Source organism: Pseudoalteromonas sp. 2CM36K, from assembly GCF_023161865.1.
GTDB classification, from domain to species: domain Bacteria; phylum Pseudomonadota; class Gammaproteobacteria; order Enterobacterales; family Alteromonadaceae; genus Pseudoalteromonas; species Pseudoalteromonas tetraodonis.
Genome location: NZ_JALNTK010000007.1, coordinates 57,808 through 150,071 on the forward strand (window position 1 = coordinate 57,808; position 92,264 = coordinate 150,071).

Genomic DNA, 92,264 nt, shown 5'->3' on the forward strand with positions numbered 1-92,264 from the left:
ATCTGTTCTCACCCTTTTTGGGCAATTACAGCCTTATTATCAAAATAATGTAGGTGAATTTGTATTTAATGAAGTTTTTGAGGGATGAATGTATTGCGTAGGTTTTTTATAAAAAACTTTCACATGTGAAAGTTTTTCGCCCCATTTATCAATAGCAATAAGTGGGGCATGGTTCTTACGTTAGGATTATATTTAAACTCTTTTTTGTAAATTCCCCATAGCAATACCCACCAGCACACAGCAGGCCATCATAACAATAGGGATTATTATTGGGTTAAGTGCTATGGGTGCAAAAAATGCAATGCCCAACCCAAGCAAAAGATAACCTATAAATCTGACTCCGTACCGATGGATAACAGGTGAGGCATAATCAAAGTTAGTTCTTTTTATTCTCCAGGTCATCATTCCATCATACATAGCTGGTAGAAATAAAATTGCCATATAGGGGGCCCAAGCAAGGAGTAATGCCATCCTAGTGTAAAACTGATAAACAATATTGCCTAACGCCTCTATCCTACCCTCAGCCCACTGAAACCACCATAGACCCATCTTTTCCATCCCCCTTGAATTTAACCTTTGCTCCTCAGTAGGGATTAATGTGTAATAAACACCCTCATAGAAGCCAGAGTCGATCATAGTAGATTGATACCATGATTCTGCTTTGTCTTCTATCCAATAGCGAGTGTGACTGCCAAGATTGGCCTCCACAAGTTTGCTTTCTTGTTTGATGGCTCTGTCAGTCCAATCTCCTGGCACCAACAACAAAATAACTAATAGCTCAATTACCAGTAGCCAAACCACCAGCCATAATGGCTTCTTCATAATCAACCCTCCTTAACACTGTTTTTATTTGTTCACTGGTAATTAAGTCGTAAAGTACAGACCTAAGGCTGTTTTCACTTTCATGTAGTTTTGGGTATATTGTTAATCCGCCTTCATGCTTGCTGTACCATTCACAAAAACTTTTGCCACTTCCAACTGTCCATGATGAACCTGAGTTATCAATAATCTCCACTTCCATTATTCTTGATGTTTCTGAAATCAACGCCTCGATAAATACAGCAAACCGAAGTGGGTCTGGTATTTTATTACCTGCTTTAAAGTGAACCGCCTCACTATATCTAACAAGTGCTTCTTCGATAATTTCATAAATCACTGGCTCTTCATCAGCACATATGTGATCAGTAATATACTCGCTAATTCTTTCTAAAACGAAACGTGATACAGGCCAATCAAACTGAAGTAACGTAAGTGCCTCTGCATTTTTTCTGCATCTTGTTTTTAGGCCATCTACCACTCTTGCGTAGGGATGTTGCTTTGCCATTTTTATATAACCTCAATAATTTGTATTTTTTCAGCAAGTTTCTTGCAAGTTAAACAAGTATTGGGAGCCGACCCTTGATTAAGCGCCCCCCTGAAATAGTTGCAAAAAACTCAAGGTTTGGAAGCATTCCTAATAGCTGAGCCGGCAATAGGTCATACTCTTCTTCCATCAACCTTTCGCCTTGACTTCCGCCATGCATAATAGGATCTTCACTATCTGTATTTTGACCTTGATTCCTCATAACATATTTAACCCGGGTCTTTGGTAGGTTATCAGTGATATATTCTTGGGTTTCTTTGTCCAGAACGCGCAAAGCAAACTTGTTATTTAAATTACCCAATACCTGTATTGCTTTATCTTTACTTCCCATTCGAGCTGAGAAGTCTGAAAACGTTTGTGTTGCCACAAATAGCCGAAGCTTAGCGCCTCGCCCTTTATTTAAGAGTTGGATAAAGGGGTCATTTATCACCTCTGCGGCTTCATCTACGAATATATTTACAGGTCGATTGTTTACCCCGAAATTATAGCGATCACCGGCCACCGCCGTTAAATCTGATAGTATTATGGAGCCAATAGCACTACCGACCATGCTATCTGTAAGCGAGTCCAACCCTATATAAGCCACTTGCCCATTGTTAATTATTTTGGCGTTATCTGTAATTTGGCGAGCATCACTTAGATCAGTAGAGTCTGGAGATAACATTTTCCCTAACTCACCTGATGTAAGCATGTTCATAATCGGCAGTAGGTTTGCCACCATTTTAGAAAAGTGAGTCGAGTCATGTTGGAACATACTTAGCAAGCCTTCCAGCTCTGAACTTGGCTTTACAGGCTGTATTACATCGTAGTAAAACCTAAGCATGGCAAATGCCTTTTTCTCAATGTGACCATTCTTGGCTTTGCTTTTATATGGCTCTGCCTCGGCCTCCCAGTTGGGCATTACATTTTCCGAGTAAGCTTCAATAGACTGAATTACTAATCCAGCTGCGCCCCCCTCAAGAAATCGTCTTAACAGTACAAGGTTGGGTCGCTGATAAGTCATAACGAGCCCTTGTGCAATGTTATTCAAGGCTTGCCATGCAAAGCTTTTAAATGGGTCTGCCCCCGCCTCCGATGGGATTAACGCTGCTAGTCGGCTAGCTATTTCTGTTACGCGAGTAAAGTTTCTAAGAGGATCTATTCTTACTGAGTCTTCAGGGAATGCAGGGTGAAATGATATAAACCTTTCTGGCTCGCCCATTGCTTCACAGACCTTTCGAGCGTTGTCACGCATCTCTTTATCGCCTTTAGGGTCAATGATAATCACTGCTTCATTTCGCAAAATAGCTTGAGATATCATAATGTCAAACATTCTCGTTTTACCTGAGCCTGTAGTTCCTACAATTAACGAGTGTCCTTCTGTATGCCCTATATCTTGAACCAGCTTCTTTTCCTTGGGCTCAAGGCCATGTATCCAGGTGGCACCTATTGGCTTTGTCTTTTTTTTCTCTCTTTTTATTATTCTAGTTAATTTTTTGGTTGTTGACTCAAATCCTACTACGCTTGACCAGTCACGCTTTAATATCTCGAATACTCGCTGTGTATGCCTATTTTCCCAATCAAAACCATTTCCTAACCACATCTCATTTGGGTGGCCCTGAATTGTTTTTTGAAGGTTTTCTAGCGTAATAAATTCAAGTTCACGACCACTCAAGTGCTTTTGTAAACTTGCCAATTTAATAGCTTTAGGTATATGTGACATTGCCATAATTCCACATATGCCACTCATCCAATAAAAAGGATCTGATGGCATTGTGCTGTAATAATTCACACCCATAGCGACCGCGCTTGCAGATATCCAGCCTAGCGCTGCTTGCCTTTCGTAGTTTGGCCTCCAGGGCATTTCATACTCAAGTGAGTTGTACTTCATGATTAGTTACCTTCCTTTAAAAATAGATGCAATTTACCTTGCTTATACATCAATGGTGGTGATGCTTGACCTCGCTTTAAGTGCGCTCTCAAGCTATGTTTGCTTATATCATTATATTCACCAGCTATAACATCTAATGATTTACCACTAGTAACCAAGCAGTCACCTTCCTTGGTCACTGCGCTAACAATCCACTTACCTTCACGCTTTAAAATCATTTCTTTAAGTAATTTAATAGCTGAACTAACCGTTATAACCTTTGGTTTAATATCATCAAAATCAGCAGTCATTTTTCCTTGCCCTCTCAACAGTAAGGCGTCTTCATCAATCTCAGGGATGAAGATCTCTTTAACTGGCTTTGTCTCGATACTATTTACATTTGTATCAGTTAAACTTTCTTGCTTTAAGCTCTGGTTAAATGGCATGCTATTTTGCTTTGCTTGCCCACTGTTACCTTTTGTGCTGTCAGTACGGTCTTCTTTTGAGGGTTTTCTTTTTTGTTTTTTGCTTTTTCTGCCTTCCATAATCACTTGTTTCACTTCGACCTCTCCAGTTGCTAACTCATCAAGAGCAGCAATTAAGAGTGATGAGGTGCTTGCTTTAAGTGCTAGACCTTTAACGCCTTTAAAGTTTTGTATTTTCTTCATTGGCATTACCGGATCTCCCTGAATCAAATCTGCACTCCATAAACATGCTAGAACCTCAGAAGCACTGCCACACCCTAGAGATTCTGCACCTTCTGGGTAGATAATAGAAACCTGACCCTCGAAGATATACAAAACCTCTCCTAGCAATTTCTCACCTATTAACACTGGTAATATTGCCTTTTCGAGTATGTTTTTCGCATCTAAAGGTAAACTATTTAAGTAGCTAACTAATTCATCCTTCGCTGCACAATCTGCCTCCACTGATCTATTATTTTCTTGTGGCTTTGTATCTGGATTTTCACTTGTTAGTGGTGCCGGCTGCTTTTTACCTTTACTTCCAGGTATATTTTTTTCCGCTTTGCTAGGGAATAAGCAGCTAACGTTTATTGATTCATTTTTGGTAGATGTCACACTCACTACTGTGTCAACGGGGTCGCTCGCTGTTTGTTCTGTTTGTACAAACTGGTTTTGTTCTGTCTTAACTACCTCTGCTTCACCAAGAGCCCCTTCTATGGTTTCGGGATCTATATCATTCTTTAACAAGCCATCTAACGGTGATTCGTCATCAACTTCAGGGGAATTTGCTACGATCTCATGAACCATTTCAAAATCGACAAAACCATAATCATTTTCGCTTGCATCTGTATCGCTTGCATCTGTATCGCTCGCACCTTCATCGCTCGCACCTTCATCGCTCGCACCTTCATCGCTTGCATCTGTATCGCTCGCACCTTCATCGCTCGCACCTTCATCGCTTGATGCATTGCTCTCTATATCTACAAATTTAATTTCCACCTCAGCCTCTTCGCCAATAACAACCCCTTTAACCGGGGTTGGTGGCTCATTGGTGAAAACTAGCTCATGCGACTCAAGCCTTAACCCTAGCAACTTTATAGTACCTGCTGGTTGGCCTTGCTGTATGATTTCTGGGCACACGTCCCAGTAACGATAATGGGCCGACTCACCATTTTTCCCTTGTACTTTGTTTGGAATTGCAAAGCCTCGCTCAATAAGGATATCTGCTAACGTATCGGGATCTCTTGGTATCCCTGGTATGTTATCTTTTTCTACTAATTCATATAAATCACCCAGCTGTCTCCAGGTAATAAAAACACCTTGATGTAAATTCCATACCTTTGCGCCAGGTTCATTAATCTTCCAGCGACCTGTTTTAACAAGCCTTCTAATTGCATCGAAAACATACCTTTCAACCGGTACACCGTAAGAAAACTCATCAACACTTAGTCTGCTTTGCTTAAGATCGCGAGCAACGCTTTCTTGATCAGCTTTAAGCATTAACCTTGTAACTGGTTGGTTTGTACTCGTTCCTGCAATCGCTTCTAGCATTGCCTCCAATATTTCAGGCCCTGACTCGGATAGAAACTGTAAAACATTCGGTGGAATTATCCGCTCAATAGTTAATACTGAAAACTGCTCGTGCCTCTTATGCCGACTGTCACGCCATCGCAAAAAATACCGGTCAATTTTATTGTCTACTGCCCATCCATAAAGCGTATTGCTATATGGATTCCAAGTAACAGAGCCACCCTTATCTGTTACAGACACATCTGATAAAGGCTTACCTACATCATGAAGTAACCCAGCGAAACAGCTGGCTAATCGCCATCTAGGCTCATTATTGCGCCTATCTCTTGGTGACCCTTCCATTGAAAAAATGACAGATTCCGATGCTTGAGCAGCCCAAAAGGCAACCTCAAGGCCATGCCTAAAGAGTCCACCAGCACCACGATGATGATGGGCTTCTGACGCAGGCAATAAATGAACAAATTCGGCGTATTTTTTTATTACGGGCAATATTAAGCTTTTGCACTCTTCTTTATTAAAACCTAGAGCATTGCGTATACGCTGTATAAGCTCATCTTGAGTTAGCAGAACTTTGTCAATAGGTGCAACCGGTAGACCTTTCGCGAAAGGCGGATATCTAGGTATCTCTTCATCATACTCATCAACCACCACCAGCTTGGTTTTTAAAGGTGGAGTTGAAGGGCCAAATATTCGCTTTAGCTTTGTTAGCATTCAGATAAAACCAAACAAGTAATTTTAGATGCTTAATAGTCCCAGACTTTCACTAAAACTATGAAACGCGCTTCTGTCCAAATTGGGCAGTTAGAGCTTGCTGTATTAGGCCCAATATACCGTAAACTTAACTAAGACGATTTAATGAATAGGAATTAAATAATGAAGCAAGCCTCTTTTCTCATTGTTGGTGTTGTTTTCATGGCCGGCTGCACTAACTCTCCTGAACCAGAACCTGCGAAAGATGTAACAGTAGTAGAAACTAAACAAGCGCGTGTAACCCGAGGGTTAACTCTTTCTTGGGATAACATAGGTCGAGGCGGAGCGGCAATTCGACAACCTGGTTATATTCATGTTCTAGGTGATGGTAACTTGCATACGTTAGAAGCGAAGGCCAACTTACCTGTAGCAGATATGGAAACGCCTTACACGGTTAATAACGCTATAGCTGCAGTAACTGAAATTGATAAGAATACAAAGGCTAACAGCGCCTTAGCAATTGCTGATAAAAAACACCAAAATATTAAACAGGGATATTCATTCTATGAGTTATCTCGTTGGGAACGTTTCTGTAATGCTGGGATAGGTATGGATGAAGCTGATTGGAACTTCGTGACAGAGAACGGCGGAGCCAAAGGTATACCCGATATACTTACAGATTCTTGCTCGCTACCCGACCATAACTACCAGTCATATTTGGATGCATGGGTAAGCTTTTGCACCGATAAAAATGTAACTTCGACACAACGGAACATTGTTAGAAGTAGTGTTCGACCTAAATCTGTGGTGAATCCATGCAAAGCAATAAAACAATAAAACTTAATGGCAATTACGACTCAACAGATCGCAAAGCTGAGTTATATGAAGAAACGCGCGTAATGCTAGAAGAGGCTGGCTCAAGATGTACACCTCTTGACTCTGTTATTGTTATTTCGGGTGTTCTAAACGATATAGCAAAAGAACATGTTGAGTTGCAAAACCTATCTTTAAAATGGCGGGGCCTTCTTGAGTCATCTTCATCGGTTCGTCATTTCAGCTTACAACGCAAACGTAAGGAGGGGTAATGAAGCTATATATTTGTGAAAAACCATCTCAAGCAAAAGATTTAGCTGCCGTTTTGGGTATAACTAAACGCGGAGATGGCTACCTTCATGATGGTAAGGAAAACTATATAACCTGGGCTTTCGGGCATTTATTGCAAATGTACATGCCTCAAGATTATAGTGATAAGTTTAAGTCTTGGTCATTAGATACCTTACCAATTTCACCTGAGAGCTGGAAGCTTAAAGTAAAACAAACCGCATCAAAGCAAGTTAAAGTTATCGATTTGCTTATTAAAAAGGCGCAAATTATTTATATAGCTACTGACTATGATAGAGAAGGTGAAGCAATTGCACGTTCACTCATGGATAGAGCTCAGTACTCAGGTTTAGTAAAACGCGTATGCTTAACGGCACTAGATGATAATAGTATTCGCAAAGCGTTGAAAAATATCAAAGATGGTAAAGAAACCCTATCACTATACTATGCTGCAATTGCTCGCCAGAGAGCTGATTGGTTGATTGGCATGAACGCTAGTCGATTGTATACAGTCTTAACTCGGAAGGCAGGTTTTGACCAAACGTTGCATATAGGCCGAGTGATCACCCCTACTATTTTTCTTGTTTGCCAAAGAGATCAGGATATTACTAACTTCAAAGCATCTCCATTCTGGACGCTAGATATCTCAGTCTCTGTGCAGAATGGACACTTTAGCGCTAGATGGTGTGCACCTGATGAATTTATTGATGAGCAAGGTCGTTGCATAAACAAAGCTTATGCAGAGCAAGTGGCAGCTCAAATAAAAGGGGCTCAAGCTGTCATATCTAAAGCTGAAACTAAAGCAGGGAAAGAATCGGCACCACTACCTTTTGATTTGACTTCGTTACAGCAATATGGAAGCAAGAGATGGGGATATACTGCACAAGAAGTGCTTGATGTAGCTCAGAATTTGTATGAAAAATTTCGCGCTACATCTTATCCTAGAACGGATTGCAGATACCTTCCTGAGTCACAAAAACAAGAAGCTAATGAAGTTCTTCAAAATTTAATTTTATCTGACCAAGCAGTGTCGGGGCTGGTGGCCGGTGCGGATACAAGCCGTAAGTCACGCGTTTTTAATGATAAAAAAATAACAGCTCACCACGCTATTATCCCAACGCCGTTCAAAGTAGATATCTCCGCCATGTCTGAGCCTGAGTTCAATATTTATGATGCAGTACGGCGTTTTTATATTGCTCAGTTTTATAGTCCAGCTGAATTTAGCCGTACTGTAATTGATGTAATGTGTGGTAATCACTTATTTATAGCTGCTGGTAAAACACCTCTTAAACAGGGTTGGAAAGTACTTTTTAACTCCGAAAGTGAAAGCTCCCCACAGGACGAGGGTACAGAGGCTGGTGAAGGGCTCGCAGAGCAAGATAAACTTCCGCGTGTAAATCAAGGCGAGCCTGCTGTGATAAGTAACTCATCCATTGGTAGTAAAGTAACACGCCCCTCACCCCACTTTACAGAATCTTCATTATTAGCTGCTATGGAAAATATTTCTCGGTTTGTTACTGAAGAAAAATTCAAAAAGATTTTAGCTGAAACTGCAGGGCTTGGTACACCAGCAACTCGTGCGGGCATTATTCAAGGGGCCGTGGATAAAGGATATTTTAAGCGGCAGAAAAAAATGCTTATTTCTACCGAAAAAGCAAATGCCTTAATAGCTATTATGCCACCAGCCATAAAATCTCCTGGCATGACAGCGGCATGGGAGCAAGAGTTAGAAAAAATAGCTTCCGGCCACGGTAATATGACTGTTTTTATGAATCAAATAACCAACTGGATTTGCAAGCTAGTAGAAGAGCTAAAGGTGAACTCTTCTGCTTTAGTGAAAAGTGGTGGAACTATTTCTAAGGCATTTGAAGGGACTAAACCCGCAACTCATGAATGCTTTAATTGTGGAGGTGAATTAACCCGGTTAAAAGGATCAAATGGTTTCTTTTGGGGTTGCAAAAACACCTCGTGTAAGAAAACGTTTAACGATAATCGCGGTAAGCCTGTCGATCCTATAAAAGCAACAACCCCCCAAAAGAATGCTCCCAAATGTCCCGAGTGCGATTCACCTATGCTTAAGCGAAAAGGTAAACCAAAACAGGGAGAAAAGGCTTCTCAGTTCTGGGGATGCTCAAACTTCCCCACCTGCAGAGGTGTTCAGTCTATTAAACCCAGGAGAAAATAACTCATGAAAATAAATAATATTATGCAACTAAGAAAGTTATTTGCTTTATCTTCAGTTGCCTCAGCCATGATTTTAACAGGTTGTGGCGGTGGCGAAGACGATAATAAAACGTCAACACCCGATACACCGGCAGTAATTTCAATCGAAAACACTTCTATAAATGAAGGAAATAAAGGGAGTAGTAAAAGTCTGTCAATTCCGATAAGCCTTTCTAAAAAATCAGCAGAAGATATTGAGCTTGGATATTCTTTTGAAGATATTTCAGCTATTAATGGTGAAGATTATTCAGCGAAGAGCGGTAAAATAATCATCCCATCGGGTAGTCGGCGTGCGCAAATTGATGTTTTAATTCATGGAGATGATAAGCATGAACCAGATGAGTATTTCAAAGTTCATTTAGATTCGGTCACTAATGCAGAAATAAATGATAAAAATAGTTCAGCCACAATAACAATACTCAATGATGACTCAGTTCCAACATTAACCTTTGATACAGTTATACAATCAGCTACTGAAAACGTGGGGGTTGTTACAGTTCCGGTTTCATTATCAGCTGAAAGTGGCTTTGATGTTACTGCTACGGTGTCATTATCTGGCACTGCACTTCTGGGCGATGATTATACGCTCAATGAAACTGAAGTATATTTTTCAGCAGGAGAGACATTTAGAGAAATTGAGCTATCTATTATCGAAGATCCAATACCTGAGGGTGGAGAAACAATCTTTGTAACGTTAGAACAAATTGAAAATGCAGATCTAATTAGTGGCGAGGGTTCTTCTCATACAGTTGTTATTTTGGGTGATATTGGATTAAACGATACCGGACTAACCAAATTCAGTGATGGAGTTGTTTCTAATTTATCATTTGAGCCAGCAAGCCACCCGGGACAAGATGCTTCGTATGGCCGCGATCTAAATCAAGCTGGTAACAATGATCACGGTCATGCAGGCTTTTCTTTTACTAAAATTGACTTCAATGGTAACCCACTACCAGCTACCAGTGAGAATTGGAGCTGTGTCCAGGATAATGTTACCGGATTAGTCTGGGAGAATAAGCAGCCAGATTTCACAATTAAAAAAGAAAATGGTGAAGACGATGTTTTGGAAATACCAACCGGCGATAGTTGGCGCGCCGGCAATTTTACCTATGGATGGCATAACTCAAATATAAAAGATAACGGAGGGAGCTCTGGATCTCAAAGAACGACACAAAATTCCTTACCTAAAGACCGGCCAGTTACTGTAACTAATGGATACTGTGGATTCACAAAAGATCCTGGTCGCAAAGATAAAATTTATTGTGACACCCAAGCTTATATTACTGAGATGAACCGAGTTGGTGCGTGTGGTTTTAATGACTGGCGAGCCCCAGAAGCGAGTGAATTACGATCTATTGCGAATTATGAGCAACCTGAAGTGACAACAGTACCAGAAAGTAACTTCTTTTCTAATTTAAAAACAAATACTAACTACCTAAGTGCAACCCCTGGTGCTGATAATGAAGCATCGGCGTGGTGTTATGATTTTGGTGATGGTCATGTAAAGCTTTGCCAAAAAGGTGTATACCAATCATTTATCGCAGTGAGGAATAAAAAATGAAATCTATTAATTTAACTGCATTCGCTATATCAACCCTACTGTTAACCTCTGGAGTTGCTGCACAAGTATGTAAGGAAAGCACAATCTACCCCCGGGTAAGTAGCCAGCAGTATATTGATCACTTGGATGGAACTATAACGGATGCTCAATCCGGTTTAGTATGGTCGAAGTGCAGCTTAGGCCAAACCTACTCTACTCGCGGCTGCTCTGGGGTTGCCGCTAATTTAGATTGGGCTGACTCACTAACAACGATTCAAGACTTAAACACCAGTGGAGGCTTAGCAGGTTATGATGATTGGCGATTACCCAACATAAAAGAGTTAGCTTCGCTCGTAAATGCGCAGTGCCATAGCCCTGCTATAAACTTAAGTGTATTTCCCGATACACCATCAGCGACCTACTGGAGCTCAACATCACGAGCGGATACTTCAGGTGTGGTTAATGGCGGTTACAGTATTGACTTTGCTACAGGCTCTGACTTAAGTCCTGAAGTTACAAATTTACGACACGTTAGATTGGTTAGGGGAAATTACTAATGGCATTGATTAAATTCACTGTAGTAGCAGAAAGGTTGTTTGTGGATGATGAGTTATCAATGGATGGGCTCCAACTTCTTGCCGCTCTAGTAAGCAACTCAAAAATGGGCGCGATAAGTAAACGCCATGCCGTTCTATTAGGTACTGAAAACAATTTACATAAAGAACAAATTGAAAATGCTTTAGAGGAGCTGCTTTATCTTGATTACATCAGTTACTGTAGCAATACAGCGCGTGAGAGCGTTAAACGCTCTTGGGAAGTAAAACCTTAATACCTTAGTTAGTTAGGCTCCCATAATGCTGCAAAGCTTATGGGAGCTCTTTTTTAATTAGCTTTATTTAACGCAAATATCAAACCGGCTATTATTACAATCATAACACCTAGTGCAATTTCCATTTTCACTCCTGATGATGCGCTCGTTTTGAATATACTATAAGGGCCCTATTTGTGGGTATCTAATTTTAGGCAGCGCTCTAATGATTGTATAAATTCATCATACAACCCTATATTTTCCACACTAGTATCGTTGCACTCTTTGCGTTTTGAGTATTCAGAAATTAGCTTTTTCACTTTGCGCTCGTGAAAATATAAATACTCTATTGCCTCTTTCATTTCCATATCAGAATTGTTCAGCGGTAACCCCATTTGAAGCCGCTGATTAATATAAACAGCTAGCAACTCAATACCGCCAATAAAATCACTTATTAAAGGAGCATCATGCCCTGTCTGAATAGCTGTAGCATATGCGAAGTTTGCTTCTTTCATTTTCATAATGAGTAACCTACTAGTAATTAAGTTAGTATAAACCTGATCCAAGACAAGTTAGTAAAAACTTGATCCTTCATCTTGTTTAACTACATCCTAACACGCCTTTAATGTGCTGCAAGTTCTCTTTTACATATTGTTTTCTAATTGGCCCCCAGCAACTTATTGTGTAACTTCTATTTATTGTCCCCCCATAAGCGGTGCATTTTATATCCATCTCAGCTAACGCAGCTATTGCGTCTTGGAGTGTTCGCCTGGGCATTTCTGTTACCTCTAAGAGCGAAGGAACTGTATTAATTCCCGAGTCAATTAAGTAACAAATGTACAATCTTCGATAGAGGCTTGTTTTAGTTTTGCTATATGTACTGTTCATATTCCCGCTTTTCCCTATTTTATAAATCGTCTAAGCCACTTACTTTGCTAGGAATCAAATAACTTTCACATGTGAAATTTTTAAATACTTTTACAGACCCTTTATATGATTCCTTGATATTAAAATATGATACTATAATATATAAAGAAGGGCTGCACGAAGGTAGAAGAACGTTGCAGCCCTATACACATACCAAAAACATACGAGGAGGATGGTATGCGCGCTAAGCAGTTTACCAGAAAAAAAGTTCTACTTATTGAGTTTATGAACTGGCCGATAGAAAAGCGCCAGCAATTCATTGAAAAAGAAATGCCGAATAGCTCTCAATTTATAATGGATATGTTATTACGAAGCATTTAGTGAAGCGGGACATTAAAAACCCTAATTTATGTATTTGATTAGGGTTTTATGCTCCCCTCCCCCGAATGAGGCTGGGAAAAGTGGGAAAGTGGGAACAATTTAGGGAAATGAGTTAATTTATAAGCTTATGCTTTCGCATCTTTTCGGCGTGAGCGGTTAGCTGTTTGTCACTTGAGTTTACTAGCATTTCATACCACGTTTTTACTAGTACAAGAGGTGGCTCATTCAATTTGGTTGCTCCTATCTATTATTTGAATAATTCAACTTAAAAATTAATCTTTCCATGGCTTAAAGCTTGCTGGAAAGACGCTTAGCATAGAAAAAGTCTTTACAATCTATGCATTTAATTTTTGATGAATCTTCATGCATTGGATTGATAATATAGTTGTATTCTTCTTGGCAAAGGCTAGAAGGAACTTGCAGAACTGCAGCATCCATACTTGAAAGCCATTTAGTACCAAACTGCTGTGTGTGGGGGATGTATGGATGCTCATCCCATCCAATTGGTAACTCACTAGCCACCAGCCGCTTTATTTTAATTTCATCGCTTATATGTATTGTTGTGACAGATAATTGCTTACTTAAAATATCAGTAGAGTCATTCACAAGCCTTTCTAGCATCGCAAGTGATCTTGAGCTAGCCAAGTACACGATTGGGGCACCTGTAAAATGCCACCGCCCTTCCGCATGAAGCCCACCTATCCCAGATAAAGCGTTATGAATGTTATTGTGTTTCTTTGGAGCTATTCTATAACCGTTCATTAAGCATTAAACCCATACTCTAAACCCAGGATGATTCGCTTTATCAGCTCACGACCACGAATTGTATGCATTACCTCTCTAGGTTCTTTGTTTTCAAATTGAGTGTGTGGAGTGCTTAACCATTCATTCCATCTTTTTACACTACCGAAGTAATCCGTACCAATGGTAGATAGTCTAGCCAACTCAAGTGCATTTTCACTTATTTTAATACTCAATGGTTTTTTTGATTCTATATGGCGCTCTAACGTTCTTGTGGTAGTGCCAATTGCTCTCGCTATCATTCCTGACTCCCATTCTAATTTTTTACCAAGAATATTAATTGCGTTAGCTTTTAGGCCCTTGGTAGCAATACTAATTTCATCAATAGCAGTAGATCTACTAGTTACTTTCCCGCCACTTACTACGCTTATATAATCATTTTCAACTATGTTCATAACGCACACCTAACAAATATGACAACTGTCGTATAATATAGCGTCAAGCGCTGGAATTTGCAATTTAGCCTTCGTTCAAACTATGTATTGCTCAGGCAAAGTTTAATTTAAACGCTCTATAGCTATTAACCTTTATTTCTTTGGATAGTTATATTGCTGATTATTGATACATCACCATAATCTTCTTCATCAAAATCATCTTGCCAAGTTGTCCTGTGCTGCTCTGTAATATCGATACGCTCTACGTTAACAACGGATAGAGGCAACCCTAGTAACACTATGGCCTCCTTTGTGTTTCTCTCTAATGAGGGTTCAATTGTCGATATTGTAACTTTGTCGTAAGAGCACTCACATGACGAAACGCCAGCTATGATTCGCTTCATTAATATTGTTGCATCGGGGCATCGATGGGCTTTAAGATCAACGTTCACTTCAACTCTCCTATTCTTTTTGAACCTAAGCTGTTAACGATTTGCATGGGAATATGCGCAAATCATGGCAAATTAAGCTGGCAATACGCTTATCTGTACCTCTAATTATTTTAATAACCCCCTCATCACTCATTGTTACTTTAGACTTTTGCCAGTATTTATCTTGTTTGCTAGTTATTGGCATTTTAATCCTAGTTAAATCACTGAAATCATTTTTAGTACCGGCAATAAGCTCATCAAAAATAGACTGCCCAACATAGCCCAACGCATTTGCAAAGATAGCTTTAGTGAACATAGTGTTATCGTGACATTCTTTGTAATTATCTGTATCTAAAATATTGATTGGTAGGGTTGTAAAAACAGCATTTAAAAACTGTTTACATAGTTCAAATAATTGCGCTCGCTTTCCATCATCTGCAAGCTCTTTTTGAATATTCACTGTTGAAGTATTTAGTAGCTTTAAAATCATTCCTGTGAATTGATCGTAAGTCCAAACATTCCCGCGTCTGAGAACACCATGTAATGCTATACAGGATTTTATTTCCCCAAACCCGAAATCCAACTTTAACAACTCATTTATAAACACTGTAAAACACGAATCAGTATTAAAGTGCTTGCTTATTGATTTTGAAGGCTTTTTAAGCTCTACATGATAGTCAGCAAATACCTGGCGAATTATTTTCTTAGCCTTATCACACGTTAATGCGGCAGTATCTGTAACAATAAATTTTACTGATATTGTGTAGTCTAAATCTGAATCATTTTTTCCCGACTCTTGAAGCCATTTTATTAACGCTGTTCGGCCCTGCCCATCCCCAATGACTCTGCAAGTGTCACTCTTAATAATTGATTCGGTTATAGTGCGCCCGCCCACATCATGAGTAGCTATTATATCGAGCGCGTTGATAAATATAGTCATACCAGGAAAGACGGGGCCGTTGGAATTTTCCCAATATTTTTTTAGTTTATTAACTCTTGGGCTATCTACATCTCGTTGCACTTTAAGGTCTTCATTTAACTTGTCTGAATTTGGCTCTAACTGGAAGTACTCTGCCAACTCTCGGAAGCTAAGTAGACCCTCATACGTTCTAACCCCTCTCTTTTCTATGCCTTCATTCGTTTTAAAAAGCACAACAGATAGATCTTTATTATTCGGTGCCACCATATTCAATTCATCGCTTTTAAGTAATTTCAGGCTGTTCATTGCTAGCTCCTAGTTCATTTGATAGCTAAATAATGCTTCATAACTAAAACTAAGTCAATGTATATTGCAATATAAATTGCAATATACATTGCAATATAAATTTTAAGAGTGTAAGTTAAACTCAGTTCTTTTATTTAAGGTCACCAACTATGAACGCAGTAACTAAAATCAATCCACTTGATATCATTGACGTACAAGATTTTGCATCTTTTGAGACAGGGCACCTTCAAGATGTTATTGATTTATTCAACGTTGCTGTCACTGAATTTAGGCTTGTAATTGAAGCTAAGAAGGTAATTGCTCATCTACCCGTTAGTCAGGGCAAAGACTCGACTGTAACCTTGCTAATAGCGCTTGAAGCTTATAGGCAGTCGATTGAAGCAGGGAAAATAGAGAGGGATAGACCGCTTATAGTTTCCACTGTGAATACAAAGGCGGAAAGTATTCCAATGAATCTATACGTTAGTTACGCCAAAAAAAGAGTCGAAGCGTATGCGGCCAAAAACAACATAAATCTTCATTACGATATTGTTAGCCCTCCACTTAATGATGAATACTTTATTAAATATGCTGGTGGTAATAAATTAATTGTAAACCCTAAGCGCCATGGCGATTGTTCAATCATATTAAAAGTTACTCCATCGGAAAGGTATGTAAAGCAACTTATCGAAAGCTTTAAGCAATCAACAACAATGGCAGACTATGCGGGCTATTCTATCTTGTCATGTGTGGGCAGCCGCTCTGGGGAAGGTGGTCGCAGAAGTGCAAATATGTCTAAACAGAATATAAAACACAAAAGTATAGGCGATATTTTAAAAGAGATTGAGGAAGTAAGCGTAACAAGTAGAGATACAACATTTTTGAAGTATGCACCTATTCGCCACTGGTCTACTGACTCTGTGTTTGATGCACTAAGATTGGCCGGTGATAAACCTCTAACAAAAGCCCCTAAAAATCAAAAAAATGTTATTCCGGCTTTTCTTCCCGATTTTGGGCTGTTAATTGAAATTTATGGGCAAGGCTCAATGGAGACTTGTAGTGTTATTGTTGGAGATAAAGGCGGTAGTGGTTGTAATGGCAAAGCGAGGTACGGATGCTCGATTTGCACCATGATTTCTGCAAAGGATAAATCATCTACGGCTTTATCAAAATATAAAAGGTGGGACTCTCTTGGCGTGACGAATGCATTAAGAGTACGCGATTTTATGTATCGCTTAAGTGAATCGTATGAAGCGCGAGCTTTGCATGCACGCTCTGTAGATAGCGTGGCTTATTCTCGTGTTGGACTTCAACCCAATATTTTAAAACCAAAGTATCTTGAGAAGCTTGTTCGGTATGCATCACAACTAACTTTAGACTCTATAAAAATATCAAATGAGTTTCGTGAATTGGTTAAAGCAGACCGGGTTATTGATCATCCTGGCTATCGTGAAATAGCGGAAGATAGCAGTTTACCTCCCAAAACTAAGAAAGCCTTCTTAGAAATGTATGTGGAGGGTGTGCAAGATCCGAAAAACTTAAATTATCTATTTAGCGAAGCTCATGCCTTATTGCTAAGTTTTCGCTGGGGAATAGATGGCATAGGTGCAGCACCATATCGACCCTTAGCAATATGGAACAGCTTAGAGCAAGGTGTTGGACGTATCCCCTACCCTAAACTGAATAGTGAACTCATAAATAGCTATGGAAGCCTTGAGCTTGGTAATACATCTGAATTGCCAGAGGCGTTAATGGTGAGAACTATGAAAAATGAAGACCCTGTGAAGCAAGCTAAATCACCGGCCAGTTTACTTGCACTTTGGAATCGTCCCTTAAATGGCGTTGATATTTTTGAAGAGGATATGAATTGCTCATTAACAAGGGTTTCCAATAACACATCTGATATAACAATCATATACGAGCAAAAATACATTATTACTAATGACTACTCTGTTTTACCAGAACAACCATTAATCAAATCTATAAAGTTAGCCGGGAAACTGGTTGAAGATACCATTAAGGACACGCTAGTTTACAGCGGGGTAATGGAGCAGATTGAGCAGGTTTTTGATGATAAAGTAGAGTACATCACTAAAAAGCATTTAGGAAACCCAGCAAGTGAACACCAGGCTTTTAGGGATGATATTAAAAAGGCATTCAGTGGTGAATTGACTGCCAGAAGAAGTATAAATTATTTATCTGAAAAAGCTTTATTCGGTGGGTTTAGTCAAAGTAGAAGAAAAACCACTCCAAGAACTCAGTTTACTCGCAGGGTTACCTCTATTAAACGAGGTAAAGTTATAAAGGGAAATACCCGACTAGCTTTTTACCCTCCCCACTTTGATAGCGCATTGTACTCATCGCACATAGAGAAAAAGTTGATGTTAATTCCCAACTTCGACACTCATACTGAAGTTAGCGTTGGAACTCATTTGGATTCAAGTGAGCTGAACTTGTCATTAGAGGATATAGAGAACATAGAAGTAGACTCACATAAATATATTTTGTGGTGTGATCTTGGTGGTCGCGAAAAAGCACTGAAGTTCCATGATGAATATTTGGCTCGGAAAATTAAAAAACGCCACTTACTTAAGTTATCCAAGTATGATGTTCGCGATTATGGTGGCGAATCAGTTCCAAATCAAATGTTAGCAGATGGAGTTATAACCATTGCAAAAAAATACTGGAAGCAATTACACGCAATCTTAAAGCGAACTCAAATATTTAATAGTCTTGGCCTGTACTCTTTCCAGTCAGTCCCGTACAGCGTTCTAGCGAATGATCCCCGCTTCATTAAAATGAATGAACACCGGAAAGATAAAGCAAAGCTACTCATGGTAGTTAGAAACAGAAGAAACGAACAAAGAAAATCTGTAAGGAAATTTCTAAGTAAAAGCCAGGGCCAGTGCTGCGATAGCTTGCTGGTTCTGCTAAAGCAAAACTTAGATGTGCTCTCCAAGGAAAGCAAGCGGGCAATTTACATCATAACAAATCAAAACTTTTCACATTTATTCAAGGTTCGATTTCACAGCCATGAAGTATCTAATCAAGAGCAGGTAGATACTTGCAAACTATGGCTTAAGCTTACATATGGTAAAAACATGACTGTGGATAGTATTATGGAAACATGCTTACCTACAAAACAAGCTCGGTTGGTAAGAAATAACCCTAAAGCTAAGATTAAAGCCGCGCAGCTAATTTCAGAGTTTTTGAGCGACATAGCTAACACGGCAAAAAGCACCCAGTCTTTTTGGTGTGATTATGTTGAAGAAGTTAAAGCCATTCTCTCTAATGATAATGACCAATTAAATAATTTTAAACGACTCACTAAAGAACGCCTAAAAATGTACGAAAGTGACGATGTATTGAGATACTGGAATCCGGGGGAAACTCACCTGGTAGACCAGTTAAACAAGGCAATCAATAAATATAATGCAATAAGTTCTTATGTTTATGATCTACAAATAAGTTTAATGGAGCTAAATACCTCGGCTATGAGCAGTACTATTGGTAATATGTCTCTAAGTGACAAACTTGCTTTTTTAACGTCAGGCAATTCATGATCACTACCGGTGGTAGTGTTATATAAAATAAATTTGGAAAAGTTATGAGCTCTATAAAACTACAAGAAATTGCGAATACATTTCACGTTCCTTATCCGACCCTGGTTACTTGGAGTAAAAAAGATAACCGAAAAAGCTATGTGACATTTTTAGATGCTGCTTTTAAGAGAGTAGAAGATAAATCTATTAAGTACGATGACCTTAAAACTATGAGCAACACTGAAGCAGCAAAAAAGTTAGGTTTTAATGATCCGCTCACCTTGGATGGTGTTGTTCCCTCAAGGACTTTTAGAAACTGGTTTAACGATCCTGATAAACAAGGGCTGGTGCTGGGTATGCTTATTGGATACCAAACTGCATTGCTGAATGATTTAGCAATAAATACGGGCCATAATAGTTTAGATTCTTTACTATCAACATTGTCATCCAAACTAATAGAGGTTAACGATATTGTCTCCCTGCTATTAGTTTCAAATGAAACGGTCTGCAAGCTACTTAAGCACTAATTAAAAACCCCTTAGCTAAGGGGTTTTTAATTTCATATAGTGTTTGAAAAACTCATCTCGATCAATGACCCCCCAATTTGTCAGCATATAATATCCTGATGTACCACGCTCACCACCACTTTCTCTAACAAATAATATCTTCATGCCAAACTCTGTGCGGATAGAAGCAAGTTGACGCTTTATCGTTGACTCCGGTATTTTTGTAGTTTGGTGTAAACTGTGAAGGCTAGGTCTTTGTATTCGCGATAATGCGTTAATGAGATCAAATTTACGCTTCATATCTTTTGATATACTCATTTTCACCTTCTTTATTCTGGCTCCAATTAGAGCCAGAAGATAAGACCTGTAATTACAAAGTACCCATACTGACTATTTCAATGTCAGAAGTTAGTACTTTAACTTTTTTCTCTGCTTTACCATCTAGCACCTTAACCCAAACTTCTTTAGGGTCAAGGCAAGCTCTGTCTAACAATAGAATACCACGAACAACATCAGTTTCAGTAAGTACGTTCACTACAATTATCAACTCTTTAGCTTCTACAGGCTTCCAATCTTTATCTTTTTCTATCGCAGGTAAAGCATCTTCGTTACCATTATTAGCTCCTGGGCCCGGCGCAATAGAGTCACCAGCATCATTGGCTTCACCAGCATCATTGGCTTCACCAGCATCATTGGCTTCACCAGCATCATTGGCTTCACCAGCATCATTGGCTTCATTGGCTTCAAAAGTGTTCATAATGTTTGTGCTGCCCTGAGCCTCACCTTCCACCGCATCGCTGTCTTGGCTAGAGCTGGCCTCTTCTGCAATTCGCTTTGCATCATTTAATAGATCACGACTTTGCTTACGAGTAATACCCTCATCCAACGCGTTAATGCAGACTGCGCTGCATTGCTCTTCATTTAGATCATAAAGCAACCTAAGGTTATTTAACGTTTCGGTATCGCTACAAATATCATTATCGTAAAGCTCACGCACACACGCAGGGAGTTTTAGGAGTGATAAGTGGGTTGATACGAAGATAGCGTTTTTGCCAATCCGCTGCGCAATCGCTTTTTGTCTCCAGCCTGAATCAGCGAACACCTTGAGAGCATATGCAATTTCTAAAGGAGTTAAATCATCCCGCTGAATATTCTCAATAAGCTCCCCAGCAGTCTCATCTAACTCAGAAAGCTCTTTATCGTTAACCATAATATCAATTGTCTTAATACCCGCAGCTTGCAATGCTCTCCAGCGGCGCTCTCCTTTCTGGATAACGTATTTACCATTTTCATCTTTAGGATAAACAATAACAGGACTCTGTTGACCCTCTTCCCTCATTGAAATGGCAAGTTCATCAATATTTTTAAACTTTTTACGTATTTGCTCTTTTGACACTACGTTTTCTATATTAATAGCAATTACTTCTTTGCCTTTTTTGCCTGTTGCTGCTTTTGCAAGGTCAGACAAACCTTGCAAGTTACCTAACTTAGCCATATTTTTATCCCACTTTAACCATTAGTTCATTAAGTACCAACTCAACTTCTTTGGCTGCTACGTGCCCATACCGAAGCTCCCAAACTGGAATACCTTCAGTGATAGCTGTATCGAGTGGTGGCCTATGCATAATTATATTTTTAAATAACAAATCTGGAACTGAACTCTGAAGCTCCTTTAATGATCGGTCGTGATTAACTGAACGATCCATATCATTAATAATAATACCCAATATATCTAGCTGAGCATTGTATGCTTCGCGAATACCAATAATTGTATTTAAAAGTCCCTCCACGCCATCCACAGCAAACCCTGATAGTTTCACTGGGCAAACAACATGTGTAGACATTACAAGTGCAGCCACCAGCTTTCTACCCAGGCTGGGTGGGCAGTCAATCAGCACGTAATCGTATTGTTCAAATAAACTCGCTAAATTCTTAGCTGGGTTCATTGCCTTATCCAGTGGGACTGCCTCCATTTCAAATAGGGCTGGGTCGTTTTTAGGTGTGTGAATTAAGTCCATCCCTGCAGGGCAGTGAATAACTTCAACTGCCCCTAGCTCATCTTGGAAAAGTGAGGCGGTTTTAGTACCTGAAAGTATTGTATCAAAGTTGCCGTGATCATCGACAACTCTTGGGGCCAGCCTGCTCGATGTATTACCCTGACCATCCATATCAATTACAAGCACTTTCTTCTTCATCTTGAGTGAAAGGTAAAAAGCAGTTTGAATACAAAGAGTGCTTTTACCTACGCCTCCTTTTTGGTTGGCATAGCTAATCACTTTTGCCATATACACACCTCACTAGTTGTTACGAAGGGCACAACCCCTACATTTGCTTAAAGCAAGTCTAACGCTCATTTTATAATACTACAAGACCTTATTATAACCCTGTATTGACATTGCAAAGCTGTATACAAGTTTGATTGTCTAGGACAGAGGAAGTTGGTAGCTATCTGCAATTCCCTGCTTTTCTGTATCCAGCCTTTTTTGCTTCCAATTCAGTTGAGAATTTTACTACATTGCCAGGGCTCACCCGGTTGTAGCTAGGGCAGCCTACCGAAAGGTGATATATCTTACTGTTCTTATTCCCGCGTATATTACCGATAATTTTCGGGGATTGATTTTGATGTGAGGTGGTAACGGTTTTTATTCCTTCACCTGAGCTTTTGTGGCCGAGTGTCCAAGATTTTTCACCTATAACGAAGGGATTATTATGACCAACTAGCTTGGCAATTCTATTATCGCGCTTTACTTCCCATTCAGTTACAGGGTATTTGTTATTCCACGCCATCATAAGTTGTTGTTGTTGTCGGCTCATATTTAAGTTATATCTGTCATGCATGTAAAAATATATTCTTGCAACTTGGCCTTTAACTTTATTTCTTGGTTCTACTGTCCTTTGTTTAAAATCAATTTTAGCTTCGCACTGTCCATACGAACTTGTTATTCCAGGTAATTCACCAAACGAATAGTTTGACCTATCAGCATTGAACTCTCCTATCGCTATTACTAAATTATGGGGATTTGCTTCCATTTCTCTAAATGTGGAATCTGTTTTAACGCAATTTTTCCGCCCACCATTTTGCCAACACTGCCGCTGGTGGCCTAAGGCCCACGCCGGTAAGACGTGTTCGTACTCTGTTCTTTTAGCACGATTATCCTGGGCTCTAACTTGATACCCACATGATTGAAGATCTACTCTGCCACCCGACTTTCCGACCCAACGCCAATCACAGCCGCAATAAAATGTTCCTTCTCCTTTCGTAGTTTGGTCAAAATAAACATCCTGCTTAAGTTTTAGCTTAGCTTCACGGAAGCTATTTATATCAGCTAGTGCTGGGCTAGTAAGCGTAAATGCTAAAAATATAAATAATAAGTTCCTCATTTCAATCTCCTTTAAGTCAAATAAACATTATCCCGCTTTTGGGTAGTTAAGATCACGCTCCTAATCTCCCTTTTTAAGATCACAACTTGAATTGTTAGACTGCATACTGCTATGGGGGATGTAAAAAATTTCACATGTGAAACTTTTTACTGGTCTTTACGAATATCAAATAGGGCCAATTGTAAATTGGCCCTTTGTGTGTAAGGGTTATTTTGAGTTAACTGTATCTTTTAAAGCTTTACCGGCTTTGAAACTTGGGATTTTTGCGGCAGCAATTTTGATTGAATCACCCGTTTGAGGGTTCCGCCCATTTCGTTCCGCACGTTCTTTAACTTGGAATACACCAAACCCAATTAACGAAACATTACCGCCACCAGCAAGTTCATTAGTTATATTATTAGTGATAGCATTTATAGCTTTCTCTGCGTTAGCTAGGGTGATGTCAGCCTGCTCAGAAACACTTTTTATTAAATGTTTTTTATTCATTGTTCTACTCCACTTTTAAATTTATTCAGATGCTTCAGTTGCATCTTGCTCTTCCTGTTCAGCAATCATTCTTTTTATAACTGCCATGATTGCTTGCGGAGGCTGTGCCCCTCCAAGTAACTGTGTTCTACCAGTACTATTATCAACAATGAAAGTAGCCGGCGTTCCGTTAATCCCATTGTTTGTTGCTTGCTTAATGTCTTCTGCAATTTTATCGTTATAGCTTCCATTACTAATACACTTTTGAGCTTCAGTAACATTTGCACCAACACCGGCAACGAGTGAAGCTAAATCCTCGACACCTTGGCCGTTACCTCTTGATTTATTAAACACATCATCAAGAAAAACCCAAAATGCTTTATTACCTTTTTGCTCTCGAACACATTCTGCAGCAATTGATTGGCGTTTAGCTGCTGGGTTATGAAAATCTAAAGGTAAGTGCTTCCATTGCCAATTAACCATACCCTTACTTGCTTCGACTATTTTTTTAGGGGTGTCATGAAATCGCTTACAGAATGGGCACTCAAGATCTGAGAACTCTACCATTGTAAATCGAGCATTTATGTTACCGTAAATACTTTTTCCTTCTGGTACATCCTCGCTTGCTAAAGGGTACTGAGCAAGCTTAGCCTCTAGTTTTTCCTGTTGTTTTTTCTCTGCCAATGCCTCCAAGCTTTCAGCCACTGCGCTTTGAAACTGCTGTGGTGTAAGTTGGGCTTTTGCTGTTTCCTTAACCTCACCTCTGAGATTAGAAATCTCGCTTGATAAGTTGCTTGTTGTAGTAATAGTCAAGTACATACTAAACCCAATAATTGCGACTAAGAAAGTTGATATTAAGCAAATAAAAACATTCATTAAGTTTGTTGGTTTTTTTTCAGTTGTCATTAGTTTGTCCTGCTAATACATTTTAAAAGTTTGTTCATTTGCAAAAGCTGAAACGGCCACCTTTGCGCTTTGTGTGATTCTTTGGAAAATATCCCGGGAAGGTGTGTAATCAACCAGGTTAGGTTCATTAATCACATCTCGTGCAACTGTATTCATGCTTCCTAACCCATCAATAAGTCCCATTTCAAGAGCTTGCTCTCCATTCCAAATTAACCCTGAAAACACACGAGGGTCTTCTTTCAATCGCTCACCACGCCCCTCTTTTACTCGGGCAATAAATTGTTTATGAGTTCTATCAAGTACGTCCTCCCAGAACAAACGAGTGCTATCATCTAGTGGTGCAAAGGGATCTAAAAGTGCTTTGTTTTCCCCCGCTATAATTGCTCTACGCTCTACTCCAAGCTTATTCATTAACCCTGTAAATCCGAACCCTGACGAGATAACACCAATAGAACCAACTAAGCTTGCTTGGTCGGCGTATATTTCATCTGCTGCTGCTATGTAATATCCACCAGAGGCACCTATATCCCCAATGACAGCAAATACTTTTTTATTAGGATTGATTTCTTTTTGATATTTAACTTCCTCGTATATACGCCCTGATTGGACTGGGCTTCCTCCAGGGCTATTAATTCTAAGCACAACTGCTTTAGATGTTTCACTTTTAAATGCAGCTTTAATTGCTGGAATAAGGTTATCAGCATCAGCACTTGCGCCTGGTGAGATTTCGCCCCGAATGTTGATATATGCTATATGTGACTTTGCAGCTTCGTTACCACCAAAAGGAGATGGTTTAGCTGCTGATCCAAGCTTGAATACAATTAACATAACTAGAATAATTCCAGATGCACGCAAGATCTTTAGAAGCATACGCCACCTTCTGTCTTTTACCTGCTCTTTATGAAGCGTAAACATGAAGTCACGCAAAAGCTCACGCTCCCACGGCATTCCATTGTTTTTATCAGTCATTGAGGTTTCCTCTTTGTCTTTATTGATCATTGGTTTTTTGTTTGTATGGTGATCTTGGTTTGAATAGGCCCGGTGCTTTCTGATCACTGAACACTACAGCTTGTTCTGACGCTGCAAACTTTGAATTTAGCTCCGTGAGCATATATCGTGAGCGAGCTATTATTTGGTGTAAGGTTCTTTCTAGTAGTAAGGCATCCATTACTCGTGTGGGGAGGGCTATATCACGTACCTTTTCCACCCCTAAAATTCGCATATGGTTGATTGATGCTGAATATCTAAACGCACCAGAGTACTCAAATAGATATGATGTTAAATTACCTCTCAACTTGCTTTTAAACCTCTGATTAACCAATACATCGCTGTTAATCAAAAGATCATGCTTGTCTACTCCCAACTCTTCAGCTGCTTCTAGTGCAAGTTGACGACTTACCCAATAGCCACGCTTAAAGCCTAATTCATTTAATTTTTCTTTTGAAACCCCTTTTTCTTGCAGGATTGAGTAAGCATAAGGAGCTCGTATATCAGTCATGTGTAACCCTCAAATAAGTTTTTAAAATATCAACAAAGTGTAAAGTCAACTGGTTAACAGTAGGGCCTATTAACTCTTTAATGCTATCCATTGTGTGAAGGCACACTAAATAAAATAGCGGACTAATTACAATAGAAGTAAGAGACATTGCAACTGCTGTTACTACCGCTTGGCGGCAAATCGGTAGTAACCATGGAAATAACGCGCACTGTGCAGCAATAATGCAACCAAAAAAACCAAGCTCAGGAAATACTAATGTTTGGATTGCTATAAATACGCATTGAGCAAAACCTGCTTGCATAAGCTTACTATCACTTATATGTTCTGATTGAACATTATTAGGCTTGGTCTTCATTTACTTTCCCTTATCATCTCTAAAGTAACGCTCATGTATTTTAGGCACCTCTTTTAATATTGTTTTTGCAGCCTTGGTATTTATTTCGTGTAACTTTTTTAAGCTCCCTTCACCTTTATTGTTGATATATATTTCAACAATAAACCAGCTACCCTCTATTGTTTTCGCGATAACCTCAACACCCTCAAGTTTATTTTTGTCTTTAACCAGGACTACTTCTGAGCGCTTGCCTACCCACTCTTTCCCTAATGCGTTTATTTTTAATGCTTCAAATACAGCCCGGGCCGCGATTCTGTTACGTTTCCAAATATAAGCTGGAATTATTGTGCACAGTAAAAGCCATGTTGTAGCGCTGAGGATAATACTTACCCATATTTGCCCAAAAATAAGGGCAGCAAATGCGAACGTTATTACGGCGGTTAGTAAAGTTTTTTGATTGAGTGTCATAGCCCCTCCCTACAGTTAACAATACAGGAAGTTGGGGATATGCAAGGATGTGGTTCTGCCCAAATTGGGCGATTAGAGAAGGAGCATTAACTTTTAGTGTAAGTGGCCGTTGCAGGTGCATTTTGTTTTTACTGAACCATCCTTTATAGCTTTGTACCGATACCACAAATTAGATATGTGCTTTTCAGAAATCAGCTTTACTGGTATGTAGCGAATTATTTCTTTTGAATCAACGTTTACAACTACGCGAATATAACCTGTATTACTTACTTTGAATTTAGCACCATACTTTTGTGCCAATATTATTCTATACACTGAAAGTTGGATAATATCTGATTTGTACACCCTGAAAGAGCTTCTTGTTTTAGTGTCCACTGTGATTAGAACATTGCTTTTGGTTTTAAAAACTTGATCTACACGACCATGAAGCGCTACTGGGATTTTAGTATTGAGTTCGCTCTCGTTCAGAAATAAACATGAACCTCTAAGGTTTCGCGGCATATTTTCTTTATTCCACCAGCTATAGACAGCTCTTAATTTTCCGAGCTGTTCTAACCGTACAGTTCTCCGTAGTAAATCAGCCCTGGCAATTACTACTGGTATTACCAACAATGCAAAAATCCAAACTACGTAATCATGCATAAATACACCTTCACTTATTATGAGTAACATTTGGATTCTCTAGTACGAAGTCGCTTGAAACTTTCACATGTGAAAGTTTTTCTACTGTTGCTAAATCCAAAAAATCATCTGATTTTAGTTCACCTAGGTCATTTGATGTGCTTTTATAAAAAAGTGTTGGTTCTGAACTTGGATGAAATATACCGTGAGGTATTTCATCCTCATCACCAAACCACATTCTCAACCTATAATCGATAATCCACCCATCAATCAATTCAATCCATACATGAGGTGTTACACAGTTGCCAGAAGTAAGATCGGATACATAACCCACCACACATCGATGTTTAATTCCTGCTTTAGTAAGTATTAAGCTTATTGAGCAAGATATTCCATCGCACTCCAATGGTAGGTCATCTAAAGCTGACAAGATTAAGCATAGCTCCTCATGCCAGTTACTAAACCCTGGGTCAAACTGTTCTAGCTTGTTCTTATTTAGTGCTACGTGGTGTTTTTGCATATCACCTTCTTTTTTGAGTCTCTGTAAGTTGGTTTTGAAGGCCCATAAGTCACATTGTGATTTTAGGTAAGATCACTTTATTGAAAATCAGGGCTTTCTAAGGACTGTTTTAAGGCCCATTTGATTTTTAAATGATTTTTAAAATGGATTACTAAATTTTGTCCCTCTATCAGTAAATTTATATACTGGTTTTTTTCAGGAGCTTTATTTTATTAAAGTAGAATTTATTAACCATCACAGCATTATAAAACGATACTCTAATAACGCAAGTAACAAAAAAATTTTATCGATCATTTGATAGTTGTAACGAAGGGGCTTTTTACTATTTCTTGGTTTAAGGAATAGCATTAGTGATATGAAATGATTTGATTTACTTCATTGTGAGTTTTGAAAGGTTTTACGCAGCGCCGCTTGATTATAAGTCATTCTTCCGATCCTTTTTGCTAACCATTGTCTTTCCTTTTAAATGTTAATTGTTCAGTTCTTTGGTGAATGTTAATTATCTTTTTAATATTTGCACAATAAATTACATTATTCCATCAGTTTAAATTAAACTATCAAGCCCTGTGAGGCCCTGTATGTTACTTTTAAGCTTTACTCTTGTGTTTGTAAGGCTTTGTATCATTAAAGCCATTAAGTTTGTTGTGAGCCTTCCTGGTAGCTTTAACATAGGGATCAAAACAAACCTCTGCCGATCACTATAAGATCGTTTCTTGGATCAACGTAGACTTACACTTTGTTACCCACCATGCTTTGATTGCACGTTATATCTTATTCGCTTGCGTTTAATCCAAGCATAATCAGATTTACTAGATCTTTATATTTATTTAATGATCAACTCTAGTTCAAGTCTGTACTGAAGCTGTATTTCTTCAAGTTGTTAATTTTTTCTAGCTTTATAGGTTAATAAGATCTTTTGACTAGGGTTAAAGAGGGGTTAAAGAAGGGTTAGGGGTGAAAAAAACACACTTAACCTTATGTTTTTAATGAAAGATTCTTCATCAACCGATGCGGTAAACCTATAGGAACTGATGCAACAAACCTATAGGAACTGATGCAACAAACCTCTAGCCCTGTTTTTTGAGGCTAATATATCCACAGCTTGTTATTGTTTTTTCTTGATTTTTTACACATTTTTGATAACCAATGCTCTAAACCTCTAGGGTTTTAACCGGTATTTCCAAACCGATGCAGCAAACCTCTAGGCTTTTTCCGGGTGTTTTCAAACCGGTGCACTAAACCTCTAGGTTCTTTTAGTGCTTTTTTTAACCGATGCACTAAACCTCTATAAACCAATGCACTAAACCTATAGGGTCTTTTGGTCTGTTTACACCAGTTATCCACAGGTTATTTTAGTATTTATGAAATAAGCTGTGATATTAGACTGTTTTTTATCCATTTGATGTATGTTCTGATGTGTCAACTCTTGTTCACCATTGTCAATCGCTCAAACCGATGCAGCAAACCTATATACCCTACTTTAAACCGATGCAACAAACCTCTAGTTATAAATCAATGACTTAGATTGGTTTTGTGCTTTAAACTCTGCTTCTCCTAGCCTTGAAAGAGGGATTTTCTGGGATTCATTCGGAAAACCGATGCAACAAACCTCTAGTTATAAATCAATGACTTAGATTGAAATTTGCTTTATTCCCCTGTGTTTAGGTGTTTTCAGGGGGTTATTTGGGCTCTATCTGGGAAAACCGATGCAACCAACTATAGGGTTTAGGTGGTGGGCCGTAGGTAGCGCTTTTAAAAACTAGTTAAAGCGCTACCTATCCTGATATCACAAAGGCTGGCCGTTGAAGTCATCTGCCTCTAACTTGCTTCTTATTTTAAGCGAGCTTTTTCTTTGATTTGCCTTGATAACCTCTTTAACAAAGTTAGGGTGCGGATATATGGTGTATTTTGCATCCATAACTTTTTGTTTGCCTTGAAGCACTTTTACTTCTTCGTAATCTAAAATAACTTTGTGTTTCTGTAGGGAGCTCAAAGCACTTCGCATTGCTCTTAGGTTCTCCCCCATTTTTTTAGTAAGCCCACGCGGACTTTGCTCAAGGAAAGCCACTAAGTTTGGCTGATATGGGTGCTTATCGCTAGCTTGTGTCCAGTATTGAGCCATCCTCTTGTAAAAAAATCGAGCTAGGGGGGATTTGATATCCATACCGATTTGATAATTGTACTGGCGGAACGTTAAGTTCATTATCGACTCATTTACTAGCGTGTTAAATTGAACGTAGCACTTAGCTCCAGTGTTGTTTGCAACGTCCTTTTTTGTTGTTAGCCCAAGTAATCCGAACAAGCTAGAGTTTATAACCGATTCGCCATCTTCTGAGTAACACTCAATGATGGCACCGCGACAAACAAACAAAGCCTCTTTGACCTCATCGAAGCTATATGTGTGACCCATACGCTCAAGCTCTTTCAAGAGTTCGTAGAGAGAGAAGCTAACACCCGCTTTATTGTTGATGTGAACTCCTTTGCCATTTACGGCTATTTTCCGGAGAGCATCCTCAACTAATTCTTCGCGCTGCCCTGGGTATATCAAAACAGTTCTATCACCCTTATCTATCAGGGCTGGCCTTAGCTTTACTGTTAATTTATTACCCTTAATTGTACAATGGCGGGTTAAGCTAGCTGATTTTAAATCCTCATGCTCCCTTGTTTTACCCCAAACATATTTAGGTATGGCATCGTATATCTCTACAGTGTTGGAGTAGTCCGGTCTTTGTTTCGCAGGTACATCTATGACAGAAAACATATCCATTTGCTGATTTTTCTGTATGTTTGTATTGATAGAAAGTTCTTTACCTAAACTTTGTTCTGTTATGTCGCTGCTCTTAGTCATTGGTAGCTCCTACATGAATACTTTTATTAGCAAGACCAGAAGCCCAACTGCAAAACTTACCGTTACGATTAAATTGGGTATTGTAGACTGGTTATTGTAATCTATTTTTGTAAAAAATATTGCTTCACGTTCAAACTGATCGTGAGCTGCGTTGCCCCGATCAATTGAGCTTTGATTCGTATTTTCTTTGCGTTTAAATTTAAACGAACTGCTTGTATGGCTGCGAGGACTAGGTTTAATAAGCTTTTCGCACTTACCTAGCTTAGCTAGTTCAGTAGCTGGAATTGAAGTCATTAATTATCTACCTCATTGTTCGGAAAGCACTTATTTACTACTTTATCGTATTCACGTAAGTTCTTTTTAATAGCAGATAACAGCGCAGAACGTTTTCTGAGAAGTGCATATCTATCTTCAACAGTGTTAATTTCTTCCTGAGCCCATTCTGGCTCTTTTTTGAATAAAGCCCTGCTATAGCGATACCCACTTCCTTTAGGTATGTAAGTTGAATACACCTTTCTAGGCTTGCCTTCACCTTCACCTGGCTTTGTTCTATTCTTAAACCATTCAAACTGCAGTGTGCCTCTTAGAAATCTAACGCGTGTACCTACATAGCAATAGTTATTAGGATCACCATCCTCTCTTGCTGATAGGCTAGCCTCCCAGTACGAGTCCGCTTGTTTTCGAGCGTCTAAAGCAACTACTAGTATCTCATTTTGCACAAGCTCATCTAGCGTGCTAACAAAACCCCTAGATTCGGCTTCAAGCATTTTGTCAGTAAATAAAAACCTTTCATCTTCAAATTCCCGCTCAATTAAACGTTGCAATCTTTTTGTCTTTTTGCTCATAATAAACCTCATGGAACTACCCAATCACTTCCCAAACAACTATCTATCTGGGATTGTCATGTCAATATCCACGAAGGTAAATGGGTAGTTTATCTCGCCTTCGGAGAAAAAGGGATTTATATTAAAAAACACTTATTTCTGGGATTTAAGTTCTCGATTGGGTTTCACCATAAAAATCAACATGGATTGAAATATAAAACTGCTTATTTCTGGGAGCCATCGAGCGATATTAGTCTAGCAAAAATAAATATAAAATGTAAACCTTAGTTTAAACCGCTTATTTCTGGGATTTATGTTGATAATTACTTAAGTGTGCGCGTATTTGTAATGCTTTCAATGATATTGACCACTTAGTTAAGGTGGGTGTATTAAAAACTAATCAACCAACTGTTTAAGGGTAAAAAAAATCTGAATATCATCCAGATTTCCATTGCCAGTCAGGATTTAAAGGTTAACCCCTCAAAAAAAAAACCAAAAGGCCCCCAAAAAGTCCCTATACACCCAAAAAAGGCAAATACACACCGTAAGAATGCTTCATCGTGTTGCTAATATATGCATTGAGTCTTTTTAGAGGGCTTTTAGAGCCCTTACTTATTGGAGAATGTTATGTTTGTTATGGGTCTGGATATTGGTTACTCAAACCTTAAGGTTTCAATGGGTACTAAAGGTGAAGATATTAGAACCAAAATATTACCTGCAGGTGCTGGTAATATTGATTTAATGCCTCGAAGTGTTGGTGCTGGTTTAGGAACCGATTTTTTACAAGTTATTATAAACGATCAAAAGTGGGCCGCTGGAGTTGAACCCGATAGGTTGCAAGGATGGGAACGTGAGCTACACAAAGATTATAAAAGTACAGATGTATATCGTGCACTTTTTTATGCAGCGCTACTAGTTTCAGAGCAAAGCGTAATAGATGTGCTAGTAACTGGACTGCCAGTTGATCAGGCGATGAAAGATGAACAACGACAAGAGTTGGCAAGCCTCCTCAAAGGAGAGCATCAAATAACGCCTAAACGTAAAGTTACAGTTAAAGACGTTATTGTTGTTCCTCAGCCTGCGGGGGCTTATATGGATGTAGTAAATAGTGCTGTGGATGATGATGTATTAGATGTTATACATAATGGTAAAACAGTTGTGATTGACCCTGGTTATTATAGTGTGGACTGGGTGGCGCTTGTTGAAGGAGAAATCCACTACAGATCATCTGGCACAAGCTTAAAGGCAATGTCACGATTGATACAGGTCGCAAACGAACTTATCCATGATGACAATGGTGCGGCTCCAGGCATTGATAAAATCGAAAAAGCAATTAGAACAGGTAAAAGTTATATATATCTCTTCGGTCAAAAAATTGAGTTAAAAGAGTACATGGAGAATGCTTCAAACACTGTTTCACGCGAAGCCCTAACATCAATGAAAAAGACAATGCGTGATGATGGGATGGATGCCGATGTTGTGCTTTTGGCTGGTGGAGGTGCATCTTCTTATATGGCCGCAGCAAAAGAATTATTTTCAAAAAGTAGAATTATAGAGCTTGAAAACTCAGTGCTTTCAAATTCGAGAGGCTTTTGGTATTGCGGTTAATAATGATCATATTTTTTATTGCGCTACATCGTTGCTATATGCGGGGGGGGGAGAATGGATAAAAGTTGGGATGGAAAGTTCTCAAATTTAAAAATTTCTAAGTTAGCATTTCCGGAGCTCTACCAAGAGCTTAAGGGTTTGCAGCATAAAGATAGAGGGGATCGCTTGAGGTTTTTGGCAATGCTAGGGCTTTATTCTTTGCATAATTTGAGCCACAATAAAAAAAGGTCTGCCTCATTTGAGTGTGAACAACCCTCAGAAGAAGATACTCCTTCCTCTACTGAGGGTAAAGTTGATAAGTTGCAAATAAAGAAAAGCGAGCTTAAAGACCGTTTGCTAAGTTCAATGGGGGATAAAATTTAAAGTTCAACATGAGAACATAGGTAATATGAATAGCTTAAAATCTAATAATAAATCAGATAAGCAAATTAAAAATGTTGATGGATTGACGGCTAATGAAAGAAGGGATGTGGTTTTATCTGAATTGAAAAGGAAAAGCAAAATCCGGACGATTTTCAAAGATTGTGAAGTATCAGAAATAAAGGAGATTTTGGATCGGATTGAGTCTGTCTTTGAAGAGAAGTATGCAGAGGAAACGTTAAAAAAGCAAAACCATGAGAAGATGCAAGAGCAAGCTCAGAGTATACTGAGTGAAATGGAAGAAAAGGGAATAGATATGGATCTATTGCAAGAGCTCCAATTTAAAAAGGATTCTTTATCTGTTCCGCCACCTAAAGTTAAGTATATGAAGGATGGAGCATCTTGGTCTGGATTGGGAAGAAGACCTACACCATTTAAAGGGCTTTCTGATTATGAGCTTGAGAAGTATAGGAAGTTAAAGGATTAAAATAAAGGATTAAAAAAATCGCTGGTTTTTTTAATCCTATATATATGAAGCCTAATTTTCTATTGCTGTAGTTTCTTCAAGCTTTTTATTCTTGCTTCTATTCGGTGGTTCATAACAAAATGGACAGCCGATAGCAGTGCTTTGATTCTGTGATGTAAAATAACTACATTGGCAATTAGAGCAGATATCAAACATTGCTTCATTAGATCTCAATTCTGATGCAAGACACCAAGCGTCAGATATAGTAAATGCAGCATTTCTAACGCTTGGTTCTATTGCAGCTAGTTCACACAATAAAGCTTGGTACATTCGATATGCTCTATCCAATGTATCAATAGATATTGACGTTGTTACAGATTCTCCTCCTACCTGCCTATACAGCTGCATTAAAAGAGAAGCGTGTATTTTTGATGTTTGATTGAGCAATAATGTAGCGCCGCTTCTTGTTGTTCTTGTTGTTCTGTTTTTTTCCAGTTTAAAGCCATCCCTATCAATTTCCTCATAAAGCCTACGCACTTGCTTATCTGAAAGCCCAGTTTCTATAATTATTATGCGAGTAACATAACCCATCAAAGCCATCTGTCTCGCCTCAATCCAGCGTTTTAACCTCATCTTCTAACCCTTAACTTTGATATGTAAGAGATCGTTTGTTGATATTTCTTATAAAAATACCTCGCGTTATTTGGGCCCTGCTCAGTTGAAAGCAAAGGTGCTAGAATCTTAGGAGAGAAACGCAGGGTAAATGCAGTGCTTGTTATTGTAACAAGATGCCTAAGTTGGTTATCAGTAGCTTTGCTAATTGCTAGAGCTAAGTCCGGACATAAACCAAAGGCTGTGGCAGCAATGTGATGATCTTTTTGTGCAATTTGCTTTAAGAGAAGCCAGTAAGCTGTGTCAAACTCAATTCCTTGAACCTGTGACAATGTAATAACTGGCGAGTACTCTTCTTGTAATTTATCAAGAATAACTTGTTTGTTGGTTTTTAGCTGGAAGCTAATTAGCACACCAGAAGCAAGACGAAATAAATTTGACTCGGTTGCAGTTGTAAGAGCGTTGATAGCAGATTCAGGCATTGAAAATTGAGTCTTAACCTTTTCTGGGTGGCTTTTAGCTAATGACGCCATTAAAGCCCATAAGGTTAAATCGAATTCATATATATTTTTATCTGGGCGCTGCTCTGAAATTTGCAATGCTCTCATATCTAAATCAGTTATCGTAATTTGAGGCATAACTATTCTCCCGTAGATTTGAAATTTGATTGTAAATAGAGAGCACTCGCTTACCATAAGAGCGCAAAAGAACTTTATCTTTCCAGTTGTGGTATCGGCCAATACCTAGCTCAAGATCACCTGATGCTGATGCGATTGTTTCGCTAAGTATTTTAGCGCCGGTATTTAGGTTAATTACTGGGTCAAGTAAATCTTGAGGACTCTCAACCCGGTGCCCATGCCAGAAAAGGTTTATTTGCATCAACCCTATATCAATAGAAGCTTTATTGCCTTTATCTTTAATTAATTTAGCTAATTGAGCGGCAGCCTCATCTTTATCTAAAGCGTAGTATGGTTGCTTAATGGTTCTTAGAGTCCAGGGCCATGGAGATACGTTATTATCACCTCTTGCGTAGGCCGACTCTGCTAATGCGACGGAATACAATAAAGCGGGATCTAGGTTGTATCGCTTTGCTGCTAATTCAAACTCGGTTCCAGATAAATCAAAGGCGCTTACAGAAAACACAGATGTAGATGCTATTGTGAGTGCAATACAGATAATTTTCTTTTTCATTGCGCACCACCAGCCAAATTTCTTCTTGAGATAGGGAGTATTATGTTTTTATTTCTACCAGCATGCTCATAGCGCTCCGGCCAAATCGCATTGGGTGCTACTCCCAATGCACTTGAGATGACATACTCCCAGCGAGGATTGCTGCGGACAAGTGCAGTTGAAAGAGCTTGCCTTGAAACATCGTGCTCTCTTGCTAGCTTAGCTATGCTAGTCCCTCTTATTTTTAACTGATACTTGATCCACTCCCTTCTTTTCTCAGTATCTTCAGGGATGCTGGCATCAATGATATGTCCATTGTTCATTCTGCTTATCTCACTTTTTATTCAATAACAGTAAATAGAAATTCAGATTTTTTATTATCTGTAAAGTCGGAACAGTAAAACTCTATATCAAGAGCATTAAAACATCAATGATTTAGTTTTATAAACTGCGTTTTGTATTTTCCATAAAGTGCAACTATCAGTTGTTGAAATTGCACTGTCCGTATGGTCTACGGGCTAAAAGCTATTAATTTAATTTTGATCCAGTATTTAAACTGGGTTTGGAAGCGTTAAGAAAGTGCGTTACAGATTGTTTGTAAATAGGGTTGTTATCAGCATGCTATTGTCGCCCAGCAATAAAGTGTGAAGCGATCACCCCAAGGTTAGATTCTTTATTGTTTACCCACAGCTATATAGGAGTTTATTTAGAATAAAAATTTAAGGGGTATATTTAGAATAGAAATTTAAGAGGTATATTTAGAATAGAAATTTAAGAGGTATATTTAGAATAGAAATTTAAGAGGTATATTTAGAATAAAAATTTAAGGGGTATATGTTGTGGTCAACTAATTCCGGACAGTGAATTAAGTTTTTCTTCTACTACAGCAGGGGCAACCATTTGATTATAGCTATGTGGTCTGTGCCAGTTATAATAATTCATCAAATAATAGCTAATATCTTTTTCAGCATCTTGATAATTACTATAACCTAATGAGGGAACCCATTCCGTTTTTAAACTTCTAAATAGGCGCTCCATCGGGGCATTATCCCAGCAATTCCCTCGGCGACTCATACTTTGTTTTATACGGTAACGCCACAGCCTTTGTTGAAATCTTTTGGCGCTGTACTGACAGCCTTGGTCTGAATGAAACATTAGTCCAGATGGCTTACCCCGTTGCTCGTATGCTCTATCTAATGCTTTAATAACTAAGTTAGTATCAGGCTTATCAGACATTGCCCAGCCAACCACGCGACGAGAAAACAAGTCGATAATAACAGCCAGATAAGACCATTTATTACCCGTCCAAATATAGCTTATATCTCCACACCAAATTTGGTTTGGGCCATCAACGTCAAACTCACGATTGAGTATGTTTGGAATGTCTGGTCGCTCCACCGTCGCTAATTTATATGAATGAGGCCCTGGTTGTTTACAGACTAATTCCAGGTCACGCATGATGCGGCGTACCTTAAAGACACCAACAGGTAAGTCTGCGTCCTTTAGCATCGCCACCAACGTGCGGCTACCGGCAGCTCCACGACTGAGCGAAAATAACTCATTAATCGTCGACCTAAGTTGCACCTCTTCAAGCTTAATTGATGTCTCACGCTGCTTAAAATCATAAAAGCTCGAACGCGGAACATCAAACACGCTACAGACCATTTCTACAGACTCATGCTCACTTAAATGGCCAATCAACGAATATTGTTCATCTCGTCTGACATTAAGAGAGCGGTAGCCTTTTTTAAAATTGTTTTTTCTCTTTCAAGTCGATTAACTTTAGCTTCAAGCTCCTGAATTTTCTGCTGCTCAGGGGTAAGCGCTTTAGAGTTTGGTGTTGTGCCACCACGCTCATCTTGTAATTGCTTAACCCAGCGACGAAGTGCTGTTTCACCGACTTCTAGTGAGCGAGCAGCTTCTGGGAGTGAATATCCTTCATCAAGGATTAATTTAGCTGAATCAAGTTTAAACTCTTGAGAAAAAGAGCGACGTTGTTTTGTCATAGAACACCTCTGTTTGAGTGGTAATAATACCACCTAAATTGGTGTCCGGTTTCATTGAATCACAACAATATTTAGAATAGAAATTTAAGAGGTATGTTTAGAGTAGAAATTTAAGGGGTAAAGAAGTTTTGGTTTGAGTCACTTCTGTTTTTTAATGAGTGTCATGCTAACAGAGGGAAAGTGCCGTACAACACTTGCCTGGATAGTATAGTATTGACATTCCAAGCTTTAGTCAACCCTGTAAACAGATGACAACCAGTAAAATTTGCAATGAAATGTAACTAAAAAATATATAAAGGAGTAGTGATAAATTGCTAGTTATATATTGAAGAAAAACTTTCACATGTGAAAGTTTTTGAAGTAGCCAGGTTGCATTATTTTAGTAGGTGTTATACTTAAAGTATTAAATAAAGGTGGGGATAATAATGATTGAGCCTAAAGTGAAAAAAACAATGCCTAAAGATTTTGCTGTATATTCCGGTGTGATGCTAATGATGCTAGCAGGAGTGTTTTTATATAATGTAAATCCAGTTATAGCAACTGTATTCATTATCATTCTGGCTGCTTACATTGCTCTGAAAGCGTTAAATGTAGTGAGGAAAAGTTTACTAGCAATTTTGTTTCTTTCATTCGCGTTGGGGATGCTAGAGATTCATTTTGGAATTGATAAAAGTTTACCTATATCTTGGGTAGTTGGGTTTGTTATCGGTTTTATTTATGCTGTACTTGCATTTATAAAAGAGTTTAAGAAAATGATAAAAGGGTTTACTTCCTCCCGTATTGAGTTAGAAAAGCCAGAGTCGATGAGTTATTCCTATGATTCAGCATCAGGTAGTCCTAACTCTGAATCAAGCGACCCCGCCTACCATGCTGATAACTTTGGTTGGGGTATTACAGGTCGTGGTGGCGTCAATGGTCGCGGCGGAATAAACCCAATCCATAAAGATAATGACCCTCATGGTTTTTGGCTTTAAATACGAAAAAGGCAGTTTATAACTGCCTTTTTTATCTCCTTGTTTGTCATAGGGGGATCTGTTACATGACCCCAGTCCCATTCCTGCCTGTGCTATTATTATAGTGTGCGATGCCACCTAAGTAAGCGCCTGATAGTTCAGAACCAGCTCGTGCAGACTCAGTAATAGTATCTGTTAGATGATCTACAAACTCTTGGTTTTGCTCACTCAATACTGGGGCACCAGTTTCATCTCGCATAATAACCCCATTGTCATCTCTTTCTGCATAAGTAGATGCTAAATTTTGGATTGCAGCTTCACGCTCAGGGCTGTCACTGAAGGTGTTTTGATCAAATGAGTGAGCGTAAACTTGAGCCTGCTCATCATTTAAGCCTCGACTTCTAGCTTCATCATAAAAATCACTTCTAAAGTCTGTGCCATAATTTTCCTTAAATGCTTGTACTGCAGCATCACCTCCTGTGTCATAAGCGTGACTTATCGCTGACTGATACACCATTCCTTTCTCTTCTAGTGACATATTTTTTAGATCACTAAACCCTATATCGCCGTTAACTAGCTCCATTCCCGCTGCTGCCGCACCCATTATAGAGCGCCCTGCAGTTGAAAGTCCTGATAAGACAGACCCCCCAAACCCTGACGCCTCCAGTGCCGCATCATCCATGCGAGCTGCTTGCATTACTTCTTTTCTTAATTCAGGGTTGTTTTCCATATCATTAACCCGTTGGTCGAAATTTGCAGACGCAACAGTAAGACCATCACTGCCAGCTTTGAAAACACTTTCACCAAAGTTATGAGCTTCCTCCATCCTGCGGCCAACCCATCCTGCAGCATTTTCAACGCCGCCATAAAACTCAGCTGCGCCCATTCGGCTGTATTCAGGCCCGTTATTCATAAGTGTTTGTCGAGCAGGCATTTCAGCTGCTTGATTTCTTTCTGTCTGCCAATCTGCCGCTTGGTTTGCAATGGTTGATGAGTTTTCATCTGCTTCACTTGTAATTGCAGGTGGCGCATTTCTACTGCTTACAGGGTCAGAATGTGTTGGATAGCCATTTTCAGGAATAACAATACCATTAGCAGGGGCTGTTGCGCTTTCAACGCCTTTAGTGGCTGCCGTTACTTTACCAGTCAAGCCATTATTAACAGTTTTTTCAATACCTGAATTGTCGTTGTAGCCACCAGCATTCCCTGTTGCAAGCCCTAAGCTTTTACCTACAGCACCTAAAGCAGCATTAAAGTTATTTTGATATTGCGTGTCATTTGTCCCTTCATGGTTATTTGAGTTTTGTAACGCTTTTATCCTTGCTGCTGCAAGAGCAGAGTTATTATCTAAACCATATCCACCCTCTGTTGATGGCGCGCTATAGCGTTCATATAGTTGCTGTGCTTCTTGCTTGGTTTCGGCGCTTACTCCACCGCTATTCCAATAATCATTCAAGTCAGACATAGCTTCATTATTCCTTGCTACTTGAGAACCAACATCACGTAGCCTGAGGTTGTTTAGGTTACCAAACTGATTATTCAAAGACATAGCTTCCGAAAATGAGTTGCTGGTACTATTGAGATTCTGGGAAGCTTCAGTTAGCGCCATTGCTTCATTTTTACCTAGGCTCTTGCTTAAAGATTGACCGCTACCTGTTGATATTGCTCGTGCTAAGTTATTTGAAACTTGAGATTGTTCCTGTTGGCTAAAGCGAAGAGCGTCTGATATTGCGTTACTTTGCCCTGCTGCCGTAGTTCTAGCATCTGAAGTTTCTTTATTGGCACCAGCTGAGATTTTAATATCGCCTCCTACATCAGCTGCCACTTTCCCTGATTTAGATTTACCGCTTGTATTATTTTCAGATCTTGATTGGGTTCGGCTTGCCTTGGCGTCAGGGCTTGCGTTAGGTGATGTTTTTTGTGGGGTTACTTGTGTTTCGCTTTCTCCCTCTGTATTACTATTCGCTATTTGCTCAAGTAGAGTAGTACCCGCTTTAGCCGAAATCGCTCCAGTAGCAACTGCGGAAACAACACCTTTCACAGCATCTGAATGTTGTGTGCCTATAGATGTGTTATCCATTATCTGATTAGCTCTCTCATTGACGATGCCTTCAGAAGTTCCATGCATAGCAGAATGAGTTCTACCAATGGAGGCAGCCTTGTCATAGCTTTCATTACTCATTGTGCCGCTAGAAAAGTTAGTCCCTAGCGACTGTGCAAAGCTGTTTTGCGCCTGTGTCATATTCTGCTTGGCTGAGGTGGTCATATTGCTTAATCCAGAACCAAATGAAATAGAGCCCATTAGACCCGCAGCACCAGAAGAGGCCATGCCTGTTAAATCACTATACTCATTTGATGAAGCCGCCTGAGCTATTGGGCCATTAGATACCAAGTCTTTACTTTGGATTTTTTCATCAATATGATCTTTACCGCTAATTCTTCCAGCTAAACTCGTTAGTGCATAGGTTGAGCCAGTAACTACGAATAATGATATTATCGGTGTAGCTGCTGCTAGCATGCCGCCGGTGGCTATCCAATGTTGAAGCTGATCAGCTCCAGCATTCAAGGCATAAATAGAAGTGAAATCGCTACCGAGGCTGCTCATCTCTTTATTTGCTGCAGTGTGGATGTAGAGGTTTATTATGGACATTACTGGCATCCATAATTGTATCCAAAGTAGTGTTTGAAAATACTTTGCTGCTAAACCAATACCGAAGCTACCTAAAACAATCAGAAACCCCATTAGAGGTGTTATCGCATAAACAAAACCTTCAAAGAAAGTCATCATAGGACGTACAATTGTTAGGAACATGGATTGCTCTGCTGCCCATTGAGTATTTCTTTGTTGAATTGCCTGATTAATCATTGTAGCAGAGGCCATATCCTGAAAATCCGCATAACGACCTTGTGCCGCCTCATAGTAGATAGGCTCCAACACTGCTGCTGTTAGGTACTCTGTTCCTGCGGTAGCGGTAACACCTAGAACCCCTAATGAGTTGGTAACATATGCCTGACCTGAGCTACCAGTGTATGTATTATCAATACCAAGTACATTTAATATAGCATCGGACATAGGAGCGCTATTGATGGCTTGGGTGGTTTTACTTACTAATAATGGATAAGCTTCTGAGCATGTATAATCTTCACCACCAGCGGTTCCTACATAAAGTCGAGTGCCGTAAAGGTCAGAGTTAAACCTTAATGCATCAGGTAGCTTTTGGCTCATTATGCTATCTAATGACTTCTCCTTAAGGTCAATCGCTGTTAGGGCACACTCTCGAATATAATTATTCCACGATAGGCGCATATCTGCATCGCCACCTGTAGCCATATTCATAGCTGTATACACAGGTGTTGAAGAGACACCTCGCCGGGTGTTATTTATTATTTGCAATGATTCAGCAAAGTGGGTTTCTGTCACGTAAGGTACAATAACTCCATAACCTTGTTCAAAAAGGCTGGTAATGTTATACCCAATTGATGAGATAATCCCACCGGCAGCCCCTACACCAATAGGGACATTATCAACTACTCGAACTTGACCCGAAAACGAGTCCTCTATAACGACAGTCGTAGTAGGTATAAAAAATGCGGCATACAAGATGTACCCAACAAAAATTTGATGATAATTTATTTCTTTAGCGCCTTGAAAAACACTCTGAACAAAAATCAAAATAACACCAAGCAACAAGCCAACGCTTACCATTTTCTCAAATGAAGCCATAGACGTAACCATTGCTACGGCCATGAGAATTTGCTCTAGGAAAGCAGCATCGCCGGTTGAATATATTTCAAACATAAATTACTCCTGTGATGCCTTATTCGTTGTCAAACTACTTAATGTGTATCGTTGTTTCCTGATGTTATTAAGCAAAGTGTTATAATGTTCTATTAAAAAGGCTACATCGCCATGTTGTGATCGCAATTCCATGAAGTCACTGCGAACTTTTCTTTGTGAGTTGCTAATCAATTCAAATGCAGTGTTTTGATGGGGTGATTTTGATTGGCTGACCACAAGAGTTACAGCCCTAAAAAGCTCTTCTGTAGTTGTGTACACCATAGTGAGCGCAATTGCATTAGATGCCTTAAGGGCAAAAATTCGAGCTGCATCTTCAGAGAGGATAGCTAAGTTTCTTACAATAGTGCCCGCACCGGAGGGTAAGTTTGAGACAAAGGCTTTTTCCTTATCAGTCAAAGTCCCCTGGTTTCTCGCGTATTTAGTTATGATGCCTGGGTTAGAGTTTGTCCCTAAAAGCATATCTTCTACTTGCTTACCCAGCCCTTTTAACGTGATTGTTACATCCGTGGGGTTGAAGCATTTATCGCTAGTATCGCACTTATAAACTTTTACAGAGCCACCATCTAAAATAGAACCTAACAAATCAGGTTTAGCCGGCTTAGTTATGAGTGGCATTATTTTTTCAGCGTCTGCAGGATCGCCTACATGCGTAGGATCAACTTCGGGAGGCATTTTAATAATAGTCCCTGTCAGGCTCATCATTGTCTCTAAAAGTGATTCATCGCCATAAGTAAACCATGACTTTGCGTTCTGCCTCTTAAGTTGTTGCCATACTATATTTCCAATTAATTCTGATTTTAGAAGCTCATCTTCGCCAAGCATTGACTCAGGTGACTGTCCAGATTCAACCTCCTCACGCGAGCTGAAAACATCTTTAACTAACCCTTTACCGGTTGCAGTGATAGAAGCATCTGTTTTCCCTTTCATCTCGTATGCAGAGGTTACATCGTTAACTATACCTTGAGCTAACTGGCAAGAGTTGCCTAAGTGCTGATTTAAAGCTTGTATTTTCTTTTGAAATGATTCAATGTGTTTAGAACAGTCTGGACATACGTTATCGAGCGCCAGTTGAAATGCATACCCTTTAGCATTTGCGGCAACCTGCCGAAGAAGCTGCACTATCTGTTCGGATGATACAAAACTGAACGAACCGTTAAACATATCAATCCCTCCACAGCCTCCTTTCCAAGAGGGTGGAGCGAAGCTGATTAAATTTTCATTGAATATTTTTGTTTTTTCTGTGTAACGTCCTCCAGATAAAACCCCTCGTCTTTGTGTTTTAAACACACCTGGTGAGGTTGTGTTGCTCATGCTGCTAAATATACTATCAAGTTCATCCTGTAGCCCGGCATGACTTAAGCTGGGGAAGGTTAAGGCTGAAACAGCAAACGTAACGGCCACTGCTGTTTTTTTCATTCTCTTATTCCAATAAATCCAATGGTTCATACTAATTATCCTCGTAAAGTTTTTGCTTTATGAACTCGGCCAGCTTTTCTGGGGGTATAAAGTTTGTTTCTTGATTGTTTGTATCTTTAGCTATGTTAGATAACTTGTAAGATTGCTCATCTAAAAGCGCAGCTATATTGCTATCCAGATTAAGAATTGGTTTAGTTTTATTAAACTGTTCGTCAGTTATCCAGCCTCTACGCTTAGCAACTAAAATTATTCTGTGCTTTATATCAGCAAGGGAAAGCACGCCTTGAGATATTGGTTCTATTTCATGATTTTCAGAAACTAAATAAAGCGCCGGGTATGCGTTCACCCCAAGCTTCTCAGCTTGACCATCATCTACTTTGAAATTTGGAAAAACATCATTAGGAAGTGGTTTGCCATCAACAGATATTGGTAAAATAGTAAAGCCATCCCTAGCAGCGAGCATTTTTAATATAGGTGCTTGAGTCCGGCTTGCTCCTGAGTCAGAGCGGAAAAAGAAGAAAACACCAGCTTTCTTTGCAATACTGCGTGCTAGTGAGTCTTTTTCTTGACCAGCCCAGCGGTCAAGCTTCTGGGATGCGAATGTAGCTGATGGGCGTCTTGTCTCTTCATCTAGGAATGGGTCACCTACAACAGCTAGTTCGGTTGTATCTGCAAACTGCTCACTTCTATCCATTGCATAACGTTGGAGGTACATGTAAACCCTAACATTTTCAATTGTTGGGTCGTTCCATGCTTTATCTTTGTATTTAGGTAGGTTTTCCCGAAACCAAGCAGCTGAAAATACCGATGGGCCCTGAATAATTTCTTTTGGTTCAATAGGGCTCTCAGCTTTTGGCGCTGTGGCTACAATCTTTGGCTCCACTATTTCTGGTTCGGGTTTTTCCTCTGGAATTTCTTCTTTATACCAGAACCAACCCTCAGCTTTTCGTTCGTAAAATCGTGAGTTTGATTCGCGATCTTGTGAAAGTACAGGAGGCGTAAGAATTGCGAACCCTAATGCAAATAAAATCTTTTTGTTAAATCTCAACATAAGTCCAATACATATTTATGGGGTAGCATTGGATGTTACTGGATTTTAAGTGAGCAGTAGGCATGCAAAGCAGCCCAAAAAGGGGCAATAGAGCCTTCTAAGTGTAAATTTATAAAATCTTTAGCTCATACCACTTCATTTTTACTGGCTGCAACAGCTTTTGCATAACGTAAAACTTGGGCAGTTGAATCGTTTATGACCAGTAGTTTTTTAGCTCTAGTGCTACTCACGTAAAGGAGGTTTATTTCATCAATTCTATCTTCATCTTTTAATTGTGGATCTAGTACATCCAGGAAGTCATTATTCAATAAAACAGCGTCCCACTGTAAGCCTTTACACCGATGTGCAGTTGATAGTGTAATATCTGCATCATGTTCATCGTCTACAGTTTGTTGAAGTATCAATTCTATGCATTTAGGGGGGTTTTCAAAATTTTTTAAAAGCGTTATAGCTCGTGACATTTCGTTATCTTTAGTTGCTTTCGCTATTGATTTAAAGTCATTAAAGTCATCAAACTCTCTCACTATCATTTTGTCTCTAACTTTATTGTATTGTTGTTTAGAAAACCAAAACAGGTCTTCAAGCTCAGATAATTGGTAGGCATTAACACCGCCAACCCAGTATAGTTTTTTTCTCTCTGTAGCTGCTATGAGGGCTTGAGTAATTACGCCGCGTACAGTTCGGCTTAGTATTGTGTATTTATTAATGTTGCTTGGCATTGATTTAAGAACCCTGTCTTCACAACCTCTTCCAATAACGCTCTTTTTTTCATTTTTTAACATTAAAAGAGCATTAGCAACTACTGCAATTTGCCGTCCAAACCTAAAGCTGTGCGTTAGGTACAATGTATCTGCGTTATTTAAAAGTGAGTTTTGCAGTGCGTTATTTGCACCGCGAAATCTGTAAATTTGCTGGTGGTTGTCACCTACATAAACTATCTTGCAATCTTGCTGCAATACAATGTGGTTTGTTACTGGATTCGAGTCCTGTGCTTCATCAAATAAAATGGTTGTATATTTATTAGATAAATCAGGTAGCGATAGTTGGTATAGTTTTAGGTAGCCATCGTGAGTCATTGGGAATGTATTATCGGTGCAAATCATCTTTTGCCAAATCATTTCAGCATTATCTAACACTGACGCTCGGTACATTACTTGGCTTCTACTGCCACCTAGCTCACGGCAGTAATGCCCCTCAAGAATGCGACTATCATCACTAACGATATAGGTGTTTAAGGTCTTTGAAATGTCTTTTACTAGCGACCAATTGGCTTCAGTGTTGGGTAAAGCCTGAGCAATGTCGTTCAATCTTAAGTTATTTCTTAGTTTATGGGTGTAATTGCGGCCTACTGAAGCAAAAGCTAACTGATGTGATGTTTTACACTCTACATTTTTGGGGAATTTACTGACTGCTTCATCGCGGATAGCTCGGTTAAAAGCAAGGTAAAGCATTCGTTCGCTGTTATTTTCCAACGCATACTTTACTAATGTAGATGTTTTCCCTGTACCTGAGAAGGCAATAACCTTTAGCCTTCTACCTTTATATGAAATAATTTCAGACTGTTCAGGCGTGCTGGTCTGTATTTTGGTTAACGTGTTTTCATTCATTAATACTTACTCTTGCTTTTAAGTACATAGCAAGAACCTCTGAAGTCGATATATACTAGGTATTCTCCCCTTATTACTTACAATTGAAGCATCTGTATTTGCCTTTTTTGGTATAATTACCTGTGTTAGCCAATTGTATTTGCACTAACGAGCTGAAAACACCTCAATAGTTACCCCACCAAAGGAGCCGATAACTTCTGATACCACTTTATCAGAGCGTATTTTTCTTTGTGATCTAGCATCAAAATCAGTTAAAGCCTTAAGCTTAAGCTCATTACTTTGAATTATGATTATAGGCATTGGTGCTGTTACTGTTTTTATTCCAGCATCAAAACGTATATTTGCTGCCGGTTGTACGCGAACCTGCCGGCGTATCCTAAGCAGCTCCCCAGGAGTTTGCTTAATTTTATTGATCAATTGCTCAAGAGGTACGCGATATTCTGGCCCCGATCTATCAAACTCCTCTTCAATTTTAAGTAAAAGGTCTTTTTTAACCGGCTTTGATAGCGAGTCCTTTCTTTGCCAGGCGAATCGAATTGATTGAATGTTTTGCTCTGAATAACATCGAATATGCCTATATAGGTGCATGGTCATAATACCAGGGCACTCTGCGCGAAGCGCTTCAAACCGGTCTTGCCTTGTTTCATACGTTTGAATGATATGGTTTTCGATATCCGTTTTTGCCGTGTTTATTTTATCCACCAGCTCAGGGATAGTAATGCTTGTTGGGTTTTGGGCAGGGGAGAGCCAAATAACGCCGACAGTGCGCCGCGCTGATTTTTGTGAATAGCCTGGTTGTATGTAAAGGTCTTGGTAGCAGGATGCCGCGAGTTCAACAGCCTTATGTCCGGTATGCTCTTCTGCTGCAATATATTTAACCGGTTCACTTTCCATTCCCTTTGAGGTGCAGGGTAGTGGGTAGGCAAGAGCGGCCAATGGTTGCGTATGTGTGAGAATTGTATTGAGAGAACGGATATTGTTTTTCAACTCATCAAACCGGTCAGTGATAAAAGGCATAGTATGGTTCATTATTTGTTGTGAAAGCACAGAGTACAGTTAATAGCCTAAGACTAGACCATCATGCAATATAATGGAAGTTAACCATGTAATTCTTTTAATATTAACTTTTGTGGTACTACTTTGGCTGGCCCCACCCTGAGATTAGGATGAGAAAGAGAGAGAAAAAGAGAGATAAAATAGAAAAGGCAATGAGGTTGGCTGAGAAGAAGCTCGGGGTTAAGGGGGGTGTTATTAGAATCCATACTTTGCATGATGGTCTAATTGATTGCTGTATGTATCTCTTAAAAAAAGGGTCATAATTGCCGCTGAATAAACAAAAGGATTGGAGAATTTATGGATAAAGCTACGTTTGGATTAATTCTTTGATGAAGTAAACCATGACATGCTGATGAATCGTGTTGGTCGTAAAGTCAAAGACAAAGCACTCATGCGCCTACTTGGTAAATACCTTGCAGAGTGAATGCGTATTGAGTCAACTGCACTACTTCACTCGCGGTAACTGGTCCCAGCGTGTTGTGTAGGCGGGAGACAAATGCTCTCGCTTCATCGACCAATCTTTCTTCGTACCTTGTCCAGCAAAGAAAACCTTTCCGGCACCGCTTTGATTAATGGTGTCCAATACAGACATTAACTGTTGGCTATTAGAGCGGGTTGATACGTCATCGAATAGTCCTGGTTGAAACATGCCGTGTATCGCAACTGGGGATCAGCAACTCACCTGATGCAGAGCTGCTGTATTGCGGCTCGTTGTCCTTAAAGGGGCTGGTACGTATGAACACGGTCATCACTTTGGCTTGCTGCTGTTCTTTGCGAAGCTTCTCAGTGGCGCGGGTTGCGTATTCACATACGGCCTCACGTAACAATTCAAATTGCGTTACTTTTTCGCCAAATGAACGGCTACAGACGATTTGTTTCTTAGTTGGTGGGATCTCTTCAAGTTCAATGCACGACTCACCATTGAGCTCTCTGACAGTTCTCTCTAAAACCACTGAAAACTGGTCTCTGATGGCTCTAGGAGAGGTATTGGCTAGGTCTAAGGCTGTGGTGATACCCAACGCATTTAAACGCTTAGAAAGCCGTCTACCAACGCCCCAAACATCATCAACCGGGACTAATGCGAGCAATCGACGTTGCCGATCTGGATTGGTCAGGTCTACAACGCCCTGAGTGGCGGGATATTTCTTGGCGGCATGGTTCGCCAGCTTGGCGAGTGTTTTAGTTGGTGCAATGCCTACACAGACGGTGATCCCAATCCAGTGGCCTATGCGCGCTCGCACTTGTTGTCCGAACTCGACAAGGGATATGGCAGACTCAATACCGGTTAAGTCCAAGAACGCTTCGTCAATGGAGTAAACCTCTACTCGTGGTGCCATCTCTTCCAAAGTGCGCATCACTCGACTGCTCAAATCTGCGTACAGCGCGTAATTGGACGAGAATGCCAAAATACCATGGCGCTGCATTTCAGCTTTGATTTGAAAAACGGGTACGCCCATTTTAATACCGAGTAACTTAGCTTCACGCGAGCGTGCAACCACGCAGCCGTCATTGTTGGATAGCACCACAACCGGCGTATCTTTTAAATCAGGACGAAACAGCTTCTCACAACTGGCGTAAAAGTTATAACTACGAATGATCCAATTATGGACATGACTTTAGACTGAGCATAACAGGGCTTTCACTATATGGCCTCGTGTCCATGGCGAACGTCGATATAAGGCCCTCTTCATACACTTTTTTGTCCATGCCATTGATGGATTGGTATTTCGTACCCCAAAAACGTAGCCCACTATTGCGGTCTAAAGGCACTGCCTGTTAGAACCATCAATTGACAGCTACGAGGAAAATAAAATGTCCGGGCCTAAACAAAAGGAAACACTCAATGGACTTATGGCCTCGATCCCATTTCGGTTCCGCAAATGAGATTTACCTTGTTGACGACAATATTTGAACAACCATTGGTTTCGGGATCTTAAAAAAGCAGATGGAAAAGGAGAAGGTGGCCGCGATCCAGAAGCCGACATAAAGCTTTTGGCCTGGAGCGGGCTAACTTCGAACTAAGCCTGACTGTTGGAACAGTTTACAGGTGTAGAGAGGGGGCCTTGGTAAGAAAGGATAAAATTTACGACGGTCTACATGGCGAATTCTCAAAAACCTCAACCAAATAGTCGATCATCGCTCTTACTTTGAGGGGTAACCGACGATCCGGCGCGAACAGCACATGCAGGCCGCCGAGATCCAGTGGAGGGTGATCCAATTCGAAAGCAACCAGAGCGCCACTGGCCAATGCCTCGGACACGATAAAGTTGGGCTGATATATGATCCCTTGGCCCTTAACGGCGGCAGCAAGAAGTGCGTCGCCATTGTTGGACATGAGGTTGCCTGTTACGGGCACCTGGATCTTACCATCTTGGCCGAATGCCCAGGTGCCGCCGCGTTGCGCTGAGGAAAGGCTGTAGCTCAGGCAATTGTGGTTTGAGAGCTCGGCAACACGGTTAGGGGTTCCATGTTTTTTCAGATACTCAGGCGAGGCACAAAGTCGCATCGGGCAATTGCCGAGACGGCGGGCCCTGAGGTCGCTGTCAGCGAGGTGTCCGATGCGGACAATCAGGTCCCAGCTCTCTTTCAGCAGATCCTGTTGAGTGTCGCTCAGGCCAAGATCCACCTCTACCAGTGGGTAACGATGGGTGAATTCCGGTATTAACGGTGCAATGAAGCGTGTGCCAAAGGATAGCGGTGCATTCAGACGTAATCGACCCATGGCCTGATGCTGCTGGGAAGATACTTCGGACTCCGCTTCTTCAAGATCCTGAAGAATGCGCTGACAGGCCTGCAGGTATCCCCGTCCGGCATCTGTCAGTGATAACTGTCGAGTGGTGCGATGAAGCAGTTTCGTGCCGAGCCTGGTTTCCAGTGAATCCACATGTTTTGTGGCCATTGCCGGCGACATGTTCAGCTCCCGGCCGGCGGCAGACAGACTACCTCTGGACGCTGCCTGAACGAATACCTGCATGCTTGTGTATCGGTCCAGCATTTTATTTCCTACCTTTAGTTAAAACAGTTCCTTTTTTAAGTCCGTTCTCCTTTCCTGAGTATCAGTATAACCTGTTCATTGTGATATCTGAACTATTCAAACCTATGGAGGTATGTCGATGTCCACGCAGCCAAGAGTGCCTACCAGACAACCGGTATTTTTTATTCCCCACGGCGCTGGCCCTTGTTTCTTTATGGACTGGAGTCCCCGCAATACGTGGGACGGTATGGCCGACTTTCTTCGAAGCGTCATCGGGCGTTTGCCAGAAAAGCCGACGGCCATCCTCCTGGTATCCGCCCACTGGCGCACTCAAGAGTTTAGTGTGACCGCCGGCAGCCAGCCCGATCTCATTTATGACTATTTCGGTTTTCCGGTCCACACCTATAAATTGACTTATCCGGCTCCAGGAGCGCCGGCATTGGCCCATCGCGTGAGTCGTCTACTGGTTGGGGCACAACAGAACACCCTGGAGGATTCTGGGCGTGGGTTTGATCACGGTATGTTTATTCCGCTCAAGGTGATGTTCCCCGAGGCAGACATTCCTGTGGTTCAGCTGTCGTTACGGCAGGACCTGGACCCCGAAGCACACCTGCAGGCAGGCAGAGCTCTGGCGCCACTGCGTGACGAAGGTGTGCTGATTCTCGGCAGTGGCATGAGCTTCCACAACATGCGTGGCTACGGCGACAAGCGGTTTACACCGCTCTCCGAGGCGTACGATGACTGGCTGACGGACACTGTCGAAGGTGACTCCGGAATTCGTTATCAGCGATTGAGGAAATGGGTTCAGGCACCCCACGCCCTCGATTGTCATCCGCATGGAGACGAGGAACACCTGATTCCATTGCTCGTGGCAGCGGGTGCAGCGGGCGAGGAGCCCGGCAAGAAGGTTTATTCCGAACGGGTGATGGAAACCCAGTTATCGGCGTTTCAATTTGGTTGAGTGGGTGACGTCCCCTCAAAAATCAATAGCAAGAGGAATTAAATGATGAAAATTGAACTTACGGGCAAACAGTCGTTGGTCACCGGCTCTACCGCGGGCATCGGTTTGGCCATTGCCCAGGGGCTGGCCGAGGCCGGTGCCTCGGTAACTATAGTGGGTCGTGACCAGGTCAAAGTGGATAAGGCGCTGGCCGAGATAGCCAATGCCAGCGGTCGGGACGATGCAAAAGGCATTATCGCGGACCCGGGTACCGCGGAAGGTTGCCGGACCATCATCGAACAGCTGCCCGAGGTGGATGTTCTGGTCAACAACCTGGGTATTTATGGCGGCGTTCCATTCTTCGATATCGACGATGCTGCCTGGGAAGAGATTTTCCAGGTCAACGTGATGAGCGGTGTTCGACTTGCCCGGCATTACGCAACTGGCATGAAGGCTCGGGGCTGGGGGCGTATCCAGTTCATCTCTAGTGAATCGGCGTTGAATATTCCATCGGAGATGGTGCACTACGGGGTGAGCAAGGCGGCGCTTCAAGGTGTATCCCGGGGTCTCGCCAAGGTTCTTGCCGGAACCGGTGTGACCGTGAACAGCATCCTTCCCGGTCCGACCCGTACTGAAGGAGCCAAAGCCATGATGGCTGACCTGGCGGCTGAGCGGGGAGTCTCCCCGGAAGCAATGGAAACCCTGTTCCTGGACGAAAACCGGCCTTCCACGCTGCTCCGACGTTTTGCCGAACCGGAAGAGGTCGCCAGCCTCTGTGTCTACGCTGCGTCTCCCCAGGCCAGTGCCACCACAGGCGCCGCCCTGCGTGTTGAAGGTGGCATTGTGGAAAGCATTGCCTGAAATCGCCGGCCGGGACCACCCGGCCGACTCACCCACTGACAGTTGTTTTTTGAGGGAGGCATCATGAGTCTTCAGAAGAAACCCCTTGGGAAGTCCGGTTTGGAGATAGCCCCACTGGTATTTGGCGGAAACGTGTTTGGCTGGACAGCCGATGATAACCGCTCTTTTCAGCTACTCGATCGGTTTGTGGAGCAGGGCTTCAGCGCCATTGACACGGCCGACGTATATTCTGCGTGGGCACCGGGCCTTGAAGGTGGCGAGTCGGAGGCAGTTATCGGACGATGGCTGAAAAAGCGGGGACGTCGTGATGACGTCATTCTCATGAGCAAAGTCGGTATGCTGGAGCGTCGTAAAGGGCTATCTGCAGCCAACATCGAAGCTGCAATTGAGGATTCCCTGTCACGTCTGGGCACCGATTACCTCGATGTATACTTCGCCCACATTGATGATCAGGAAGTCCCCTTGGAGGAAACATTGGGCGCGTTTGACCGGCTGATCAAGGCCGGTAAGGTGCGGGCCATCGGCGCCTCCAATTATTCGTCCGATCGATTGGAACAGGCGCTGGCCGTGTCTCGTGATCATGGGTTCGCGCGCTATGAGCTGATCCAGCCCCTCTACAACCTGCATGACCGGGCCGATTTCGAGTCGTCGCTGGCGAAAGTCGCCAGCGAGCACAATCTTGGCGTGGTGAGCTACTTTTCTCTGGCCAGTGGATTCCTGACTGGCAAATACGCTCAGCTTTCAGACCTGGAAGGCAACCCTCGGGCTGACTTTCTCAACGGTTATTTCAGCGATCGTGGTCAGCGCATTCTGGATACCCTGATGGCCGTTTCGCAGGAGGCTTCAGCAAAACCATCCCAAGTGGCACTGGCCTGGCTGCTCCACCAGCCAGAACTGACCGCACCGATTGTCAGTGCAACATCGCTGTCTCAACTGGATGAGATATTGGCTTCGGTGAAATTGTCACTACCGGAAGAGATGCTTTCCAGGCTGGACGCCGCCAGTAGGCAGTGATATGAAGATGAGGCTGGAATGAGTGTGCATTCTGGCTTCATCCTCTTTGGTAACACCTTCAATGGTAATGAAACCCGCAATACGGAGAACCCAATCATGATCCACGATTCTCGTGAGCGGTATGGCGCTCTCACCAAACTGCTGCACTGGTCGATGGCCCTACTGGTGTTCTGGCAACTGCTCAAGTTTGGTGATCGAATCTTCGACGGAGAACACTGGGTCGGACAAACGCTGGTGCCCTGGCATGTCTCTATAGGTTCGCTGATGTTGCTGCTGATTCTGGTACGCTTGGCCTGGGCCGCTGGCCAGCGTCATCAGCGCCCGCAGCAAGATCCGGCGCAGGCTCTGCTGGTCAAGGCCGGTCATGGGGCGTTGTATCTTGGCCTGTTGCTGATGCCGATAACCGGGGTAATGGTCATGCTGGGTGGTGGCCACGGGATTACGGCTTTCGGTATCGAGCTTTTTGCTGAAGGCGAGGAAATTGCCTGGGCCCAAGCCCTGGGACAGCTCCATTCGCCAATCGCATGGATTTTGACCGTTTTGATTGTTGGTCATATTGGTATGGCACTGATTCATCACTTCGTGAAAAGAGACGATACGCTTAAACGTATGGTGTGATGAGGCAATCTCCAAAACCAAAAATTCTCGTTATTTCGCGACTTGATTGCAAATACCTCCGAGCGGGGATCGCAGAGCGCGAAACGGGTCTGTGGTTTGAGTCAACCAAAGGAGTCCCTCAAGGTGGGCCATTATCCCCTTTGCTTTCCAACATCTTACTCGATGAATTAGATAAGAAGCTAACCTACAAACACCTTAAGTTTGCACGTTACGCTGATGATATAATCATTTTAGTAAAAACGAAAAGCGAAGGACTCATAATCCAGCGGGAAATTACTGCGTTCATCACTCAGCGATTAAAACTCAAAGTGAATGAATCGAAAAGTCGAGTCGGTCCCGTATCAGGCTCGAAATTTCTCGGGTTTACCTTCCGTTACGCTCAAGTGCAGATCCACGAACAGGCGCTAAAGAAATTCAAAGCAAATGTAAGAGAACTCACTAACCGCAACTGGGGGATCTCAATGACCCTACAAATTCATAAACTCACACAGTATTTGCGCGGCTGGGGGAACTACTACCTAATAGCCAACGCTTATCAGCTAACGGTGGATTTAGATCACTGGATCCGACGTAGGATAAGAATGTGCTACTGGCGGCAATGGCGTAAACCTCGCACCAAAGTACGCAGTTTAATGAAATTGGGTGTTAGCGAGCGACTCGCCATAGCCTGTGGTATCACCAGTAAAGGCCCTTGTAGAAGCTCAAAAACAAAAGGAATTAACATTGCGCTAGGTAATGACTATTTAGCATCACAAGGTTTAGTGTCATTGAAAGATATTTGGATCAATATTCATTACGGGAGATGAACCGCCCATTGCGGACCCGCATGATGGGTGGTGTGGGGGCTGGAGGTTAGAGACCTCCGGCTACCCGATTAGTGCACATTAAAATTTTATTGTTTTGCGCTTTGAGGGCATAATGTCGCAGAACCAACTGTTTTTGTGAAAGTGCCTCTTGGGCTTTTGTAATAGCACGTTTTATTCAGGCCACTTGTGGTTTGGCCTGACAAAAAACCAGTATTACTAGAAGCACCACCAAAACCTTTGCCATCTTCTGCTGAAAGAGGGCATAAACTTACGTTACTAACAGTTTTACTAAACGAACCTGATGCTCCGTTGTAGTAACATATTTTATTTAAGCCACTGGTCTGCTTGCCCGTTAATTGCCCTGTACCCGCGAAACTAGAAACAGATATACCTGCAAGCATAATTAGGGTTAAAGTTGTTTTCATCATGATACTTCCTTTTATTAGTTGAGATTGATACTACTGGTTCGGTGCATGTGCACTAACGCCCCGCGCATGCGCGCGAACTTGTGAGCGTCGCAGGGGCCGTAGGCCCCGAATGACGCGGCTTGTTAAATTGCATTACTTCCCAACCTTTTTGTACAGATTGTCGAAATGCTCATTTGCTTCTTTGGAATTTAAAATTTGACGCTCTTCTGTTTTTTGAGTGTTGTATTCCAATAACTTTTGAATAAAGACATCAAAAAAGCCAAGCGGCAAAACTAGGGAAATTACGACAGAAATAACTATTAACTCCCCCAACCAGTCAGGAAAAAAGAAATACGATAGTACAACCAATAAAGCCAAGACGATTTTAAGAAATTTTACCCAACCACAGAGCTTCAAAGCTGATTGAATATCACTTTCAAGCTGCACATATTTCAAATCAGGCACTTGTCACTCCGTTGCAATTTAACATTTTAGTATTTATGCGACACGCTGTTTGTGTTGCATAATCGCTTGTTGGACTGAGCCGCTACCTGCTCGGTGTGTCAGAGTTGGTGTTGTTTATGCTATGGGAATTTGCTTTTTGGAGGCTCTCACTTTCCTAGCTGATTTAATCAGCTTAGCTAGTGTTATGTAAGCTTTCCCTGCATTACTCAGCGCTTATTATGTATTCATTACACCTAAATTTGCCTTAATAAGCAATTATATTTTTTACACGTACAGAGGCCGCTAGCCTGAGCAGTTAAGCAGGTTAACTAATTGATTTTAAGCAGCTACCTAGCTGCTAACTCGTTCGCTCTACTTTGGTCCTTGTTTCATATAACTGGAATACGCCAATTAACCGCAAGATACCTGCCTTACAATGCTGGCAAGGCCAATGCGGTATCAGTGTTACGTTTTCTGTCTTTAGCTTCTCCACTTTACCTCTGTGTGATTCTTGTGACCTTATTAATGCTAACTTTCGCTTGCGACACGCATTAGCTAAAAAGCCATAGTGGCGAATGCGCATAAACCCTTTGGGCAATACATGTTGTAAGTAGCGCCGTAAAAATTCATCACAACTCAGAGTCATGACTTTATCGCGGTTGTTATCTGCATAATCGCGGTATTTAAAGCTCACTGTTTCTTCAGTCGCTGACACTAATCGCGATTCTGACATCACGCCTTTTCGGGTATAACGAGCAAGGTAACTAACTAGCTTTTCACTGTACGTTAAACAGGCTTTGCTATACACGCACCATTTGGTTGGCGTGCTTACCTTCGCGAATGAACTATCGCATTCATTGAGCGCCGCCAGCATTTTCCCTCTGAACACTGTTGATAATGCTTTAACGGGGTATAAATAGCCTTTTTCTATTTCATGCCAGTGCGCTTTATCAAGCGCGCCTGCGGGTATCAAACAGTGTAAATGGATATGCTGACCTAAGTTTTGCCCCCACGTATGCAGTACACTTGTCATGCCTAACTGACCATGCCTCTTTCGTTTCGCAAATTTACTCAGCGTTTGCCATGTGGCTTTGAATAAACACTGATACAACGCGTTTGGGTTGTAGTGCGCAATGATATTCAACTCATGCGGGAGTGTAAAAACAAGGTGGAAATACCTACATGGTAATAAATCCTCCTGCTGTTTTTGCACCCATTTAGCCGTAGCCATGCCTTGGCAACGCGGGCAATGACGGTCTCGACAACTACATCCAATCTTTTGCGACTCCCCACAGCTATCACATTGCCATGCTTGATAACCGAGCTGACCCGTTCTGCATGATTGAAGGTGCTGACACACGCGCAGTTGTTGATAACTCACCGTATGATGTTGGCGATAACTCTCAAGGCTTGAGTTTAAAATATCAGCGAGGTGTAAGGCGTTCATTGTTTACTCCAGCTCGCAAGCAAATCAATGCCGCCATGACCTAACTCTGGTAACCAATGTAAGTAACTTTGTGTGGTTTTAATATCACTGTGGCCAAGCTGATGTTGCAGTTGATGAAGTGGCATACCTGATTCAAGTTGGTGTGTTGCATAAGCATGGCGTAAAGTATGTGGATTACAGTGCTTTAAGCCACACGCTTGTGCATGTTTTCTCAATGGCTTCCTGAAGGTTGATGCTGACATAGGTTTATCCATTAATAACCGTGAATAGAACATCCAACCTGTTGGGTGATACATTTTCCAATAACAACGTAATTGAGCCAGCACGCTATCTGATACAACCACATAGCGTGATTTATCCCCTTTACCTTGTTCAATTAAAATAGTTTTACGCTGTCCATCGATATCTTGCACTTTAATGCGTAGCAGTTCATTAATACGTAAGCCACACCCATAGCACACCATAATCAATGTTTTTAAGCGCATATCGGTGCAACTTTCTATAAGCCGTCGCATGTCATCGCGCGATAAATACGTGGGTGCGCGAAGTTTTACTTTTGGCAGTACAATATCTAAGTTCAATGGCCGATGTAAAATATTCTTAAACAAAAACCAAATACTGTTTATCTGTATTTTTTGGCTTGCTCTAGAAAGTTTACGAATCGCAGGATCGTTAAAAAAGGCGTTAAGTTCCTCATCAGTAATCGAATCGAGCGGTTTATTAAAATAATGACTGAGTTTTAGTAAATGTTCACAGTAGCTTTTACATGTACTTTGCGAATAACCACGATAGGCTATTTCAGTTTTGACTTGTTCAATGAGTGTATTCATGACTTACCTCCAAGTTATGGGATAACCCCAAGGTAAGTGTGGCTCAAATGATAAGAATAGGATCTCCGCGTAGCGGCTTAGTTCAACAATTTAATAGTGCGCTCATCGCGCATATTTCTGCCGACTAAACGCTCATTTGTCTACTATATAGTTTTAACAAATAACCTAAGGTATTACTATCACTAAGTTTTCTAAAATATTGAGTTAAGTTAAATAGATCAATATGCGCGTGCAGCTCATTTACATGAATATATGCGCAAAAAGCAGTTTGACCAATCAATTAACTACTATATTTAGCCAATCTCAATGACCGCTTCTCGCTCAAAGCCGACCTATAGAGTAATTACTTTAACACGTCTTGGGGCAAAGGCGATTTATATACATAACCCGTCTATGGACAAAAACAACTTTGAGTATTTATTCGGTAACGCTTCACTAACCGGAATTTTGGGGCGAAGCGAGTAAAATTTCCAAGTGCAGTGACTTGTTAGCATGCTACCGAACACGTTTAGAGTTAGTTAAGTAATCGCTACCAGACAACGGCCCTTTATATATATCTTCTAATAAAAAGTGCAGTACTTCTTTGAGTTCTTTTTTGCCACTTGGCAATGCTATTTTGCCATTATTTACAACGACTGGAATGTCAGGAAAATTGGCCGCAGCAGTGGATATTTGGATAACAGTATAGTTATCTAACACCCCCGAACTCTTAATGGAGTGCGCCATCTTTCTTACTTGCGTATCAGCTTCTGAGATAAAAATTGCAAGATCAGTAATTTCCAATGAAGTATGTTGCGACATCTGAGTTAAGTCTTCGTCTGTTGCCTCTCGATAAAACTCTGACAGATCGAAAACCATTCGAGCATTGTGGAAACTTTTGAACTTTGTTTTATTGCCTTCAATAATTGCTACTAACTTATTATCAATCGTAAAGATATCATCAGTAGTTTTTATAAACGTATTGCCAGTTTGCATCTTTATTATAGGGAGCTGATTTAGCGAAAGAGCCTGTCTTGATGAAAACTTTTGAACAAACACTTTAGTTTGACCATTTGTAGTAATGCCTGTAAATATTGCCTTTATCGGCTCATTTGAGAAGTTGGAAATATTCACGTCCGTAAAAGATGATGCATTTGCATTGATTGCATTCGCCATTAACGTTGATTCACTAATATCATCAATAGTGAGGACTTCATTCGCGTCTGGCTTCCAGTCACCATTAAAATCCACTTCAGTATCTACTCCTTGCTCAAAGGAGACTCGCTGATCTTCAAATATTTGAATTAGCTCTGACTGAAGTGGATTATTTACCCTAATTCGTTTAACTTGACAGCTGCCGCTATCGTCCTTAATAAACGCAAAAAAATTCTGCTGTGCTGTCATTTTATTCCTCTACATCGATAACTATATATTCTGTTAGCTGAGCCACTGTTAAGGGTTGGCTAGCATGCCTAAGTTCTTTTTTTGTTATGAGTACGTAAGTTACACCCTCTGGTGTACCTACTTTATAAAAGTGCCATTTCATGATGCCTAGAAGAGGGTTGAAGTGATAGCTATACCCAGTACTGGTTATCACGGCAAATATTAATAATGTTGGAACCCAGACTGTCCAGTTTAATGCCGTGAAACTTGCGGTAAAAAGCGGTAGTAAATATAAAAGAAGAAAGCCCATATTTTCGCGATCAGCAGCTTCAACAGTCGCTACAGAAAAATTGAACCGCTCTAGGTTCTTTTTGGCATAGCGAAGCATCCAGATGCAAACCAGTACTAGGAATAATGAAGCAGCAATAGCCAAGCTAGCAAATGTTTTTTCGTCATTAAACCAAGCTACCCACGCATAAGTAAAGCCTACAGGAGCTATTGCTGTGCTAGTAAGTAAAATTTTGGCAAGTGTGCTTAACACATTATTTCCTTTGCTCTAAGTTATGATTGAACTCGATTTGCATGCTAACAATTTAATATCGAGCGATTAGGTAGTTTTTCTACCGTAATCTGTCTCGTTTGTCCTATGGCTATTGATAGCAAAGTTAGGAAGTAATTACCAGCATATTGCTCTAAATGTGGTCACGACGAACATGACCTATTGGCTCGTTTTCCTGACTGTGGAAGAAATTTAAGGATTATGGAAATATAAATAAGGATGAACGTCAGCTTCACTCAAAGCCTCCCATAGAGCTTTGTCGTTAACTCGCAATGGGGCAAAGGCGAGTTACATTTATAACTTGCCTCTGGACAGAAACGAGTTAATCATGAATGACTGCTCATGGCACAGACTGTGTAAAAACTAATTTTTAATAAATTGTCTTGGTATGTTCTTAGTTTGAAACCATCTAGGATGGTTGCGATCGATTTTTTCCTAAATGAGAGCCTGTCGCTTTTTATAAAGATTAGCTATTCTTAATTATCTTAGGAAATTTAATTATGAAGAGTGGTTATATGGCAGAGCTTTGTAAAATTCTTGTTATAGATGATGAAGAGATCAACACCTTGCAACTAGAGCATGTTCTGGATGATGTTGGGGTTATTTGTTCATGTAATAAAAGTGAGGATGCCATCGCTCTTATTGAAGAGTTTATACCAGATATACTTTTACTCGATCTAGAAATGCCCAATGTTAGTGGGTTTGACATATTACTCGAAATACAAAAAAGACCTCACCTTGTTGACTTACGCGTTTTGGTCATCACTTCTCATAATGATCCTGAAATCGAGCAAAAAGCGCTTTCATTTGGAGCTATTGATTTCATATCTAAACCTTTGAATTTAACTTTATGCCGAATGAGGGTTGAAAACCATGCAAAAATTCGAATTCAAGAAAAAACTATTCAGCGCACTAAAGCAGCTTTGGCTGCTGAAAAAGAGCACTTACGGATCACGTTAGACTCTATTGCTGATGGTGTTATTTCTACTGATGAGCATGCGTGTATAACTTACCTAAATCCAGTAGCGCAACGTCTAACCGGTTGGTCACAAATTGCGGCTAGAGGGCGGCATATTGAAGAAGTGATGATACTGAGAGATACCTCAACTAAAATACCTTCTATAAATCCTTTATCAGTTGCTCTGAAGGAAAATCGGCCTGTTGCTATGGCTATAAACACACAGTTAATTAGTCGGCAAGGTATGTTGTACCGAGTCGAAGATAGTGCGGCTCCAATATTAGATAAAGATGGTAATAAGCGTGGTGCAGTAATGGTTTTTCAAGATGTTAGCGAAGTTCTTGCTATGTCAGTTCAAATGACTTATTTATCCCATCACGACCAACTAACTGCATTACCCAATCGCGTATTGTTGCATGACAGATTAACTCAAGGAATAGCTAGAGCCTCATTTAATAATACAAAAGTGAGCCTGTTGCTTCTTGACTTAGATAAATTTAAGTACATAAATGATGCGTTAGGGCATCATATTGGTGATGAAATAATTGCCCATATAGGTCATAGCCTTGATAAATTTGCATGTAATGATATTACTGTTGCAAGAGTTGGTGGGGATGAATTTGCACTTGTTGTTCCCTATGAAAAAGATACATTCGGTCTTGAACCGCTTGTTAGTCAAGTGCTAGATGTCATTGCTAAACCTTTCAGATTAGCTGATGAACAACATGTCCTTTCAGCAAGCTTGGGGATAAGTGTGTATCCTGATGATGCATCAAGTGTCGAGGAAATGCTTCGTCATGCAGATTCAGCAATGTATAAAGCAAAACAAGAAGGCGCTAATAGCTATTATTATTTTAGTCATGATCTCCAAGTTGAAATGACTAAGCGTTTAAAAGTGGGTAATTGCTTACGCAACGCGCTAGATAACAATGATCTTGTTGTGCTTTATCAGCCAAAATATGACTTAGTGACTAACGACGTTATTGGTGCTGAAGGATTAGTGAGGCTAAAAGATGACACTGGAGAATTTATATCTCCACTTAATTTTATTGAATATGCCGAAGAATCAGGACTAATTTACCGTTTAGGTGAACAAGTTTTGGAGCAAAGTTGTATTGATGCTAAAAAGTGGCTTGATGCAGGATACCCAAAGAAAGTCGCTGTTAATATTTCAGCTAAACAATTCACTGGTATTTCGCTGGTTGATACGGTTGCATCGATATTAGAAAAAACTAAGCTACCAAGTCGTTATTTAGAGCTGGAAGTAACCGAATCAGCACTGATTGATAATTTTGAACAAACGATAAAGCAATTACAGGCGATCGCTGATATGGGGATTAGCCTTGCGCTTGATGATTTTGGCACTGGGTATTCTAGTCTGTCATATTTGAGACTATTTCCTCTTGATGTGCTGAAGATTGATCAGTCTTTTGTGCGCGATATGCTCACTGATTCTCAATCGCTTGATATTGTTATTGCAATTATCGATTTAGCCAATTCTTTGAACTTACAGATCGTGGCTGAAGGTATTGAAACAAGCCAACAAAGAGAGAAGTTACAATCTCTAGGTTGTGCGATTGGTCAGGGATACTTGCTAGGTAAACCAATGCCCTTTTTAGAGATGATGGAGGTGCTGACTCAAGCCAAAAATAAAGGAAATATATGCACCTAGATCTTAAGCCATTAACGCAATGTAAAATATTAATTGTTGATGATGATGAAATAATTCGTTTTTCACTACAGGCTATCATGGAAGATTACTTTGAAGTCGAAACACAAGCTATGGGCTTACAAGCGTTAGATTATTGCAAATCCAATATCCCAGATCTCATTTTACTGGATGTAAATTTGCCAGACATTAGTGGCTTAGATGTATGCAGAGCGTTAAAGCAGAATATATTGTTTGAGCACGTTCCTATTGTATTTATTACTGCAACTTATGACACTGATTCTCAGAATGCTTGTTGGGAAGCTGGTGCAGCAGACTTTATTGGTAAACCAGTAATTGCTTCAACGCTAATACATCGAACTACAAATCATGTAGAGAATAAGCTGCGCTTGGAAGTGTTGATGGATTTAACTTATAAAGATTCTCTAACAGGACTTTATAATCGTCACTATCTAGAAAAAGAAGTCTGTAATTCGCTGAAACAATCTGAGCGTGACAAAAAGCCGTTTAGTGTGTTAATGATCGATATTGATCATTTTAAACTTTATAACGACCATTATGGTCATCTTCAAGGTGATATTTGTTTAAAACAAATTGCAGACGTGTTTGCCAATACGCTAAAAAGGCCTCATGACGTAACGATTCGATTTGGAGGTGAGGAGTTTCTGATTGTTCTACCTTATACCGACATTAAAGGGATGACGCACGTATGCAAACAAATAATTCTACAAATTAATGAGTCAAATATTGAGCATAGTCAATCATCCATTGGGCACGTTACTGTTAGTATTGGCGGAGTAACAAGTCAGAAACAGAGCACAATGGGGCTTAATAAGTTGATTTCATTGGCTGACGAAGAACTATATTGCGCCAAGCGAGATGGCCGTAATTGCTATAAATTACAGGTTGTTTAATTTGGCTCCTTGTAATTTTAATTATGAGGAGCTAATTTGCTGTTTTTTTTATTGTTTAGTCTATACTTTTCTCTTAGGTAAATTGGTATTGGATAAATAATAATGAATTATTCACCTGATCGTAGACACTTCCTGCGTACAGTGGGTGCAGGAGCAGCGGTATCAACACTCGCATTCAAAGCGCCTTATGTATTTGCGAGAAAAGTGACAACTTTGCGCGTCATGGGCACTCACGTTACACTGCAAGAAGAGCTTCGTCAGCGAGCCATGCGAGAGCTAGGTATAAATTTACAATTTATACCTATGGGGAGTGCTGCTGTTTTACAAAAAGCTGCTGCGGATCCAACTTCTTTTGACCTTTATGAACAGTGGTCAGATTCAATCAATATCCTATGGCAAGCTGGTGCTATTCAACCAATAGACGTAGATAGGCTTGTTTACTGGAATGAAATTAATGACCTTACTAAAACAGGCAAAATAACCCCCTCTGCCAAACTAGGTGCAGGTGATGCACCAAACAAAATTTTATTTGTTCAAAATGATGGTTCATTAGCAAGTACACCTACAAAAAAAATAAGCTTTATGCCATATGTCCACAATGTTGACTCATTTGGCTATAACACCGATTACATCGAAAAAGGACAAGCCTATGAAACAGAGTCTTGGTCTTGGTTGCTGGATGATAAAAATAAAGGAAAAGTGGGCCTTGTTAATGCCCCAACAATAGGCATATTTGATGCTGCGCTTGCTGCTCAGGGCCAAGGCCTGATGACTTTTAACGATATTGGCAACATGAGTATTAACGAAATAGATAAATTGTTTGCAATTTTATTATCGAAAAAAAGGCAAGGCCACTTTTCTGGTTTCTGGACATCAGTACCGCAGTCAGTGGATTTTATGAAGACAAAACGCGTGAATATCCAAAGTATGTTTTCACCGGGTGTGAGTGCCTGTAGAGGCCAAGGTATCCCTGTTGTCAATGCATCCCCGAAGGAAGGGTATCGTGCTTGGCATGGTGTTATGTGTTTATCTGCTAATACCTCGGGGCATGTAAAAGATGCGGCTTATGAATATATGAATTGGTGGCTATCTGGTTATCCTGGAGCCTTTATTGCTCGACAAGGTTACTATATATCTAACCCACAGCGTAGCCAGCCGTTAATGTCTAAGCCTGAGTGGGATTATTGGTACGAGGGAAAAGAAGCAACCACTGAGCTGATTGGAACGGATGGTAAAATTTCTGTACAAGCTGGCCAGACTCGCGATGGTGGAAGTTATATTAAACGTTTTTCAAATATAGCTGTGTGGAATACCGTAATGCAAAATTACGATTATAGTTTAGATAAATGGTATGAACTACTTAATGCTTAAGGACGTCGTTTGGTACATTTAATATCGCGTTCTATTGCAGCGAAAATGACATTAGCGTTAGCACTGGTGGTAATTACACTCAGTATCAGCTACATCGTCATGGATAAACGCTTAGAAGCAATTGATACATCGGTAAATAATATTACGGATATTAGTAGTCATGCCATTGGTATTTTACGAATAAACAAAGATATTGTTGAAATGCAACGTGATATTTCGGTCTATGGCGCATCAGGGAGTGATGCGGTATTTGCTAAGATTGAAGAGAACTACCAAAGTATTGACCAGCGTTTAAAAGCAATAGATAAAAAAAATAATGAAGTTGACGATAAAATTTATATTGATGCCATGTCTGAACTCGTGCTTAGGTATGGTGATAATCTAAGCGTGCTAAAAAAGCGCTATAATATAAAAACAGCATTGATAGATACAGAGCTGCCACGTATTTATTTAGGCGCTGTTGCCCATTTAACAGGCTTACTGCAACTGACCGCAGATTTAAAAGATAAGTTGCTAATTACGCAAAATATAAATATATGGCACACATTACACCACAATGCGCAGCTTTATTTAACTAAAAAGGACTATTCTAAGCGTCAACAAGTCATTAAGGCGCTGCAAAGTCTTTCAAGCTCCGAATTAGCTTTGCAAAAGCAGCAAAACAGGATCGAAAACCCAACAGTTCAGTTAGCTGTAGATTACCAGCAAGCTTTTACTAAAAGCGTCCAAGCAAATCGTAACTATTTAAGTCTAGTTAATGTTGTTATGGCGGGTGATGCCATTGAGTTTAGTGCATTAGCAAATACACTTAGAGAGCAGTCACTGTCACGTTTAATTACAATAAAAGAAACCGGCTCAGTTAGTATTTCAAAAACAGAGTATGTTTTACAGCTACTCGGAGTAGGCGCTATCTTGTATATCATTGGACTAGCGTTATTTTTTCACTTTCATATAGCACATGCGATTAAACTATTGACCAAAAGTTTTCAAAGCTTTCTTAATGGTGACCTATCGGCGCCCATTCACGATTTAACACGCAAAGATGAAATCGGTGTGTTAGCGGGTGCTGCAAATCGTTTCAGGGCGTTAAGTACAGACTTTATTTCTGCAAAAAAAGCAGCGGAACATACTTCTAAGGTCAAATCTGAATTTTTGGCAAATATGAGTCATGAGATCCGCACTCCTATGAATGGAATTTTGGGGATGGCGCGACAGCTTGGCAATACCTCTTTGACAGATAAACAAGCAAGAATGTTAGAGATTATTCAGTCTTCAGGCGCCAGCCTGTTAGTTATCATCAATGATATTCTCGATTTGAGTAAAATTGAAGCCACAAAAGTTGAGCTTGAAAACCAATCAATCGATTTACATAAAATGCTAGATGAGTTAAAGCTACTATTTAGTGAACAAGCAAATGCAAAACAAGTGCAGCTTTTTGTTTCATCGCCGACAGACGAAGAGAATATTATTTTTGCAGGAGATGAAACACGCATAAAGCAAGTACTTATAAATTTGTTAGGCAATGCCATTAAATTTACTGAAAGAGGAAGTGTTGCATTAAATGTAAATGTTCAGAAAGAGGTGAATAATGAGCTTATATTGTCGTTTGGTGTGTCGGACACTGGTATAGGTATATCACACGAGCATATTGATACACTCTTTGAGGCTTTTTCACAGGCAGATACTTCGATTACACGCCGATTTGGCGGAACAGGCCTCGGTTTAGCGATTACCAGTAAGTTATTAGCGCTCATGGATGCGCCTTTAAAGGTAGAAAGTGAGCTTGGTAAAGGCTCGCTCTTCTATTTTGAATTAAAGACTCAAAGGGGTGATAAACAGGCGAGTCGACAACATGAAAATACTAAATTATCAGCACCGCAAGAGATTGATCTATCTAACTTAAACGTATTAGTTGTTGAGGATAATGAGATTAATCAAATTGTTATTGAAGCGCTTTTGAAAGAGTTTAATATCACTTGTATCAATATAGCCGGTGATGGTGAGCAGGCGATTACACAGTGCGAAATGTGTGCGTTTGATATTATTTTTATGGATATGCAAATGCCTGTACTTGATGGGCCTCAAGCAACACTTAAAATTAGAACGATGCCAGCTTTTTTAACAACACCGATAATAGCTTTAACTGCAAATGTACTAGGTAGCGATAAGCAGCGTTGTTTTGAATCTGGTATGGATGATTTTATGGGCAAACCAATAAGTTATGAGTGTTTAAGAGCGGTACTATTAAAGTGGTGTAATCCCCTAACTAAGCATTAGTAACAAAAGGCTAAAAATGAATATTTCCATGAAAGCAAATAAGTCAGTTGTATCTTCAAAGACGTTTCTTAGGTGGATCACGTTCTTTTTTGGTCTGTTGTTGGTTTTGGCTGTTTTACTATTTGAAATGCATGTAAAAAAAGGTGTGTTAATACAAATAGAGGACGAGTTTACAGCAACAAACCTGCGATTGAAAGAAGTTGTGACTTCATTTATATCCCGATCAAAATCGGATCTTAGTTTTTTGCATTCTACACCACCTATTTCAGGGTTACCCAGAGCTCATTATAACAATGGTATAGATCCATATGATGGAACCACTTATGCACAGTGGAAAGAGCAGTTAGAAACTATCTTTATTGGCTTTATGGAAAATAATTTAAATGTTGAGCAACTACGTATTATTGCTATTACAGCCTCAGGGGAAGAGCTTATTCGTGTGCAGCGCCGAGGTGCTTCAGTTGAGGCTGTAGCAGATTATTCGTTACAACCCAAAAGTGGGGAGCTGTATTTTTTACCGAGTTCGCAGCTTGAAGCTAAGCAAATATATTTATCGCCTATGTCGTTGAATCGCGAGTTTCGAGAAGTGACATTTCCATACAAGCCGATGTTACGGTTTTCTATCCCTATTTACAGTGAAGAAGGTAAACGCTTTGCTTTTTTAATTATGAACGTTAGCGCAAATACCTTAATTGAAAAATTAACAACCACAGTGTTTGACTATTCTCAGCTTATAATTAGCAGCTCTGAAGGCGATTTTTTATATCACCCTATCGAAAAGTATCGATTTACAAGAGATTTAGCACCGAACATCACATGGGATACGCTATATGAGCAGCCGATCCAATATCAAGGACTTTATCGTGTGGATTCGAAACAAAAAGCGGGTGATCAATACTATATGTTTTCCGATACAGTTCAAATGCGACCGGGAAAAAAGTTTAGTTATATTGATTTAAGTACTGTCGTTTCAAAGCAGTATATCGATACGATGATTAGTGATAAACGGCTTTTGACTTATGGCTTTTTATTGGTAATTATCTTCTTTACTGTAATACTGCTTATTACTTTTTATCGAAATGCAACCAGAAGCCAAATGCTAGCTGAAGCACGTAGGGAGTCTTCTGCCATTGTCGATGGTTCAATTGATGCCATTGTTGGATTAAATCTTCAAGGTGAACTAACCAGCCTTAACTTTAGTGCAGAGCGATTATTATCAACGTCTAGAGCTTTATCTATAGGTAGGCATACCAATGAACTGATATTACTCCAACAACTGCCGATAGATACGTATATAGCCGATTTGGAAAGCTCGAAGCCACAAATCAAAGATGAACGGTCCATAGAGGTAAATGGGCAATCCTACTTTTTTGCTATCTCTGTAAGCCCGGTATTTTCTGAACAGCTTGTACTCAATGGCCTCGCGCTTATTATCAGGGATATTAGTAAAGAGAAAGCGGCTGAAATTAAGGTAAAACGTTTGAACTCTGAGCTTGAGTCAAAAGTTAGAAACAGAACGCAAGATCTTGCTGAAGCGAAAGATCTGGCTATCAAAAATAGTGATCTAAAAAGCGCGTTTATTTCTAATATCAGCCATGAGCTAAGATCGCCTCTTAATGGTGTGATTGGAACATTGAATATTTTAAAGCGTGAAGAATTACCAGAAAAATCACGTAGGTTGATTAGTATGATGGAGTTAAGTGCCACTAATTTAAACCTGTTGATAAACGATATATTGGATTTGTCTAAGATTGAAGCGGGTAAACTTGAATTAAATTTTAGAACATTTAATCCTAAATATTTGATTGAAGGCTTAGTTGAATCGTGCGCCATATTAGCCTTTGATAAAGAGCTTGAGGTTTATCTTGATACACGAGGTTTAAATTGCCAGCGAGCTGTATCAGACCCATTAAGGTTAACCCAAATAATCAATAATTTAATTAATAATGCGATTAAATTTACAGAGCGTGGTTTCATAAAGATCAAAGTTGAATCAGAAAAGATTGAGGATCAAAAACACAAATTAATTATTAGCGTCCAAGACACCGGCGTAGGCATAGAGTATAGCGCCCAGCAGCACCTGTTTAAAGCATTTAACCAAGCTGATAGCTCTATAAACGCTGAGTCTGGCGGTACGGGACTTGGATTATCAATATGCAAAAAGTTATGCCTGATGATGGGGGGCGATATAAAAGTCAATTCGGTCCCACATAAGGGCAGTACGTTCAGTTTTGATATAATAATTGATAGTGAAAGTAGTGAGAATACACCACAGAACAACCATTATTTGTCTAAAAAAGTCTTAGTTATTAATAATAATAAAGAATCTCAAGAGCTACTAGGACAGTTAATTCGTCATGAAGGGGGCGAGGTAGAACTCTCAAATTTTGAAGATTTAGCCGATATAACTGCTGAACCTTATGACATTATTTTCTTAGATGCAGAAGACAATAAAAATGGTGAGTTAGAACAAATAATTGATGGCTTCATGCACCATAAATCAAACGTTAAAATTGTTGTGTTACATAAACCCGGATGGCCATTACCTGAAGGTATTTCAAGTAAGATAACGACAATTAGTAAACCATTCACACAAAGTGATTTACTAAGAGCGATTGGATTAACTCTGAGTAAGCTTGATCAATTGCAGTTGCTTACAGTAGAAGCAAGCGAAAACAGTGATATACCAGTACGAACTTTAGAGCAAATTGATGGGTGCAGTATATTAATTGTTGATGATACTGAGATAAATATCGCTGTAGCAGTAGCTGCACTTGAGTTTTTACCAATTCACGTAAAAACAGCAAGTAACGGTGAACAAGCTATAGAAGCATTAAAGCTTAGTCGCTTAGCAGGAAAGCCAATATGCTGTATTTTGATGGATTGTCAAATGCCTATCTTAAACGGTTACCAAGCCTGTGAGAAAATTCGTGCAGGTGATGCTGGTAATGAGTTTATAAATATACCTATTATTGCTATGACAGCTAACGCCATGATGGGTGAAAAAGAAAAATGTTTATCGGTTGGTATGAACGACTATATTAGTAAGCCCATTCAAGCTAATGAGGCGCAAGCTAAAGTAATAGAGTGGGCATTATCTAATTACGAAAAAAATGAACATCCGGTCACTGAAATTTTGGCTGAAAAAGAAGTGTTATGGGATCATGGTGCTGCACTTTCTCGTTTACTTAACAAAGAAGCTTTGCTTATTAAAATTTGTACTATGTTTATTAAAACAGCACCTGAAAAATTTAACCAACTAACAGAATTTGTCGATGATCATAATTATGAACAAGTTCGTCAAGTTGCGCATTCTCTTAAAGGTTTATGTGGTGAGATAAGCGCCGACAGGTTAAGAAGTTTGTTTGCAGAGATTGAATTACAAGCAAGCAAGGGGCAACTAGATATTGAAAAAGAGTTTTCACTTTTGGAAAAGCAGCTTCCTGTATTATTAAATGACATTAATGATTGGCTCGAAGAAGATAACGGTTAGATATGCGTTATTTCATGTGTTCTTACTGTAAAGAACTGCATAACTATGATTTTGTGGAATGACGCTTTTAAGAGTAGATATGTGTCACGATTACGAATAGGTTGGCTATTTTGAAGACGCAATGATATTTATGGATTATAGCTAAGCTTATTTTAAGGTTTTTACGTTTTAATGACTAGAATTGGCACTGAGCCAAAACAGGAGGGTCTTCAAGCTCGTTTATGGACAGGAGTGAGTTATAGGTTTTGCTAATTTAGCAGTTGTCGGATTAACTGAGGTATTGTTCAATACCTTAATCACAGGCAAATTTACCAATTTATGACATACCCGTCCCAAACTAAGTAGCGGCTCTTATACTGACTAGTGTTCTCTGTATCAGACAATGAAAAGAGCCCTACAATTACTATCAATCAAATTTACGCTTTCTTTTTTCTCCACCACAACCCCAAAGCGACAAGCATCACAATTAAAGTCAGCACCGGTGGTTTAGATTGCAACGGTAATACTTCAGCTGGCACATTTGGCGACAGGTGTACATAAACTGCTACGCTCATAATAACCACCGTAAGTAGCGTTGCTAGGTTAATGATTACATCTGCAACTTTAGATGAGATGAGTTTACCTTCCGTCAGAACAAGTAAGAACAGGGCTCCAGCAAAAATCTCACCCATTTGCCCTGCAAACTTTGACAAAACAGGGAACGGCAAACCACTTAGCTCAATTTGCGCAGCAAAGATATCAGCGAAGGGTAAGAAAAATTTGGCAGTTCCTGCCATCACCATAAAGCCACCAAGTAGTGCTGTAACGAAGTTTATTGCTTTTTTACTCGCACTTTCTTTAGATCGGATAAAATAGCCAGCAGTAATGAGAAACATTGTACCAATCATTGTCGCTTCTAATAATATTTGTTGGTTCATCATGTACTCCAAAGTAACGTTAATTTAAAGAAAGCAATTGGGTTAAGCTTGTTCTGGCTTAAGAAGTACCTTGGTGACAAACAAGCGCACAATCGGTGCAACAACTGCAAGCAGCAATAACGCTGGAGGCACAACTTGAGCAATTGCTCCTCCCCATGCAGAGAAAAAGTCAGCTCCTACAGGAAGATTGCGGAACGCCATAATGCCTGACATACCAAGAAGCATTATTGGCAGTACCATAGACATCATGAGTGGGTATTGATATTTGCGGTCGAATTTTTTCATTGTCATTTTCATCCAGTATTTTTTAGGCCGTTAGGCCGTTCGATAAGGGAAGTATACGCAGATACAATGAATTCAAAAATAGACAATAGTGTTTTTTAAAAGTACATTTATGTACTCTTGGTTAAGAGAGTAATCGCGATGATCAGTACAAAAAACATGACAAACCTCTATTGGTTCTGCCTCTCTGTTGAATGTGGAGGCTTTGCAGCAGCGAGTGTAAAAGCCAACACCTCAGCCCCTACCGTGTCGCGTTCGGTGTCGAATTTGGAAGGGCAGCTCAATGAGAAACTGCTTCACCGTGATTCCAAAAAATTCCAGCTGACCAATGCTGGTGAAGAGATATATAACAAGTTCTCAAGCTTGTTTCATGGACTTGACCAACAATGGCTAAGCCTTTCAAATGCTCAAGGAGTACTCACTGGAGATATTCATATATCGTGCCCAGAACCCTTTGCTGATTTTTTCTTACAAAAGCTTGCTTTGGAGTTTATGACACTGCACCCTAAAGTGAATATTCATGTCCATTTTGCATCCGATGCTGAAGCGTTCATTTCTGAACAAATCGATTTAGCAATTGTCACTATGTCAGCGACAGACTCTCACTTGGTACAACGTAAACTATTTGAAACTGAATTGGCATTAGCTGCTTCAAAAAGCTATTTAGCCCAAAGAGGTAAGCCAGAAAGGGCGAGAGATTTACTCGAACACAATGTATTGGCCGGTAACAATTTCCCTTACTGGTTACTAAAAGAGAACCTTGAGACAATCAAAATACCAATAAAACCCAAATACTCGATTAATAGCTTAAGGTTGAATATTCAAGCAGCGATAGGCGGTGCGGGGATTTGTTTGATGCCAAAAGTGGCACTAGAGCACCTAGCTTCACAGGATAAACTGGAGCCGGTATTACCCGGCGTTGAGTGCCCAAAAGGCACAGCGTATTTGGTATGGACAGATAGAAAGATGATCGCCTCACGCGTGGTCGCATTTAGAGATCTCATCTTTGATAGCATGAGCCACAATGCGGAGTCATTGTGGCAAGATATGTTCAGTTAATTAGCAAAAGAGGCGTTAAGGGCAGCCAGTAACTTCTCTTCACTCGCCCGCAACCGAACATCTTCCGCTTGGTCAATCCACTGTATGACACCATACTCATCGATTAAGATAGATGTGGGTATCGCCATGGGTTTGTACTTCATTTTGGTCGGAAAGGGTAACCCAAATAAAGTCATACTTGATACGCCATCACCACCGAGTGCTTTATGATGTTCTACACCATACTTTTTTATCACCTTCAAGTCGGGATCAGACAGAATTTCGTGGGTTAAGTGGTCACGTTGTTGATGTTTCTCAGCAGCAGCGACTTCATCGTTAGATAAAGCCACAATTTTGACATTAAAACGGTCAAAGATAGGCTTCATTTCCTCAAACATTTTAAGCTCCATACTGCAATATGGGCACCAAGAGCCTCTAAAAAACTTCAACAATATACGCTGCCCTTTTAGTTCCTCATGGGTAAATTCACTACCATTTGCCCTTGTTGCAGCAAAAGGTAACACCTTATCTCCGACCTGAACTTGAATATCTCCAAGGGGTGATTTTGACTCTTTAAAGGTTTTATAGAACACCGCACTCATCATGACAGGCATAGTTGCGAGCAATATGACCACAATCGTGCTCCAAGACGGGGATTGAGCCGTTACATATAAAGCTGCTACACCGAATACTGACCCAACAATAAGGCTCATAATAAAAAGCAGGGGCATCTTCGGTGTTTGACGATTTTTCACTTTGGAGAAGTAACTGAACGCTCCTGCTATAGTGCTCAATGCCGCCACTAACGAAATATAGATATCAATCATCTGCTCTACCATTCTCAGCCACTAGCTGTTGCAAAGCTTGTTTGAAAGACTCTTGAGGGTGAGCACCGGTAAGTGCACTCTCTCGGTTAAATACTACTGTTGGTACACCACTGATGCCCATTTGGTGCCACTGAGATTCAATTTCTTGGATCTCACGTTTGAGCTGTGGATTATCCAAAGCAAGCTCAGCGGGCTTTCTCTCAATACCTACCGCTTCTGCCTCATTAAGCAAGACTTCACGGTTAGATACATCTTTGTGCTCAGTAAAAAATGCTGAAAATAGGCGCATTTTTAGCTGATGTTGCAAACCCAATGGTTTGGCATGCTCTAATAACACGTGGGCATTAAGCGTGTTGACCATTTTCATATCTTCAAAGTAATCAAACTTAAAACCGTATTGCGCCCCCTGTTTCGTTATGTTTTCACGTGCTCTGTCGCTATCTTCACGTGATGACCCATACTTGCGGGCTACGTGATCACGAAGGTTTTCACCTTTTTCAGTCATATCAGGATTCAATTCAAAGGGCTGCCATTCAATATCTATTCGATCTTTGATGCCTAATTCTTCGATGGCAGTTTCAAGGTGCTTATAACCTACAATACACCAAGGGCAAACTACATCAGAAATAATGTCGAGTTTTATTCTATTGTTCATCATTCAATTCCAATAAAAAAAGCTTGCAACACGCAAGCCTTTAAAACTTAAGATTTAACAGGTTTATAGGCGCTTAGCATCCAGTGCACCGTTCAAGATTTTTTGCATTGAAAGTGCCATTATCTTACGGGGCGTTAAATCCGCCATAAATGCCATGATGTTGTTACGCAGGCCCGGTACGGTCAGTACACGTTTACCAACACCTTGCAAACCAACTTTTGCCACTTTCTCTGGCGCTCTTGCTGCCATAGGGACTTTTTTCCAGTTTACGCCAGTGCTCACCGCCATCGGTGTTTTGGTTAACCCCGGTGACAAGACACTCACATCAACCCCCTTAGATTTAAGTTCTGCATAAAGCGATTGACCAAAATTAATCACAAACGATTTAGAGCCAGCATAGGTTGAAAAATAAGGGGATGCCATTTGGCCAAACATACTCGCAACCAACAAAATACCGCCTTTTCCTCGAGCGATCATGGTGTTACTAAAGTGGTGGCTTAACTCCATCACCGAATTCACATTCACATGCAACAAGCGACGCTCGGCATCTAAATCCAACTTTTCAAAAGCACCATTGGTTTCAAGACCAGCAGACAAAGCAATTAATCCAATGTCATGTTCAGTAGCTTTGATCTTATCAACACCATCTTGCGTCGACAGATCCGCCACAATCACGTCTGTCTCAACCGAATACTGACTTGCTAGTGTTTGAGCATATTCCTTTAACTCTTGTTCGCGACGAGCCACCAAAACAATATTCATGCCGTCTTCGGCTAACTGTTGCGCCATTTGTTCGCCGATCCCAGAGGTAGCACCTGTGACCAATGCCCAACCGCCATATTTTTGTTTAAAGTTAAAAGACATATAAATACTCCACTGGCTAAGCCAGATTTAAATTAAGCTGAGATACCGAATTGATTATGCTTTTTTAGACCAAGCAAATTTTTCAAACATTGGGCCAGCAGGTGTTTTGGCTACGTGGTTGGTGTAGTTGCTGATCACCTTTTGCGATAGACCTAGGATAATCTCAAGCACTTGCTGCTGGCCGTAACCTGCGGCAAAAAAGGTGTCCATTTGTTGGTCAGACACGTTACCGCGCTCACGCACCATTGCTAAGGTAAAGTCATGCAATGCCTGAAGTTTTGCTGTTGGCATGGCTTCTTCGTTACGCAGTGCTTCGGTTAATGCAGGATCGACTTTCATAGAGTGTGCAATTGCCGTATGTGCAGGTACGCAGAAAGTACATTCGTGCTCAACATTGATGGTTTGCCACACTACCGTTAACTCTTCGGCATCAAATGAAGTGCTCATGAATAACTGGTGAAGCTGTTGGTACGCTTTCAAGGTTTCAGGAGACTCAGCCATGACAGCATATAAACCCGGTACAGCGCCCATTTGCTTAACCGCGCCTTCTAACATTGGTTTACTTTTTTCTGGTGCTGTTTCTACTGTGTGAAAGGTAAATTTGCTCATTTTGTATACTCCAATCTTTTTAAGATAAAGGGACATCTATTGTTATCCCCATTGTGGGAAGCTGTATTCCCTGTCGATGAGGAGAACTATACTTAAACCTGAACGATCGTTCAAGCATTTATTTGAGCGATCGTTCAAGCATTTATTTGAGCGATCGTTCAAGTATTTATTTGAGCGATCGTTCAAGTATTTATTTGAGCGATCGTTCAAAATTGCTAATTGGCGATTATGCTTTTGATTTTATTAAGTTTAATTTTTTATTCTTTAACCGTACTGTCATTGAACTGAACATACTCTCTTTACCTACGTAACCTCCATAGTTATAATTGAACGACTGTTCATATAATTGATTACTAAGTAAAGCTATGGCAAAGACAGCAAAATTTGATCGGCGAGAAGTGGTGAACAAAGCCACTAACCTTTATTGGAAGAAAGGCTTTCATGCCACCTCAATGCGCAATCTACAAGACGAGATCGATATGCGGCCGGGGAGTATTTATTCAGCCTTTGGCAGTAAAGAGGGCTTGTTTAAAGAGACACTTCGCAACTATACCGATATGGGGCTTGCGCAATTAGAAGCTTTAAAAGAAGAATGCGACACGCCAGTTAACGCCATAAAGGCATTTGTTAAAGCACAGGTTATCGATACTCAAACCGATGCTCCAAACGGGGTGTGCATGCTAGCAAAAACGATGGGGGAATTAACCTCGGAGAATCAAGATTTAATTGAGGTGACTAAAGATCATCTTGCTGAAATTTCTCGTGAATTCGTGGTGTTGATTAAAGAAGCTCAAGCACTAGGCCTAATTGATCAAACAAAAGACGCTGAAGACTTAGCGAGTCACGTGCAAATTCAAATAACAGGCTTGCGTACCTTCGCTAAATTGAACAATGATAAAGCGCTACTCAACGCCAAGATAGACGATATTTTCACCCATTACCCATTTACCTAAATTCATTGAGCGACTGAGGTCAGGTAACTAAGAGCTACTCCATAATTGCTAGGAAAATGTTATGCCAGTACAAACTATTTTATTCGATATCAATGAGACCGTACTCGACTTAAATCGGCTTAAGCCAAAGTTTAATCATTACTTTGGCAGCGAAGACTATATGACCACTTGGTTTTCTATGCTATTACATTCATCAACAGTATGCCTAGTTACCACGGTCCATAGTGATTTCAAAAGCCTTGCATTGACGGCATTAAAGGCTCTTGCTGGTCGCCTAGATAAATCCATTTCAGATGAAGGCTACCAAGATATTTTGAGCACGCTTGCGGCATTACCTGCTCATGAAGATGTTAAACCGGCGATGGATATGCTAAAACTGTCTGGCTTTAGGTTAGTGGCGCTATCAAACTCTTCGACTAAACTTCTCAACTCGCAGTTGTCTTTCGCAGGATTAAAGGATTATTTTGACGACACCATTTCGGTTGAGCAGGCCAACACGTTTAAACCATCCAAATCTGCTTATCTATTTGCACTGCAACAACTACAAATTGCCCCCTCTCAAGCACGACTTGTTGCAACCCATGATTGGGATACCCACGGTGCACTTAGTGCCGGTTTAAAAGCGGCTTATATTAATCGTTCTGGTGCACCCTATAACTCATATTATTTGATGCCTGATATCGTAAGTAACAGCATGATTGAGATTGCCCAACAAATAATGGAAAAGGAAAATCGACAGCCCTAGCGAACGTAGCAGAGCCAGTGGATTTATTAACATTCAGATAATTTTTGTTACTTAGCATTAGATTTAGTTATGGGCCTTGCTGTACCTGAAACTCATAATGGGGCAGAAACGAGTCACGCTTATCTGACCTACACTGGCACTTAGCAGCCGCTAAACTAGCCCAGAAAGTTCTAAGCTTGTTTGTCTCAGTTTTATACTTTGTTCAATCCATGTTGCCCTGTTACACCACTACATAATGAAAGGCTGGAAGTCCACGGCCAGCACAATATTCATCAAGTAAGAGGGCGTTCAAAATTCTGTGTCAGGGTAGTTTCTTAAATGATTTTGAGCCCCAGCAAAAGCTTTTATATACATTTTTAGCTCTAATAGCTCACCCCGATACCCCCTTAACATTTCAACTTTAGATTAATCCATCATCATTATAATCACTTAAATTATTATTGGCTCCTTCTTATCAACTCATTTTGACGTAATATTGCTAAGGTATCAGATGGTGTAACTTTCCACGCGTCCGACAATCTGCGTAAAGTAAAAACACCTAATTCAAGTCTATCTTCGGGTGATAAAAAGTGATGTAAATGTCGGCCAGCTACTGAAATAGTGACAGCAGCCCCCTGTGCCCCATTGTTATACACTGCAATCCCTTTGTTTTTATTCTCGCCATGAAATGAAGCTTTTACTTCGCTTTTCAAGCCAAACAACACGCCGCACAACCCGGTTAACTCGCTTTTAGTCAGCTGAATTATTGTTTTATTTGTCCAGTCTGGTGATTCACCAGGGGAGTTAATGGTGGTCATTTCAATACTTAACGTCTGCAAACCAAGCCGACTAGATGTGTACTGAACGTTCATAGCTGTGCGCTTTAATGGTTCTGGATGCCTATCAGCATAAAATGTAAGTGCTTCACCAAAATTGTTCTGTTGTGACATTCTTCCCCCTAAATATCTAAGCGTTTACTCGCTGCTCTTAGGCGTTCATCACCCCTAAAGTCATATTTTTGCGTTGTTGCTAAGCTTGCATGACCCATTGCATCTTTAACTGTAATTAGATCTTCGCCGTTCTCTAGCATTGACGAAGCGAATGTCCTTCTTAGGTCATGCGGGGCACACTTTTCTATACCGGCCTCGACAGATCTACTGTTTAAAATATGGTAAATTGCCTGGCTAGTCATGCGCTCTGAGGTAACATCATCGTACCTACGAACACGACTAAATAGTGGCCCTGGAATATCACTTCGCACTTCCTCAATCCAGCTTTCAAGCCTTTGAAATGCGCCATCTGGCAAGTAGGCCATGCGCTCTTTATTACCTTTACCTAGCACTTTTAGCGAGCGGTTATGCCGGTTATAATGAGAAAAATCAAGGGATACAACTTCAGCTCTTCGTAATCCGCACCCGACTAAAACAGATAAAATAGCGTTATCTCTAACCCCAATAGCAGACTTATCACTTTCACATGTGAAAAATAATTTCTTAACTTCAGCAGGGGCCAGGGCTCTACCTTTAGGTATTCTTGACCCTCTAACGGACTTAACTAACTTGATATGTTGGTAAGTATCGGTGCTAATAAGCTTAAGTGTCCATGCCTCTACGGCTACACCTTTTATTGCCGCCAAGTAATTATTTATAGTGGCCGGTGCTTTTCCCGCATCAGTGAGCATGGTCAAAACTGCCTGTACATGGTGCCGCTCAAGCATACCCCAAGGACAGGTTCTTAAATCATGATAGCCCATCATTTTAGCTATGTTGTTTAAAAACGACCTCATGGCTAGCCGGCTACTTTCAGCCCTTAAGCCCATTAAGTATGAAACAGCAGGATTTTTTTCAATACCATTTACACCAGTGCCAGCAGCCTCCGCACTTAATACTTCAAAAGTACGCTCTGCAGGGAGAAATGTGACTTCGGTATTTTCATCATTGTTTTGTTCGTGCATTTTTTGATGCCTCAAAGTAACTTTGTGCTTTTGCTCCATACTTAGTTTAAGTTTGTGTGTTTAGAACAACCCTACATAATGAAGTACGGACATATTATCTGTGTTTATTTTACTCAGTATCACCACCTAAATTACAGCTTCTAATTTTAAATTCTGATGGTGTTGACTCGATATTTATTATATCACAGGCTCTACTTTCTAAAAGGTACATTTTAATAAGTAGAGGAATTATAACTGTACTCATAAATATTAGGTTTTTGTAGAGACAATAAAGTCCACCCGTAGTAACGCTGGTTTGCCTGTTTACTACAAGGCTAAAACTTAAGATCTAAATAAGGGCAGTGTAGGGTTAAATGAAAAGGTATTTGGTGGTGCTACTAATTACATTTATAGAATTTAAAACTTGTTCCTCGATATTTGCTTTCTTTTTTCGGAGGAGGTCTAATTCATGATTGAGCTTATATGATAATTTCTTTAGATTGATATAAATCATGCCATGCCGGAGGAAGTACTGGTAAAACATTTAATGTAGCCCTTGTTAGCTTTTTAGAGTCAACCTGTACAGTTTTCACCTGGATCGATGAGCTCGTAATTTGAACATTATTTATCATATGCACACTCTAGTTTTGAGGTTGTATGTACCGTTCAAACACAGTTACTAAAACCCTGTTACCTTTATCATCAATTACAACTAGATATGTAAAAGTTGAAGTTGGGTGCGACCATGCTTCTACATTATCTGAACGTCCATACCTTCTTTCTTTATGCGCTAGTATTTTAGCATCTAAAGGTTGAATGCGAAGTTCTGGGTGCATTAGCCTTTTAGTTAATGATGCCCAGGGTTTTTTTGGGCAGCCAGAAGAAATTCGCTCTTCATATTGCTCTACAGCATGTTGCGTTACCCTTACGGCACCCATAGCAGGTGTGATTATTTCAGCATATTCTTGAGTGCTAATATCTTTGCCTTCGTCTATTAATAAAGGTAAAAAATCTTCTTTATTTGCCATAAACTCAAGCTTTTGACTTACTTCGATGGTTACTCCTTTCATTCTACTAAGCAAAAAACTTGAATATTGCACTGCAAATTTTTTGGTTGATTTACCAAGGGCTAGCTTTTTAATTGCACCTTTTGATACTATCAGTTTGTATCCCCCGCCGCCGCCGGGGGCCCTGTCAAAAATCTTCTTATCAAAAAGCAGAAATTGTATTGCTATTAACTCCCCGATAAGAGCAGAGTCTTCAGAGGGTGAGCGCAAATTGAGATTGATAATACCTTTGTTTTTAGTGCCTACACGCCAATAAACACGAGCTTTTGAGTCTGTAATTCGCTCTGATACTGTTGTTAAAGTCATCATAGTTATTCTCCTTTTGTTTGTAGGTTATTGCAGCGGCTTTCCGCCTGGATACCCTTTAATGTGAATACAGGTTATCACACTTTAAAATAATGCAAGCTCACTTGGGTGTTATTTCCTTCTAGTGTACCAAGCTCTGCTCTTTACCCCTCTTCGCTGACCATTTTCACAATAAACCCCCATACTTCCTGATAACCAAGAGCGATGTAATTTTGTTTTGGCAAATAAACACCTTAAAGTACGTGGTAAAGAGTGTTTTTTGTAGCCAAAAAGATAGAACTCACGATATATATAACTCACCATGTAATCCCAGTTTTTACTAATCATATTAATCATTCCCATTAGTTCGCTATTTATCAACAACCAAATTTAGTTGCGATGAAAGCCTTAGTTAACAAACCTAATAATTGAAGTGTAATTATTTGATAAAAAATAGTGAAATAAAAAGCACCCGAGGGTGCTTTCTAATGGGTAATACCTAGTTAGTTTAAAATATTACTTTCGGATTTTAATATGTCTATCGGTTGTACTGCTTCATAAGAAATAATTTCTATTTCAAAAATATGTGTTTCAATATCTTTCACTGTTGCATCTTCACCGAGCCAATTACTAACTTGCTCAAATGTTAAGCTGCTTCTATGCTCATCATTTATAGCTGTTACAAGCTTTTCAATAGCTTGATTGCGATCTAATCGTTTATTGGTTTCCATAATATGCTCCTGATTACAAAGGAAAGCTCCCCATAGGTACTTGCCCTTTGGGTTTTATAATGTTCCGTTAAATATAGATCCAACTGGCTTTTGGATATTAGTAATATAAGACCTAACACGAACCTGAGGACTCTCAAGTAAATGCAATGCCCCAAGCTCTTTAAGTCGCTTGGTAAGTGCGTATTTCGTATTTTCCCGTACTAATATCGTTTTATTTTGTATTAATTCAATAAAATTAATCTTATCCATTGTTTACTCCTAAATATAATAAGAGCTACAACCCAAGTAGAGTGGTTTGCAGCCCTTTAGTTTTTGTTACTAAGAGAAAGATTTGATTTCTTCACTTAGGTATTGAATTTGTTTCGTATTTTGTTCGATTAACAAGCTGATTTCATGCTGATAATCATCTGAAACATTTTTAGTTTCCAACGCTGAGATAAGTTTAGAATTACATTCTTCCAAGAATGTTTTCATTTTTTTACTTAGCGCTAGATCTTGCTTTTGTCTTAAGTTCATCATATTTATTCCACTATAAAGTTAAACGAAATGGCGCTTCACCGGAAGGCCAACTCATTTGAGTTGATAACTTCGATAAACCGGTCATCAGCATAAAAACCAACACTAAAATCTTTCGGTTTTAGTGATATGTAATAAATAATCGAACTCTGATCAAAAGCTTCAATATGCCTTGCCAGATGTTTTAGGGTAAGGTCATCCTCAGCCATCTCTTCGTCTGACATACAACAAAGCAGTATTGAACTCTCAATGAATATTTCTTCCCCACTTATAAAGTCCATCTCAGGTCGCGTAACAAGGGGGGCGTCACCAAAACAACAAATCTGGCTTTCAACAATTTCAGATAGCATTTCAGCTGTCATTGGTGCTTTTATATTTTCAATTAACATGGGTTCTTCCTCTGTGTAAATCAGGAGAAATTAACTGCTAGGTGTGCAGTTAATTTCCCCCAAAAATCATTATGTGAATTACTGAGATTTTGTTAGTACATTTCTATGCATATCTGATATTTTCTGGCAGTGCTCTATATAAAAGTCACTGCCTTCGATATTGACTTGCATCCTCACGTACTTTTCAAAAATATCTTCAGCTTCTTCTGCAGAATTTGCGCTAACGAGTTGAAACTCATTTTCGCAATCGCAAACTCGACCTGACACCAAATATAAATCACTAGAACTGATTTTTACTTCGCTGCTAGCACATTGCTTAATCATAGTTTTATTTCCTTTCTTTAAGTTAATGAACATTACCTTGCAGGTACTATTCACTATGGTTAACAAAGCCCTTTAAATTACAATAATTAAAAGGGCTAATATGGTCGCTGAGATCAATTTGAAACATTTCAAACATGACCACCAGCGGTTCTTCTTGAGATAAAATTTCTCAGATACGATGAGCTAGGGAAAGCATATTTGCCTTGGCTCATTAACACATCATTCCAATCCACACCTTTTTCTTTCTCAGGTATGGGCTGTTTAGGTACAAGAATAAACACTTGTATACCTTCTTGTTCAAGCCGATCTTTTAGAACAGCTGCAGACTTTTGGCCAGTTAGCGTTCTATCTTTATCTGCCCAAATCAAGACGGTATGAACCCCTTCAGGAGCTTCAAATGCTTCTAACAATGTTGCGTTGACTGTTGCCCACACAGGTATGTTAGAACCACGATATGCTGCCAGAGCTGTTTCAACACCTTCGGCTACACCAAGGATACCTTCACCTGGGTGACCCAGTTGAATTGACGCACCAGTAACAGTAAAGTCTTCTGGAATAGGCATCATTTTCTTTGGTGATGGTACGTTTGCTTTCATACCGGTTGCTGTTAAGTAAATGCGATGCAAAGTGATTAACTTGCCTTTTTTGTCGCGGATAGCACATACAATTGTGGGGAATTTACCAACCTCATTGCCATCTTCGTCATAATAAGAAAGCGCCGGGTGAAACCGAACACAATCACTTTTTTCTACTTCTTCCCACCGAAATAACAATTCACGGCTCTGAAAGTAAGCTCGCATTGGTTCAACCATTTGGCTAGAAATAGGAATGCACTCTTCACTCCATATCTTTGCAATTTTACCTTCGAGTTTTGCGCTATACGCTTTTTGGCGTTCAGCGTTTGCCTCCATATCTTTCTGCAATTTAGTTAGCCAGGCTTCTGTATTTGCGCTTTTTAGCGTTGACACATTGCTTGGCTTTTCACCAGCTTGCGTGGGTGGCTTTGGGGCCGTTCCAGGCTTGTTAGTTGATGCAGCTTTATCGCTTTTATCACTAACTTCTTGCTGTTGTTTTTTCTCTTCCCATGTTAACTCTGGTTCAACTGAAAGGAAGTTACCAATTGCTTCAAGGGTTTCTTTGAAACTCCAGTTATTAAGCCACATAAGTAGCTCAAATCCATCGTGACGAGGCCCGCATGTATTGCATACGCCCCCACCTGTTTCTAAGAAATCTTTTTTAAATAATCGGAACCCATCTTTGCCACCGTGTACAGGACAGCCTACATGACGCCCTAGCTTTTTAAGTGCATCAGTTGCGTGCGGTGCAAGTGCTGACACAATGAAAATCCAATTGCCGTTTGCGGCAAAACGTACTTTTTCTGCTTTATAATAAGACATTGTTCTCACCTTTATTATGAGCCTCGAACATCGAGGCTTCCTTAAACCCCTCTGAAGGGGCTTAAGGAAACCCCGACATTGAGATATTTAAAAGGGAGTTATCCCAACGGGGATAGGCTCCCCGTTGGGATTAAATATTTAGAGAGGGGTGCTGAAAATTTCCGCATCTTCAAATGCGAAATATATTTCAACATCTCCATTTTTAGATTTAATAATGATTTCTTCAGGACTTAATGACCCTTCATAGCGTGGCATAGGGTAAAACAGTCGTGTTTTTTCCCAGTTTTTGCTGTCTGTGAAAGATACACCCAACTGACCAGCACACACCTTAAGAAATACATTTAGGTCTTGCTTGCCAAATAGGGTTACTTTATTTATTACCTTTTCACTAACATAGACACTGTAATTAAAACCAGCTTCCTTAGTTAGTTCATTTACCGGTAACAACTTTTTAGGTGTGATAGTTAATTCATTAATATTCATTTAGATGTACTCCAATGTATAGGTACACCTCCCCAACGGATGTGTACCGTTAGGTGAAATTAAAGATTGTGATATATAGAAAGGCTCCATATAACTAGTTTATTTGCTATTTGTTTGAAGAGGCCAGCTACCTCATTTTTACTCTCATCATGAGAGAAAAAGCTTATTACCATTATTTCCGGAATCTCAGAATAGTGGTAATCAGCCTTGATAGGGAGAGAGGGGTTACCCCCTCTCTTTGTGCTTACGCTACAATTTTGGCATGCTTCTTAATGCGCTCTCTTGCATCAAAAATAGCCTGATGGATTAGTTCTTTACGAAAGCCTCCATAACTTTTGTCTCCAGTCTTGATGATCACCCCGTATGCAGTGTGGACACCAAGAGTTGAAGAAGTTTTTTTATCTATTACTTCAGCCGCAAATCCAGTCATACGACTCTTTCCATTATGAAAGTTCTCTAGGTCAATATGGCTTAATTTTTCACAAAAAACATCAATGTCATAATGTTCTATGGCAGCCACTTCTGAAAACTTAACTATGTAGTTAGCAGTAGTTCGCTCTTCTAATGTTATATTTTCAGATGATACAGCCCTAAATAACCTCTTTGCTTCATGAGTGAGTTGCTTGGATACTTTAATCGCATCTTCTTTTATCATTTTACAAACTTTAACCCAGGCTAAGATTAACTCATCCCCTAGGCCATTCATTATTACTTCGCCTTGCTCATATAAAAAAGTAAACAATTCAAAGTTTTCATTAAAGCTCATAACTTCACTGAAAGACGTGTTTTGCAATACGCCTTTACTGACTATTGTAAATGCGTTCAAATCAACTCCCTCTGCAATTAGCAGGAGAGCTTCTAGGCACTCCACCTCGACAAGTGAATTTTCGTAATTTAACAGAAGGCGCTCCAATATAACCAAAGCGTTTTCAAAGGATAAATTTCCAGTAAAAGCAACTCCATTATTTTGACCTTTCTCTAAATTAAATTTCACCTCCATATTTTCAGGGTAATTTAATTCTACTAAGCGATCTTTGAGGTAGCTAGCAACTGTGTATTTCATGCCAGCTCCTAGCTTAAGTTTATTTTTTTAAAATCAACTTCTGACTCATCGCCATAAGTGTAAAACACAGCGCCATCGTTGTTTACAGAAACAAAAATGGAACAAAGAAGCCCAGTTTTTTGGCTCGCGTAAGAGATGCTGATATGCATTCCACGATACTGGCTTCTGAGTGCGCTTTCGATTTCTTCAACAGAGTCAAATGACTGTACTTCTGCGAAGTTTTTTATTTTAAATTTATTAGACATGGTATCTCCAAGAATATATTTGAGATACGTAACCCAACTGGATTGCGTATCTCAGTTAGGTTAATATTTTTACTGTTTAAGGCCAGTTACCGCTCATAGTCAAATACTGACTGTATAGAAACAGAATATAGTCAAAAACATTTAGTCACAAAGCTCTATCCGCCCTTTTGGGGTGTATAAAGAAAAGTTTCACATGTGAAACTTATTCTACAAGTGTAATAACCCTACACTCGCCGGTTTGCCCTGTTAATACGCACTCGCCCAGCTCTGTTCTTGCTCTGGATATAAACAGAAGATCAAGCGGGACTGGTTGCCCAAGTGCTTTTAATTTATTTATATTTGCTTCATTCTCATCATTAGTCTCATATGAAAAATATAGGCATTGTCCAAGCTCGTATAGATGGCCGAATTTATCATCCAGAAATTTTTCAACTTCTGCTTGTGAAACGCTGAGTAAAAACAAAATTTCTTCACCAAAATCCATGTGTCCTCCAATTAAAATTGGCCCTTTTAATGTATAAGAGGCTAACTTCATCATGTTTAATTAAAAAGTAGTGGAACAATTCCTGTCATGAACCCCATCACGCCAAGCACAGCACCAGCCACACCTAACTTAATTGATAGTTGAACATTTTGATCAGGGTGGTGCCAAAACCAGCCCCAAATCTCCCAAGGTTTTGCTCTACGTACTTCTAAATTTACACATTGCTCATAGCTAACATTTAACGCATCAACTGCATCATAATCTAATCCTATGGCATTTTTGCAAATCCTTAAACCAGAATGACCCATAGCGTATCTAAGGACTTTACAGCCATTATTATTGTTAATTATTACTAACGGTTCTCTTCTAAAAAAACGACTTTTGTCTTTCCTAGTAGAATCCATATTGTAATTATTAAGCCTAACAATGCAGTGCTGAAGGCCGCTATCCTCTGAAGGTAAACGGATTACGTTTTCAATTTTCATAAATACCTCTATGATTCTGAAGCACCAACCTTTTGGTGGTGCTTCAGTGGTTTTTTAACAGTAGAGTTCAAGCGTTCTTACATGCTCAGGACTTACTTCAATACAACTACTTACAGAGTAATGAAACTCCCATCCTAGGTCAGCGACACCGCCATGAGCCCATTCTGAGTTTTCACCAATAGTACCGTGACACTCATCAAGTAATGCTTTGCGTTCAGCTTCTTCTACTGAAAGCGCTTTAATTAATTTTTGAGTTGATTTGGCATATTCGCCAGCTTGGATATTCAGTTTTACTATGAATGTTTTCATAATGAGTTCCTTTAGTTGTTTAAAGGCACATCATCCCCTTTTGGGGCTGATGGCCCTTGAGGGTTTTAAATTGCTGTTTGTTTATAGAGGCCAGTTACCTCATTTTCACCCGTTATTGGGTAAAACCTTTTCTTAAAGCTGGATTTGTTAAAGCATCTTTGACAAAAGGTTGAAATGCAGGAGGTGCAATTAAGCGCGCCTCCTGGTTATTTTTCAATTAAAAATAATATTCATAGATAAATGGTTCATCCTTATTCATCTTCAGAAGAATAGGGAATGTTAGGCCAGTAAAAAACAAAACCAAAACCCATATTATCTTTTTTAGGCTGTCCAAATTCTTTGTACACCTTACCTACTTGCACCACAACTTCGCTAATATCATGACCAGCCGGCGTTGATATGCTTAAGCAGGTTTGCCCATACATAAAGCGCCCTGAATAGCTTGATACTCGATACAAGTCCCTTTCGCGATCACTATTAAGTTCTTTAGCTGCTTTGCGTAGAACACCCGCAAAAATTTCAGCTTTTTTACTCATTGGGATTTCACCGAGACTTTGTATCGCTAGCACAGATTCAGCATTTCCATCACCTATAGCTTTTTTGGCTAGGGCAACTTTCTGCTGTACCAACTCTTCAGAAAACGGTTTCCAAATTTCTTCCGCGTCTTTTTCAATGCTTTGTATAGCTTCTTCCCAGCTCCAAAAATCAATACCATCTCTAAAAGAGCAGTGCTCTGGTTCTTGGTTGTTAGCTATGCACTCAAGTAAAAGCTCATAACCCTCATACCACTTACCATGGAATGCTGGAGTGAACTCTAGGACAGCTGCTGATGCAATGCCCAATGCTTGTTGTTTTATAGATTTCATATTGTTACTACCTTCTAAAATTAGATTTTAGAGCGCAGCAACCCCGCTAGGGCTAACTGCGCCCTATGAGGGATTATTTAGTTTTATGCGACTTTTTGAGCGAGGTTTTCTACTTTAGATTTGACAAGATAAGTCATCTCTTCCATAGCGTTATCGCCACCTATATAGCCCCATACTTCTTCAGAATCATCAAAAGCCCACTTAGGGTTGTCTTGTGTACCTACATTATTGAAAGTAGCAATAACAACACCAAAAACAGACCCTTGAAGCCATTGGTTGTACGTTTCCAAAGTGCACTCAGCTAACTCAGTAGCGGCTCTTCGGCGGCCAATTAACAGCCTTTTTTCTGTACTTAATTTTCGTCTTAAAGGCTTGTGCTTGTTTACTACCTGCATCATCCATTCAAACGCATCTGACCAGCTATTAAACTTTCTGTTTTCATTAGTAGCAAAATCGCTATCAAATTCAACATAGTATAATTTCCGGCCACCGCTCTTAGACCAAGCACCATTATCCTTGATCTGCCCAAAGGAATAACACGCAGCGCGCCTTTCAATTTCTTCTTTCGCTACTTCATCTGGAACCCAGCAACCAATACCATTAGCTGTATCCCAACGATCTTGAATACCAGCACCTGATATTGACCAGCATTGTCCTCCATGCTCATAGCAATCAAGCATAACAGCACATTGATCGCCTATAAGCCCTTCACTCCGTAGGCTTGACCACAATTCAACTTTCACTTCGTGAGTAAAATCAAAGTCATCAATAGAGCAAACATCTTCTCTCCATAGTTTTGCAGCTCGGCGTTTATAGTAAGCCTCACTGTAAGTAGGGCGAGCCCCTGGAGTTTGTTCAGCCCAAATCTGAAACTCAAGAGAGTTTTGAGCTTTTTGTAGCCAAAGACTTCTTAATCGTTCCTCATAACCTTCGATTAGACTTAAGTCCGGTAGCCATTCATGATTTAGCGCAAGTGAATCTTGCATCTCCTCATGAGTAGTCGAGTTTCGGTGTGCGGAGTAAACTAAACCACTGCCTTCACTAAACGGGGTTTCGCAGTGATGATCATCACTTAAATAACCCACAATTAGCTCGTTTCCCACAAGGTGTATGTTCTCTTTGTAGTATTCTGAAAGTTCAGTGGTTTTGAACGGTAAATCAAGCTCGCTTAAACGAACTTCTTTAACATTCGTACTATTAACTTTGTTCTGATTGTACATAATTCCTTTCCTGTATTATGGGTGTGCTATCCCTCCCGGCAGGGGAAATAGCACAGTATGATTGTTACTCTTGAGGGCGATCCCTTAAGAGTTATTACTTTTAGTGTTCAACCTGTTTAAAGTAAAGAGCGTTTGCTCTCTAAGCGTTTCTGGGTTGTAACCTAACTCTGAACAACAAACGACAAACGAAAATGGATCTATATCATTGGACATTAACCAAGCCATCGATTCATCTTTAGTCGCTACGCCTGTTCTGCCATCAACTAGAGATCTTAGGGTGTTACATAGTAATCCTTCTCTAAGGTCTGTTATAGCTGACTCATCCCATTCAACCTTTGGTTTAAACGGGATTATTTGTGCTGTGTTTACTGGCTCGTAAGGGTCAAATATATCCAGCTCAAGTTGAACATCTTGATTATCAAGATGCTCATATAAGTTAATATTTATTGCTTTCATGAGCTTACCTTTTAAATTTAAGGGCTCAAAACCCAGAAAGGATTAAGAGCCTTTCTGGGGGCAAATTTCATATTAGTACTTAGAATTTTTGACTTTCAATTTGGTTTTCTAACCAGGATTTCAATGAGATAAGCTCGTTGAGGTATTCTGGCTCGCATTCCTTTTGAGCATCAATTGATACCGCGTGCAACATACTCTCCGCTTCGGAAAGTGTTTCAATATTGCCACCGGGAAACTTTACGTGTTGTGTACTCATAATTACTCCTATTGAAGAAATTTACCGCCCTAGTAGGGAGTAAGTTCCTATGTTAAAAACGCTTAAAAGCGTGTTAAGTTAATCTTGGTTTAAAATGACAACTTCAGTTGTTGCGCTAGCGCAACAAACCAAAACCTCACCCTCACCAAGAAATGCTAACGGTTTCTCGTGATAAATTACTTCACCACTTAATAACCGTTTTTTACAAATCCCACAAAAACCACTGCGACAGTGTGTTTCTACAGAAATATGTTTATTTTCCATTTGTACCAATAACGTATCGTTGCTGGCCGGAAGTGTTATCTTCATTAGTCCCCTCCTAATTGCGGAGAAAGCCTAATGGCTTTGCCTATATAATCAGCCATCAAGCGGTTGCCGGTTGTACTGAAATAAGCTTGCCATTCTGTCCAGCTACCTATATCTGATATTGATTTAGGTGACTCGAACATTCCCCAAATCCTTAGATCACAACCTTTCTCAAGAACGCTATTAACTTTGTACGTTAAGCACTTTCTTGATGGCTCTAAGTTCAGGTTTGAAGGTGGCTTCATAATTAAATTTTCAGCTTCCTCAAAACTAATCTTCTCTACAAGCCCTGTTTTGGTATCTATTAGAAATGGAACCACTTTTTGACCATGGCTACCCCATAGCCAATGCGTGAGATATCCAGGGTCAACTCCTAGTTGACTTGGAATAAGTACTGTACCGTGCGTTCTTAATAACCAAATAAGATTTTCATCTTTGTATTTAGTTAATAATTTAAAGTCAGTGTGCAAATCACTTTGGTAATTCACAGGTAATTCGAGGTCAGCAGCGATGTCTTGCATAGAACGTGCTATTTTATTGATATGATTATTCATGGTGCTATTCCTAAACTGTAATTTAAGGACGCACCAACCCCTAAGGGTGATACGCCCCTAGGGTGGATTTATATGCTGTTTGTTTGAAGAGGCCAGTTACCTCATTTTTACTCTCATCATGAGAGAAAAATCTTTTTTCCGCGCTATGCTGTTTAAAAACATATCCCGGAAAATGGATTATGGTCAATATTAAATAAATTTTAGGGTCAGGACTAATCTACTTTTGTCCTTTTAGGGTGTATATAGTACGATTTGCACATATAGATATTAAATACCCTCAAAAAGAGGGTATTTAATATTTTTCATTTCTTGTTATGCAGCTGGTGAAATCAAAGACTTCTCCATTAGCTTAAACAAGGTTTTCTTCAGATCGTTTACATCATTAATAAGTATATTGTTTGAAAAAAATCGATTAATGATAGGTATATCAATACCAATACCGATCATTTCAACACCACTACTCTCGCAAAGATCAATTACGTTTTTACATGATTTTTCGTTGTTAGGCGCACCATCAGTAATAACTATAATCATTTTTCGCTCTTCACGAACCTTACTTAACTCAAAAGCTGCATACCAGATAGCCTCTGCCATTGGCGTGCTTCCTTTTGGCCCAAGCATAAACTTACCCGCTTGATTAACAACGTTCTCACCATGCTTTACCACACTGTACACTGGCTCTCTGTTATTACCCATGAAGTATGTTACAGCAGGATTAACCCCCTGAATTGGCTCTAACGCTAACGCTAGCGAAAGTGCAGACTCTCTAGCTACCTCATACATCTTCTTTGATGAACCCGTACTTTGGTTGTTCATGGATGAACTCATATCGACTAATATATGCACAGCCGTGTTAGGGCGTTGCTTATCTGCCGGCGTGCGAAACACACGAGTATCACCATTCATAACTCGATAAAGGCTATTTGTATCTAAACGTTTTCCGGAACGTTTGTTTCTACTCCCAGTTCTTTGACTTGCTTGAACTAAACCGTAGAGCTGATTACGTATTTTAGCAGATGAGCTTTTTACCGAAGTAAGCAACTCTTTCCCATTATCTTTAGGTGCGGGAACTGCCGTTCTTACTGAAGTATAACTATCCTCCCCATTGACTACCGCAAACTGTTCAAAGTCTGATTTTAATGACTTATGTGCATCTTTCAGCATGTCGCCATCGCTGGCGCTCAATGTTTGGGTAATTACATCACGTAGCTTTTGTTGATCACCTTGGCTTTGGTTATCACCTTGGCTTTGGTTGTCACCTTGGCTTTGGTTATCACCTTGGCTTTGGTTATCACCTTGGCTTTGGTTGTCACCTTGGCTTTGGTTGTCACCTTGGCTTTGGTTGTCACCTTGGCTTTGGTTATCACCTTGGCTTTGGTTATCACCTTGGCTTTGGTTGTCACCTTGGCTTTGGTTATCACCTTGGCTTTGGTTATCAC

At 40.2% G+C, this 92,264-nt stretch carries 95 protein-coding genes and 2 pseudogenes; 26 read left to right on the top strand and 71 right to left on the bottom strand.

Going from position 1 to position 92,264, the window contains the following annotated elements; translation table 11 throughout:
* Positions 1–192: 192 nt before the first annotated feature.
* The 4 genes from MTN97_RS06015 to mobH are packed head-to-tail and all read right to left on the bottom strand — an operon-like array spanning position 193 to position 5,917.
* On the bottom strand, positions 193–822 hold the full coding sequence (locus MTN97_RS06015) for a DUF4400 domain-containing protein (RefSeq protein WP_086957875.1): 630 nt from the start codon (positions 820–822) through the stop codon (positions 193–195).
* On the bottom strand, positions 779–1,324 hold the full coding sequence (locus MTN97_RS06020; protein ID WP_086957873.1) for a hypothetical protein: 546 nt from the start codon (positions 1,322–1,324) through the stop codon (positions 779–781). The genes MTN97_RS06015 and MTN97_RS06020 overlap by 44 nt, the downstream gene beginning before the upstream one ends.
* A 49-nt stretch (positions 1,325–1,373) precedes the next feature.
* A complete protein-coding gene (gene traD, locus MTN97_RS06025; RefSeq protein WP_248473927.1) occupies positions 1,374–3,233 on the bottom strand; it encodes a conjugative transfer system coupling protein TraD in 1,860 nt (619 codons plus the stop codon).
* A 2-nt stretch (positions 3,234–3,235) separates the two neighbouring features.
* On the bottom strand, positions 3,236–5,917 hold the full coding sequence (gene mobH / locus MTN97_RS06030) for a MobH family relaxase (protein WP_248473928.1): 2,682 nt from the start codon (positions 5,915–5,917) through the stop codon (positions 3,236–3,238).
* A gap of 201 nt (positions 5,918–6,118) precedes the next feature.
* On the opposite strand from mobH, the gene MTN97_RS06035 reads away from it, so the two are divergent.
* Genes MTN97_RS06035 through MTN97_RS06060 form a run of 6 tightly spaced genes read left to right on the top strand, consistent with a single transcriptional unit; the run spans position 6,119 to position 11,589 of the window.
* Entirely contained in the window at positions 6,119–6,733 is a 615-nt protein-coding gene (locus MTN97_RS06035) for a hypothetical protein (RefSeq protein WP_248473929.1), read from the top strand.
* Positions 6,712–6,981, top strand: coding sequence for a hypothetical protein (locus MTN97_RS06040; protein WP_248473930.1), 270 nt, complete (start codon positions 6,712–6,714; stop codon positions 6,979–6,981). The genes MTN97_RS06035 and MTN97_RS06040 overlap by 22 nt, the downstream gene beginning before the upstream one ends.
* Positions 6,981–9,182, top strand: a complete 2,202-nt coding sequence (locus MTN97_RS06045; protein WP_248473931.1) for a DNA topoisomerase 3 — start codon at positions 6,981–6,983, stop codon at positions 9,180–9,182. Before MTN97_RS06040 ends, MTN97_RS06045 begins: the two co-directional genes overlap by 1 nt.
* 3 nt (positions 9,183–9,185) lie before the next feature.
* Positions 9,186–10,781: a DUF1566 domain-containing protein gene (locus tag MTN97_RS06050; RefSeq protein ID WP_086957861.1), complete on the top strand. Its 1,596-nt coding sequence runs from the start codon at positions 9,186–9,188 to the stop codon at positions 10,779–10,781.
* Positions 10,778–11,317, top strand: coding sequence for a DUF1566 domain-containing protein (locus tag MTN97_RS06055; RefSeq protein ID WP_248473932.1), 540 nt, complete (start codon positions 10,778–10,780; stop codon positions 11,315–11,317). The genes MTN97_RS06050 and MTN97_RS06055 overlap by 4 nt, the downstream gene beginning before the upstream one ends.
* The gene (locus MTN97_RS06060; RefSeq protein ID WP_086957857.1) at positions 11,317–11,589 is read left to right on the top strand and encodes a hypothetical protein; all 273 of its coding nucleotides are present in this window, start codon (positions 11,317–11,319) and stop codon (positions 11,587–11,589) included. The genes MTN97_RS06055 and MTN97_RS06060 overlap by 1 nt, the downstream gene beginning before the upstream one ends.
* A gap of 170 nt (positions 11,590–11,759) precedes the next feature.
* Here MTN97_RS06060 and MTN97_RS06065 read toward each other — a convergent pair whose 3' ends face one another.
* Together MTN97_RS06065 and MTN97_RS06070 are read right to left on the bottom strand one after the other, a co-directional pair.
* A complete protein-coding gene (locus tag MTN97_RS06065) occupies positions 11,760–12,089 on the bottom strand; it encodes a hypothetical protein (protein ID WP_248473933.1) in 330 nt (109 codons plus the stop codon).
* Positions 12,090–12,168: 79 nt separating this feature from the next.
* The gene (locus tag MTN97_RS06070; protein ID WP_086957853.1) at positions 12,169–12,456 is read right to left on the bottom strand and encodes a helix-turn-helix domain-containing protein; all 288 of its coding nucleotides are present in this window, start codon (positions 12,454–12,456) and stop codon (positions 12,169–12,171) included.
* 216 nt (positions 12,457–12,672) lie between these two features.
* Here MTN97_RS06070 and MTN97_RS06075 point away from each other — a divergent pair, with 216 nt between their 5' ends.
* A complete protein-coding gene (locus tag MTN97_RS06075) occupies positions 12,673–12,816 on the top strand; it encodes a hypothetical protein (RefSeq protein WP_248473934.1) in 144 nt (47 codons plus the stop codon).
* A gap of 288 nt (positions 12,817–13,104) precedes the next feature.
* On the opposite strand, the gene MTN97_RS06080 is transcribed toward MTN97_RS06075, so the two are convergent.
* From MTN97_RS06080 to MTN97_RS06095, 4 genes are all read right to left on the bottom strand, one after another.
* On the bottom strand, positions 13,105–13,578 hold the full coding sequence (locus MTN97_RS06080; protein ID WP_086957849.1) for an RES family NAD+ phosphorylase: 474 nt from the start codon (positions 13,576–13,578) through the stop codon (positions 13,105–13,107).
* Positions 13,578–14,012, bottom strand: coding sequence for an antitoxin Xre/MbcA/ParS toxin-binding domain-containing protein (locus MTN97_RS06085; protein WP_248473935.1), 435 nt, complete (start codon positions 14,010–14,012; stop codon positions 13,578–13,580). Before MTN97_RS06085 ends, MTN97_RS06080 begins: the two co-directional genes overlap by 1 nt.
* Positions 14,013–14,137: 125 nt before the next feature.
* Entirely contained in the window at positions 14,138–14,443 is a 306-nt protein-coding gene (locus MTN97_RS06090) for a hypothetical protein (protein ID WP_086957845.1), read from the bottom strand.
* A gap of 25 nt (positions 14,444–14,468) precedes the next feature.
* Positions 14,469–15,647 carry a DGQHR domain-containing protein gene (locus tag MTN97_RS06095; protein ID WP_248473936.1) on the bottom strand — a complete coding sequence of 393 codons (1,179 nt, stop codon included), beginning with the start codon at positions 15,645–15,647 and terminating at the stop codon, positions 14,469–14,471.
* A 149-nt stretch (positions 15,648–15,796) separates the two neighbouring features.
* Between MTN97_RS06095 and MTN97_RS06100 the strand changes: the two genes are divergently transcribed.
* Both MTN97_RS06100 and MTN97_RS06105 read left to right on the top strand, forming a co-directional pair.
* Complete coding sequence (locus MTN97_RS06100) at positions 15,797–19,189, top strand: hypothetical protein (RefSeq protein ID WP_248473937.1); 3,393 nt, start codon at positions 15,797–15,799, stop codon at positions 19,187–19,189.
* A 44-nt stretch (positions 19,190–19,233) separates the two neighbouring features.
* A complete protein-coding gene (locus tag MTN97_RS06105) occupies positions 19,234–19,695 on the top strand; it encodes a hypothetical protein (RefSeq protein ID WP_248473938.1) in 462 nt (153 codons plus the stop codon).
* Between the two features lie 15 nt (positions 19,696–19,710).
* On the opposite strand, the gene MTN97_RS06110 is transcribed toward MTN97_RS06105, so the two are convergent.
* From MTN97_RS06110 to mobI, 15 genes are all read right to left on the bottom strand, one after another.
* Positions 19,711–19,992 (bottom strand): helix-turn-helix domain-containing protein, encoded by a 282-nt coding sequence (locus MTN97_RS06110; protein ID WP_024608528.1) that lies wholly within the window; start codon positions 19,990–19,992, stop codon positions 19,711–19,713.
* Positions 19,993–20,044: 52 nt separating this feature from the next.
* On the bottom strand, positions 20,045–21,169 hold the full coding sequence (locus tag MTN97_RS06115) for a ParB/RepB/Spo0J family partition protein (protein WP_248473939.1): 1,125 nt from the start codon (positions 21,167–21,169) through the stop codon (positions 20,045–20,047).
* Positions 21,170–21,173: 4 nt separating this feature from the next.
* On the bottom strand, positions 21,174–21,959 hold the full coding sequence (locus tag MTN97_RS06120) for a ParA family protein (protein ID WP_248473940.1): 786 nt from the start codon (positions 21,957–21,959) through the stop codon (positions 21,174–21,176).
* Between the two features lie 160 nt (positions 21,960–22,119).
* Complete coding sequence (locus MTN97_RS06125) at positions 22,120–23,055, bottom strand: endonuclease (RefSeq protein WP_248473941.1); 936 nt, start codon at positions 23,053–23,055, stop codon at positions 22,120–22,122.
* A 207-nt stretch (positions 23,056–23,262) separates the two neighbouring features.
* The gene (locus MTN97_RS06130; RefSeq protein ID WP_248473942.1) at positions 23,263–23,541 is read right to left on the bottom strand and encodes an HU family DNA-binding protein; all 279 of its coding nucleotides are present in this window, start codon (positions 23,539–23,541) and stop codon (positions 23,263–23,265) included.
* A 21-nt stretch (positions 23,542–23,562) separates the two neighbouring features.
* Positions 23,563–24,426: a DsbA family protein gene (locus MTN97_RS06135; protein WP_248473943.1), complete on the bottom strand. Its 864-nt coding sequence runs from the start codon at positions 24,424–24,426 to the stop codon at positions 23,563–23,565.
* Between the two features lie 12 nt (positions 24,427–24,438).
* A complete protein-coding gene (locus tag MTN97_RS06140; protein ID WP_248473944.1) occupies positions 24,439–25,395 on the bottom strand; it encodes a S49 family peptidase in 957 nt (318 codons plus the stop codon).
* 19 nt (positions 25,396–25,414) lie between these two features.
* Entirely contained in the window at positions 25,415–25,924 is a 510-nt protein-coding gene (locus tag MTN97_RS06145) for a hypothetical protein (RefSeq protein ID WP_248473945.1), read from the bottom strand.
* Positions 25,917–26,279 (bottom strand): hypothetical protein, encoded by a 363-nt coding sequence (locus MTN97_RS06150; RefSeq protein ID WP_086957826.1) that lies wholly within the window; start codon positions 26,277–26,279, stop codon positions 25,917–25,919. The genes MTN97_RS06145 and MTN97_RS06150 overlap by 8 nt, the downstream gene beginning before the upstream one ends.
* Positions 26,280–26,726: a hypothetical protein gene (locus MTN97_RS06155; RefSeq protein ID WP_248473946.1), complete on the bottom strand. Its 447-nt coding sequence runs from the start codon at positions 26,724–26,726 to the stop codon at positions 26,280–26,282.
* Positions 26,727–26,819: 93 nt separating this feature from the next.
* Positions 26,820–27,368, bottom strand: coding sequence for a PD-(D/E)XK nuclease family protein (locus MTN97_RS06160; protein WP_248473947.1), 549 nt, complete (start codon positions 27,366–27,368; stop codon positions 26,820–26,822).
* Between the two features lie 10 nt (positions 27,369–27,378).
* Positions 27,379–27,867 (bottom strand): hypothetical protein, encoded by a 489-nt coding sequence (locus tag MTN97_RS06165; RefSeq protein WP_248473948.1) that lies wholly within the window; start codon positions 27,865–27,867, stop codon positions 27,379–27,381.
* 1,786 nt (positions 27,868–29,653) lie between these two features.
* Positions 29,654–30,715 (bottom strand): plasmid replication protein, encoded by a 1,062-nt coding sequence (locus tag MTN97_RS06170; RefSeq protein WP_248473949.1) that lies wholly within the window; start codon positions 30,713–30,715, stop codon positions 29,654–29,656.
* A 9-nt stretch (positions 30,716–30,724) separates the two neighbouring features.
* Positions 30,725–31,009, bottom strand: coding sequence for a hypothetical protein (locus MTN97_RS06175; protein WP_086957819.1), 285 nt, complete (start codon positions 31,007–31,009; stop codon positions 30,725–30,727).
* A complete protein-coding gene (mobI, locus tag MTN97_RS06180) occupies positions 31,009–31,560 on the bottom strand; it encodes a conjugative transfer protein MobI(A/C) (protein ID WP_248473951.1) in 552 nt (183 codons plus the stop codon). The genes MTN97_RS06175 and mobI overlap by 1 nt, the downstream gene beginning before the upstream one ends.
* Before the next feature lie 606 nt (positions 31,561–32,166).
* Between mobI and MTN97_RS06185 the strand changes: the two genes are divergently transcribed.
* From MTN97_RS06185 to MTN97_RS06195, 3 genes are read left to right on the top strand one after another with little or no spacing between them, the layout of a single operon-like run.
* The gene (locus MTN97_RS06185; RefSeq protein WP_121638708.1) at positions 32,167–33,147 is read left to right on the top strand and encodes a ParM/StbA family protein; all 981 of its coding nucleotides are present in this window, start codon (positions 32,167–32,169) and stop codon (positions 33,145–33,147) included.
* Between the two features lie 54 nt (positions 33,148–33,201).
* Entirely contained in the window at positions 33,202–33,510 is a 309-nt protein-coding gene (locus MTN97_RS06190; protein ID WP_248473953.1) for a hypothetical protein, read from the top strand.
* A 25-nt stretch (positions 33,511–33,535) separates the two neighbouring features.
* Positions 33,536–33,994, top strand: coding sequence for an H-NS family nucleoid-associated regulatory protein (locus MTN97_RS06195; protein WP_248473954.1), 459 nt, complete (start codon positions 33,536–33,538; stop codon positions 33,992–33,994).
* Between the two features lie 51 nt (positions 33,995–34,045).
* Here MTN97_RS06195 and MTN97_RS06200 read toward each other — a convergent pair whose 3' ends face one another.
* From MTN97_RS06200 to MTN97_RS06220, 5 genes are all read right to left on the bottom strand, one after another.
* A complete protein-coding gene (locus MTN97_RS06200; protein WP_086957913.1) occupies positions 34,046–34,573 on the bottom strand; it encodes a FlhC family transcriptional regulator in 528 nt (175 codons plus the stop codon).
* Positions 34,574–34,602: 29 nt separating this feature from the next.
* On the bottom strand, positions 34,603–35,223 hold the full coding sequence (locus MTN97_RS06205) for a transcriptional regulator (RefSeq protein ID WP_248473955.1): 621 nt from the start codon (positions 35,221–35,223) through the stop codon (positions 34,603–34,605).
* Positions 35,201–35,776, bottom strand: a complete 576-nt coding sequence (locus MTN97_RS06210; RefSeq protein ID WP_086957807.1) for a transglycosylase SLT domain-containing protein — start codon at positions 35,774–35,776, stop codon at positions 35,201–35,203. The genes MTN97_RS06205 and MTN97_RS06210 overlap by 23 nt, the downstream gene beginning before the upstream one ends.
* Entirely contained in the window at positions 35,773–36,078 is a 306-nt protein-coding gene (locus tag MTN97_RS06215) for a helix-turn-helix domain-containing protein (protein WP_248473956.1), read from the bottom strand. Before MTN97_RS06215 ends, MTN97_RS06210 begins: the two co-directional genes overlap by 4 nt.
* Before the next feature lie 520 nt (positions 36,079–36,598).
* A protein-coding gene (locus MTN97_RS06220; RefSeq protein WP_248473957.1) for an IS3 family transposase occupies positions 36,599–37,761 on the bottom strand; the annotation gives its coding sequence in 2 pieces (ribosomal slippage) (positions 36,599–37,506 and positions 37,506–37,761; 1,164 coding nt in all).
* Positions 37,762–38,186: 425 nt separating this feature from the next.
* On the opposite strand from MTN97_RS06220, the gene MTN97_RS06225 reads away from it, so the two are divergent.
* Entirely contained in the window at positions 38,187–38,735 is a 549-nt protein-coding gene (locus tag MTN97_RS06225) for a hypothetical protein (protein ID WP_248473958.1), read from the top strand.
* 61 nt (positions 38,736–38,796) lie between these two features.
* Here MTN97_RS06225 and MTN97_RS06230 read toward each other — a convergent pair whose 3' ends face one another.
* The 7 genes and pseudogenes from MTN97_RS06230 to MTN97_RS06260 form a co-directional block, all read right to left on the bottom strand.
* On the bottom strand, positions 38,797–42,513 hold the full coding sequence (locus MTN97_RS06230; protein ID WP_248473959.1) for a conjugal transfer protein TraG N-terminal domain-containing protein: 3,717 nt from the start codon (positions 42,511–42,513) through the stop codon (positions 38,797–38,799).
* A gap of 3 nt (positions 42,514–42,516) precedes the next feature.
* Positions 42,517–43,959 (bottom strand): conjugal transfer protein TraH, encoded by a 1,443-nt coding sequence (locus tag MTN97_RS06235; RefSeq protein WP_244913652.1) that lies wholly within the window; start codon positions 43,957–43,959, stop codon positions 42,517–42,519.
* 1 nt (position 43,960) lies between these two features.
* Complete coding sequence (gene traF / locus MTN97_RS06240; protein WP_248473960.1) at positions 43,961–44,980, bottom strand: conjugal transfer protein TraF; 1,020 nt, start codon at positions 44,978–44,980, stop codon at positions 43,961–43,963.
* Between the two features lie 125 nt (positions 44,981–45,105).
* On the bottom strand, positions 45,106–46,587 hold the full coding sequence (locus MTN97_RS06245; RefSeq protein ID WP_086957797.1) for a UvrD-helicase domain-containing protein: 1,482 nt from the start codon (positions 46,585–46,587) through the stop codon (positions 45,106–45,108).
* A gap of 144 nt (positions 46,588–46,731) precedes the next feature.
* Entirely contained in the window at positions 46,732–47,604 is an 873-nt protein-coding gene (locus MTN97_RS06250) for a DNA replication terminus site-binding protein (protein ID WP_179807931.1), read from the bottom strand.
* Between the two features lie 484 nt (positions 47,605–48,088).
* Positions 48,089–49,241 (bottom strand): annotated as a pseudogene (gene umuC, locus MTN97_RS06255) (translesion error-prone DNA polymerase V subunit UmuC).
* Between the two features lie 485 nt (positions 49,242–49,726).
* Positions 49,727–50,638, bottom strand: coding sequence for a LysR family transcriptional regulator (locus MTN97_RS06260; protein ID WP_024603698.1), 912 nt, complete (start codon positions 50,636–50,638; stop codon positions 49,727–49,729).
* A 118-nt stretch (positions 50,639–50,756) separates the two neighbouring features.
* On the opposite strand from MTN97_RS06260, the gene MTN97_RS06265 reads away from it, so the two are divergent.
* From MTN97_RS06265 to MTN97_RS06285, 5 genes and pseudogenes are all read left to right on the top strand, one after another.
* Entirely contained in the window at positions 50,757–51,578 is an 822-nt protein-coding gene (locus MTN97_RS06265) for a DODA-type extradiol aromatic ring-opening family dioxygenase (RefSeq protein WP_248473961.1), read from the top strand.
* A gap of 42 nt (positions 51,579–51,620) precedes the next feature.
* The gene (locus MTN97_RS06270; RefSeq protein WP_248473962.1) at positions 51,621–52,418 is read left to right on the top strand and encodes an SDR family NAD(P)-dependent oxidoreductase; all 798 of its coding nucleotides are present in this window, start codon (positions 51,621–51,623) and stop codon (positions 52,416–52,418) included.
* 63 nt (positions 52,419–52,481) lie between these two features.
* Positions 52,482–53,432, top strand: coding sequence for an aldo/keto reductase (locus MTN97_RS06275; RefSeq protein WP_007105033.1), 951 nt, complete (start codon positions 52,482–52,484; stop codon positions 53,430–53,432).
* Positions 53,433–53,450: 18 nt separating this feature from the next.
* Positions 53,451–54,050 carry a cytochrome b gene (locus MTN97_RS06280; protein ID WP_013786621.1) on the top strand — a complete coding sequence of 200 codons (600 nt, stop codon included), beginning with the start codon at positions 53,451–53,453 and terminating at the stop codon, positions 54,048–54,050.
* 38 nt (positions 54,051–54,088) lie between these two features.
* Positions 54,089–54,856, top strand: a pseudogene (locus tag MTN97_RS06285) (group II intron maturase-specific domain-containing protein); the annotation flags it as partial.
* Positions 54,857–54,942: 86 nt separating this feature from the next.
* Here the strand turns inward: MTN97_RS06285 and MTN97_RS06290 are convergent.
* The 6 genes from MTN97_RS06290 to MTN97_RS06315 all read right to left on the bottom strand — a co-directional run bounded on the left by MTN97_RS06290 (position 54,943) and on the right by MTN97_RS06315 (position 59,887).
* Positions 54,943–55,284, bottom strand: a complete 342-nt coding sequence (locus tag MTN97_RS06290) for a hypothetical protein (RefSeq protein WP_024606116.1) — start codon at positions 55,282–55,284, stop codon at positions 54,943–54,945.
* Between the two features lie 132 nt (positions 55,285–55,416).
* Positions 55,417–55,728 carry a hypothetical protein gene (locus MTN97_RS06295; protein WP_024606117.1) on the bottom strand — a complete coding sequence of 104 codons (312 nt, stop codon included), beginning with the start codon at positions 55,726–55,728 and terminating at the stop codon, positions 55,417–55,419.
* Between the two features lie 337 nt (positions 55,729–56,065).
* The gene (locus MTN97_RS06300; protein WP_222714585.1) at positions 56,066–57,154 is read right to left on the bottom strand and encodes an IS91 family transposase; all 1,089 of its coding nucleotides are present in this window, start codon (positions 57,152–57,154) and stop codon (positions 56,066–56,068) included.
* The gene (locus MTN97_RS06305) at positions 57,151–57,984 is read right to left on the bottom strand and encodes a tyrosine-type recombinase/integrase (RefSeq protein ID WP_063528612.1); all 834 of its coding nucleotides are present in this window, start codon (positions 57,982–57,984) and stop codon (positions 57,151–57,153) included. Before MTN97_RS06305 ends, MTN97_RS06300 begins: the two co-directional genes overlap by 4 nt.
* Positions 57,985–58,479: 495 nt before the next feature.
* Positions 58,480–59,367 (bottom strand): Kiwa anti-phage protein KwaB-like domain-containing protein, encoded by an 888-nt coding sequence (locus tag MTN97_RS06310; RefSeq protein ID WP_024606120.1) that lies wholly within the window; start codon positions 59,365–59,367, stop codon positions 58,480–58,482.
* Position 59,368: 1 nt separating this feature from the next.
* Entirely contained in the window at positions 59,369–59,887 is a 519-nt protein-coding gene (locus MTN97_RS06315; protein ID WP_024606121.1) for a hypothetical protein, read from the bottom strand.
* Between the two features lie 518 nt (positions 59,888–60,405).
* Between MTN97_RS06315 and MTN97_RS06320 the strand changes: the two genes are divergently transcribed.
* The 5 genes from MTN97_RS06320 to MTN97_RS06340 all read left to right on the top strand — a co-directional run bounded on the left by MTN97_RS06320 (position 60,406) and on the right by MTN97_RS06340 (position 70,587).
* Positions 60,406–62,535, top strand: a complete 2,130-nt coding sequence (locus MTN97_RS06320; RefSeq protein ID WP_248443015.1) for an EAL domain-containing protein — start codon at positions 60,406–60,408, stop codon at positions 62,533–62,535.
* Complete coding sequence (locus MTN97_RS06325; protein WP_248443013.1) at positions 62,526–63,446, top strand: diguanylate cyclase; 921 nt, start codon at positions 62,526–62,528, stop codon at positions 63,444–63,446. Before MTN97_RS06320 ends, MTN97_RS06325 begins: the two co-directional genes overlap by 10 nt.
* Before the next feature lie 102 nt (positions 63,447–63,548).
* A complete protein-coding gene (locus MTN97_RS06330; RefSeq protein ID WP_248443012.1) occupies positions 63,549–64,817 on the top strand; it encodes a PotD/PotF family extracellular solute-binding protein in 1,269 nt (422 codons plus the stop codon).
* Positions 64,818–64,826: 9 nt separating this feature from the next.
* Positions 64,827–67,094, top strand: coding sequence for an ATP-binding protein (locus MTN97_RS06335; RefSeq protein WP_248473964.1), 2,268 nt, complete (start codon positions 64,827–64,829; stop codon positions 67,092–67,094).
* A 16-nt stretch (positions 67,095–67,110) separates the two neighbouring features.
* Complete coding sequence (locus MTN97_RS06340; protein ID WP_248443010.1) at positions 67,111–70,587, top strand: ATP-binding protein; 3,477 nt, start codon at positions 67,111–67,113, stop codon at positions 70,585–70,587.
* Positions 70,588–71,003: 416 nt separating this feature from the next.
* Here the strand turns inward: MTN97_RS06340 and MTN97_RS06345 are convergent, their stop codons facing one another.
* The gene (locus tag MTN97_RS06345; protein WP_059021375.1) at positions 71,004–71,507 is read right to left on the bottom strand and encodes a hypothetical protein; all 504 of its coding nucleotides are present in this window, start codon (positions 71,505–71,507) and stop codon (positions 71,004–71,006) included.
* 39 nt (positions 71,508–71,546) lie between these two features.
* Positions 71,547–71,789, bottom strand: a complete 243-nt coding sequence (locus MTN97_RS06350; RefSeq protein ID WP_248473965.1) for a DUF2798 domain-containing protein — start codon at positions 71,787–71,789, stop codon at positions 71,547–71,549.
* A gap of 138 nt (positions 71,790–71,927) precedes the next feature.
* Between MTN97_RS06350 and MTN97_RS06355 the strand changes: the two genes are divergently transcribed.
* Positions 71,928–72,845 carry a LysR family transcriptional regulator gene (locus MTN97_RS06355; protein ID WP_115896387.1) on the top strand — a complete coding sequence of 306 codons (918 nt, stop codon included), beginning with the start codon at positions 71,928–71,930 and terminating at the stop codon, positions 72,843–72,845.
* Here the strand turns inward: MTN97_RS06355 and MTN97_RS06360 are convergent.
* From MTN97_RS06360 to MTN97_RS06375, 4 genes are read right to left on the bottom strand one after another with little or no spacing between them, the layout of a single operon-like run.
* Positions 72,842–73,651: a peroxiredoxin family protein gene (locus tag MTN97_RS06360; protein ID WP_248473966.1), complete on the bottom strand. Its 810-nt coding sequence runs from the start codon at positions 73,649–73,651 to the stop codon at positions 72,842–72,844. The genes MTN97_RS06355 and MTN97_RS06360 overlap by 4 nt on opposite strands.
* The gene (locus tag MTN97_RS06365; RefSeq protein ID WP_248473967.1) at positions 73,644–74,309 is read right to left on the bottom strand and encodes a DsbA family oxidoreductase; all 666 of its coding nucleotides are present in this window, start codon (positions 74,307–74,309) and stop codon (positions 73,644–73,646) included. Before MTN97_RS06365 ends, MTN97_RS06360 begins: the two co-directional genes overlap by 8 nt.
* Before the next feature lie 60 nt (positions 74,310–74,369).
* On the bottom strand, positions 74,370–75,170 hold the full coding sequence (locus tag MTN97_RS06370) for an SDR family NAD(P)-dependent oxidoreductase (RefSeq protein WP_059021367.1): 801 nt from the start codon (positions 75,168–75,170) through the stop codon (positions 74,370–74,372).
* Positions 75,171–75,224: 54 nt separating this feature from the next.
* Positions 75,225–75,779, bottom strand: a complete 555-nt coding sequence (locus tag MTN97_RS06375; protein WP_059021365.1) for a carboxymuconolactone decarboxylase family protein — start codon at positions 75,777–75,779, stop codon at positions 75,225–75,227.
* A 365-nt stretch (positions 75,780–76,144) separates the two neighbouring features.
* Between MTN97_RS06375 and MTN97_RS06380 the strand changes: the two genes are divergently transcribed.
* Positions 76,145–76,732, top strand: a complete 588-nt coding sequence (locus tag MTN97_RS06380) for a TetR/AcrR family transcriptional regulator (protein ID WP_059021364.1) — start codon at positions 76,145–76,147, stop codon at positions 76,730–76,732.
* Positions 76,733–76,793: 61 nt separating this feature from the next.
* Entirely contained in the window at positions 76,794–77,477 is a 684-nt protein-coding gene (locus MTN97_RS06385; RefSeq protein ID WP_059021362.1) for a haloacid dehalogenase type II, read from the top strand.
* Between the two features lie 437 nt (positions 77,478–77,914).
* On the opposite strand, the gene MTN97_RS06390 is transcribed toward MTN97_RS06385, so the two are convergent.
* The 22 genes from MTN97_RS06390 to MTN97_RS06495 form a co-directional block, all read right to left on the bottom strand.
* The gene (locus tag MTN97_RS06390) at positions 77,915–78,406 is read right to left on the bottom strand and encodes a hypothetical protein (protein WP_248473968.1); all 492 of its coding nucleotides are present in this window, start codon (positions 78,404–78,406) and stop codon (positions 77,915–77,917) included.
* Between the two features lie 8 nt (positions 78,407–78,414).
* Positions 78,415–79,410 (bottom strand): tyrosine-type recombinase/integrase, encoded by a 996-nt coding sequence (locus MTN97_RS06395; RefSeq protein WP_010555477.1) that lies wholly within the window; start codon positions 79,408–79,410, stop codon positions 78,415–78,417.
* A 620-nt stretch (positions 79,411–80,030) separates the two neighbouring features.
* The gene (locus MTN97_RS06400) at positions 80,031–80,765 is read right to left on the bottom strand and encodes a hypothetical protein (protein WP_248473969.1); all 735 of its coding nucleotides are present in this window, start codon (positions 80,763–80,765) and stop codon (positions 80,031–80,033) included.
* 479 nt (positions 80,766–81,244) lie between these two features.
* The gene (locus MTN97_RS06405) at positions 81,245–81,472 is read right to left on the bottom strand and encodes a hypothetical protein (RefSeq protein WP_248473970.1); all 228 of its coding nucleotides are present in this window, start codon (positions 81,470–81,472) and stop codon (positions 81,245–81,247) included.
* A gap of 54 nt (positions 81,473–81,526) precedes the next feature.
* A complete protein-coding gene (locus MTN97_RS06410; protein WP_121638729.1) occupies positions 81,527–81,721 on the bottom strand; it encodes a hypothetical protein in 195 nt (64 codons plus the stop codon).
* Between the two features lie 69 nt (positions 81,722–81,790).
* On the bottom strand, positions 81,791–81,991 hold the full coding sequence (locus MTN97_RS06415; RefSeq protein WP_248473971.1) for a hypothetical protein: 201 nt from the start codon (positions 81,989–81,991) through the stop codon (positions 81,791–81,793).
* Positions 81,992–82,026: 35 nt separating this feature from the next.
* The gene (locus tag MTN97_RS06420; protein WP_248473972.1) at positions 82,027–82,377 is read right to left on the bottom strand and encodes a hypothetical protein; all 351 of its coding nucleotides are present in this window, start codon (positions 82,375–82,377) and stop codon (positions 82,027–82,029) included.
* Between the two features lie 78 nt (positions 82,378–82,455).
* Complete coding sequence (locus MTN97_RS06425; RefSeq protein ID WP_248473973.1) at positions 82,456–82,701, bottom strand: hypothetical protein; 246 nt, start codon at positions 82,699–82,701, stop codon at positions 82,456–82,458.
* A gap of 128 nt (positions 82,702–82,829) precedes the next feature.
* A complete protein-coding gene (locus tag MTN97_RS06430; RefSeq protein WP_248473974.1) occupies positions 82,830–84,098 on the bottom strand; it encodes a toprim domain-containing protein in 1,269 nt (422 codons plus the stop codon).
* 138 nt (positions 84,099–84,236) lie between these two features.
* The gene (locus MTN97_RS06435; RefSeq protein WP_024608580.1) at positions 84,237–84,581 is read right to left on the bottom strand and encodes a hypothetical protein; all 345 of its coding nucleotides are present in this window, start codon (positions 84,579–84,581) and stop codon (positions 84,237–84,239) included.
* A 244-nt stretch (positions 84,582–84,825) separates the two neighbouring features.
* Positions 84,826–85,644 carry a hypothetical protein gene (locus tag MTN97_RS06440; RefSeq protein WP_248473975.1) on the bottom strand — a complete coding sequence of 273 codons (819 nt, stop codon included), beginning with the start codon at positions 85,642–85,644 and terminating at the stop codon, positions 84,826–84,828.
* A gap of 8 nt (positions 85,645–85,652) precedes the next feature.
* Positions 85,653–85,889 (bottom strand): hypothetical protein, encoded by a 237-nt coding sequence (locus tag MTN97_RS06445; RefSeq protein WP_121638735.1) that lies wholly within the window; start codon positions 85,887–85,889, stop codon positions 85,653–85,655.
* A gap of 202 nt (positions 85,890–86,091) precedes the next feature.
* Entirely contained in the window at positions 86,092–86,373 is a 282-nt protein-coding gene (locus MTN97_RS06450) for a hypothetical protein (RefSeq protein ID WP_248473976.1), read from the bottom strand.
* Positions 86,374–86,429: 56 nt separating this feature from the next.
* Positions 86,430–86,858 (bottom strand): hypothetical protein, encoded by a 429-nt coding sequence (locus tag MTN97_RS06455; protein WP_248473977.1) that lies wholly within the window; start codon positions 86,856–86,858, stop codon positions 86,430–86,432.
* A gap of 54 nt (positions 86,859–86,912) precedes the next feature.
* The gene (locus MTN97_RS06460; protein ID WP_248473978.1) at positions 86,913–87,167 is read right to left on the bottom strand and encodes a hypothetical protein; all 255 of its coding nucleotides are present in this window, start codon (positions 87,165–87,167) and stop codon (positions 86,913–86,915) included.
* Positions 87,168–87,418: 251 nt separating this feature from the next.
* Positions 87,419–88,033 (bottom strand): hypothetical protein, encoded by a 615-nt coding sequence (locus MTN97_RS06465; RefSeq protein WP_248473979.1) that lies wholly within the window; start codon positions 88,031–88,033, stop codon positions 87,419–87,421.
* 83 nt (positions 88,034–88,116) lie between these two features.
* Positions 88,117–89,253 carry a hypothetical protein gene (locus tag MTN97_RS06470; protein WP_248473980.1) on the bottom strand — a complete coding sequence of 379 codons (1,137 nt, stop codon included), beginning with the start codon at positions 89,251–89,253 and terminating at the stop codon, positions 88,117–88,119.
* Positions 89,254–89,337: 84 nt separating this feature from the next.
* Positions 89,338–89,709, bottom strand: coding sequence for a topoisomerase II (locus tag MTN97_RS06475; protein ID WP_248473981.1), 372 nt, complete (start codon positions 89,707–89,709; stop codon positions 89,338–89,340).
* A 79-nt stretch (positions 89,710–89,788) separates the two neighbouring features.
* Positions 89,789–89,965 carry a hypothetical protein gene (locus MTN97_RS06480; protein ID WP_248473982.1) on the bottom strand — a complete coding sequence of 59 codons (177 nt, stop codon included), beginning with the start codon at positions 89,963–89,965 and terminating at the stop codon, positions 89,789–89,791.
* Between the two features lie 78 nt (positions 89,966–90,043).
* Positions 90,044–90,274 (bottom strand): class I ribonucleotide reductase maintenance protein YfaE, encoded by a 231-nt coding sequence (yfaE, locus tag MTN97_RS06485; protein ID WP_248473983.1) that lies wholly within the window; start codon positions 90,272–90,274, stop codon positions 90,044–90,046.
* On the bottom strand, positions 90,274–90,825 hold the full coding sequence (locus MTN97_RS06490; RefSeq protein WP_248473984.1) for a hypothetical protein: 552 nt from the start codon (positions 90,823–90,825) through the stop codon (positions 90,274–90,276). The genes yfaE and MTN97_RS06490 overlap by 1 nt, the downstream gene beginning before the upstream one ends.
* 312 nt (positions 90,826–91,137) lie before the next feature.
* On the bottom strand, positions 91,138–92,264 hold a 1,127-nt coding region (locus MTN97_RS06495; protein WP_409418106.1), incomplete at its 5' end, for a cobaltochelatase CobT-related protein.

Bases quoted from the DNA above. Each gene is read 5' to 3' on its own strand.
- MTN97_RS06015 (WP_086957875.1), bottom strand. From the start codon at position 822: ATGAAGAAGCCATTATGGCTGGTGGTTTGGCTACTGGTAATTGAGCTA.
- MTN97_RS06020 (WP_086957873.1), bottom strand. From the start codon at position 1,324: ATGGCAAAGCAACATCCCTACGCAAGAGTGGTAGATGGCCTAAAAACA.
- traD (WP_248473927.1), bottom strand. From the start codon at position 3,233: ATGAAGTACAACTCACTTGAGTATGAAATGCCCTGGAGGCCAAACTAC.
- mobH (WP_248473928.1), bottom strand. From the start codon at position 5,917: ATGCTAACAAAGCTAAAGCGAATATTTGGCCCTTCAACTCCACCTTTA.
- MTN97_RS06035 (WP_248473929.1), top strand. From the start codon at position 6,119: ATGGCCGGCTGCACTAACTCTCCTGAACCAGAACCTGCGAAAGATGTA.
- MTN97_RS06040 (WP_248473930.1), top strand. From the start codon at position 6,712: ATGCAAAGCAATAAAACAATAAAACTTAATGGCAATTACGACTCAACA.
- MTN97_RS06045 (WP_248473931.1), top strand. From the start codon at position 6,981: ATGAAGCTATATATTTGTGAAAAACCATCTCAAGCAAAAGATTTAGCT.
- MTN97_RS06050 (WP_086957861.1), top strand. From the start codon at position 9,186: ATGAAAATAAATAATATTATGCAACTAAGAAAGTTATTTGCTTTATCT.
- MTN97_RS06055 (WP_248473932.1), top strand. From the start codon at position 10,778: ATGAAATCTATTAATTTAACTGCATTCGCTATATCAACCCTACTGTTA.
- MTN97_RS06060 (WP_086957857.1), top strand. From the start codon at position 11,317: ATGGCATTGATTAAATTCACTGTAGTAGCAGAAAGGTTGTTTGTGGAT.
- MTN97_RS06065 (WP_248473933.1), bottom strand. From the start codon at position 12,089: ATGAAAATGAAAGAAGCAAACTTCGCATATGCTACAGCTATTCAGACA.
- MTN97_RS06070 (WP_086957853.1), bottom strand. From the start codon at position 12,456: ATGAACAGTACATATAGCAAAACTAAAACAAGCCTCTATCGAAGATTG.
- MTN97_RS06075 (WP_248473934.1), top strand. From the start codon at position 12,673: ATGCGCGCTAAGCAGTTTACCAGAAAAAAAGTTCTACTTATTGAGTTT.
- MTN97_RS06080 (WP_086957849.1), bottom strand. From the start codon at position 13,578: ATGAACGGTTATAGAATAGCTCCAAAGAAACACAATAACATTCATAAC.
- MTN97_RS06085 (WP_248473935.1), bottom strand. From the start codon at position 14,012: ATGAACATAGTTGAAAATGATTATATAAGCGTAGTAAGTGGCGGGAAA.
- MTN97_RS06095 (WP_248473936.1), bottom strand. From the start codon at position 15,647: ATGAACAGCCTGAAATTACTTAAAAGCGATGAATTGAATATGGTGGCA.
- MTN97_RS06100 (WP_248473937.1), top strand. From the start codon at position 15,797: ATGAACGCAGTAACTAAAATCAATCCACTTGATATCATTGACGTACAA.
- MTN97_RS06105 (WP_248473938.1), top strand. From the start codon at position 19,234: ATGAGCTCTATAAAACTACAAGAAATTGCGAATACATTTCACGTTCCT.
- MTN97_RS06110 (WP_024608528.1), bottom strand. From the start codon at position 19,992: ATGAGTATATCAAAAGATATGAAGCGTAAATTTGATCTCATTAACGCA.
- MTN97_RS06115 (WP_248473939.1), bottom strand. From the start codon at position 21,169: ATGGCTAAGTTAGGTAACTTGCAAGGTTTGTCTGACCTTGCAAAAGCA.
- MTN97_RS06120 (WP_248473940.1), bottom strand. From the start codon at position 21,959: ATGGCAAAAGTGATTAGCTATGCCAACCAAAAAGGAGGCGTAGGTAAA.
- MTN97_RS06125 (WP_248473941.1), bottom strand. From the start codon at position 23,055: ATGAGGAACTTATTATTTATATTTTTAGCATTTACGCTTACTAGCCCA.
- MTN97_RS06130 (WP_248473942.1), bottom strand. From the start codon at position 23,541: ATGAATAAAAAACATTTAATAAAAAGTGTTTCTGAGCAGGCTGACATC.
- MTN97_RS06135 (WP_248473943.1), bottom strand. From the start codon at position 24,426: ATGACAACTGAAAAAAAACCAACAAACTTAATGAATGTTTTTATTTGC.
- MTN97_RS06140 (WP_248473944.1), bottom strand. From the start codon at position 25,395: ATGACTGATAAAAACAATGGAATGCCGTGGGAGCGTGAGCTTTTGCGT.
- MTN97_RS06145 (WP_248473945.1), bottom strand. From the start codon at position 25,924: ATGACTGATATACGAGCTCCTTATGCTTACTCAATCCTGCAAGAAAAA.
- MTN97_RS06150 (WP_086957826.1), bottom strand. From the start codon at position 26,279: ATGAAGACCAAGCCTAATAATGTTCAATCAGAACATATAAGTGATAGT.
- MTN97_RS06155 (WP_248473946.1), bottom strand. From the start codon at position 26,726: ATGACACTCAATCAAAAAACTTTACTAACCGCCGTAATAACGTTCGCA.
- MTN97_RS06160 (WP_248473947.1), bottom strand. From the start codon at position 27,368: ATGCATGATTACGTAGTTTGGATTTTTGCATTGTTGGTAATACCAGTA.
- MTN97_RS06165 (WP_248473948.1), bottom strand. From the start codon at position 27,867: ATGCAAAAACACCACGTAGCACTAAATAAGAACAAGCTAGAACAGTTT.
- MTN97_RS06170 (WP_248473949.1), bottom strand. From the start codon at position 30,715: ATGACTAAGAGCAGCGACATAACAGAACAAAGTTTAGGTAAAGAACTT.
- MTN97_RS06175 (WP_086957819.1), bottom strand. From the start codon at position 31,009: ATGACTTCAATTCCAGCTACTGAACTAGCTAAGCTAGGTAAGTGCGAA.
- mobI (WP_248473951.1), bottom strand. From the start codon at position 31,560: ATGAGCAAAAAGACAAAAAGATTGCAACGTTTAATTGAGCGGGAATTT.
- MTN97_RS06185 (WP_121638708.1), top strand. From the start codon at position 32,167: ATGTTTGTTATGGGTCTGGATATTGGTTACTCAAACCTTAAGGTTTCA.
- MTN97_RS06190 (WP_248473953.1), top strand. From the start codon at position 33,202: ATGGATAAAAGTTGGGATGGAAAGTTCTCAAATTTAAAAATTTCTAAG.
- MTN97_RS06195 (WP_248473954.1), top strand. From the start codon at position 33,536: ATGAATAGCTTAAAATCTAATAATAAATCAGATAAGCAAATTAAAAAT.
- MTN97_RS06200 (WP_086957913.1), bottom strand. From the start codon at position 34,573: ATGGCTTTGATGGGTTATGTTACTCGCATAATAATTATAGAAACTGGG.
- MTN97_RS06205 (WP_248473955.1), bottom strand. From the start codon at position 35,223: ATGCCTCAAATTACGATAACTGATTTAGATATGAGAGCATTGCAAATT.
- MTN97_RS06210 (WP_086957807.1), bottom strand. From the start codon at position 35,776: ATGAAAAAGAAAATTATCTGTATTGCACTCACAATAGCATCTACATCT.
- MTN97_RS06215 (WP_248473956.1), bottom strand. From the start codon at position 36,078: ATGAACAATGGACATATCATTGATGCCAGCATCCCTGAAGATACTGAG.
- MTN97_RS06225 (WP_248473958.1), top strand. From the start codon at position 38,187: ATGATTGAGCCTAAAGTGAAAAAAACAATGCCTAAAGATTTTGCTGTA.
- MTN97_RS06230 (WP_248473959.1), bottom strand. From the start codon at position 42,513: ATGTTTGAAATATATTCAACCGGCGATGCTGCTTTCCTAGAGCAAATT.
- MTN97_RS06235 (WP_244913652.1), bottom strand. From the start codon at position 43,959: ATGAACCATTGGATTTATTGGAATAAGAGAATGAAAAAAACAGCAGTG.
- traF (WP_248473960.1), bottom strand. From the start codon at position 44,980: ATGTTGAGATTTAACAAAAAGATTTTATTTGCATTAGGGTTCGCAATT.
- MTN97_RS06245 (WP_086957797.1), bottom strand. From the start codon at position 46,587: ATGAATGAAAACACGTTAACCAAAATACAGACCAGCACGCCTGAACAG.
- MTN97_RS06250 (WP_179807931.1), bottom strand. From the start codon at position 47,604: ATGCCTTTTATCACTGACCGGTTTGATGAGTTGAAAAACAATATCCGT.
- MTN97_RS06260 (WP_024603698.1), bottom strand. From the start codon at position 50,638: ATGCTGGACCGATACACAAGCATGCAGGTATTCGTTCAGGCAGCGTCC.
- MTN97_RS06265 (WP_248473961.1), top strand. From the start codon at position 50,757: ATGTCCACGCAGCCAAGAGTGCCTACCAGACAACCGGTATTTTTTATT.
- MTN97_RS06270 (WP_248473962.1), top strand. From the start codon at position 51,621: ATGATGAAAATTGAACTTACGGGCAAACAGTCGTTGGTCACCGGCTCT.
- MTN97_RS06275 (WP_007105033.1), top strand. From the start codon at position 52,482: ATGAGTCTTCAGAAGAAACCCCTTGGGAAGTCCGGTTTGGAGATAGCC.
- MTN97_RS06280 (WP_013786621.1), top strand. From the start codon at position 53,451: ATGAGTGTGCATTCTGGCTTCATCCTCTTTGGTAACACCTTCAATGGT.
- MTN97_RS06290 (WP_024606116.1), bottom strand. From the start codon at position 55,284: ATGATGAAAACAACTTTAACCCTAATTATGCTTGCAGGTATATCTGTT.
- MTN97_RS06300 (WP_222714585.1), bottom strand. From the start codon at position 57,154: ATGAACGCCTTACACCTCGCTGATATTTTAAACTCAAGCCTTGAGAGT.
- MTN97_RS06305 (WP_063528612.1), bottom strand. From the start codon at position 57,984: ATGAATACACTCATTGAACAAGTCAAAACTGAAATAGCCTATCGTGGT.
- MTN97_RS06310 (WP_024606120.1), bottom strand. From the start codon at position 59,367: ATGACAGCACAGCAGAATTTTTTTGCGTTTATTAAGGACGATAGCGGC.
- MTN97_RS06320 (WP_248443015.1), top strand. From the start codon at position 60,406: ATGAAGAGTGGTTATATGGCAGAGCTTTGTAAAATTCTTGTTATAGAT.
- MTN97_RS06325 (WP_248443013.1), top strand. From the start codon at position 62,526: ATGCACCTAGATCTTAAGCCATTAACGCAATGTAAAATATTAATTGTT.
- MTN97_RS06330 (WP_248443012.1), top strand. From the start codon at position 63,549: ATGAATTATTCACCTGATCGTAGACACTTCCTGCGTACAGTGGGTGCA.
- MTN97_RS06340 (WP_248443010.1), top strand. From the start codon at position 67,111: ATGAATATTTCCATGAAAGCAAATAAGTCAGTTGTATCTTCAAAGACG.
- MTN97_RS06345 (WP_059021375.1), bottom strand. From the start codon at position 71,507: ATGATGAACCAACAAATATTATTAGAAGCGACAATGATTGGTACAATG.
- MTN97_RS06350 (WP_248473965.1), bottom strand. From the start codon at position 71,789: ATGAAAAAATTCGACCGCAAATATCAATACCCACTCATGATGTCTATG.
- MTN97_RS06355 (WP_115896387.1), top strand. From the start codon at position 71,928: ATGATCAGTACAAAAAACATGACAAACCTCTATTGGTTCTGCCTCTCT.
- MTN97_RS06360 (WP_248473966.1), bottom strand. From the start codon at position 73,651: ATGATTGATATCTATATTTCGTTAGTGGCGGCATTGAGCACTATAGCA.
- MTN97_RS06365 (WP_248473967.1), bottom strand. From the start codon at position 74,309: ATGATGAACAATAGAATAAAACTCGACATTATTTCTGATGTAGTTTGC.
- MTN97_RS06370 (WP_059021367.1), bottom strand. From the start codon at position 75,170: ATGTCTTTTAACTTTAAACAAAAATATGGCGGTTGGGCATTGGTCACA.
- MTN97_RS06375 (WP_059021365.1), bottom strand. From the start codon at position 75,779: ATGAGCAAATTTACCTTTCACACAGTAGAAACAGCACCAGAAAAAAGT.
- MTN97_RS06380 (WP_059021364.1), top strand. From the start codon at position 76,145: ATGGCAAAGACAGCAAAATTTGATCGGCGAGAAGTGGTGAACAAAGCC.
- MTN97_RS06385 (WP_059021362.1), top strand. From the start codon at position 76,794: ATGCCAGTACAAACTATTTTATTCGATATCAATGAGACCGTACTCGAC.
- MTN97_RS06390 (WP_248473968.1), bottom strand. From the start codon at position 78,406: ATGTCACAACAGAACAATTTTGGTGAAGCACTTACATTTTATGCTGAT.
- MTN97_RS06395 (WP_010555477.1), bottom strand. From the start codon at position 79,410: ATGCACGAACAAAACAATGATGAAAATACCGAAGTCACATTTCTCCCT.
- MTN97_RS06400 (WP_248473969.1), bottom strand. From the start codon at position 80,765: ATGATGACTTTAACAACAGTATCAGAGCGAATTACAGACTCAAAAGCT.
- MTN97_RS06405 (WP_248473970.1), bottom strand. From the start codon at position 81,472: ATGGAAACCAATAAACGATTAGATCGCAATCAAGCTATTGAAAAGCTT.
- MTN97_RS06410 (WP_121638729.1), bottom strand. From the start codon at position 81,721: ATGGATAAGATTAATTTTATTGAATTAATACAAAATAAAACGATATTA.
- MTN97_RS06415 (WP_248473971.1), bottom strand. From the start codon at position 81,991: ATGATGAACTTAAGACAAAAGCAAGATCTAGCGCTAAGTAAAAAAATG.
- MTN97_RS06420 (WP_248473972.1), bottom strand. From the start codon at position 82,377: ATGTTAATTGAAAATATAAAAGCACCAATGACAGCTGAAATGCTATCT.
- MTN97_RS06425 (WP_248473973.1), bottom strand. From the start codon at position 82,701: ATGATTAAGCAATGTGCTAGCAGCGAAGTAAAAATCAGTTCTAGTGAT.
- MTN97_RS06430 (WP_248473974.1), bottom strand. From the start codon at position 84,098: ATGTCTTATTATAAAGCAGAAAAAGTACGTTTTGCCGCAAACGGCAAT.
- MTN97_RS06435 (WP_024608580.1), bottom strand. From the start codon at position 84,581: ATGAATATTAATGAATTAACTATCACACCTAAAAAGTTGTTACCGGTA.
- MTN97_RS06440 (WP_248473975.1), bottom strand. From the start codon at position 85,644: ATGAAATACACAGTTGCTAGCTACCTCAAAGATCGCTTAGTAGAATTA.
- MTN97_RS06445 (WP_121638735.1), bottom strand. From the start codon at position 85,889: ATGTCTAATAAATTTAAAATAAAAAACTTCGCAGAAGTACAGTCATTT.
- MTN97_RS06450 (WP_248473976.1), bottom strand. From the start codon at position 86,373: ATGGATTTTGGTGAAGAAATTTTGTTTTTACTCAGCGTTTCACAAGCA.
- MTN97_RS06455 (WP_248473977.1), bottom strand. From the start codon at position 86,858: ATGAAAATTGAAAACGTAATCCGTTTACCTTCAGAGGATAGCGGCCTT.
- MTN97_RS06460 (WP_248473978.1), bottom strand. From the start codon at position 87,167: ATGAAAACATTCATAGTAAAACTGAATATCCAAGCTGGCGAATATGCC.
- MTN97_RS06465 (WP_248473979.1), bottom strand. From the start codon at position 88,033: ATGAAATCTATAAAACAACAAGCATTGGGCATTGCATCAGCAGCTGTC.
- MTN97_RS06470 (WP_248473980.1), bottom strand. From the start codon at position 89,253: ATGTACAATCAGAACAAAGTTAATAGTACGAATGTTAAAGAAGTTCGT.
- MTN97_RS06475 (WP_248473981.1), bottom strand. From the start codon at position 89,709: ATGAAAGCAATAAATATTAACTTATATGAGCATCTTGATAATCAAGAT.
- MTN97_RS06480 (WP_248473982.1), bottom strand. From the start codon at position 89,965: ATGAGTACACAACACGTAAAGTTTCCCGGTGGCAATATTGAAACACTT.
- yfaE (WP_248473983.1), bottom strand. From the start codon at position 90,274: ATGAAGATAACACTTCCGGCCAGCAACGATACGTTATTGGTACAAATG.
- MTN97_RS06490 (WP_248473984.1), bottom strand. From the start codon at position 90,825: ATGAATAATCATATCAATAAAATAGCACGTTCTATGCAAGACATCGCT.